The 115,343-nt window shown below is 56.7% G+C and carries 96 protein-coding genes, 6 tRNA genes, 3 rRNA genes and 1 pseudogene (1 of these 106 only partly in view); 35 read left to right on the forward strand and 71 right to left on the reverse strand.

All coding sequences use genetic code 11. The features are described from left to right. The 3 genes in view from NI40_RS20880 to acpT are tightly spaced (at most 2 nt apart) and all read left to right on the forward strand, a layout consistent with a single transcriptional unit that may run on beyond the window. Positions 1 to 705: the 3' portion of a 3-ketoacyl-ACP reductase FabG2 gene (locus NI40_RS20880; protein WP_032662188.1), read on the forward strand. It extends 27 nt beyond the left edge of the window; the window shows 705 of its 732 coding nt (coding positions 28–732); its start codon lies off the left edge, out of view; it ends in the stop codon at positions 703 to 705. Beyond that, positions 702 to 1,931: a beta-ketoacyl-ACP synthase gene (locus NI40_RS20885; RefSeq protein WP_039263052.1), complete on the forward strand. Its 1,230-nt coding sequence runs from the start codon at positions 702 to 704 to the stop codon at positions 1,929 to 1,931. The genes NI40_RS20880 and NI40_RS20885 overlap by 4 nt, the downstream gene beginning before the upstream one ends. A gap of 2 nt (positions 1,932 to 1,933) precedes the next feature. Then, positions 1,934 to 2,551, forward strand: a complete 618-nt coding sequence (gene acpT, locus NI40_RS20890; protein ID WP_039263051.1) for a 4'-phosphopantetheinyl transferase AcpT — start codon at positions 1,934 to 1,936, stop codon at positions 2,549 to 2,551. Here acpT and arnF read toward each other — a convergent pair. From arnF to NI40_RS20930, 8 genes are all read right to left on the reverse strand, one after another. Further along, positions 2,499 to 2,888, reverse strand: a complete 390-nt coding sequence (gene arnF, locus NI40_RS20895; RefSeq protein ID WP_039263050.1) for a 4-amino-4-deoxy-L-arabinose-phosphoundecaprenol flippase subunit ArnF — start codon at positions 2,886 to 2,888, stop codon at positions 2,499 to 2,501. The two genes, acpT and arnF, sit on opposite strands and share 53 nt — an antisense overlap. Then, positions 2,885 to 3,220 (reverse strand): 4-amino-4-deoxy-L-arabinose-phosphoundecaprenol flippase subunit ArnE, encoded by a 336-nt coding sequence (arnE, locus tag NI40_RS20900; protein WP_039263049.1) that lies wholly within the window; start codon positions 3,218 to 3,220, stop codon positions 2,885 to 2,887. Before arnE ends, arnF begins: the two co-directional genes overlap by 4 nt. After that, positions 3,220 to 4,875, reverse strand: a complete 1,656-nt coding sequence (arnT, locus tag NI40_RS20905; protein ID WP_039263048.1) for a lipid IV(A) 4-amino-4-deoxy-L-arabinosyltransferase — start codon at positions 4,873 to 4,875, stop codon at positions 3,220 to 3,222. The genes arnE and arnT overlap by 1 nt, the downstream gene beginning before the upstream one ends. Next, positions 4,872 to 5,774, reverse strand: coding sequence for a 4-deoxy-4-formamido-L-arabinose-phosphoundecaprenol deformylase (gene arnD / locus NI40_RS20910; protein WP_039263047.1), 903 nt, complete (start codon positions 5,772 to 5,774; stop codon positions 4,872 to 4,874). Before arnD ends, arnT begins: the two co-directional genes overlap by 4 nt. After that, positions 5,771 to 7,753, reverse strand: coding sequence for a bifunctional UDP-4-amino-4-deoxy-L-arabinose formyltransferase/UDP-glucuronic acid oxidase ArnA (gene arnA, locus NI40_RS20915; protein WP_039263046.1), 1,983 nt, complete (start codon positions 7,751 to 7,753; stop codon positions 5,771 to 5,773). Before arnA ends, arnD begins: the two co-directional genes overlap by 4 nt. After that, on the reverse strand, positions 7,750 to 8,733 hold the full coding sequence (gene arnC, locus NI40_RS20920; protein WP_029740674.1) for an undecaprenyl-phosphate 4-deoxy-4-formamido-L-arabinose transferase: 984 nt from the start codon (positions 8,731 to 8,733) through the stop codon (positions 7,750 to 7,752). The genes arnA and arnC overlap by 4 nt, the downstream gene beginning before the upstream one ends. Before the next feature lies 1 nt (position 8,734). Continuing rightward, entirely contained in the window at positions 8,735 to 9,874 is a 1,140-nt protein-coding gene (arnB, locus tag NI40_RS20925) for a UDP-4-amino-4-deoxy-L-arabinose aminotransferase (protein ID WP_039263045.1), read from the reverse strand. 327 nt (positions 9,875 to 10,201) lie between these two features. Then, positions 10,202 to 10,705, reverse strand: coding sequence for a phenolic acid decarboxylase (locus tag NI40_RS20930; RefSeq protein ID WP_008503103.1), 504 nt, complete (start codon positions 10,703 to 10,705; stop codon positions 10,202 to 10,204). A 99-nt stretch (positions 10,706 to 10,804) separates the two neighbouring features. On the opposite strand from NI40_RS20930, the gene NI40_RS20935 reads away from it, so the two are divergent. Both NI40_RS20935 and NI40_RS20940 read left to right on the forward strand, forming a co-directional pair. Continuing rightward, the gene (locus NI40_RS20935; RefSeq protein WP_033146854.1) at positions 10,805 to 11,686 is read left to right on the forward strand and encodes a LysR family transcriptional regulator; all 882 of its coding nucleotides are present in this window, start codon (positions 10,805 to 10,807) and stop codon (positions 11,684 to 11,686) included. 32 nt (positions 11,687 to 11,718) lie between these two features. Further along, positions 11,719 to 12,513 (forward strand): SDR family NAD(P)-dependent oxidoreductase, encoded by a 795-nt coding sequence (locus NI40_RS20940; RefSeq protein WP_039263044.1) that lies wholly within the window; start codon positions 11,719 to 11,721, stop codon positions 12,511 to 12,513. Positions 12,514 to 12,518: 5 nt separating this feature from the next. Here the strand turns inward: NI40_RS20940 and NI40_RS20945 are convergent, their stop codons facing one another. Beyond that, positions 12,519 to 13,046, reverse strand: coding sequence for an NlpC/P60 family protein (locus tag NI40_RS20945; protein WP_039263043.1), 528 nt, complete (start codon positions 13,044 to 13,046; stop codon positions 12,519 to 12,521). 239 nt (positions 13,047 to 13,285) lie between these two features. Here NI40_RS20945 and NI40_RS20950 point away from each other — a divergent pair, with 239 nt between their 5' ends. Then, positions 13,286 to 13,948, forward strand: coding sequence for an HAD family hydrolase (locus tag NI40_RS20950; protein ID WP_014885577.1), 663 nt, complete (start codon positions 13,286 to 13,288; stop codon positions 13,946 to 13,948). A 60-nt stretch (positions 13,949 to 14,008) separates the two neighbouring features. Here the strand turns inward: NI40_RS20950 and NI40_RS20955 are convergent, their stop codons facing one another. From NI40_RS20955 to NI40_RS20965, 3 genes are all read right to left on the reverse strand, one after another. Further along, positions 14,009 to 15,034, reverse strand: a complete 1,026-nt coding sequence (locus NI40_RS20955) for a TerC/Alx family metal homeostasis membrane protein (protein WP_039263042.1) — start codon at positions 15,032 to 15,034, stop codon at positions 14,009 to 14,011. A 166-nt stretch (positions 15,035 to 15,200) separates the two neighbouring features. Further along, entirely contained in the window at positions 15,201 to 15,599 is a 399-nt protein-coding gene (locus NI40_RS20960; RefSeq protein WP_039263041.1) for a potassium channel family protein, read from the reverse strand. 108 nt (positions 15,600 to 15,707) lie between these two features. Then, complete coding sequence (locus NI40_RS20965; protein WP_039263098.1) at positions 15,708 to 16,901, reverse strand: NAD(P)/FAD-dependent oxidoreductase; 1,194 nt, start codon at positions 16,899 to 16,901, stop codon at positions 15,708 to 15,710. Positions 16,902 to 17,129: 228 nt separating this feature from the next. On the opposite strand from NI40_RS20965, the gene pitA reads away from it, so the two are divergent. Both pitA and NI40_RS20975 read left to right on the forward strand, forming a co-directional pair. After that, on the forward strand, positions 17,130 to 18,629 hold the full coding sequence (pitA, locus tag NI40_RS20970) for an inorganic phosphate transporter PitA (protein ID WP_023309552.1): 1,500 nt from the start codon (positions 17,130 to 17,132) through the stop codon (positions 18,627 to 18,629). A gap of 186 nt (positions 18,630 to 18,815) precedes the next feature. After that, a complete protein-coding gene (locus NI40_RS20975) occupies positions 18,816 to 19,223 on the forward strand; it encodes a hypothetical protein (protein ID WP_039263040.1) in 408 nt (135 codons plus the stop codon). A gap of 43 nt (positions 19,224 to 19,266) precedes the next feature. Here NI40_RS20975 and uspB read toward each other — a convergent pair whose 3' ends face one another. After that, positions 19,267 to 19,602 carry a universal stress protein UspB gene (gene uspB, locus NI40_RS20980; RefSeq protein WP_003861224.1) on the reverse strand — a complete coding sequence of 112 codons (336 nt, stop codon included), beginning with the start codon at positions 19,600 to 19,602 and terminating at the stop codon, positions 19,267 to 19,269. A 282-nt stretch (positions 19,603 to 19,884) separates the two neighbouring features. On the opposite strand from uspB, the gene uspA reads away from it, so the two are divergent. Next, positions 19,885 to 20,322: a universal stress protein UspA gene (uspA, locus tag NI40_RS20985; RefSeq protein ID WP_003861223.1), complete on the forward strand. Its 438-nt coding sequence runs from the start codon at positions 19,885 to 19,887 to the stop codon at positions 20,320 to 20,322. Between the two features lie 96 nt (positions 20,323 to 20,418). Here uspA and rsmJ read toward each other — a convergent pair whose 3' ends face one another. Together rsmJ and prlC are read right to left on the reverse strand one after the other, a co-directional pair. Continuing rightward, positions 20,419 to 21,171: a 16S rRNA (guanine(1516)-N(2))-methyltransferase RsmJ gene (gene rsmJ / locus NI40_RS20990; protein WP_033146861.1), complete on the reverse strand. Its 753-nt coding sequence runs from the start codon at positions 21,169 to 21,171 to the stop codon at positions 20,419 to 20,421. A gap of 7 nt (positions 21,172 to 21,178) precedes the next feature. Continuing rightward, positions 21,179 to 23,221 carry an oligopeptidase A gene (gene prlC, locus NI40_RS20995; RefSeq protein WP_039263039.1) on the reverse strand — a complete coding sequence of 681 codons (2,043 nt, stop codon included), beginning with the start codon at positions 23,219 to 23,221 and terminating at the stop codon, positions 21,179 to 21,181. Positions 23,222 to 23,435: 214 nt separating this feature from the next. On the opposite strand from prlC, the gene NI40_RS21000 reads away from it, so the two are divergent. The 3 genes from NI40_RS21000 to NI40_RS21010 all read left to right on the forward strand — a co-directional run bounded on the left by NI40_RS21000 (position 23,436) and on the right by NI40_RS21010 (position 27,534). Further along, a complete protein-coding gene (locus NI40_RS21000) occupies positions 23,436 to 24,278 on the forward strand; it encodes a 23S rRNA (adenine(2030)-N(6))-methyltransferase RlmJ (RefSeq protein WP_023333753.1) in 843 nt (280 codons plus the stop codon). A 71-nt stretch (positions 24,279 to 24,349) separates the two neighbouring features. After that, positions 24,350 to 25,702, forward strand: a complete 1,353-nt coding sequence (gorA, locus tag NI40_RS21005) for a glutathione-disulfide reductase (RefSeq protein WP_039263038.1) — start codon at positions 24,350 to 24,352, stop codon at positions 25,700 to 25,702. 182 nt (positions 25,703 to 25,884) lie between these two features. Further along, positions 25,885 to 27,534 carry an alpha,alpha-trehalase gene (locus tag NI40_RS21010; protein ID WP_033146864.1) on the forward strand — a complete coding sequence of 550 codons (1,650 nt, stop codon included), beginning with the start codon at positions 25,885 to 25,887 and terminating at the stop codon, positions 27,532 to 27,534. Between the two features lie 127 nt (positions 27,535 to 27,661). On the opposite strand, the gene NI40_RS21015 is transcribed toward NI40_RS21010, so the two are convergent. Then, positions 27,662 to 29,251: an STY4199 family HEPN domain-containing protein gene (locus NI40_RS21015; protein WP_032662140.1), complete on the reverse strand. Its 1,590-nt coding sequence runs from the start codon at positions 29,249 to 29,251 to the stop codon at positions 27,662 to 27,664. Between the two features lie 148 nt (positions 29,252 to 29,399). Here NI40_RS21015 and NI40_RS21020 point away from each other — a divergent pair, with 148 nt between their 5' ends. Together NI40_RS21020 and NI40_RS24535 are read left to right on the forward strand one after the other, a co-directional pair. Continuing rightward, entirely contained in the window at positions 29,400 to 29,939 is a 540-nt protein-coding gene (locus NI40_RS21020) for a GNAT family N-acetyltransferase (protein ID WP_039263037.1), read from the forward strand. Positions 29,940 to 30,010: 71 nt separating this feature from the next. Then, a pseudogene (locus NI40_RS24535) lies at positions 30,011 to 30,109 on the forward strand (lysozyme); the annotation flags it as partial. 97 nt (positions 30,110 to 30,206) lie between these two features. Here NI40_RS24535 and NI40_RS21025 read toward each other — a convergent pair. Then, the gene (locus NI40_RS21025; protein WP_039263036.1) at positions 30,207 to 30,965 is read right to left on the reverse strand and encodes an SDR family NAD(P)-dependent oxidoreductase; all 759 of its coding nucleotides are present in this window, start codon (positions 30,963 to 30,965) and stop codon (positions 30,207 to 30,209) included. 119 nt (positions 30,966 to 31,084) lie between these two features. On the opposite strand from NI40_RS21025, the gene NI40_RS21030 reads away from it, so the two are divergent. From NI40_RS21030 to NI40_RS21040, 3 genes are all read left to right on the forward strand, one after another. Continuing rightward, positions 31,085 to 31,984 carry a LysR family transcriptional regulator gene (locus tag NI40_RS21030; protein ID WP_033146867.1) on the forward strand — a complete coding sequence of 300 codons (900 nt, stop codon included), beginning with the start codon at positions 31,085 to 31,087 and terminating at the stop codon, positions 31,982 to 31,984. 52 nt (positions 31,985 to 32,036) lie between these two features. Further along, positions 32,037 to 33,062 (forward strand): inner membrane protein YhjD, encoded by a 1,026-nt coding sequence (gene yhjD / locus NI40_RS21035; protein ID WP_039263097.1) that lies wholly within the window; start codon positions 32,037 to 32,039, stop codon positions 33,060 to 33,062. Positions 33,063 to 33,322: 260 nt separating this feature from the next. Further along, positions 33,323 to 34,645: an MFS transporter gene (locus tag NI40_RS21040; RefSeq protein ID WP_039263035.1), complete on the forward strand. Its 1,323-nt coding sequence runs from the start codon at positions 33,323 to 33,325 to the stop codon at positions 34,643 to 34,645. A 60-nt stretch (positions 34,646 to 34,705) separates the two neighbouring features. On the opposite strand, the gene NI40_RS21045 is transcribed toward NI40_RS21040, so the two are convergent. Next, on the reverse strand, positions 34,706 to 36,748 hold the full coding sequence (locus tag NI40_RS21045; RefSeq protein WP_039263034.1) for an AsmA family protein: 2,043 nt from the start codon (positions 36,746 to 36,748) through the stop codon (positions 34,706 to 34,708). Between the two features lie 65 nt (positions 36,749 to 36,813). Then, positions 36,814 to 37,587: a cyclic-guanylate-specific phosphodiesterase gene (gene pdeH, locus NI40_RS21050; RefSeq protein WP_039263033.1), complete on the reverse strand. Its 774-nt coding sequence runs from the start codon at positions 37,585 to 37,587 to the stop codon at positions 36,814 to 36,816. 229 nt (positions 37,588 to 37,816) lie between these two features. On the opposite strand from pdeH, the gene NI40_RS21055 reads away from it, so the two are divergent. Further along, a complete protein-coding gene (locus tag NI40_RS21055; protein WP_039263032.1) occupies positions 37,817 to 38,746 on the forward strand; it encodes a sugar kinase in 930 nt (309 codons plus the stop codon). A 63-nt stretch (positions 38,747 to 38,809) separates the two neighbouring features. Here NI40_RS21055 and NI40_RS21060 read toward each other — a convergent pair whose 3' ends face one another. The 9 genes from NI40_RS21060 to bcsR all read right to left on the reverse strand — a co-directional run bounded on the left by NI40_RS21060 (position 38,810) and on the right by bcsR (position 54,675). Then, positions 38,810 to 40,303, reverse strand: coding sequence for a M16 family metallopeptidase (locus NI40_RS21060; protein WP_039263031.1), 1,494 nt, complete (start codon positions 40,301 to 40,303; stop codon positions 38,810 to 38,812). Between the two features lie 227 nt (positions 40,304 to 40,530). Then, the gene (locus NI40_RS21065; protein ID WP_023309587.1) at positions 40,531 to 41,817 is read right to left on the reverse strand and encodes a dicarboxylate/amino acid:cation symporter; all 1,287 of its coding nucleotides are present in this window, start codon (positions 41,815 to 41,817) and stop codon (positions 40,531 to 40,533) included. A 159-nt stretch (positions 41,818 to 41,976) separates the two neighbouring features. Next, a complete protein-coding gene (gene hmsP / locus NI40_RS21070) occupies positions 41,977 to 43,983 on the reverse strand; it encodes a biofilm formation regulator HmsP (RefSeq protein ID WP_039263030.1) in 2,007 nt (668 codons plus the stop codon). Between the two features lie 119 nt (positions 43,984 to 44,102). Then, positions 44,103 to 47,585, reverse strand: coding sequence for a cellulose synthase complex outer membrane protein BcsC (bcsC, locus tag NI40_RS21075; RefSeq protein ID WP_039263029.1), 3,483 nt, complete (start codon positions 47,583 to 47,585; stop codon positions 44,103 to 44,105). Beyond that, the gene (gene bcsZ / locus NI40_RS21080; RefSeq protein WP_033146873.1) at positions 47,567 to 48,673 is read right to left on the reverse strand and encodes a cellulose synthase complex periplasmic endoglucanase BcsZ; all 1,107 of its coding nucleotides are present in this window, start codon (positions 48,671 to 48,673) and stop codon (positions 47,567 to 47,569) included. Before bcsZ ends, bcsC begins: the two co-directional genes overlap by 19 nt. A 6-nt stretch (positions 48,674 to 48,679) precedes the next feature. Further along, the gene (bcsB, locus tag NI40_RS21085; protein WP_052206749.1) at positions 48,680 to 51,100 is read right to left on the reverse strand and encodes a cellulose biosynthesis cyclic di-GMP-binding regulatory protein BcsB; all 2,421 of its coding nucleotides are present in this window, start codon (positions 51,098 to 51,100) and stop codon (positions 48,680 to 48,682) included. A gap of 10 nt (positions 51,101 to 51,110) precedes the next feature. Then, positions 51,111 to 53,726 (reverse strand): UDP-forming cellulose synthase catalytic subunit, encoded by a 2,616-nt coding sequence (gene bcsA, locus NI40_RS21090; protein ID WP_029740462.1) that lies wholly within the window; start codon positions 53,724 to 53,726, stop codon positions 51,111 to 51,113. Further along, positions 53,723 to 54,475, reverse strand: coding sequence for a cellulose biosynthesis protein BcsQ (gene bcsQ / locus NI40_RS21095; protein WP_029740463.1), 753 nt, complete (start codon positions 54,473 to 54,475; stop codon positions 53,723 to 53,725). Before bcsQ ends, bcsA begins: the two co-directional genes overlap by 4 nt. An 11-nt stretch (positions 54,476 to 54,486) precedes the next feature. Continuing rightward, positions 54,487 to 54,675 carry a cellulose biosynthesis protein BcsR gene (gene bcsR, locus NI40_RS21100; RefSeq protein WP_008503237.1) on the reverse strand — a complete coding sequence of 63 codons (189 nt, stop codon included), beginning with the start codon at positions 54,673 to 54,675 and terminating at the stop codon, positions 54,487 to 54,489. A 175-nt stretch (positions 54,676 to 54,850) separates the two neighbouring features. On the opposite strand from bcsR, the gene bcsE reads away from it, so the two are divergent. Genes bcsE through bcsG form a run of 3 tightly spaced genes read left to right on the forward strand, consistent with a single transcriptional unit; the run spans position 54,851 to position 58,276 of the window. Further along, complete coding sequence (gene bcsE, locus NI40_RS21105) at positions 54,851 to 56,413, forward strand: cellulose biosynthesis c-di-GMP-binding protein BcsE (protein WP_039263027.1); 1,563 nt, start codon at positions 54,851 to 54,853, stop codon at positions 56,411 to 56,413. Beyond that, positions 56,407 to 56,604: a cellulose biosynthesis protein BcsF gene (gene bcsF / locus NI40_RS21110; RefSeq protein ID WP_024908822.1), complete on the forward strand. Its 198-nt coding sequence runs from the start codon at positions 56,407 to 56,409 to the stop codon at positions 56,602 to 56,604. Before bcsE ends, bcsF begins: the two co-directional genes overlap by 7 nt. Then, positions 56,597 to 58,276: a cellulose biosynthesis protein BcsG gene (gene bcsG, locus NI40_RS21115; protein WP_033146878.1), complete on the forward strand. Its 1,680-nt coding sequence runs from the start codon at positions 56,597 to 56,599 to the stop codon at positions 58,274 to 58,276. The genes bcsF and bcsG overlap by 8 nt, the downstream gene beginning before the upstream one ends. Before the next feature lie 51 nt (positions 58,277 to 58,327). Here bcsG and NI40_RS21120 read toward each other — a convergent pair whose 3' ends face one another. The 12 genes from NI40_RS21120 to pepQ form a co-directional block, all read right to left on the reverse strand. Then, positions 58,328 to 59,320: a glycosyl hydrolase family 8 gene (locus tag NI40_RS21120; RefSeq protein ID WP_032662115.1), complete on the reverse strand. Its 993-nt coding sequence runs from the start codon at positions 59,318 to 59,320 to the stop codon at positions 58,328 to 58,330. 16 nt (positions 59,321 to 59,336) lie between these two features. Further along, the gene (birA, locus tag NI40_RS21125) at positions 59,337 to 60,299 is read right to left on the reverse strand and encodes a bifunctional biotin--[acetyl-CoA-carboxylase] ligase/biotin operon repressor BirA (protein WP_033146880.1); all 963 of its coding nucleotides are present in this window, start codon (positions 60,297 to 60,299) and stop codon (positions 59,337 to 59,339) included. After that, positions 60,296 to 61,324, reverse strand: coding sequence for a UDP-N-acetylmuramate dehydrogenase (gene murB / locus NI40_RS21130; RefSeq protein WP_039263026.1), 1,029 nt, complete (start codon positions 61,322 to 61,324; stop codon positions 60,296 to 60,298). The genes birA and murB overlap by 4 nt, the downstream gene beginning before the upstream one ends. Positions 61,325 to 61,448: 124 nt before the next feature. Next, positions 61,449 to 61,564: ribosomal RNA gene (rrf, locus tag NI40_RS21135) — 5S ribosomal RNA — on the reverse strand. 69 nt (positions 61,565 to 61,633) lie between these two features. Continuing rightward, positions 61,634 to 64,538, reverse strand: a 23S ribosomal RNA gene (locus NI40_RS21140). 172 nt (positions 64,539 to 64,710) lie between these two features. Then, a tRNA-Ala gene (locus NI40_RS21145) sits at positions 64,711 to 64,786 on the reverse strand. Between the two features lie 42 nt (positions 64,787 to 64,828). Continuing rightward, positions 64,829 to 64,905, reverse strand: a tRNA-Ile gene (locus NI40_RS21150). A 69-nt stretch (positions 64,906 to 64,974) separates the two neighbouring features. After that, a 16S ribosomal RNA gene (locus NI40_RS21155) occupies positions 64,975 to 66,514 on the reverse strand. Together the 16S, 23S and 5S rRNA genes with 2 tRNA genes alongside form the textbook arrangement of a ribosomal RNA operon. A gap of 354 nt (positions 66,515 to 66,868) precedes the next feature. Beyond that, the gene (gene hemG / locus NI40_RS21165) at positions 66,869 to 67,414 is read right to left on the reverse strand and encodes a menaquinone-dependent protoporphyrinogen IX dehydrogenase (RefSeq protein ID WP_029739672.1); all 546 of its coding nucleotides are present in this window, start codon (positions 67,412 to 67,414) and stop codon (positions 66,869 to 66,871) included. A gap of 10 nt (positions 67,415 to 67,424) precedes the next feature. After that, on the reverse strand, positions 67,425 to 68,876 hold the full coding sequence (gene trkH / locus NI40_RS21170; protein WP_023309600.1) for a Trk system potassium transporter TrkH: 1,452 nt from the start codon (positions 68,874 to 68,876) through the stop codon (positions 67,425 to 67,427). Positions 68,877 to 68,917: 41 nt separating this feature from the next. Then, on the reverse strand, positions 68,918 to 69,532 hold the full coding sequence (locus NI40_RS21175; protein ID WP_033146883.1) for an IMPACT family protein: 615 nt from the start codon (positions 69,530 to 69,532) through the stop codon (positions 68,918 to 68,920). Beyond that, positions 69,532 to 70,863 carry a Xaa-Pro dipeptidase gene (gene pepQ / locus NI40_RS21180; RefSeq protein ID WP_039264243.1) on the reverse strand — a complete coding sequence of 444 codons (1,332 nt, stop codon included), beginning with the start codon at positions 70,861 to 70,863 and terminating at the stop codon, positions 69,532 to 69,534. The genes NI40_RS21175 and pepQ overlap by 1 nt, the downstream gene beginning before the upstream one ends. A 190-nt stretch (positions 70,864 to 71,053) precedes the next feature. Between pepQ and fadB the strand changes: the two genes are divergently transcribed. Continuing rightward, a complete protein-coding gene (fadB, locus tag NI40_RS21185) occupies positions 71,054 to 73,243 on the forward strand; it encodes a fatty acid oxidation complex subunit alpha FadB (RefSeq protein ID WP_039264244.1) in 2,190 nt (729 codons plus the stop codon). Between the two features lie 9 nt (positions 73,244 to 73,252). Next, positions 73,253 to 74,416: an acetyl-CoA C-acyltransferase FadA gene (gene fadA / locus NI40_RS21190; protein ID WP_008501515.1), complete on the forward strand. Its 1,164-nt coding sequence runs from the start codon at positions 73,253 to 73,255 to the stop codon at positions 74,414 to 74,416. A 182-nt stretch (positions 74,417 to 74,598) separates the two neighbouring features. On the opposite strand, the gene fre is transcribed toward fadA, so the two are convergent. Continuing rightward, positions 74,599 to 75,300, reverse strand: a complete 702-nt coding sequence (gene fre, locus NI40_RS21195; protein ID WP_008501516.1) for an NAD(P)H-flavin reductase — start codon at positions 75,298 to 75,300, stop codon at positions 74,599 to 74,601. 42 nt (positions 75,301 to 75,342) lie between these two features. Beyond that, positions 75,343 to 76,833, reverse strand: a complete 1,491-nt coding sequence (gene ubiD, locus NI40_RS21200) for a 4-hydroxy-3-polyprenylbenzoate decarboxylase (RefSeq protein ID WP_161496003.1) — start codon at positions 76,831 to 76,833, stop codon at positions 75,343 to 75,345. 173 nt (positions 76,834 to 77,006) lie between these two features. On the opposite strand from ubiD, the gene rfaH reads away from it, so the two are divergent. Further along, positions 77,007 to 77,498, forward strand: a complete 492-nt coding sequence (gene rfaH / locus NI40_RS21205; protein ID WP_033146887.1) for a transcription/translation regulatory transformer protein RfaH — start codon at positions 77,007 to 77,009, stop codon at positions 77,496 to 77,498. On the opposite strand, the gene tatD is transcribed toward rfaH, so the two are convergent. From tatD to udp, 9 genes are all read right to left on the reverse strand, one after another. Further along, positions 77,495 to 78,277 carry a 3'-5' ssDNA/RNA exonuclease TatD gene (tatD, locus tag NI40_RS21210; RefSeq protein ID WP_039264245.1) on the reverse strand — a complete coding sequence of 261 codons (783 nt, stop codon included), beginning with the start codon at positions 78,275 to 78,277 and terminating at the stop codon, positions 77,495 to 77,497. The genes rfaH and tatD overlap by 4 nt on opposite strands. Positions 78,278 to 78,318: 41 nt before the next feature. Beyond that, positions 78,319 to 79,089 (reverse strand): Sec-independent protein translocase subunit TatC, encoded by a 771-nt coding sequence (gene tatC / locus NI40_RS21215; RefSeq protein WP_023309607.1) that lies wholly within the window; start codon positions 79,087 to 79,089, stop codon positions 78,319 to 78,321. A 2-nt stretch (positions 79,090 to 79,091) separates the two neighbouring features. Further along, on the reverse strand, positions 79,092 to 79,634 hold the full coding sequence (gene tatB / locus NI40_RS21220; RefSeq protein WP_032662846.1) for a Sec-independent protein translocase protein TatB: 543 nt from the start codon (positions 79,632 to 79,634) through the stop codon (positions 79,092 to 79,094). A 3-nt stretch (positions 79,635 to 79,637) separates the two neighbouring features. Next, on the reverse strand, positions 79,638 to 79,892 hold the full coding sequence (tatA, locus tag NI40_RS21225) for a Sec-independent protein translocase subunit TatA (protein WP_024908000.1): 255 nt from the start codon (positions 79,890 to 79,892) through the stop codon (positions 79,638 to 79,640). Between the two features lie 76 nt (positions 79,893 to 79,968). Further along, a complete protein-coding gene (ubiB, locus tag NI40_RS21230; protein ID WP_029741825.1) occupies positions 79,969 to 81,609 on the reverse strand; it encodes a ubiquinone biosynthesis regulatory protein kinase UbiB in 1,641 nt (546 codons plus the stop codon). After that, on the reverse strand, positions 81,606 to 82,211 hold the full coding sequence (gene ubiJ / locus NI40_RS21235) for a ubiquinone biosynthesis protein UbiJ (protein ID WP_039264246.1): 606 nt from the start codon (positions 82,209 to 82,211) through the stop codon (positions 81,606 to 81,608). The genes ubiB and ubiJ overlap by 4 nt, the downstream gene beginning before the upstream one ends. A 13-nt stretch (positions 82,212 to 82,224) precedes the next feature. Beyond that, entirely contained in the window at positions 82,225 to 82,980 is a 756-nt protein-coding gene (gene ubiE / locus NI40_RS21240; protein ID WP_023309612.1) for a bifunctional demethylmenaquinone methyltransferase/2-methoxy-6-polyprenyl-1,4-benzoquinol methylase UbiE, read from the reverse strand. 66 nt (positions 82,981 to 83,046) lie between these two features. Continuing rightward, entirely contained in the window at positions 83,047 to 84,504 is a 1,458-nt protein-coding gene (rmuC, locus tag NI40_RS21245; protein WP_039264247.1) for a DNA recombination protein RmuC, read from the reverse strand. 139 nt (positions 84,505 to 84,643) lie between these two features. Then, positions 84,644 to 85,405 (reverse strand): uridine phosphorylase, encoded by a 762-nt coding sequence (gene udp / locus NI40_RS21250; protein WP_003860792.1) that lies wholly within the window; start codon positions 85,403 to 85,405, stop codon positions 84,644 to 84,646. A 255-nt stretch (positions 85,406 to 85,660) separates the two neighbouring features. On the opposite strand from udp, the gene NI40_RS21255 reads away from it, so the two are divergent. Further along, on the forward strand, positions 85,661 to 86,467 hold the full coding sequence (locus NI40_RS21255; protein WP_039264248.1) for a dienelactone hydrolase family protein: 807 nt from the start codon (positions 85,661 to 85,663) through the stop codon (positions 86,465 to 86,467). 46 nt (positions 86,468 to 86,513) lie between these two features. Here the strand turns inward: NI40_RS21255 and metE are convergent, their stop codons facing one another. Beyond that, positions 86,514 to 88,775, reverse strand: a complete 2,262-nt coding sequence (metE, locus tag NI40_RS21260) for a 5-methyltetrahydropteroyltriglutamate--homocysteine S-methyltransferase (RefSeq protein ID WP_039264250.1) — start codon at positions 88,773 to 88,775, stop codon at positions 86,514 to 86,516. 115 nt (positions 88,776 to 88,890) lie between these two features. Here metE and metR point away from each other — a divergent pair, with 115 nt between their 5' ends. Further along, entirely contained in the window at positions 88,891 to 89,844 is a 954-nt protein-coding gene (metR, locus tag NI40_RS23485) for an HTH-type transcriptional regulator MetR (protein WP_023309616.1), read from the forward strand. Here metR and NI40_RS21275 read toward each other — a convergent pair. From NI40_RS21275 to pldB, 3 genes are all read right to left on the reverse strand, one after another. Beyond that, positions 89,732 to 90,631, reverse strand: a complete 900-nt coding sequence (locus NI40_RS21275; protein WP_039264251.1) for a carboxylate/amino acid/amine transporter — start codon at positions 90,629 to 90,631, stop codon at positions 89,732 to 89,734. The genes metR and NI40_RS21275 overlap by 113 nt on opposite strands. An 82-nt stretch (positions 90,632 to 90,713) precedes the next feature. Continuing rightward, positions 90,714 to 91,514, reverse strand: coding sequence for a sugar/pyridoxal phosphate phosphatase YigL (yigL, locus tag NI40_RS21280; protein ID WP_029741831.1), 801 nt, complete (start codon positions 91,512 to 91,514; stop codon positions 90,714 to 90,716). Positions 91,515 to 91,545: 31 nt separating this feature from the next. Then, positions 91,546 to 92,538: a lysophospholipase L2 gene (pldB, locus tag NI40_RS21285; protein WP_032662837.1), complete on the reverse strand. Its 993-nt coding sequence runs from the start codon at positions 92,536 to 92,538 to the stop codon at positions 91,546 to 91,548. Between the two features lie 110 nt (positions 92,539 to 92,648). Between pldB and rhtB the strand changes: the two genes are divergently transcribed. Next, positions 92,649 to 93,269: a homoserine/homoserine lactone efflux protein gene (gene rhtB / locus NI40_RS21290; protein WP_008501533.1), complete on the forward strand. Its 621-nt coding sequence runs from the start codon at positions 92,649 to 92,651 to the stop codon at positions 93,267 to 93,269. On the opposite strand, the gene rhtC is transcribed toward rhtB, so the two are convergent. The 3 genes from rhtC to pldA all read right to left on the reverse strand — a co-directional run bounded on the left by rhtC (position 93,266) and on the right by pldA (position 96,737). Beyond that, the gene (rhtC, locus tag NI40_RS21295; protein WP_039264252.1) at positions 93,266 to 93,886 is read right to left on the reverse strand and encodes a threonine export protein RhtC; all 621 of its coding nucleotides are present in this window, start codon (positions 93,884 to 93,886) and stop codon (positions 93,266 to 93,268) included. The genes rhtB and rhtC overlap by 4 nt on opposite strands. A gap of 61 nt (positions 93,887 to 93,947) precedes the next feature. Beyond that, complete coding sequence (gene recQ, locus NI40_RS21300) at positions 93,948 to 95,777, reverse strand: ATP-dependent DNA helicase RecQ (RefSeq protein WP_029741834.1); 1,830 nt, start codon at positions 95,775 to 95,777, stop codon at positions 93,948 to 93,950. Positions 95,778 to 95,867: 90 nt separating this feature from the next. Next, positions 95,868 to 96,737 carry a phospholipase A gene (pldA, locus tag NI40_RS21305; protein WP_023333803.1) on the reverse strand — a complete coding sequence of 290 codons (870 nt, stop codon included), beginning with the start codon at positions 96,735 to 96,737 and terminating at the stop codon, positions 95,868 to 95,870. A gap of 163 nt (positions 96,738 to 96,900) precedes the next feature. On the opposite strand from pldA, the gene yigI reads away from it, so the two are divergent. After that, complete coding sequence (yigI, locus tag NI40_RS21310) at positions 96,901 to 97,368, forward strand: acyl-CoA thioesterase YigI (RefSeq protein ID WP_008501538.1); 468 nt, start codon at positions 96,901 to 96,903, stop codon at positions 97,366 to 97,368. Positions 97,369 to 97,419: 51 nt separating this feature from the next. After that, positions 97,420 to 98,316 (forward strand): EamA family transporter RarD, encoded by an 897-nt coding sequence (gene rarD, locus NI40_RS21315; RefSeq protein WP_023309622.1) that lies wholly within the window; start codon positions 97,420 to 97,422, stop codon positions 98,314 to 98,316. An 83-nt stretch (positions 98,317 to 98,399) separates the two neighbouring features. Here rarD and corA read toward each other — a convergent pair whose 3' ends face one another. From corA to lptM, 8 genes are all read right to left on the reverse strand, one after another. Beyond that, positions 98,400 to 99,350 (reverse strand): magnesium/cobalt transporter CorA, encoded by a 951-nt coding sequence (gene corA, locus NI40_RS21320; RefSeq protein ID WP_008501540.1) that lies wholly within the window; start codon positions 99,348 to 99,350, stop codon positions 98,400 to 98,402. A 151-nt stretch (positions 99,351 to 99,501) separates the two neighbouring features. Continuing rightward, positions 99,502 to 99,558, reverse strand: coding sequence for a YsgD/CorL family protein (gene ysgD, locus NI40_RS24235; protein ID WP_212743980.1), 57 nt, complete (start codon positions 99,556 to 99,558; stop codon positions 99,502 to 99,504). Positions 99,559 to 99,707: 149 nt separating this feature from the next. Continuing rightward, positions 99,708 to 101,870, reverse strand: a complete 2,163-nt coding sequence (gene uvrD / locus NI40_RS21325) for a DNA helicase II (RefSeq protein WP_033146899.1) — start codon at positions 101,868 to 101,870, stop codon at positions 99,708 to 99,710. A 107-nt stretch (positions 101,871 to 101,977) separates the two neighbouring features. Beyond that, positions 101,978 to 102,694: a 5-amino-6-(5-phospho-D-ribitylamino)uracil phosphatase YigB gene (yigB, locus tag NI40_RS21330; RefSeq protein ID WP_033146900.1), complete on the reverse strand. Its 717-nt coding sequence runs from the start codon at positions 102,692 to 102,694 to the stop codon at positions 101,978 to 101,980. Continuing rightward, the gene (gene xerC / locus NI40_RS21335; RefSeq protein WP_033146901.1) at positions 102,694 to 103,596 is read right to left on the reverse strand and encodes a tyrosine recombinase XerC; all 903 of its coding nucleotides are present in this window, start codon (positions 103,594 to 103,596) and stop codon (positions 102,694 to 102,696) included. The genes yigB and xerC overlap by 1 nt, the downstream gene beginning before the upstream one ends. Beyond that, positions 103,593 to 104,300 (reverse strand): DUF484 domain-containing protein, encoded by a 708-nt coding sequence (locus NI40_RS21340; RefSeq protein WP_023309626.1) that lies wholly within the window; start codon positions 104,298 to 104,300, stop codon positions 103,593 to 103,595. The genes xerC and NI40_RS21340 overlap by 4 nt, the downstream gene beginning before the upstream one ends. Next, a complete protein-coding gene (gene dapF, locus NI40_RS21345; protein ID WP_008501545.1) occupies positions 104,297 to 105,121 on the reverse strand; it encodes a diaminopimelate epimerase in 825 nt (274 codons plus the stop codon). Before dapF ends, NI40_RS21340 begins: the two co-directional genes overlap by 4 nt. A 35-nt stretch (positions 105,122 to 105,156) precedes the next feature. Further along, positions 105,157 to 105,360: an LPS translocon maturation chaperone LptM gene (lptM, locus tag NI40_RS21350; RefSeq protein WP_014885650.1), complete on the reverse strand. Its 204-nt coding sequence runs from the start codon at positions 105,358 to 105,360 to the stop codon at positions 105,157 to 105,159. Positions 105,361 to 105,495: 135 nt separating this feature from the next. Between lptM and cyaY the strand changes: the two genes are divergently transcribed. Then, positions 105,496 to 105,816, forward strand: a complete 321-nt coding sequence (gene cyaY, locus NI40_RS21355; protein WP_023333807.1) for an iron donor protein CyaY — start codon at positions 105,496 to 105,498, stop codon at positions 105,814 to 105,816. 95 nt (positions 105,817 to 105,911) lie between these two features. On the opposite strand, the gene cyaA is transcribed toward cyaY, so the two are convergent. After that, the gene (gene cyaA, locus NI40_RS21360) at positions 105,912 to 108,455 is read right to left on the reverse strand and encodes a class I adenylate cyclase (protein ID WP_023309629.1); all 2,544 of its coding nucleotides are present in this window, start codon (positions 108,453 to 108,455) and stop codon (positions 105,912 to 105,914) included. 350 nt (positions 108,456 to 108,805) lie between these two features. Here cyaA and hemC point away from each other — a divergent pair, with 350 nt between their 5' ends. The 5 genes from hemC to NI40_RS21385 all read left to right on the forward strand — a co-directional run bounded on the left by hemC (position 108,806) and on the right by NI40_RS21385 (position 114,287). Continuing rightward, positions 108,806 to 109,747, forward strand: coding sequence for a hydroxymethylbilane synthase (hemC, locus tag NI40_RS21365; protein ID WP_033146903.1), 942 nt, complete (start codon positions 108,806 to 108,808; stop codon positions 109,745 to 109,747). Further along, a complete protein-coding gene (gene hemD, locus NI40_RS21370; RefSeq protein WP_039264254.1) occupies positions 109,744 to 110,484 on the forward strand; it encodes a uroporphyrinogen-III synthase in 741 nt (246 codons plus the stop codon). The genes hemC and hemD overlap by 4 nt, the downstream gene beginning before the upstream one ends. 20 nt (positions 110,485 to 110,504) lie before the next feature. After that, positions 110,505 to 111,701 carry a uroporphyrinogen-III C-methyltransferase gene (hemX, locus tag NI40_RS21375; protein ID WP_033146905.1) on the forward strand — a complete coding sequence of 399 codons (1,197 nt, stop codon included), beginning with the start codon at positions 110,505 to 110,507 and terminating at the stop codon, positions 111,699 to 111,701. 2 nt (positions 111,702 to 111,703) lie between these two features. Further along, on the forward strand, positions 111,704 to 112,903 hold the full coding sequence (gene hemY, locus NI40_RS21380; RefSeq protein ID WP_039264255.1) for a protoheme IX biogenesis protein HemY: 1,200 nt from the start codon (positions 111,704 to 111,706) through the stop codon (positions 112,901 to 112,903). 172 nt (positions 112,904 to 113,075) lie between these two features. After that, entirely contained in the window at positions 113,076 to 114,287 is a 1,212-nt protein-coding gene (locus tag NI40_RS21385; protein WP_039264256.1) for an MFS transporter, read from the forward strand. 507 nt (positions 114,288 to 114,794) lie between these two features. On the opposite strand, the gene NI40_RS21390 is transcribed toward NI40_RS21385, so the two are convergent. The 4 genes from NI40_RS21390 to NI40_RS21405 all read right to left on the reverse strand — a co-directional run bounded on the left by NI40_RS21390 (position 114,795) and on the right by NI40_RS21405 (position 115,244). After that, positions 114,795 to 114,871: transfer RNA gene (locus tag NI40_RS21390), tRNA-Pro, on the reverse strand. 45 nt (positions 114,872 to 114,916) lie between these two features. Next, positions 114,917 to 115,002, reverse strand: a tRNA-Leu gene (locus NI40_RS21395). 22 nt (positions 115,003 to 115,024) lie between these two features. Continuing rightward, positions 115,025 to 115,100: transfer RNA gene (locus NI40_RS21400), tRNA-His, on the reverse strand. 67 nt (positions 115,101 to 115,167) lie between these two features. Next, positions 115,168 to 115,244, reverse strand: a tRNA-Arg gene (locus tag NI40_RS21405). Between the last annotated feature and the right edge of the window lie 99 nt (positions 115,245 to 115,343).

Raw genomic sequence — 115,343 nt, forward strand, 5'->3', positions numbered from 1 at the left:
GCCAGCAAAGGCATAGGGCGCGCCATCGCTCGTCAGCTTGCCGCCGACGGGTTTACCGTAGGCGTGCATTACCATCGTGATGCCGCAGGCGCGCAGGAGACGCTGGACGCCATCACGCAGGCGGGTGGCAACGGTCGTTTACTCGCCTTTGATGTGGGCAACCGCGAACAGTGCCGCGAGGTGCTGGAGCAGGAGATTGAAGCCCATGGCGCATGGTATGGCGTGGTCAGCAACGCCGGAATTACGCGCGACGGCGCCTTTCCGGCGCTGAGCGAAGACGACTGGGACAGCGTGATCCACACCAATCTCGACAGTTTTTATAACGTCATTCACCCCTGCATTATGCCGATGATTGGCACCCGTAAAGGGGGGCGCATTATCACCTTATCGTCCGTGTCCGGCGTGATGGGCAACCGCGGTCAGGTGAACTACAGCGCGGCCAAAGCGGGCATTATCGGCGCCACCAAAGCGCTGGCGATTGAGCTGGCAAAACGCAAAATCACCGTCAACTGCATTGCCCCGGGGCTGATTGATACCGGCATGATTGAGATGGAAGAGGCCGCGCTGAAGGAAGCCATGTCCATCATCCCAATGAAACGGATGGGCCAGGCTGAAGAGGTCGCCGGGCTGGCAAGCTATCTGATGTCGGATATCGCGGGCTACGTTACCCGCCAGGTCATTTCCATTAACGGAGGCATGCTATGACGCGTCGCGTGGTGATTACGGGCATGGGCGGCGTGACCGCCTTTGGCGAAACCTGGCAATCCGTTTCCAGCAGGCTGCTGGCGTATGAAAACGCGGTGCGTAAAATGCCGGAATGGCAGGTGTACGATGGCCTGCATACCCTGCTGGGCGCGCCGATCGACGATTTCACGCTGCCGGAACACTATACCCGCAAGCGTATTCGCGCCATGGGCCGCGTGTCGCTGATGTCGACCCGCGCCACCGAGCTGGCGCTGGAGCAGGCGGGGCTGATTGGCGAAGCGGTGCTCACCAACGGCCAAACCGGTATCGCCTACGGTTCTTCGACAGGCAGCACCGGTCCGGTCAGCGAATTCGCGACCATGCTCACCGAAAAGCACACCAATAACATCACCGGGACAACCTACGTCCAGATGATGCCGCACACCACGGCGGTGAATACCGGGCTGTTCTTTGGGTTACGCGGCCGCGTGATCCCGACGTCGAGCGCCTGTACCTCCGGCAGCCAGGCGATTGGCTACGCCTGGGAGGCGATTCGCCACGGGTATCAGACCGTGATGGTCGCGGGGGGCGCGGAAGAATTGTGTCCGTCTGAAGCGGCGGTGTTTGACACGCTGTTTGCCACCAGCCAGCGTAACGACGAACCCAAAACCACCCCTTCACCGTTCGATACGCAGCGCGATGGTCTGGTCATTGGGGAAGGCGCTGGCACCCTGATTCTGGAAGAGCTGGAGCACGCCAGAGCGCGCGGGGCCACAATCTACGGTGAGATCGTGGGCTTTGCCACCAACTGTGACGCGGCCCATATCACCCAGCCTCAGCGTGACACCATGCAGATTTGCATGGAGCAGTCGCTGGCCATGGCGGGATTAAGCGCCCGGGATATGGGGTATATCTCCGCGCACGGTACCGCCACCGATCGCGGCGATATCGCCGAAAGCCTGGCCACCGCCGCCATCTACGGTGACAGCGTGCCGGTTTCCTCGCTGAAGAGCTATTTTGGCCATACGCTGGGTGCCTGCGGCGCGCTGGAAGCGTGGATGAGCCTGCAGATGATGCGTGAAGGCTGGTTTGCGCCGACGCTCAATTTAACGCAGCCGGATGAGCAATGCGGTGCTTTGGATTATATTATGGGGGAAGCCCGCCAGATTGACTGCGAGTATCTGCAGAGCAATAACTTCGCGTTTGGCGGCATCAACACCTCGATCATCATTAAACGCTGGGCGTAACTATGTACCAGTTTGTACTGGGAAAAATCTCCACCCTTTGCGCGGACCCGCTGGCGTCAGCGCTCGCAGACAGGGCGCCTCAGGGTGCCCGACAGGCCTCCTGGCTGGCCGGGAGAACGCTGCTCGCCAGAACGTTATCCCCTCGCCCGCTCCCCGACATCATTTACGGCGAGCAGGGCAAACCGGCCTTTGCGAAGGGTCATCCGCTGTGGTTCAACCTGAGCCACAGCGGTGACGATATCGCCCTGCTGATGAGCGATGAAGGTGAAGTCGGCTGCGATATCGAAGTGATTCGCCCGAGGAAGAACTGGCAGGCGCTGGCTAATACGGTATTCAGCATGACGGAGCATGACGAGCTGGAGCGTGAAGCGCCCGAGGAACGGCTTTCCGCCTTCTGGCGTATCTGGACGCGGAAAGAAGCGATTGTGAAACAGCGTGGCGGCAGCGCCTGGCAGATTGTCAGCATCGACAGCACGGCGCAGACGCACGCGGTCAGCCAGCTACAGGTCGGCTCGCTGAGCCTTGCCGTCTGCACATCGACCCCTTACACCCTGACCCACGAGTCGATTATTCACGTTGGGACGTTCGGGGCAGAAAAATCACTAACACACCCAGAATAATAAACCCGACGCCCACCAGCCCGTGCCAGGAGAAGCGTTCTCCCCAGCCGGGCAGCAGGATCGCCGCGCCCCACACCAGAATATAGCTGAGGCTCAGCAGGGCATAGGCTTTGCTGAGCGCCATGCGATGCAGCGCCAGATACCAGCAGCCCATCGAGGCCACGTACCCCGTCAACCCCAGCAGCAGCGCGCCCGTGCCGGACGAGAAGTGCCACAGCGCGGAAATCAGCGCCAGAACATCACTGACCGGTGGCAGTGCCTGCATGGCATTGCGCAGCAGCAGCTGCGCCGCGCTGACTAACAGCACGCTGCATAAGGCCCAGAATGCACCCTTCACAGGCTCCCTCCCAGGATAACAATCCCAATGATGATGAACCCTACTCCCAGCCAGTGATGCGCAGCAACGTGCTCACGCCAGAACGCCTTCGCCGCCAGCGTCACCCAGACAAAATTGAGGCTAAGCATAGGGTACGCGATGCCGACAGGCAGGCGTTGCAGCACCACCAGCCAGACCAGCATCCCGCTGCCCAGCGCCAGCAGTGCCAGGCCAAGCCACAGCGCAATGTGCGCCCCACGCCGCCCGGCTTTCGCCGGACGGGTGGCCTGTTTCTGGCACAGCTGCCCCGCGCAGCTGAGCAGGCTTGCCAGTATCAGCCAGATCCAGGTCATCACTTCGGCAGGTACTCCAGCAAGGCCAGACGCCCCTGGATATAGAGATTGTCCGGCTGCGGTAAATTCGCCTGTGAAATATCGTCGCGTTTTGACAGCAGCATCACCAGCGATACGCGCCCCTGCTGACGGTGCTCCGCCAGCCACTGCGCGAAGTCGTCCTCACTGACAAAACGATCTTTCACATCGGGATAATCCAGCCCGTAGCGCAGTTCGCCGCTCTGACCAAACAGCGTGATGTCATTACGCTTCAGCTCCCACGCCAGGCCCGCGGCCACGCCCACGTTATTGGCCAGCACGAATCGGCTTTCCTGAAGCGGCTCGCGCACGGTATCGACCAGCGACTGCGGCTGTTTGGAATCCACCACCAGGTTAGGAATGGCAAAACCAATCAGCAGCGCCAGCCCTGCGGGGCACAGTGCCGCCAGCCACCAGCGCTGCTGGCTCTGTCTGAAGGTAAACCAGCCTACCGCGGCCCAGATGAGGAACGCCACCACCGCACAGAAGACTTTATACAGTTCGACCGACGTCCAGACCGGGTGCTTAGACAGCCCCCAGGGCGAGACCACCAGCGCCGCCGCCACGCCGATAACGCCAAACGTCAGGTTAATCCCGCCGTTAATGCGTAACGCTCTGGCACCTTTTTCCGCCGCGAGGCAGGCATAGCGCGCCATCAGGATCGCCAGCGGGGCAAAGCACGGCAGGATATAGGTCGGCAGCTTGCCTTTAGCGATGCTGAAGAACAGCAGCGGCATCACCACCCAACCCAGCAGATAGAACCCGCCACCCGCGTTTTGTCGGTCATTCCAGCCGAGACGAATCGCACCGGGCAAAAGCGCAAGCCACGGCAGGCTGCCCGCGATCAGGAACGGTATGTAGTACCAGAACGGGGCTTTGTGCTGCGCGTCGCTCTGGGCAAAACGCTGAATATGCTCAACCCAGAAGAAGTAACGCCAGAAGTCAGGCTCACGCTGCGCAATAGCCAGCCCCCATGGCAGAACAATCAGCACGCAGCTCAGGATCGCGAGCCAGCCAAAAATCAGCACCTCTTTCCAGCGCTTATGGGCGATCACCCACGGCAGCACGCCAATCACCGGTACCGCCAGCGCCAGGAAGCCTTTGGTCATCACCCCCATCCCGCAGGCCAGCCCAAGCAGCACATAGCCGCCCGCTTTTCCGGCAACGGTTTGGGCTTGCGACGCCAGCCAGAAGCTGCACATCGCCGCCACCAGCCACAGGGTGATGATAGGATCCAGCACCGCATACGTGCCGATGCCATACACCAGGAACAGGGTCAGGAAGATAAGACCGGAGAAAATGGCGGTCCGCTTATCTCGCCAGAGACGCCATGCCATCCAGATGACCAGCAGCGCCGCTAACCCGGTGGAGAATATAGAACCGGCGCGCACGGCGAGGTTGGTGTGCCCGAACAGCATCTGCCCGATGCTGTTGATCCAGTAGCCAGCAATCGGTTTTTCAAAGTAACGCAGCCCCAGAAAATGCGGGACAACCCAGTCTCCGGATGCCAGCATTTCGCGGCTGATTTCCGCATAGCGCGTTTCATCAGGCTGCCAGAGCAGACGAATATCGACCGGAATGAGGTAGTAAACGATAAACAGTGCGAGAAGCGCTAAGCCATAACGGGCTGTTTTCATGGGACCGGACTCACGGTTTGTTGATAGCCAAGCCAGCCTTCCCGGCCAGCCATTTCATTACGTACGACTTTGCCCACGGGCAGGGTGCTGAGATCGTCCGGCAGCAGCTCGCTCAACGGGCAAAATTCAATGCCCTCCTGAGCGGCCATCGTCAGCAGTTCATCGAAATCATGCTGATACGCAATCCCTTCCACTTCGGCATGGATGGTATACACCGGCGTGCCGGCGTCACGATGGATGCGGTCCAGAATGTAGCGATTGAACTCATCAGCCTTCACCTCGCGCCCGACCACTTCATCCCAGGTGGGAATCGTAACCGGAATTTGCACCGTTCCGTAGCGATTTTCGCCTAACAGCGGCAAAAAGGGTCCGGTTCCGCGGCAGTCGCTGTTGTAGCGAAACGCAAAGGCTTCTTTGGCCTTCACGACGCGCTGATCCGCACGCCATCCTGCCACGGCGGAGCAGCGCACGGGCTGACCGGTAATGGCCTCCAGCTCCAGCATCCCACGCTCGACCTCACGGGACAGGCGCGGGATATCCCAGACGCCCGCCCAGGCTTGCCAGGCATGGTGGTCCCAGGCGTGCAGACCCACCTCATGATGCTGCGCCGCCTCACGGATAACGGCTTCATTACCCGCGCCGATACGTCTGCCGGGCCAGGCGGTGCCGGCCAGCAAAATATCCCAGCCGTAGAGGGATGCTGCGCGCGAGCGCAGCATTTTGAACAGAAATGCCGGTTTAACCAGACGCCATAAATGGCGTCCCATGTTGTCAGGTCCCACGCTGAAGAAAATGCTGGAACGCACATCGTGTTTGTTCAGCAGTTCCAGCAGTTTGGGTACGCCGTCACGCGTTCCCCTGAAGGTGTCGACATCAATGCGTAAACCGACTTTTTTCATGAGGCCTGTTCCGACAGCTCCACGGTGCGCAGGAAGAAATCGAGCGTTTCGTCAATGGTCTGCTCCATCTTCACCGTCGGCGTCCAGTTCAGGCAGCGCTTCGCGTTGCGAATGCTTGGCTTACGGTGCTCAACGTCCTGGTAGCCCTTACCATAGTAGCTGCTGCTTTCCACTTCGCGGAAACCGGCAAACGGCGGGAACTTGTCGCGCAGCGGATGGCGCTCAAAGCTGGCCAGCAGCATCTCTGCCAGCTCGCGAATGCTCGCTTCGTTTTCCGGGTTACCGATGTTGATGATTTCGCCGTTGCAGCGGTTATCTTTGTTTTCGATGATGCGGAACAGCGCTTCAATACCGTCGCTGATGTCCGTAAAGCAGCGTTTCTGTTTCCCGCCTTCGATAAGCTTAATTGGCGAGCCTTCCACCAGGTTTAGGATCAGCTGGGTGATCGCACGGGAGCTGCCGATACGCGCCGCGTTCAGGTTATCCAGACGCGGGCCCATCCAGTTGAACGGACGGAACAGGGTAAAGCGCAGGCCCTCTTTCTCACCGTAGGCCCAAATCACGCGGTCCAGCAGCTGTTTGGAGACGGAGTAAATCCAGCGCTGTTTGTTGATCGGCCCGACCACCAGATTGGAGGTGTCTTCATCGAAGTTCTTATCGGTACACATGCCGTACACTTCAGACGTGGACGGGAAGATGATGCGCTTGTCGTATTTCACGCAGTCGCGGATGATCTTCAGGTTCTCTTCAAAGTCCAGCTCGAACACGCGAAGCGGGTTACGGGTGTACTCGATTGGCGTGGCAATGGCGACCAGCGGCAGCACCACATCGCATTTTTTAATGTGGTATTCAATCCATTCGGAATGGATGCTGATATCCCCTTCCACGAAGTGGAAACGCGGGTTGTTGAGGAAACGGCTGATGGCGTCAGAGCCGATATCGAGACCGTAAATCTCGTAGTTGTCGTCTTTAAGCAGACGTTCCGTCAGGTGGTTACCGATAAAGCCGTTCACGCCGAGGATCAGCACGCGGGTACGGCGCTTGATGGCAACAACCGGCGCGCTGGTGATCAGCGCCCCGGCCACCAGACCCAGAGACTGTGCCAGCTGCGTGCCCTGAACGTACAGGCCGTTGTCGGTTTGTCCGGTCACGATCTCCAGCGCCTGCTCGCCGCAGCTTACAATCAGCGGAGAGACAGAGACGACGGTGCCCGGTTTGGCGGCAGGGATGTCGTCACGCACGCGGGATTTCCAGACGATAAATTTGCTTACGCCCGCAAAGCTGTACGCGCCCGGCCACGGGTCGGTCACGGCGCGCACCAGGTTGTGCAGCTGGCGGGCAGGCTTGTTCCAGTCCAGACGACCATCTTCCGGCGCGCGGCGGCCAAAGCAGCTTGCCTTGCTCTCATCCTGCACGGTCTCGCTGAAGGTGCCATTGAGGATGCCTGGCAGGGCATCACGCAGCAGCGTCTGCGCCGTCGCATTCAGCTTTTGATGCAGCTGCAGCGCAGTTTCGTCCGCATCAATAGCGACCTTCTGCTGTGCCACGATAGCGCCCGCGTCAGCACGGCGCACCATGCGGTGCAGCGTCACGCCCGTTTCCGTTTCACCGTTCACCAGCACCCAGTTCAGCGGCGCGCGGCCACGGTAGGCGGGCAGCAGAGAACCATGAAGATTAAAGGCGCCTTTTGCGGCCAGACCTAAGATCTCGTCGGAAAGCAGGTTGCGATAGTAGAACGAGAAGATTACATCAGGCGCGAGCGCGCGGATGCGATCCACCCACAGCGGATGGTTTACATCGTCCGGTGCATAAACCGGGATACCGCGCTCGGCGGCGATACGCGCCACTGAGCCGAAAAAGTTGTTTTCTCCAGCCATGTCCGGATGGGTAAAGATTGCCGCAATGTCATAGCCCGCTTCCAGCAGGGCCAGCGTGCCCGTGCACCCCATATCGTGATAGGCAAATACAACAGCTTTCATGGGTGAATTTCCTCTTGAGATGCTTTGTGTTCCTGACGGACAACACGTTGAATAAAGTAGCGCGGACGCGCGCGAACATCGTTATAGATACGGCCAATGTATTCACCGAGAAGGCCCATCCCGACAAACTGGGCGCCGATGAACATAAACAGCACGGCAAAGAGCATGAAGACCCCTTCCGCCGCCCACTGCGGGCCAAAGACCAGGCGCAGCACCACCAGCAGAACGGACAGCGCAAACCCGGCCACGGCGATGATGCTGCCGAACACGCTCAGCAGACGCAGCGGCGTGGTGGTCAGGCAGGTGATGAGGTCATACATCAGGTTGATGAGACGCATAAAGCTGTACTTCGATTCCCCGTGCTCGCGCTCGGCGTGCAGAACCGGAATCTCCGTTGCCTTGCGGGCAAAGGTGTTGGCGAGGATCGGAATAAAGGTGCTGCGCTCATGGCAGTGCAGCATCGCGTCGACAATATGGCGGCGGTAGGCGCGCAGCATGCAGCCGTAATCGCCCATCGCTTTACCGGTCGTGCGCTGGATAAGACGGTTGATGGTGCGTGAGGCCAGCTTGCGGAACAGACTGTCCTGACGGTTCTGACGTACCGTGCCGACCACGTCATAGCCTTCATCGGCTTTGGCAACCAGGCGCGGGATCTCTTCCGGCGGGTTTTGCAGGTCAGCGTCCAGGGTGATGACCAGATCGCCCGTAACGTGGCTAAACCCCGCCATAATCGCCGAGTGCTGACCGTAGTTGCGGTTGAGCAGCACGGCAACAATATGGCTGCCTTCGGCCTGCGCGGCCTCGGTCAGCATCAGCGCGGAATTATCGCTACTGCCGTCATCTACCAGCAGAATTTCATAAGCCTTGCCCATCGTGTCGCAGGCGGCGGTTGTACGACGGATCAGTTCGGGCAGGCTCTCCTGCTCGTTATAAACCGGGATTACCACGGAAACTTTTTGTACAGGCGGTGCACTGAACATATCAATGTCCTGCAAGCTGATGGAGTGCGGTAATGACGCGGGTTGTGTCGTCATGAGTCATGTCCGGGAAAAGAGGGAGAGAACAAATACGCGCGCTATTCCATTCAGAATTCGGGAGCGATACATCAGGAAAACGCTCGCGGTAGTATTTTTGGGTGTGCGCCGCGCGGAAGTGGAGGCCGGTACCGATGCCTTTCTCTTTCAGCGCCGCCATCAGGTTGTCGCGTGAGATCCCGCAGCGCGCTTCGTCAACGCGAATAATAAACAGGTGCCAGGCGTGCACGTGCGGCCATGACGGAATGGTGAGCGGCTGGAACGGCGTATCGGCAAGCTCACGCAGGTAGCGTTCAGCAATTTCCTGGCGGCGCCTGTTGGCCTCTTTCAGCTTGCCTAACTGCACCAGCGCCAGCGCGGCGTTGATGTCCGCCAGATTGTATTTATAGCCCGGCGCGATCACTTCCGCCTGCGGCGCGCGGCCGTGCGTCTGGCGGTCATAGGCATCTACGCCCAGGCCATGGAATTTCAGGCTGCGGATCCGCTGCGCCAGCTGGGCATTATCCGTGACGACTAAGCCGCCTTCCGCGCAGGTCATATTTTTAATGGCGTGGAAGGAAAAAATCGCGGTCCCTTTCCAGCCCACATGACGGTTCTTGTAATACGTTCCGGCGGCATGGGCCGCATCTTCAATAACCGGAATACCGTGACGTTCGCCGATGGCATGAATGGCGTCGATTTCACACGGCGCGCCGGCATAATGAACGGGAATAATGGCTTTGGTACGCGGGGTAATGGCGGCTTCAACGGCTTCTGGCGTCACCATTAATGTATCTTTGTCCACATCAATCATGACCGGCGTGGCACCCAGCAACACGATCATATTCAGCGTGGAAACCCAGGTCTGGGAAGGGGTAATGACTTCATCGCCCGGGCCAATATCCAGCGCCATCAGCGTGACGTGCATACCCGCGGTGGCTGAACAGACGGCAATCGCATGCTGATTCCCGGTAAGCTGACAGAATGCTTCTTCAAGTTCCTGATTCTTAGGCCCAGTGGTGATCCAGCCAGAGGTTAAAACCTCCTGCAACGCCGCTAATTCCTCATGACCCATTGACGGGCGGGAAAAAGGCAAAAAATCACTCATCATTAATTTCCTTGCAATAAGAATGGCACGCGCTTGATATTAACCAATTACTTTTTCGTTTATTTCAACGAACCATAAACTCATATCAAGGTATCGTTCATTTCTTAGGGAAAAATTAAGATGTGTATTGCAGATGTAACAAAACCAATGACATTTCATTTATAAACAATGATTTATATAATTATGAATTATTTATTTCGTGATCCAACTCAATTTTTACAACATGTTATTTTTAAACCAAACATAAACAAACAAAAAAAATCCCGGTTATTTCTGTAAAAGAAGAAATAACCGGGAACTTTTCTTTTTAGTTAATTGTCGCGCTTATTAGAGATTATCTGGAAAGTTTTTCGGTAATTCACTGGCCGCACAGGCAATAACGCTTTCATTATTGGCTCCGCAGTCGCGCACAAAGGTGATCGTGGCAAATTCATCAATCACTTCCGTTGGATACGCCGGACCCGCATCGCGATAGCTGTTCATCAGCGGAATATGGTCATTCTGGAAGCAGACGGTTTTTTCCGGGTTGTTCATGACCCAGCGTGGGAAGAAGATGGTGCCGTGGAACAGCTTGTCGCCCAGGTTCACGATCAGGCTGACGTCGGTACCGGTTGGTTCGGTCCAGGAAATTTTATAGATGCTCTCGCCTACCCGCACGATATAAGCCTGCTGATCTTTCACCCAACGGTTGGCCACAAGACCGCTGTGAATACGGTAATCAAGCGTGGTCTCATTTTTTACGTAAATCTCGTAGTTCCAGCCGTTATCGTAGGTATATACAAGATGTTTACCAACAAAGCCGCTTAAGTCGTGTTTGTCGAAGGTGTTCATAAGATGTCTCCTTTGTTTTGATGAGACGATCGTACCCCTTCAAAAAATGAATGAATAACGCTATATTTTAATCAAATCCATCCAAATTTTAGATAAATCATGCATAAGACGACGCTGGAACAATGGGCTTTACTGGAAAGAGTGGTGGAAGCGGGCAGCTTTGCCAAAGCCGCGGAAGAAACCCACCGCAGCCAGTCCTCGGTGAGCTATAACCTGTCGCTGCTGCAGGAGCGGCTCGGCGTGGCGCTGCTGGTCCCGGAGGGGCGACGGGCGGTGTTAACTCCGGCCGGAGAACTTCTTCTCAACCAGGTTAAACCGCTGCTGAAAGCGTTTTCGTACGTTGAGACGCGCGCAGCGACACTTCGCAACGGGATGCGCACGCGGTTGGATCTGGTGGTGGACTCCATTTTCCCGCGCCGCCGCCTGTTCGCTATTCTTCGTCAGTTCCAGCAGCAGTATCCGCAGACTCAGGTACGTCTGACCGAGGTGCTGGAAAATACCCGCGCCGATGCCATTAACGACGAAGCCGATGTGATGGTCTTAACCCGCCGCCAGGACATTACCGGGCTCGGAGAATGGCTGATGAATATCGACTTTGTTGCCGTGGCCCATTCCCGGCACCCCTTGTTTCTCCTCGACGCGCCGCTAAATGATGAGATGCTGCGCCCGTGGCCGCTCATCCAGATTGCGGACAGCCAGCCCGCCGCGCGTGCTGCCGGCGAGTCGTGGACCTTCTCCACCATCGATGCCGCGATTGAAGCCGTCGTCTCTCAGGTCGGCTACGGCTGGCTGCCAGAGGAACGCATCCAGACCCAGCTGGATCAGGGCGTACTCAAACGCCTGCCGCTGAGCCACGGCGCGCGCAGGGCAACGCCGCTACACCTGATTGTTAAGCGTTCCCTCGCCCCGCTTGATGAACAGGTTGAAACGCTATTGCGCCTTTTTAGCCAGGAGCCGTCATCCTCACCTGCTACGCTTTAAGGTCCGAACGTTAAAACGAGAAGGAGCAGATGATGAAAATCGACTTTGCGGGGAAAGTGGCGCTGGTGACCGCCTCAACCGGCGGGATCGGATTCGCCATTGCCAGAGGTCTGGCAGAAAGCGGTGCGGAAGTGATCGTCAATGGCCGCAGCACGGAATCGGTGAATAAAGGCATTCAGCAGCTCCAGCAGGTGGTGCCGGGCGTACAGGTGCGCGCCGCGATTGCCGATCTCAGCACGGCGGAAGGGGTCGAGTCGCTTCTGAAGGTGGCGAATAACGTCGATATTCTGGTCAACAACGCCGGGATTTACGGTCCGCAGGATTTCTATGCCACCGACGATGAAACCTGGGAGCGTTACTGGCAGACCAACGTGATGTCCGGCGTGCGTCTGTCCCGCGCCCTGCTGCCGGGTATGGTGCAGAAAGGCTGGGGACGCGTGGTGTTTATCTCCTCCGAGTCGGCCTGCAATATTCCGTCGGATATGATCCACTACGGCGTGACCAAAACGGCGCAGCTCTCGCTGGCGCGCGGTCTGGCGAAGTTTGTGGCGGGGAGCGGCGTGACGGTCAACAGCGTCCTGCCGGGCCCGACGATGTCTGACGGTTTCGCAGAGATGATGAAAGATGAAATCGAAAAAACCGGCAAATCGCTGGAGCAGCTGGCGAAAGAGTTTGTGATGGCCAACCGCCCCAGCTCGGTTATCCAGCGCGCGGCAACGGTTGAAGAGGTGGCCAATATGGTGATTTATGTCTGTTCGACCCAGGCCTCCGCCACCTCGGGCGCGGCGCTGCGCGTCGACGGTGGCGTCGTGGATGACATCATCTGACGCTGTCAGGCCGCACTGCCTACGATGCGACGGGCGGTAATGTAGTGTGCTTGCCAGTAATCATCCGTCAGGGTTGAAACCGTTACGCCCTGACTGGTTGAGGCATGAATAAACTGGTTTTTGCCAATATAAACGCCGACGTGCTTGCGGTTCGGGCCCGTCTGGAAGAAGACCAGATCGCCGGCTCTCAGGCGGTATTGCGCGACCTGCACGCCGCGATGGATCTGTTCACTCGTCGTGCGCGGCAAATTAAGATGCGCCGCATCGGTGAACAGGTGCTGCATGAGCGCGGAGCAATCCACCCCGCGATGCGTGGTTCCGCCCCACCGGTACTGGGTGCCTTTCCATTTCTGGTATTGATCGAGAATACGCGAGCGCAGCGGGCCTGTTTCCTGATGCACCAGCGCAGATTTCGCCGGTGATGCTGCCAGTTCACTGTTCATCGATAACATCGACGCTGGAAGTTGAAAGCTGAACGCAGAAAACGAAGCAAAACTTAACGTGAGGATTGAAATAAGCGATCTAAGAGTCATATCAAAAAAGAAGTAGTGAGTGAGTTTTTCCTTACCTGTGGGGGCCAATGGTTCCCCTAAATATCTTGCGATGTGGCGATAATATAGACAGCTCGTTTTTTCACCAATTGTTATCGAGGCCAAAAATGGACTCACTTTGAGATCGCAAGATCGAGAAAAAAAGAGTGGTGATATAAGGACTGTCCAGCCAAAGCAGGTAAACTGATCCGCAGAATGTGTATTTCAGCTAAGACGTATTTATGACCAATATGATTGCCGACGAGACGGTGGCTAAATCCAGCGTGCTTTCTGTCTTTGACTTTGACGGGACATTAACGCACCACGACAGCTTTATCCCTTTCCTGCGTTTTGCCTTCGGCAAACGTTACTTCGCGGGCCGCCTGGTGCGCATGGCGCTGCCCACGCTCCACTGCGTGCGTCGCAAGCTGACGCGCGATGAGCTGAAGGAAGTGCTGATTAAAACCTTCCTGACGGGCGTGGATGAACACTGGCTGCGCCAGCAGGCGGAAGCCTTTTGTGAAAAATACTGGAACAAGCTGATGCGCCCTGAAGGGGTTCTGGCGGTGGCGGCTGAGGTAAATTCCGGTGCGGAGGTAACCATCTGTTCCGCATCCCCGGCGCTGGTGCTCCAGCCGTGGGCTGACAAACTGGGCATTAAGCTGATTGGCACGCAGCTGGAAGTGAAAGACGGCAAGCTGACGGGGCGCATCACGGGCAATAACTGCCGCTGCGCCCAGAAGGTGGCAAGGCTGGAAAAAGTGTATGGCGATCTGAACGCCTATCACCTGCGCGCCTGGGGAGACACCCGCGGCGACCACGAACTGCTGGCGGCGGCGCAGGATCCGCACTGGCGGCACTTCCATCACCCGCGCAAGCGTCGGAATTCACCAATTAAGGGTTAGGTGCGGTCTGGTGCCCTCACCCCGGCCCTCTCCCACAGGGAGAGGGAGAAAGGCGGTACATCAGGCATCACGTTTCCCCGGGAACATCACGCTCGCAATAATCCCCAGTGCCAGCACGCCTAATACCACAAACAGACTGGCCGTGGCGCCAATGCTGTAACCGTGATGCCAGAAGTGATCGGTGGCATTTAACCCGAGCTTGAACGCCACGAAGAACAGCAGCAGAACCACGGCTTTCTCGAGGTGCACCAGATACTGCTTCAGCGCTTCCAGCACGAAGTAAAGCGTACGCAGGCCGAGAATGGCGAACATCATGGCGCTGTAGATAATCAGCGGCTCGCGGCTCACGGCAATAATGGCCGGCACGGAGTCAAACGCGAACATGACGTCAGAGAGCTCGACGACGGCTACGCAAAGCAGCAGCGGCGTCGCATAGCGCTTCGCCTTCTTCACGCGGCCAACCATCACGTCCTGGTTTTCCGGCTTTTCAAGCTCCGCATCCACCTCTTTCTGGGTCAGAATAAAGGCGTTGCTGCTGATTTTCGGCCAGACCGGATAGAAGCGCTTCACCAGGCGATAGGCGAGATGACCCGAGTAATCTTCCACTTCGTCGCTCTCTTCATTGCGCCTGAGCATCATCACCGCCGTCCAGCCGACGACCAGCGCGAAGATCACCTCAACGTACGGCCCCAGGCTTAACAGGCTGGTGCCGATAGCCACAAAGATGCCGCGGAAGACTATCGCCCCCAGCACGCCCCAGTAGAGCACGCGGTGACGGTACTTATCCGGCACGCCGAACCAGGCGAAGATCGCCATCATCACGAACAGGTTATCGACGGAGAGCACCTCTTCCAGCGCATAGCCGGTGAGGAACAGGCTCGCCATCTCGGCGCCGTGGTGAACATACAGGAATCCGGCGAAGGCCATCGCCATCATGACCCAGAAAATGGACCACATCGCCGCGCTTTTCAGCGAGACGGGTTTATCGTGACGGTGCATAAAGAGGTCGATAAACATCGCCCCAACGGCCATCACCACAAAGACAACAACGGTTTCCGTCGGGAAACCGAGATGAGCAGCAGACATACAACACCCTTTTGGCAGACAAAACACAACACCATGCAAACTGGCGTAAACCAGGAACAGAAAAGGGCGGGCCGTTAATCAGCCTCTTCGCCCTCAAATTCGCGGCCTTCAGGCCGCGCAAGGAGGAGTACTTTACCTTACCAGGCGGGGATCGCGCATCTGCCGTTTAGGCACTCATGCCGCGCAAACGCTGCAGCACCGCCACCAGAACCGCCACAGACCAGCCCACCATCAACGCGCCCACCAGCCCTTCCACCCCGCCGATGAGCCGCCAGTGCTGGGGTAACGTGACGTCGCCGTGTCCCACGGTAGCGTAGCTGACCAGTGAAAAATAGAAGCTGGTGTTCCAGTCATTAAACGCGTCGATGACAAAATAAAACGCAGCAAACAGCCCGGCCTCGAGAAGATGGGCGAAGATCATGGAGATCACGATACCGACATTGCGTAAAACGATGCGTACCGCCGAATCGACTTCTAATTTGATGAACTTTAAAACGCCAAACATCCACAGCGAATGGATCACCACGGTAAGGGTAAGCAAAATAATAATACTGAGTAGCTGCATGATGCGTGCTCGACCAAAAGGAATCTGGCCCCGCGAACGAGGCGGGGCACCTGGTCGAAGCTTAGTTGAATGGCGAGGAAAAGTTGGTGCAATAATTGCGTTGCGTGATTATTTCTCTGCCAGCGCCTGAGCGCACGCCCAGGCACTTGCCCATGCCCACTGGAAGTTGTACCCGCCGAGCCAGCCGGTCACATCCATCACTTCGCCAATAAAATAGAGCCCCGGCACGTTGCGCGCTTCCATGGTGCGGGACGAGAGCTCATTCGTATCGACGCCACCCAGCGTGACCTCTGCGGTGCGGTAGCCTTCGGTGCCGTTTGGCTGAACGCGCCAGGCTGTCAGGGTCTCGACCAGCGTTTCCTGCTCGCGGCTGTTAAGCTGCTTGAGCGACACGTCCGGGATCTGCCCCAGCGCCTGCAAACATTCCACCAGACGTTTTGGCAGCTGCATTGCCAGGGTGTTTTTCAGGCTTTGATTCGGGTGCGCGGTACGCTGCTCGTTAAGGAACGCGTCGAGATCGCAATCGGGAAGCAGGTTAACCGTGACAAACTCCCCCGGCTGCCAGTAGCTGGAGATTTGCAGTACCGCCGGGCCGGAGAGGCCGCGATGGGTAAAGAGCAGATTTTCGCGGAACACCGTCCCGTCTTCGGCGGTAATGACCGAGGGAACGGACACGCCGGACAGCGTCTGAAGCTGTTCGAGAAGCGGTTTATGCAGCGTAAACGGCACCAGCCCGGCGCGCGTGGGCAAGACTTTCAGGCCAAACTGTTCGGCAATCTTATAGCCGAACGGGGAGGCGCCCAGCCCCGGCATCGACAGGCCGCCGCTGGCGATCACCAGGCTATCCGCACTGACGGTTTCACCGTTCAGCTGCAGCGTATAGCCCTGGTCGTCGCGGGCGACTTCCAGCACTTCCGTGCGCAGGCGCATGACGACGCCGCCCTTCTCGCACTCGGCCACCAGCATATCGACAATCTGCTGCGCGGAGTCGTCGCAGAACAGCTGTCCCAGCGTCTTTTCATGCCACGCGATGCCGTGCTTACCCACCAGGTCGATAAAATCCCATTGGGTGTAGCGCGCCAGCGCAGATTTACAAAAATGACGGTTTTGGCTCAAATAGGCCGCGGGTTCAACATACAGATTAGTAAAGTTGCAGCGCCCACCGCCGGACATCAGGATCTTACGGCCGGGCTTTTTACCGTTATCCAGCAGCAGCACGCGACGACCCGCCTGTCCGGCCATTGCCGCACAAAACATACCCGCCGCACCGGCGCCAATTACCACGGCATCAAACCTTTCCACGTCAAAACCCTCTTTGTTAACTGCCGCGGATTGTAAAGTTTCCTCTGTGGTCACACCAGCGTAAAAAGATATTACAAAGGCATTCCATTGAAATTTAAAGAATATCCTTTCTGGTGCTTTTCTCAAATCAGGTGGTATGTCAAAAAAAGTCTATATTTCACTTTGCCCGCCGCGCATTTGTCCTGGATAATGCGCCGCGTTCATGTCCTCAAAATGGCGTAACGTCCTATGCTACATTTGTTTGCCGGCCTGGATTTACATACCGGGCTTTTATTATTGCTTGCTCTGGTTTTTGTACTGTTTTACGAAGCGATCAACGGCTTCCACGACACTGCAAACGCAGTAGCGACGGTTATCTACACTCGCGCAATGCGATCGCAGCTTGCGGTTGTTATGGCGGCGGTATTTAACTTTTTTGGTGTTCTCCTGGGCGGACTGAGCGTTGCGTATGCCATCGTGCATATGCTGCCAACGGATCTGCTGCTTAACGTTAGTTCTGGCCATGGCCTCGCTATGGTGTTCTCAATGCTGCTTGCTGCAATTATCTGGAACCTCGGTACCTGGTATTTTGGCCTGCCTGCATCCAGTTCTCACACCCTCATCGGCGCGATTATCGGTATCGGGTTAACCAACGCCCTGATGACCGGGACATCGGTTGTTGATGCGCTGAACCTGCCTAAAGTATTGGGCATTTTCGGCTCCCTGATCATCTCCCCTATCGTGGGTCTGGTAGTCGCGGGGGGATTGATTTTCATCCTGCGTCGCTACTGGAGTAACACGAAAAAACGTGCGCGTATCCACCTGACGCCAGCAGAGCGTGAGAAGAAAGACGGCAAGAAAAAGCCGCCGTTCTGGACGCGTATCGCCCTGATCATTTCTGCTATCGGCGTGGCCTTCTCTCACGGCGCGAACGACGGGCAGAAAGGCATTGGTCTGGTGATGCTGGTTCTGATCGGCGTCGCACCGGCAGGCTTCGTGGTGAACATGAACGCCTCGGGTTACGAAATCACCCGTACCCGCGATGCGGTCAACAACGTTGAAACCTATTTCCAGCAGCATCCTGACCTGCTGAAAAAAGCGACCGGCGTTGATCAATTGATCCCTTCTCCGGAAGCCGGTGCAACCACCGCGCCTGGCGAGTTCCACTGCCATCCGGCAAACGCGATTAACGCGCTGGAACGTGCGAAAGGCATGCTGGGCGATATCGAAAGCTACGACAAACTGGCTGTAGAACAGCGTGGTCAGCTGCGTCGTATCATGCTCTGTATCTCTGATGTGACCGATAAAGTCGCGAAGCTGCCAGAGGTGAATGGTGACGACAAACGTCTGCTGAAGAAACTGAAAAGCGATATGCTCAACACCATTGAGTACGCGCCAATCTGGATCATCATGGCCGTCGCGCTGGCACTCGGTATCGGTACGATGATTGGCTGGCGTCGTGTGGCGACCACCATCGGCGAGAAAATCGGTAAGAAAGGCATGACCTATGCGCAGGGTATGTCCGCGCAGATGACGGCGGCAGTTTCTATCGGTCTGGCGAGCTACACCGGTATGCCGGTATCCACCACCCACGTACTCTCTTCGTCCGTGGCAGGTACCATGATTGTTGACGGTGGCGGTCTGCAGCGCAAAACCGTGACCAACATCCTGATGGCCTGGGTGTTCACCCTTCCGGCGTCCATCCTGCTGTCTGGCGGTTTGTACTGGATTTCGCTGAAGCTGATTTAATCGGTTGAAGGCGACAAAAAAGCGGGTCAGGAAACTGACCCGCTTTTTTTATGGCTGTTTTTTTTACTCAACCCAGTGCTGTAATCAGGGCAATCTGAACACTATTTGTTCAGATTTTTACTTCACAAATAACTATTATCCTCGCGAATGTTCTCAGTCCAAACAACACCCATGACGGAATAGACTATGCCATTCAAAACGGCTATTAAATGGATTCATCGCCTTGTTACCGCTTCACTTCTGGTTCTGGTCATTGGATTTCTCTGGTTAAACCATCAGCCCAATCGGCGAAATAGCGATGAGCTACAGCGCGCTTATAAATTATCCGATAGCGTCTGGCTCTATATGATCGTGAACAATCAGGGCGGTGCAACCGTGCCCACAATCTACCGTTACTATCTCTCAGGGGAGATAGCAGGGAAAGATATCGACATTATCCATCAGTTGGCCATGAAGAATCCCGTCATTGAAGGCACAGGTACGATTACCGCGGCCAGCCTTGATACAAACGGAGAAGTCAAAATCACCTATAGCGGGAAAGTTATTTCGATTGAGAGCAATATCTCCGATCTCCGGTTCTCAGTTAAGCCGTGAGCCAGAGGAAAGAAGGCGGGGCTGACCCCGCCTGTTGTGGCGCTCAGTGCCAAATCATCAATGCAATCATACTGACTACGACCAGCCCGCACAGGGCACTGGTCAAAATGAACTGACGACGCAGGCGCTCGCAGCGACGAATAAACTCTTCATCGTGATGATCGCGGTAGCGCTGGTAGTAGATGTACCCCACCAGACGCATCTGCTTGCTGGGCTGTCCATGCGAGGTGAAGAACCCTCCACCGTCCACATACTGATAAAGCAACGGATCGCAACCACGAAGTACCACTAACAGCGCACGTAACGATGAGAAGTAGCGCGCCATATTCACTATGCAAACCACGCATAACGCCCAAAACAATGCGACGGTGCTAATCATACATCCTCCCCGGCGTCCGCCCACGAAGCAAGGCTCCTGAGCTACCGCACCCCAATGCCCTGACAGACAGTTCAGTGAAAGAATGACCAAAATCGATCCGGTTCGCGTTTTAATATCCGAACGGCTCATTTAACAGTGTAGGAGATCCGTTAATTTTTTTGCCACAAGGTTAATCGTTATCAACACCAAAGCTTGAAAAATATGTTTAACTGGGCCGTAATGAAAGTATCAGACGACGGCATTCTCACTTAGTCATCGATAACTTAAGGAAGGAGTAACACTATGGCTTACAAACACATTCTCATCGCGGTTGACCTCTCTCCGGAGAGCAAAGTGCTGGTTGATAAAGCGGTATCCATGGCACGTCCCTACAACGCGAAAGTTTCGCTGATTCACGTTGACGTGAATTACTCCGACCTCTACACCGGTCTGATCGACGTGAATCTTGGCGATATGCAGAAACGCATCTCCGAAGAGACTCACCATGCCCTGAGCGAACTCTCCACCAACGCGGGTTATCCGATTACCGAAACCCTGAGCGGCAGCGGCGACCTGGGCCAGGTGCTGGTTGATGCGATTAAGAAATACGATATGGACCTGGTGGTTTGCGGTCATCATCAGGACTTCTGGAGCAAACTGATGTCTTCAGCGCGCCAGCTGATTAACACCGTTCACGTGGATATGCTGATTGTTCCACTGCGTGACGAAGAAGACGAGTAAGTGCGTTAAACTCCCCTCACCCTAACCCTCTCCCAAAGGGAGAGGGAATAGATCGAGGACACAGGCCGGGTAAGGCGAAGCCGCCACCCGGCTTTTTTATTCCGGCGTACCCGGATAAATATCAAACCGGTGCCCTTTGGTGGTCACCGCGTTAGTGGTCGCAACGTCCGCCAGCGGCGGCGCATAGTCCGGGCGCTTTACCACCACCCGCTTCGTGGCAAGCTGACGAGCCGGCTCCAGCAGGCCATCGGCATCCAAATCCGGTCCCACCAGCGACTGAAACACCCGCATCTCTTTCTTCACCAGCGCGCTTTTCTGCTTATGTGGGAACATAGGGTCGAGATAGACCACCTGCGGGCGCGGGGTGATGTCCGTTAATGCCGTCAGGCTGGAGGCGTGGATCAGCTGCAAACGATCCTGTAACCACGGGCCGATTTCCGGGTCCGCATAGCCTCGCGCCAGCCCGTCGTCGAGCAGCGCAGCGACCACCGGGTTACGCTCCAGCATCCGCACGCGACAGCCGACGGACGCCAGCACAAACGCATCGCGCCCCAGCCCCGCCGTGGCATCGACCACGTCCGGGAGGTAGCTCCCTTTGATGCCGACCGCTTTGGCCACCGCTTCGCCGCGACCGCCGCCGAACTTGCGCCGGTGCGCCATCGCGCCGCCGACAAAATCGACGAAAATCCCGCCGAGCTTCGGTTCGTCGCGCTTGCGTAATTCGAGATGTTCCGGCGTCATCACCAGCGCCATCAGGTTTTCTTCATCGTGCTCCAGCCCCCAGCGGGCCGCCAGAACAGATAAGGCGCCGTCTCCGGCGCCTGTTTCATCTACTAAGCAGATCTTCACGTAACAATCAGCCTTTGATCCCGTAATGCTCAAGCATCGCGTCCAGCTGCGGCTCGCGGCCGCGGAAGCGTTTGAACAGCACCATTGGCTCTTCAGACCCGCCGCGGGTCAGGATGTTATCGAGGAACGACTGGCCGGTTTCGCGGTTGAAGATCCCCTCTTCTTCGAAGCGGGAGAAGGCATCCGCGGCCAGCACGTCGGCCCACAGGTAGCTGTAGTAGCCCGCCGCGTAGCCGCCGGCGAAGATATGGCTGAAGGCATGCGGGAAGCGGCCCCAGGTTGGCCCTGGAATAACGGCAACCTGCTTTTTAATCTCGGCCAGGGTCTCAAGGATTTTCGCGCCCTGCTCCGGGCTAAACTCGGCGTGCAGGCGGAAATCGAACAGGCCGAACTCCAGCTGGCGCAGAATGAACATCGCCGCCTGGTAGTTTTTCGCCGCCAGCATTTTGTCCAGCAGCGCTTTCGGCAGCGGTTCGCCGGTCTCGTAGTGACCGGAGATAAACGCCAGCGCGTCCGGCTCCCAGCACCAGTTTTCCATAAACTGGCTTGGCAGCTCGACCGCATCCCACGGCACGCCGCTGATACCGGCTACGCCTGCGGTTTCGATACGGGTCAGCATGTGGTGCAGACCATGACCGAACTCGTGGAAAAGGGTGATCACTTCGTCGTGGGTGAACAGCGCCGGTTTGCCGCTTACCGGACGGTTGAAGTTACAGGTCAGGTAGGCGACCGGTTTTTGCAGGGAACCGTCGGCTTTACGCATCTGGCCTACGCAGTCGTCCATCCACGCCCCGCCGCGCTTGTTCTCACGCGCGTAGAGATCGAGGTAGAAGCTGCCGCGCAGCTCGTTTTTCTCGTCATACAGCTCGAAGAAGCGCACGTCCGGGTGCCAGACGTCGATATCGGTACGCTCTTTGGCGGTGATGCCATAGATGCGTTTTACCACTTCGAACAGGCCGTTAACGGCTTTGTTTTCCGGGAAGTACGGGCGCAGCTGCTCGTCGCTGATGCTGTAGAGATGCTGCTTCTGTTTTTCGCTGTAGTACGCGATATCCCACGGCTGCAGCTCGTCCACGCCGAACTCGGCTTTCGCGAAGGCGCGCAGCTGGGCCAGCTCTTTCTCACCCTGCGGACGGGCGCGTTTCGCCAGATCGGTCAGGAATTCGAGCACCTGCTGCGGATTCTCCGCCATTTTGGTGGCGAGGGATTTATCCGCGTAGTTTTCGAAGCCCAGCAGCTGCGCCAGCTCGTGACGCAGGGCGAGGATTTCCGCCATTACCGGGCTGTTGTCCCACTTACCGGCATTCGGCCCCTGATCGGAGGCGCGGGTGCTGTACGCGCGGTACATCTCTTCGCGCAGGGCCTGGTTGTCGCAGTAGGTCATCACCGGCAGATAGCTCGGGATATCCAGCGTCAACAGGAAGCCTTCCTGCTCTTTCGCTTCGGCCTGGGCTTTTGCCGCCGCCAGCGCGCTTTCCGGCATACCGGCCAGCTCAGCTTCGTCGGTAATCAGCTTCGTCCAGCCCATGGTGGCGTCGAGCACGTTGTTGCTGTACTGGTTGCCCAGCTCGGACAGACGCGCGGCAATTTCGCCGTAGCGGGTCTGCTTCTCTTTTGGCAGGCCAATCCCGGACAGCTCAAAATCACGCAGGGCGTTATCGACCGATTTTTTCTGCGCCGTGCTCAGTTCGGCATAGTGGTCGCCGTCGCGCAGGTCGCGGTAGGCTTTGTACAGCCCTTCGTGCTGCCCGACCCAGGTGCTGTACTCAGAGAGCAGCGGCAGGGTCTGCTCGTAGGCTTCGCGCAGTTCCGGGCTGTTTTTTACCGAGTTCAGGTGGCTCACCGGGGAGAAGATACGCCCCAGCACGTCGTCCACTTCGGCCAGCGGCTGACACAGATTTTCCCAGGTGTACGGCGCGCCCTGCGCTACCACGCTTTCTACCGCCGCGCGGCAGTTGTCCAGCGATTGCGTAACGGCTGGAACAACATGCTCAGGGAGGATTTTAGAAAACGGCGGCAACGAAAAAGGCGTCAGTAATGGATTGGTCATAAACGCTGTCCTGTTGAAATAGGTGAATGAAGCGCGCATCCGGCGCTGTGCATATGAGATCTAGAATGGGGTTAAGTGTAGAGGATTTCAATGCCGGGCGTTGCGCTTTCGCGGCGGTGGAAACTTTTCTGTATACTGTGGCGATACGCTCTATTGTTGCCCGATGGCGTTACGCTTATCGGGCCTACGTTTACTACCTGGAACACATTCATCCATGCTCAGTTATCGCCACAGCTTCCACGCAGGCAACCACGCCGACGTCCTTAAACACACCGTTCAGAGCCTGATCATCGAATCGCTCAAAGAGAAAGAGAAGCCGTTTCTCTATCTGGACACGCACGCGGGCGCGGGCCGTTATCAGCTGAGCGGCGAGCATGCCGAGCGTACCGGTGAATATCTGGAAGGGATTGCCCGCATCTGGCAGCAGGACGATCTGCCTGCCGAGCTGGAGCCTTACATCGGCGTAGTGAATCACTTCAACCGCAACGGCCAGCTGCGCTACTACCCTGGCTCACCGCTGATTGCACGCCAGCTGCTGCGCGAGCAGGACAGCCTCCAGTTGACCGAGCTGCATCCGAGCGACTTCCCGCTGCTGCGTTCTGAATTCCAGAAAGACAGCCGCGCCCGCGTGGAAAAATCCGACGGTTACCAGCAGCTGAAGGCCAAACTGCCGCCGGTTTCCCGTCGCGGGCTGGTGCTGATCGACCCGCCGTACGAAATCAAAACCGACTATCAGGCGGTGGTAACCGGCATCCACGAAGGCTACAAACGCTTTGCTACCGGCACCTATGCCCTGTGGTACCCGGTGGTGCTGCGCGCGCAAATCAAACGCATGATCAAAGACCTGGAAGCGACCGGCATCCGCAAGATCCTGCAGATCGAGCTGGCGGTACGCCCTGACAGCGATCAGCGCGGCATGACCGCCTCCGGCATGATTGTGATCAACCCGCCGTGGAAGCTCGAAGCGCAGATGAACAACGTGCTGCCGTGGCTGCATAAAACGCTGGTGCCCGCCGGTACAGGCCACGCCACCGTCAGTTGGATCGTGCCGGAGTAATCGCAGCCATCGGTGGAAACTATTGATTTCAGGTATACAATCGCGGCAATTCACGATTAAGGACAAAAGCAATGACTAAGCATTATGACTACATCGCAATCGGCGGCGGCAGCGGCGGCATCGCCTCCATCAACCGTGCGGCCATGTACGGCCAGAAGTGCGCGCTGATTGAAGCCAAAGCGCTGGGCGGCACCTGCGTGAACGTGGGCTGTGTACCGAAGAAAGTGATGTGGCATGCGGCGCAGATCCGTGAAGCTATCCATATGTACGGCCCGGACTACGGCTTTGACACCACCATCAACCACTTCGACTGGGACAAACTGATCGCCAGCCGTACCGCCTACATCGACCGCATTCACACCTCGTACGACAACGTGCTGGGTAAAAATAACGTTGACGTTATCCACGGTTTCGCCCGCTTTGTGGACGCGAAAACGATCGAAGTGAACGGCGAGACGATCACCGCCGATCACATCCTGATCGCCACCGGTGGTCGTCCGAGCCACCCGAACATCCCGGGCGTGGAATACGGCATCGACTCCGACGGTTTCTTCGAACTGCCTGCCCTGCCAAAACGCGTTGCCGTTGTTGGCGCGGGATACATTGCGGTGGAACTGGCCGGCGTGATTAACGGCCTGGGCGCAGAAGCGCACCTGTTCGTACGTAAACACGCGCCGCTGCGCAGCTTTGACCCGCTGATTGTCGATACGCTGGTTGAAGTGATGAACGCCGAAGGCCCAACCCTGCACACCAACGCCGTGCCAAAAGCGGTGGTGAAAAACGCGGACGGTAGCCTGACGCTTGAGCTGGAAGATGGCCGCAGCCAGACCGTCGATTGCCTGATCTGGGCGATTGGCCGTGAACCGGCGAACGATAATTTCAACCTGGGCGTGACCGGCGTAAAAACCGACGAAAAAGGCTATATCGTCGTCGATAAATTCCAGAACACCAGCGTACCGGGCATTTATGCGGTCGGCGATAACACCGGCGCGGTTGAGCTGACGCCGGTCGCCGTTGCGGCGGGCCGTCGTCTCTCCGAGCGCCTGTTCAACAACAAGCCGGACGAGCATCTGGACTACAGCAACATCCCAACCGTGGTCTTCAGCCACCCGCCAATCGGCACCGTCGGCTTAACCGAGCCGCAGGCGCGCGAGCAGTACGGCGACGACCAGGTGAAAGTGTATAAATCGGCATTTACCGCGATGTACACCGCCGTCACCTCACACCGTCAGCCGTGCCGCATGAAGCTGGTCTGCGTGGGCCCGGAAGAGAAGATTGTCGGCATCCACGGCATCGGCTTCGGTATGGACGAGATCCTGCAGGGCTTCGCCGTGGCGCTGAAGATGGGCGCAACCAAGAAAGACTTCGACAACACCGTGGCCATCCACCCGACGGCCGCGGAAGAGTTTGTGACCATGCGTTAATCCTGATGCCCCTCTCCGGAGGGGCATTTTTTTTAACATTCATAAATCGTTGCAAAACGAATGCTCCGAAAATAGTGATCTACCGCACATATCCCTCCCCATCTACCGAAGCGAATGTCTACGCTTATAAGACGCCCGGATAAACCTGTCTTTTGAACACACAACCGGAGGTCCCTATCACCATGTTCAACCAGAAACTACAGGCTACCGAGAACATCGAGTTCGAGATTGCAGAAGAGCTGCGCTACGAGACCGATCCCTGCGAGTTGAAACTGGATGAAATGATTGAGGCGGAGCCGGAACCCGAAATGATCGAGGGGCTACCCGCCTCCGATGCGTTGACGCCCGCAGACCGCTATCTTGAACTGTTCGAGCATGTGCAGTCGACGCGGCTGTTTGCGGACAGTAAAACCTTCCCCGACTGCGCGCCGAAGATGGATCCGCTGGATATCCTGATCCGCTACCGCAAGGTCAGACGCCACCGGGATTTCGACCTGCGCCAGTTTGTGGAGAACCACTTCTGGATGCCAGAAACGTACGGCACAGAATATGTCTCCGACCCGGGACTCTCCCTGAAAGAGCACATTGATAACCTGTGGCCGGTGCTAACGCGCGAGCCGCAGGATCATATTCCCTGGTCTTCCCTGCTGGCCCTGCCGCAGGCCTATATCGTCCCCGGCGGGCGATTCAGCGAGACCTACTACTGGGATTCCTATTTCTCCATGCTGGGGCTGGCGGAGAGCGGCCGTAACGATCTGCTGAAGTGTATGGCGGACAACTTCGCCTGGCTGATTGAACGCTACGGGCATATCCCCAACGGCAATCGCACCTATTATCTCAGCCGCTCGCAGCCGCCGGTCTTTGCCCTGATGGTGGAGCTGTTCGAGGAGGACGGCGTGCGCGGTGCGAAACGCTATCTGGATCACCTCAAAATGGAGTACGCCTTCTGGATGGACGGCGCGGAGTCGCTGCTGCTTAACCAGGCTTACCGCAGCGCCGTGCGTATGCCGGACGGTTCACTGCTCAACCGCTACTGGGACGACCGTGATACCCCGCGCGACGAATCGTGGATCGAGGACGTTGAAACCGCCCGCCACTCGGGTCGTCCGCCCAATGAGGTATATCGCGACCTGCGCGCGGGGGCGGCGTCCGGCTGGGATTACTCGTCCCGCTGGCTGCGCGATCCGTCGCGGCTCGCCAGCATCCGCACGACGCAGTTTATCCCCATCGATCTGAACGCCTTCCTGTTCAAGCTGGAAAGCGCTATCGCCAACATCTCCGCGTCGAAAGGGGATAAAGAGACGGCAGAGGCGTTCCGCCAGAAAGCCAACGATCGCCGCGCGGCGGTGAACCGCTATCTGTGGGATGAGGAGAGCGGCTGCTACCGCGATTACGACTGGCGACGCGAAGAGCTGGCGCTGTTTTCTGCCGCCAGCATTGTGCCGCTGTATGTTGGAATGGCAACGCACGAGCAGGCAGAACGTTTGTCGGATGCGGTCAAGGCGCGTCTGCTGACGCCGGGCGGAATTCTGGCGACCGAGTACGAAACCGGCGAGCAGTGGGATAAACCCAACGGCTGGGCGCCGCTGCAGTGGATGGCGATTCAGGGGTTCAAGCAGTACGGCAACGACTCGCTGGGCGATGAGATCGCCTGGAGCTGGCTGCATACGGTGAACCATTTTTATAAGACGCATCACAAGCTGATTGAGAAGTACCACATCGCCAGCAGTACGCCGCGCGAAGGCGGCGGGGGTGAGTATCCGCTGCAGGACGGTTTCGGCTGGACGAACGGCGTGGTGCGGCGGCTGATTGGGTTGTATGGGGAGCCTTAAGCGGGGTGGGGTCAGGTGCCCTCACCCCTCACCCTAACCCTCTCCCCAGAGGGGAGAGGGGACTGCACGGTGCGCTCTTCATCTCCCTCGCCCCTATGGGGAGAGGGCTGGGGTGAGGGGAAAAATTTTAGCGAATCACCTCATAAATGGCAGTCTGAATGGACTGCCATTTTTTCGTGGTGGCATCCGGCTGCGACTGCGCGCGGCGTGTGGCCATGTCGAGATCGTGCTGCTGGCGTTTCACCACGGCAGGCACGGTGCAGAACGCTTTGAGATACTCTTTACGAACCGAGGTCAGAGACTCGCCGTTCGACATGGCGTGGCTGAGCGTGTTGATGAAGCGACGGCACGGCTTTTCTTCCACCATGTTCTGGCGGTAGCGTAACATCAGCTCCAGCACATCGTCATAGCCTGCCGACATCGCCTCTTCGGTCCAGGACAGCTTCCAGTCCATACCGCCCTGCAAAAATAGCAGGGTCACTCGGGTATCGTTGCGGTTAATGGCCGAGCGGAAATTATTCTCGTCCCAGGTGACCCCCATGCGCGTGAGCGTTTCGCGCGAAGAAGGCGTCTCGCGCATTTCCTGCGGAGGGGCCGCTTCAGCCGCGCTGGCGGTTGCAGGCTGCGGTTTGCTGCTGGTCACCAGCCAGAAGCCCCCCGCCACGATAGCAATCACCATGACGCCAACCGCCCCCCATAGCGCACCGGAAATGAGCTGCTCGCGTTGTTCAGGGGTACGCGGCGCGCGCTGGGTCGGCTTTTCAATAGTGTCACGGACTTCAAACAGATCCCCACCGGTGACCCGATCCATTTTCTGCGCCTTTTCCCAGAAGGTATGCAATTCGCTGGCATCTACCGCCATGAATCCGGCCGGATTGACGCGCGTTCTCCCCTCTTCAAACGCGCGCTGAACGGGCCGCGCGATCTGCGCGTAGTAGTTATCCAGCAGCTGGATTTGCGCCGAGCTTAGCGTTTTCTGAACGGTGATGCTGTTGCGGATTTGCCGAATGTCATCGAGGAAGGTTTGCAGCGTTTTGCGCGGTTCAACCAGCAGCGTCAGCATGGACGGGTCGCTGAACAGCGAAGCGTAATAGCGGCTGAACTCTTTTTTATCCACCAGCATCTGCGCCAGTTCACTGAACATCATGCCGCTGAGGACATCATTGATCTCGCCAAGCTTCAGCCAGCGCCGCACGCGGTCAGCGTTAAACAGGGTTTTAAGATGGTTGTTCAGCCGCACCTGATCGGGCCAGGCCTGCTGGATGAGCCCTTTAATCATCAGCTCAATCGCGCGCACCTGCTTGTGCGCCTGCTGCTGCTGGAGTTCGCTTCCCGGTGCCAGGTCGGTGCTGTAGGTCAACAGCGGCTGCTGCAGGCGAAGATGTTCCAGCGCGGTCACAAACCGCATCGCCGCAATAAGCTGGTTTTCACTCACATCCTGTCCGCTTTCATACTGCGGAACGCGCTGCTGCAGCAGGCGCAGCTGGAGCGTAAATTCCGACATCTCGGCATCATTGAGGTTGAGTTTTTTCGCAACGGCTCCCCAGCCGCCCAGAGCTAATCGCGCGCTGTCGAGTTGTTCCAGAAACCAGCGTGGATCTTTTCCCTCAGAAGCATGTACATTCAGAAGGAGTAAAATTTCCACCGACGCATGGCGAATGACCGCCAGACAGTGTTCAAACTGTTCGCGAATATGATGTGATGTGCTGAGAGTCATTGTTTTCCTTAAGCGACAACGAAGACATCCGGAATGGGCACGAAACGCCCTTTATTCTTTTTATTTATACGCGGTTAACCATACCTGACTTTCTGTTGAAATAAAGTGACAACACTAAAATGATTTAAAATGTTTCAGGAGAATCTGAATGCCGGTTTTAATTACCTCTCGCCTGACCTGTTCGCCCCTGCAGGAACAAGACTGGCCCTTTTTTCTGGCGCTACAGCAGCACCCGGACGTGATGCGCTTTGTGGCGGAAGACCGCCCCGTCGCGGCGATCCGCGAGGCGTTTGATTCGCGCCTGGCCCCATGGGCACCGGGCAGCGCGCACTGGCTTTGTCTCGTCGTGCGTGACATCGCCTCACAGGCCCCGCTGGGCGTTACCGGGTATATTCATCGGGAGGAAGACTGCGCCGAAGTGGGCTTCCTTTTCGCACCCGAGGCGCAGGGGAAAGGTTACGGCTTTGAATCCCTGAAAGCGCTTTGCGATTACGCTTTTGATCAGGGCGGTATACGGCGACTCACCGCCACCGTCACCGCGGGAAATGTTGCGTCAAGACGCCTGCTGGAAAAAGCCCGCTTTCGTCTGGAAGGTGAATTACGCGAGAGCTATTACCTTGCGGGGCGCTGGCAAAATGACTGGCTATTTGGTTTATTACAGCAGGAATACCTGAATAATAATTCCTGACCAACCGCTTTTTAGCAGATATTTCCCGGACGTCGTTTCCTCTTCAGTGTCGCTATTAAGAGGAAACGAATATCAAACGTCATTCGCTGAAAATATTTTCTGCCGCCATTGCGTTAATAAATAAACATCAGGGTCTTTCTCTGGAGAAATATCGTGATGAAAAGGGGTTATCGGCTATGGCTGCCTGCGTTCTTTATCACTGTCAGTATGCAGACACATCCATATTAAGGGTTTCCTTAAGAGGTTCCTTCCCCTTAAGCCCGTGCATCACAGGAACATACCACCTGATACTTCAATACGTTGCGCATTCATCCAGCCCAATTTATCGCTGAGCAGTGCCGCAATGGCATCGCCAATATCGTCCGGCAGCCCCACCCGTCCCAGCGCCGTCTGCGACGCCAGCAGCTGATTCAGCTCCGCGTTGTCGCGCACGCGTCCGCCGCCAAAGTCGGTTTCAATCGCGCCCGGCGCAATGATATTGACGGAAATTCCGCGCGCGCCCAGCTCTTTCGCCTGATAACGCGTCAGCACTTCCATCGCTCCCTTCATGGCCGCGTAGGTCCCAGAGCCCGGCTGGGTAAAACGGGCCAGCCCGCTGGAGACGTTGAGGATACGTCCCCCGTCGTTAAGCAGCGGCAGCAGGCGCTGGGTCAGGAAGAAAGGTCCTTTGAAATGAATGTTCAGCGCTTCATCAAACTGGGCTTCCGTCGTGTCGGCATAGGGCGCATATAAACCCGTTCCGGCATTGTTCAATAAATAGTCAAAGGTTTCGCGCTGCCAGACGGTCTTGAGGGTTTCCTGAAGCTGTCGGGCAAAATGTTCAAAACTCGTGATATCCCCGACGTTGAGCTGTAATGCCGCTGCGTTGACGCCTTTTTGCTGAATTTCATGCACAACATCCAGCGCTTCCTGCTGGCTACGGTTGTATGTCAGGACAATTCCCGTTCCGTCTGCCGCCAGCTTTAACGCAGCGTTTTTACCCAGACCACGGCTACCACCCGTCACTAATGCGATACGTTCACTCATCATAAACCTCGTTTTGGCTGTTAAGGAGATTGAGAAAGAGCTTATTAGGTGATAGAAAATCAATAAAGATGGGTTAAAACGCTTCACTGTTTCAGCAGAAACAACAATGAACTTCCTCTATGGATAAAATTCACGCAATGCAGTTGTTCGTCCGCGTCGCGGAACTGGAAAGTTTTTCCCGCGCGGCCGAAACATTAACCCTGCCGAAAGGCAGCGTCTCGCGGCAAATTCAGGCCCTGGAAAACCGGCTTGGCACCCAGCTATTGCACCGCACCACGCGCCGCGTCAGCCTGACGCAGGACGGCATGGTCTATTACGAACGGGCAAAAGATCTGCTGGCAAACCTTGATGAACTCGACGGTATGTTTCAGCACGATCCCTCCAGCATCAGCGGTCGGCTCCGCGTGGATATGCCCGTCGGCGTTGCTCGAAATTTAGTCATCCCCAAACTGCCTGCTTTTCTGCAGCACTATCCGGGCATTGAACTCGAGCTCAGCAGCAGCGATCGTCTGGTGGATGTGATCCGCGAAGGGTTTGATTGCGTGGTGCGCGTCGGCACATTGAAGGATTCAGGGCTGATTGCCCGTCCGCTGGGCAAGCTGTCGGTGATTAACTGCGCCAGCCCGGATTATCTGGCGCGATTTGGCTACCCGGAAACCCTGGACGATTTAGGCTCGCACGCCGTGATCCACTACGCCGCAATGCTGGGAACCCGCCCGCAGGGCTTTGAGTTTTATAATGGCAGTACGACGCAGTGGATAAAAACGGGCGGGGTGTTAACCGTTAACAGCACGGAAACTTACCAGGCTGCCTGTCTCGCCGGGCTGGGCATTATTCAGGTTCCGCGGGTTGGGGTGCGCGATTTACTGCGCGCGAAGAAACTGATTGAGATCCTCCCGCAATACCGGGCCGAAGCGATGCCTGTCTCCCTGATTTACCCTCACCGCCGCAACCTCTCCCGCCGGGTCCATCTGTTCATGGAGTGGCTTACCGAACTCACAAAAGCTTACGTGGACTAGCCGCAAGCTATAATTCAAAAACACATCCAGCTCAACGAAAAGGAAAATGCGCGTGACGCCGGAAAACAATCCGCAACGACCGACTCAACATTTAGAGTATGACCCCATCAAAAAGATGGAAACCGAGCCTGAAGCGCCCGCAACGCCGGGAACAGCCAGCAAAGCGCTGGGTACGGTTACCAGCATGGCAGAAAAGATCCAGCAGCTTCCCATGATTGCGCACCTGATACGCGCCACAGAACGGTTTAATGACCGCATGGGGAACCAGTTTGGTGCCGCCATCACCTATTTTTCCTTTCTGTCGATGATTCCCATCCTGATGGTGTCGTTTGCGGCAGCCGGTTTTGTGCTCGCGTCGCACCCGACGCTGCTGCAGGATATCTTCAGTAAGATCCTGAATAACGTCAGTGACCCAACCCTTGCCAGCACGCTCAAGAGCACCATCAATACCGCCGTTCAGCAGCGTACCACCGTCGGCATCGTCGGTTTGCTGATTGCCCTTTACTCCGGCGTTAACTGGATGGGCAACCTGCGCGAGGCCATCCGCGCCCAGTCGCGCGACGTCTGGGAGCGTAAGCCGCAGGACCAGGAGAAAATCTGGGTGAAGTATCTCCGCGATTTTGTTTCGCTGATTGGCCTGCTCGTCGCGCTCATCGTGACGCTTTCCATTACCTCCGTGGCGGGCTCGGCGCAGCAGATGATCATCTCCGCGCTGTATCTTGATTACATCGAATGGCTCAAGCCCGCCTGGCGCGGCATTGGGCTGGCCATTTCCATCTTCGCCAACTACCTGCTGTTCTTCTGGATCTTCTGGCGCTTGCCCCGCCATCGTCCGCGCAAGAAGGCGCTGATCCGCGGCACGTTGATTGCGGCGATCGGCTTTGAGGTGATCAAAATCGTGATGACCTACACGCTGCCGTCGCTGGTGAAATCTCCTTCCGGCGCGGCGTTTGGCTCGGTGCTGGGACTGATGGCCTTCTTCTACTTTTTCGCGCGCCTGACCCTGTTCTGCGCGGCATGGATTGCCACCGCCGAGTACAAAGGCGACACGCGAATGCCCGGTAAAACGCACCGCTAGCCCCGCTCTCGGGCTGAAATTTCAGCCCGATTCATCATTTCAGCATATAAATCCAGTTCGTAACTTTTATTTAACTGAAAACCAGTTTAATTGACTGATATTTAAAATCTGTGAAGCATTTCATAGACGTGTTTTCGCTGGCCTGAAAATTATCCGCTTTTTGTTGCTTTTATCACCAGTGCGCGGCTTTGTTACAGATTGAAATGTCGCTTTTGCTGTGCGTAATATGGCCTTTCGTTCGACAAAAATAAGAAAATATTATGCAAGCAACAGCCACCACACTCGACTCAGGAACGGAAAACGTTCCGGTAAACTCGCGCAATAAAGTTGTCGTCGCCTCGCTGATTGGCACCGCCATTGAGTTCTTCGACTTTTATATTTATGCCACCGCCGCGGTCATCGTCTTCCCGCATATTTTCTTCCCGCAGGGCGATCCGACGGCGGCCACGCTGCAGTCTCTGGCGACCTTTGCCATCGCGTTTGTTGCGCGTCCGATTGGCTCTGCGCTGTTTGGACACTTTGGCGATCGCATTGGCCGCAAAGTCACCCTGGTGGCCTCGCTGCTGACGATGGGCATCTCTACCGTGGCCATCGGTCTGCTGCCGACCTATGAAACCATCGGCATTCTGGCGCCGGTCCTGCTGGCGCTGGCGCGTTTCGGTCAGGGTCTGGGGCTGGGCGGTGAATGGGGCGGCGCGGCGCTGCTGGCCACCGAGAACGCCCCGGCGCGCAAGCGCGCGCTGTACGGTTCATTCCCGCAGCTGGGCGCGCCGATTGGCTTCTTCTTTGCCAACGGGACGTTCCTGCTGCTCTCCTGGCTGCTGACGGATGAACAGTTCATGAGCTGGGGCTGGCGTCTCCCGTTTATCTTCTCAGCCGTGCTGGTGCTGATTGGCCTGTATGTGCGTGTTTCGCTGCATGAGACTCCTGTTTTTGCGAAAGTGGCCGCGGCGAACAAGCAGGTGAAAGTGCCGCTGGGTACGCTGCTGACCAAACACGTCCGCGTGACCGTGCTGGGTACGTTCATCATGCTGGCAACCTATACGCTGTTCTACATCATGACCGTCTACTCCATGACGTTCAGTACCGCCGCCGTGCCGGTTGGCCTGGGCCTGCCGCGTAACGAAGTGCTATGGATGCTGATGATGGCGGTGATCGGGTTTGGCGTGATGGTACCGATTGCGGGCCTGCTGGCGGACAAATTCGGTCGTCGTGCGAGCATGATTACGATCACCACGCTGATTATTCTGTTCGCGCTGTTCGTCTTCCCACCGCTGCTGGGTTCAGGTAGCCCGGCGCTGGTGATGACCTATCTGCTGATTGGCCTGAGCCTGATGGGGCTGACCTTCGGCCCGATGGGCGCGCTGCTGCCTGAGCTGTTCCCGACGGAAGTGCGTTATACCGGCGCGTCGTTCTCCTACAACGTTGCCTCTATTCTGGGCGCGTCCGTTGCGCCGTATATCGCCACCTGGCTGCAGGCGAACTATGGTCTGTTCTATGTGGGGGTCTATCTGGCGGCCATGGCGGCGCTGACGCTGATTGCGCTGCTGCTGACGCACGAGACGAAGCACCAGGCTCTGTAATTCACTGCAGCCTGATGCCCTCATCCCGGCCCTCTCCCATAGGGAGAGGGAGAAAGAGAGCTACTTCTTCATCTGCGACAAAATAGTCCGGCACTGATTGGCCTCGCCTTCTGACGGCGAAATCAACGCCAGCAGCGCTGCGGCCGGGGTGACCAGGGTCGCCAGAGCCGCAGCCACCGCACCGCGCGCAATCAGCGGTCCGGGCTTCACGCCCGCCTGCGGGTTTTTGAAGGTCCCGCGCACGTAAAGCGGCGAGCGCAGAGTGATGATGCGGATCCCCTTACTTTCCGGGTCAATCGTCAAATCAAGCTGCTCCGAGGCCATGCTGGCGGTCCCGGTCACGTTAATCACCGCGTTTTCCGTGTCGAAGGCAAATATCTGCGGACGCGCCACGCCGTTAACCAGATCCAGATTTGCCGCCGCGCAGTTCACCCGCACCTCGTCATCACCAAAAATTTGCCCGATGACGTAGTTACCGACGTTCAGCCCCAGGATCTCCATCAGGTTGCGGCTCACCAGCCCGTCGTTCATCAGCAGCTTCAGGTTACCATTGCCGCTGCCCAGCAGCGCCGCCACCGAGTTCCCCACGCCGCGAATGTCGGCATCACCGTTCATTTCACCGAGGGTTTTCTGCATCAGCTCTACGTTCGGCATCAGCTCTTTAAGCTTCAATCGACGCGCCTGGATCTCCGCCCGTCCCTGCATCGGCTTCTTATCGCCTTCCAGATGAATGTTCGAAGAAATCGTCCCGCCCGCCATGCCGAACTTCAGCGGCTGCAGGCGCAGGTCGGCGTTTTTGAGGAGGATATGGGTCGAAAGATTGCTGATCGGCAGCGTACTGCCATGTTCAATTTTTCCGCCTTTGAAGCGCACATCCGCATCCATCACGTCCCATTTGTCGGTTTCGAAGCGATCGTATGGCAGCACTTTGCCGGCAGGCTGAACATCCTTTTTGACCTCTTTCGACCTGGTCCCTTTACCCGAGTCCACACCAATCAGCGGACCAAGATCGGCCAGACGCAGCTGACGGGACTCAACATCCCCTTCCAGTTTCGGGCGCGGTTTTCCGGTGGTGTAGGTCAGCGTGCCGTGGATGTCGCTGTCGCCGATACGGCCGTTGAAGTCCCGGTAGTCAAAAACGGACGATTTTTCGGTATCGATTTTGGCGACCAGATGCCCGTCCGTTTCGAACGGCGGGGTATCCGGCAGCAGTACGCCGGTCAGTTCATACAGCTCGCCCAGCGAATCGCCGGCAAATTTGAGCTGAAGGTCGACGCCCCCCATATTCATCGGGTCGTTGACCGTGCCCACGAACGCCACGCGGGTGTTACCGGAACGGAAGTCCGCCTGCACCGGGAACGGCGTGCCTTCGCTCCGCAGCGCCAGCATGCCGCCTATTTTCCCTTTACCGCTGAGAGGCCGATCGTTGTAGCGCCCTTTTGCCGTCAGGCCGAAGACATAGTCACCCACGCTTGCCGCGTCGCCTTTTGCTTTCGTGCCCGTGACCTCGCTAAACGGCAGCGGTTTGCCCAGCGGATCGACGAGGATCTCCACGTCCGCCTTGCTGACCTTATCGTCGATGGCGATCCGCCCGCGATCGAAAAGAATATTGTCGAGACGGAACGACCAGGAGGAAGGCCGGGCATTTGGATCTTTTTCGCTGTCGCTGGCAAGGTTAAACGTCCAGTTGTTGTTTTTTTCTGAAAGTCGGATCAGGCGCGCATCGGGCTGCTGAAGTTTGATCCACGGCAGATAGACCGTTTTGGTGAGGAGCGCCAGCGGAGCCAGCGTGGCTTCAATGCGCGGCAGGTGGATCATGGTGACGTCCGGAATATCCGGCGGGTTGCCGAGAATGATGTCGTCGGCATGGACGTGAGGCCAGGGGATCCAGCTGCGCCAGCCGGGCTCCTCTTTCTGACGCTCCCATACCACCCCTAAATCGCCGCGTATGGCGAAGGGGCGGTTCAGTTCGGTTGAGACTTTCTGGTTGATGGTCGGCTTGAGACGGTTCCAGTCAAACGTCGCAATAATGATGGCGACGACCACGATCAACAACAAGAAAATCCCTGCTGTCCAGGAGATTACCCTGGTTGTTCTCGTCATTTTTATCCCCTTTCCTGATGACCTGTCCTGTAAAACTATAGTCCAGACAAAGGGAAGCGGGCTTATCAGAGGGTCGTTATCACGCTATCGAGGCGATCCATGGGTACCGGGCGGGAGAGATAATAGCCTTGCGCCGCCGCTGCGGGAGAGTTTTGCACATCGCGCCACTCTTCCAGTGTTTCCACACCTTCAACAATCACGCCCTGGCAATAGCGGTTCATCAGCTGTAATAACAGCGTAAACAGATTCCGCCCTTCCGGGGTCTGACGCAGCATAATGAACAGGTCGCGGGCCACTTTGATGTAGTCGTAGCGTACTTCACTCAGGGCGGAGAAGTTCGCCATGCCGGTGCCAAAGTCATCCAGCCACAGCGGGCCGTATTCGCATATCGACGCAAACGAGGAGTCCTGCGGCAGACGGACATGCTCCACCAGCTCAAAGCGCATCCACGGCAGGGTGGCGATCAGCTCCTGCAATTTTGCGTTCTGGCGCAGCGCCAGCAGGGTTGGACCATCGACGTTCACCGAGGCGAGGATATCGTGCCGTTCGAAAAAGGACTGCTTCGTCGCCAGCATACGAAGCTGTTCTTCCAGCACGTCCAGACGCTGGCGAACGGCAACTTCGGCAAAATAGCGATCCGGCGCGATGCGCTGAGTAGGGTTTGAGGGATGCGTAACGACGGTCAAAATTTCAATTGCCATCAGTCGACCATCTGTTCGGTAGATCGGCTGATAGGTGTACGCACGCTCACATTGCAGCCAGTAGCGATGCTCCTGCAAGTTCTCAATACTTGCCTCAGGCGTAGTGCTCAGCCGCTGGATAACCTGCTCTGACTTCATTTCAGATGTCCTGTTGTTGGGATAGCCTTTCTGGACTCGTCACAGGATTATCGGCGCGACAATTGAGAACTTTATGTTCAATTCACCGGGAAAATGAAATTAAGATGACAGAAATGCGCGGGAACACGCGCTGGCTCAAATAAAATAATGGAACGTTGTTTTAATATAGTTGACCGGTTAATTCACTCAGCGCACACTGCTGATAATTCTTCTGTTCAGGTTCACGACTATGTCCAAAAAAATTGCCGTGATTGGCGAATGCATGATTGAGCTATCACAAAAAGGCGCGGAAGTCAGCCGCGGATTTGGTGGCGATACGTTAAACACGTCCGTTTATATTGCCCGTCAGGTCGCGCCTGAGGCGCTCACCGTGAACTACGTGACCGCCCTGGGTACGGACAGCTTCAGCCAGCAAATGCTGGAGGCCTGGCAGAGTGAACATGTCGAAACGTCGCTGATTCAACGTATGGAGAACCGCCTCCCGGGGCTTTATTACATCGAAACCGACAGCACCGGCGAACGCACGTTTTATTACTGGCGTAACGAAGCCGCGGCCAAATTCTGGCTGGAGAGCGACGCGGCCGCGGCCATCTGCGAAGAGCTGGCGACCTTTGACTACCTCTATCTGAGCGGGATTAGCCTGGCGATCCTGAGCCCTACCAGCCGTGAAAAGCTGCTCTCGCTGCTGCGCGAATGCCGTGCAAACGGCGGTAAGGTTATTTTCGATAACAACTACCGCCCGCGCCTGTGGGCCAGCCGCGAAGAGACGCAGCAGGTCTATCAGCAGATGCTGCAGTGCACCGACATCGCCTTCCTGACACTCGACGATGAAGACGCTCTGTGGGGTGAGAAACCGGTAGAGGACGTGATTGCACGCACGCAGGCGGCTGGCGTGAGCGAAGTGGTGATTAAGCGCGGGGCGGATTCGTGCCTGGTCGCGGTGGTGGGCGAAGCGCTGGTTAATGTTCCGGCGGTGAAGCTTGCCAAAGAGAAAGTGATTGATACCACGGCGGCCGGTGATTCATTCAGCGCGGGCTATCTGGCGGTACGTCTGACGGGTGGAACGCCGGAAGCGGCGGCACAGCGTGGTCACCTGACGGCCAGCACGGTGATTCAGTATCGCGGGGCGATTATTCCGCGTGAGGCGATGCCTATTTAAGGAGGGTGCGGGCTGATGCCCTCACCCTAACCCTCTCCCACAGGGAGAGGGAATGTTTAAGCATTACTGCCCCTGCGGAATATCCGTCGCGTCCGGATGTAAATCATCCGCCGTGGCGGCCTGCGCTGGCTGCGGCGCGGTAGCCATAATGGAATCCCAGGTCTTCTGAAGTTCCTTCATGTCATATTCCGGCTCGCCCTTCGGTTGCAGGAGGATCAACGCCATCTCCTGCGACAGCTGCTGACGGAGGTCCTGATTGAGCATCTCGACGGTCAGACCGTTCAGGAAGTCCTGACGCAGTTTCTGGTACTGTTCCGGCGCAATGTCCACCACCTGATTCTGCAGGGAGCGAATACGCTGGCTGATCAGAATGTCGGTATCGGCGCGAGCGTAGGTCGCAAACAGCTTCTGCAGCTCAAGTTTTTTCTGCGCCACGAGAGCGTTGAATTCCTCTTCGGAAAGCCCCTCTTTACGCACTTTTGCCAGCTCTTTCGCGACCACGCCCAGATTGGCATTCAGCTTATCGCCCGGCGACTCAACGTTGATGGCACACTGCGCACGCTGGAACAGCACGCGGCAGTCAAAGCCAAGACCGATATTCTTCACGTTGTTCTTGCTCAGCGTCTGCTGAACGTGCCAGAACAGCGCTTCACGCGCCAGATCGGCACGCCAGTAGCGCAGCATCGCCGCGGACTCGCGGATTGGCTGCCAGGCGTTATCCCACATGACGGAGAGGCGATCCTGACGCACGGCGTCCGTCATAATGCTGACAGGCTCTGGACGCAGCGGAGAGAGCGTCGGGACAGGGGCTGGCGTTTCACGCTTGCCTTTCAAATCACCAAACGCTTTGTTGATCTGCTCCACCACCGCGCGGCTGTCCACGTTACCCACCACGATCAGCGTCATCGCGTCCGGGGTATACCACTTCTGGTAGAACGATTTTACCTGTTCGGCGTCCACCGGCTGTTTCAGCGGTTCGGCCGGGTCATGTCCCAGCAGCGTCGAGCCCTTCAGGCGGTAACGCCACCAGCCCTCTTTGGTATCCCCGGGCCAGGTCGCCACCATGTCGCTGTTGCTCAGCGCATAGTTGACGGTGTCCGGCGTAATCGCCAGATTGCCAGAGGCATCGGAGAGATACGTAAGCGCTTCTTTAAGGAGGTCGTTACGGTTATTAGGCAGGCTCAGGTTAAACATGGTGTAGTCATACGAGACCACAGCCGGAGGGAGCGGGCGTTTCGGATCGATGGCCTGCTGCCAAAGCGAACGCACCTGAACCGCTTGCAGGCTGCCGCTCTGCGTGAGCGCCAGCCGGGGAATAAAATGGCTAAAACCGGTTTGCTGAGTGCTTTCCGCGAGGGAACCGGTATTAATGGACAGACGGATTTCTACACGGTCACTGGGACGTTGCGGAGTGGCTAAAACCTGCCACTGAAAACCGTTCGCTAATGTCCCTTGTTGCCAGGCCGGGTCTGGCTGGAGCGCATCTGCCTGCACATAACTGGCTGCTGCCATCATCAGCAAACCGCCGGTTAAGAGTCGAATTTTTGTGCCCTGCATGTGAACCCCTGATCAACATTCCTGGTTAAAAAAGAGTGTTTCGCGACGCGCTTCACTCTTAAAGATGACGATGAAAACACGTCGATTAGACCGCGCGTTCGGCAAAACGTCACGGTCAGAAGTGAAATATACCCAAAAAAAATCTTGTCGAATTATGACAGGTACGAACAGTTATTATGCGCAGGAGCCCGCATCCCGACAAGGGAATACGGGCATTTGTGACAAGATTAAGAGGTTAAGCCAGGATTTTTGCTGTCAGTTGAACGGTTATTCAGAGTATCGTCGAGCTTTTTGTGATCCAGCTCTTTCACCCATTTCGCCACCACCACCGTTGCCACGCCGTTACCCACCAGGTTGGTTAACGCACGCGCCTCTGACATGAAGCGGTCGATACCGAGAATCAACGCCAGACCCGCCACCGGCAGGTGGCCCACAGCGGAAATGGTAGCAGCCAGCACGATAAAGCCACTGCCCGTCACGCCTGCCGCGCCTTTAGAGGAGAGCAGGAGCACCACCAGCAGGGTAATCTGATGGAAAATATCCATATGGCTGTTGGTCGCCTGAGCGATAAACACGGCCGCCATCGTCAGGTATATCGAGGTGCCGTCAAGGTTGAAGGAGTAGCCCGTCGGGATCACCAGCCCGACCACCGATTTACGGCACCCCAGCTTTTCCATCTTGTCGAGCATACGCGGCAGCGCGGATTCTGAAGAGGAGGTCCCCAGAACGATCAGCAGCTCTTCGCGGATGTAACGGATAAATTTGAAGATGTTGAAACCCGTCGCGCGGGCGATGGAGCCCAGCACCACGACCACGAAAAGGATACAGGTGATATAGAAGCAGATAATCAGCTGACCCAGCTGCACCAGCGTACCGACGCCATATTTACCGATGGTGAAGGCCATCGCGCCGAAAGCACCGATCGGCGCCAGGCGCATGATCATATTGATGATGCCGAAAATCACCTGGGAGAAGCTTTCGATCACATTAAAGATAAGCTGGCCTTTGCTGCCCAGACGGTGCAGAGCAAAGCCAAACATCACGGCGAACAGCAGAACCTGCAGGATGTTTCCGCTGGCGAACGCGCCAATGACGCTGCCCGGTATCACGTCCAGCAGGAAGGCCACCACGCCCTGATCCTTCGCCTGCTCGGCATACACCGCGACCGCTTTGGCATCCAGCGTTGACGGGTCTACGTTCATCCCCGCGCCCGGCTGCACCACGTTGACGATGATCAGACCGATAATCAGCGCAAGGGTACTGACCACTTCAAAATAGAGAAGCGCCACTGCACCGGTACGACCGACCGCCTTCATGCTTTCCATGCCAGCGATGCCCGTCACGACGGTACAGAAGATCACCGGAGCGATGACCATTTTGATGAGCTTAACGAACGCGTCGCCAAGCGGTTTCATTTGCGCGCCCAGCTCAGGGTAATAGTGACCCAGCAGAATACCGATGGCGATGGCTGTCAGGACCTGGAAATAAAGACTTTTGAAGAGTGAGGTTTTCATAAGGTGTCCTTGGGAAGAAAAACCACAGGCTTTGTAAGGTTATGGTTAACCTGCGGCTTTAAAATAACACCCACATAACAGGACAGAAATAAACTCAGTTCAAATTTGAAACACAAATGTTAAGAACTTTGAGCTGGCTCGCACAAGCCAGCAACAAAATTACACTTTTGCGTTATTGTCAGCACCAGAAAGGTATCGTTCTTCAAAGACATCCGAAGGAACAGCAGGGGCAAAAAGGAAGCCTTGTCCGCTCTCCACGCCCGCCTCTGCCAGCCAGGCGCGTTGCGCTTCGGTTTCAATCCCCTCGGCAATAAGATGCAGGTTGAGGCTGCGCGCCATCTGGATAATCGCCTGCACCATGCTGCTGTCGCCCGGCAGACCGTCGACAAACGCTTTGTCAATTTTGAGCACATCCACCGGAAGGGTTTTCATGTGCTGAAGCTGACGCAGCCCGGCGTATCCCATGCCAAAATCGTCCAGCGCAATGCGAATGCCGGCATTACGCAGCGGTTTCAGGATCGCGACCGCCTGATTAGGGTCGTCGATGCGTCGGCTCTCCGTCACTTCCAGAGTTAACGTATCAGGCTTGATTCGGTAACGATGGATCAGCTCCAGCATCTCTGAAACCATGGTTGGGTGCATAAGCTGCAGGGCAGATAAATTGACCGACAGCGGCAGCGTCACGCCGCGCTCCTGCCAGGCGGCAAGCTGACGGCAGGACTCCTCCAGCACCCAGTAGCCGACGGTAACCATCAGGCCGCAGGATTCAATGCGCTCAATCAGCCCTTCCGGCAGCTCCCATGAACCATCCGGCTGCTGCACGCGCAGCAGTGCCTCGGCGCTTTTCACTTCTCCCGTCAGCAAATTCACCTGCGGCTGTAGCCAGAGGGCAAACTGGCGGTTATCCAGCGCGGTCAGAATGTCGCTCTCTTCCGTCAGGCGCTGCTGCGCCTTTTCCATCTCTTCCGGCGCGAAGAACTGGATCTGATTTTTGCCTTTGCGCCGGGCGGTGAACGCCGCCGAGAACGCGCGATGATAAAGCTGCTCTGCCGTTAAATCGCCATAGTACATCGCAATACCGATACTGGCGCTTGGACGAAGCTGGATACCCTGAATGGGCAACCGCTCATTAATGACAGTGAGTACTTGCTGACCTAAAGTGATCGCATGCCAGGGTTCTTTTACGCCGTTGGCAATCACCACCAGGTCGTAACCGCTGACCTGGGTCAGCACCATGCGCGGGGCAAGGACAGACTTCACTTTCTCCACCAGGGTCAGCAGCAGCATTTCGCGCTGGCTCTCCCTGAGCACGCCAGCCGTGTCCTGCAGGGTTTCACAGGCGATAACCATCAGCGCCGTGGTTTGCTGACGGGCAACGGTCTGCTCCAGCATCGCCATCAGGAAGGCTTTATTGGGAAGCTCCGACACCGGGAAGCGCGTGGCGCTGCTGTTTAACTCATCCTGCTGGCGCTGAATGCGCTGCTGGTTGAGGTTGTAGCTGCGCACCAGCATGCCTATCTCATCGTCATGATGCAGACGCGGCAGCTCAAGCTGATGCCCCATCTGATCCTGCGGCGCAAGCGTATTCAGCTCGCGGGCGATACGGCGCAGCGGATGAACAATCAGCCGGTTAATGCACCAGGTAAGCGCCACGCTGAGAATAAGCGTCATAAGTAAGCAAGTGGTCACTAACGTAACCACCCAGCTCATGACGAATTTATACATGCGGTAGGAATCCGCCTGTAATACCAGGTAGGCCAGCGGCTGCGGATTGGCAGGGCGTTCAAGCGAATAAACGGGCAGCGAAATCTGCACCGGCAGTTCAAACAGGCGCATCACCATCATCGGGACGGGACGCTCCGGGATAAAGCTCATCCGCAGCGCCTGAAACTGATTGGGCAAGACGACATCGGCGCGGCTAACGACGCCGGCAGGCTGAATGCGTTTTAAAATGGTTTCCGCTTCGGGAATATCCCCTTTCAGGATAGCGGCAGAGAGCGGGCCGCGCACCGATCGCGCGATACTTTCTAACTGCGAAGCCGTGTTATAGCGATTCTGCTGTACGGAATGAAACAGCAAAATTACGCAGAAGAGCAGTACAAACAGCATGGTGACGGCAGAAACCATCGCCATCTGTTTGATTGTTAAGGAACGGCTGACACGCAAAATGACTCTCCACAAAACTCGAAGCGCAGGGCGCGCCAGGGTGTAAACCTGGCGCGCCTGAGTATACCCGATTGCCGCGCTATTAAGAGAGACTTACAAATGGATTAAGGATAATCCGATTACCAGTCCGCGTAAGGGATGAGCGGCTGCGGCGGTAAGTCCATATCGCCCTGCCAGCCTGCAGCAGAGTAACGCACATAGATCAGCGCATGGCTTGGGGTATAGTCTTTCGCTTCCTGAATATCCACGCCCATGCCCACAAACCAGTTGGACGTTACGCGGCGTTCGATAATGGCCCGCGCGGTATAACCCGTGCCAGAGGAGCTGCTGCCGGTTTCCATCACGCCCCGGTCGGTATAGCGGTCTGGCTCATCGGTCGGGATCAGATTCTGGATCGGGTAGCGCAGTTCGTCTTTGGTTTTCGAGTGAGACCAGGACACCGAGCCGCCCAGCTCCCAGGACCAGTTCTCCGTGCGTTTACGCCAGGTCACCGGCAGTGCGAAGGAGACATACTCCTGCGGGCTGTAGTAGCCGCCCTGACCCAGGGTATAACCGCTCAGGTCTTTGTCGTAGTGCCAGAGCATATTGGAGACGCCAACCGTCAGGCGCTCGTTGTTTTTATTAATGAGCTTGTAGTAGTAACCCGTCATCCAGCGGACGCGCCAGTTATCTTCCACATTTTTACCCGTCAGCGTTTCCGCGTTCAGGCTTGACCAGACGCCGTTCGCTTCCCCTTTGTCATAGCTCATGCTTACGCCGCCACCGGTGGCACGTACGCCGCCCCAGGTGGTGCCGGTGTTGGTATCTTTTTGCCCGGCGAACGCCAGCAGAGAGCTGGAGATGGGGCGGCGATGGGCGTTAACGGTATAGCCGATGGGGCCCAGATCGCTGCTGTAGCTGATGCCGCCCACCACGTCGACGACGTCAAAGCCCATTGGCGTGGTGCCAATATCCATCGCCCAGGTTTTATTCTGCCAGCCGACGGCGACGCTTGCGCCATTGTCGGACTGATGGGTGTTGCCGCTACACGGCGTTTCGTAGCAGGTCCCCCATTTTGGATCGTAAGTCCCGTTATTGTTATCAAATGAACCGGCGTCCATGTTGACCAGATCGCTTCTGAAGAACATGCGCCCGTCAGACAGCGGAGCATCCACCTGCAGCATGGTAGTGTGCGCTTTCAGGTCAGAATAGCCGCCCGTGCCGCTGGAGCCCCAGTAGTCGTGCTGCAGCGTGACGTTAACATCCTGCTGACGGTACAAGTCACCGGCATCGCTGCGCACGCCGCGCTTCAGCCAGTCGTCTTTTTCATCGTTACGCGTCAGACGAGTGAAACTGTCGTTGTCGGCCGGACGCGTCGTGGTGATGCCCGTCGACACCATCGCGTCTTTATAGGTTTCCAGCGCCTGCTGAGGCTGACCGTTTTGCGCCTGGAAACGCGCGGCATCACGTAACACCAGCGCGTTTTCCATGGAGCCGGGCTGCGATTTAGCCTGCGGAATGATTTTGTTGAAGGTCTGTTCTGCGGCAGCGGAATCGCCCAGACCTGCCTGCGCCATCGCGATCCGGCGCTGCATGTTGAGCGACAGCGGCTGGCCGTTTTGCGCGGCGGGCAGTTTCGCCAGCTCTGCGCGCGCGGCATCTTTGTCGCCCTGCGCGCTGTAAATCTCGGTCAGGCCGAGGATCGCGTCTTCGTTCTGCGGTTCACGCTGCAGAACGGCGTTATACGTCGTTTTCGCCGACGCCAGATCGCCACGCTGCTGCGCCCAGTCAGCCAGCGTCAGGTCGATGCGGGTGGAGGTCGGCTGCTGACGCAGAAGGTTTTCCGCCTCCTGCTCTTTTCCGCTGTCGCGCAGACGGTTGGCGGTTTCCAGCACCTGATTGCTTTGCAGGCGGTCGGCAAGCTCCTGAATATTGCCGTTCCACTGGCTGCGCGGCAGCGTGTCCAGATGCGCCAGCGCGGCGCGGTCCTGATCGTTGCCGGAAAGATAGAGCCCGCTGGCGTACACCTGATCCGGATCGGTCGGTTTCTGGCTGGCAAGCTGACGCATAAGGGTATCCGCCTGGCTGCGCTGACCCGCGCTGTAGAGATCGCGCGAGAGACGATAGGTTATCCAAACGTCGCCGGGAGAGAGCGCCAGACGACGGCGCTGAATCTCTGCCGCCTGGGCGTATTTTCCCTGATTTTCCAGCTGTTCTGCCTGAGCGGAGAGCTGCTCGTTGGTCAGACTGCGTTCAATATCATCAATGCTCCGGCGCTGGCTGGCGGAGAGAGACTGGATAAACTGCGAGGCCTTCTCCGGGGACTGCGCGCGGTAAATATTAGCCAGGCCGCGGACCGCATTGCTGTTGCCGCTGTCCATACGCAGCGCCTGGCGATAGTAACGTTCCGCCGCGTCATTATCTTTACGCGCCGCGGCGGCATCGCCCAGCCCCAGCACGGCATAACTGTCGGTATTGTCGATACTGCGCGCCTGCTGATAGTAACGCTCCGCCTGCGCAGGATTATTCGCCTTCAGGGCCGCATCGCCCTGCTGGATCAGCAGCCAGTAGCGGTTGACCTTCAGCAGACTGTCCCATTTACCCCGGTTATCGCTCTGGGGATCGAGGGCAATTGCCTTTTCAAACTGCGCCACCGCGCGGGCGCGGTCGCCTTTCTGGGAATAAGCCTGGCCAAGGGCGCCCACCGCTTCACTGTCGGCATGGTTGGCGCTGACGGCTTTTTGCAGTTCCGCGACCGCCTTACTTCCCTGCCCGGCATCCACCGCCGCCAGCCCTTCCGCTTTCGCGCGGAACGCCGGGTCAGCGAGCTGTTTTTGCTGTTCTTCGAGCTGGGCACGCGCCGCCGCGACGCTATCGCCGTCACTGAATACGCTCAGGTATTTTTGCAGCGCGCTGACGCTGGCGCTGCTGGCAGGCTGGCCTTTGATTTGGTCATACCACATATCAGACGCCTGGCTGCGCCCGTTGGTCGATTTAGCCATCTCCTGCAATACCGCAAAGCCTTCGTCACGGCGTCCACTCTGGAACAAAAGCTGGGACAGCGTCGCCTGCAGCTGTGTATTTCCGGGGCTGCTGGTGTTGATTTTCTTGAGCTGGTTAATGGCCGCATTCCGGCGAGCAGGATCTTTCGCGACCACATTCCAGTATTCCGTCGCCACGTCGCCGCCCGGCGGGTTGCCGTCAAACAGCTTATCATAGGCTGCAATCGCCTCCTGCGTGTGTCCCGTGGTGGCGAGCAAACGCGCCTGCTGGAGCTGCTGGCGGCCATCCGGCGTGGACAGCAGCATCGTGTTGCGTGATGACTGGTACGCACTTGAGCCCGGCGCGATCCCTTTCAGACGATCCAGCTCTTTTTGCGCACCGGCGTTATCGCCCTGGCGCAGCAGGTAGCGAAAGCGTGCGGCAATGACGTCAGGGTTGTTCGGGTCAATCAGCTCAAGACGATAAAGCGACTGACGAACCAAATCCTCACGCTGTGTCGATTCGCCCAGCCGAACCTGTTCCAGCAGCTGTTTCTGCTGCGGAGAGTTGGCGGCCTCAGCCATCGGCATCAGTGCCAGGCCAAGCGATAAAGTGAGTAGATTTACTGTGAACTTGCGCATTCCTGGCCCCAATCCGGTATTAATTCACCTTTTGCGGTGAAGCGAAAACGATGCTGATCCCATCCTTGCCCAAAGAGAGTCAGCACGTAGCTGTAATAGGCATTGTTATCGGGAAAATGGTCTGCAACGCGCTGGCGCTGAACCGCCTGGGCATCACGTTGTTGTAAAAACGGCAGCATGGCGGCAGAGAACCCGACCGGGCCATTCCCGGTGCGTTTACCCGTCGCCACATCCACTTTCTCCGGCGGCACACCCCGTTTCATTGTCTTTGCCGCCATCGGCTGGAAGCGCGTCAGCAGCCGGGCTTTCTGAGGATCTTTATCACTCATCATTCCCACCCAGAGATAAACGCGGATGGCGTCGTAGCCGCCCACCAGCGATTTATCCTGCTGTAACCGCCAGCCTTTGTTTTTCTGATACTGAACCCAGTCCGGCGAAAACCCTTTCGGCGCGCTCTCCAGCAGCAGACGCTGATTGGTTTCACGAAGCTGGGTCCACGGGGGACCAAAGCGCGTGAAATAACTCGCTAACTGCGGAGGAAGATAGCTGGGGTTAAAACGCCAGACGTTTTCATCGGCAAAACCGACTTTACCGGGAAGCAGCATTGCGCCGAGCCCCGGCACTTTCACCACTTCCTCACTGACAATGCGTTTCAGCAGCGCCTTACCCGTGCGGGTATAGTCCGGATGTTTCCACAACCGACCCGCTTCGAGCAGAGACCAGGCGATCCAGACATCGGCGTCAGAGGCGGAGTTGGTATCAATCACCGCCCACGTCTCTTTATCTTTCTGGCCCCATAGCCAGGCGGGCAGATGGTCGTTGAGATTGCCGCTGGCAAGATTATCGCGCGTCCAGGTCAGCAGCTGGTCAAACGCGCTGCGATCGTTCGCCGCAAGGGCAAAGAACAAGGCGTAGCTTTGCCCTTCAGAGGTCGTAATTTTGCGCGTGTCGCTGGGATCAACGACACGCCCGCCCTCACTGATGTAATCCTTTTTAAACTGCTCCCAGGCAGGCCAGGTACAGGCGGCGCGAAGAGGAAGCGCCGCCAGCATCAACGCTGCTAATGCACACCAGCGAAAGGCTTTCATCACATCTTACTCATCCGGGTTCAGGCGACGACGGCTGATGATACGCAGCAGACGCCACAGCACCCATGCCAGCAAGACCACGCTGACCGCCGCCAGGATGGCGAGCAGAACCGGATGGTTAGCCAGCGCATACCACAGGCGTTCGAACCACGGCAGATGGCCCACGTAGTACACGTCGCCCACGCGCAGGCTATTGACGCCGGACTCACGGATCACCGACACGGATCCAAACATCGCGGCACGTTTACCGCTGTCGTTCATGGCCGTATTGAGCAGTTCATACCCGCGCGGGCTGTCCGCCAGAAGAGCCACCACGCTACGCTGTTCGTTGTAAGGTGACTGGAAGCCCACCACCGCGGCCATTGCCCCCTGAGACGTTACCGTCGTCTGCGCGCTGGCCTGACGGTCGTTCATATCCGGCATAATGCTCGGGAACTCGGTCTGGCGCAGCGGCGTGTTAACCCAGGACTGGGCCGCTTTCACCAGCAGATCGATACGTTTGTCATCCTTCAGCTTATCCGGAATGGTACCGATCACCATGATGTCAGCATCTTTGTTCTGGATCTGGCTGCCATCGTCCGTCAACGTGACGTTAATCGCCGGTAATCCCGTCTGTCCCCCAACGGTCGCCATGGTATCCAGCAGGGTCGTGACCTGCCCTTCGCTTGGCGCTTTTGGCATCACAACGATGGACTCAGAGAGATCGGCCATGCGGCTGAACGGGAAACCTGCGTTAGCAAAGGCGCGCAGATCCGGCATCGCCAGGAAGTGATAGTACTTCGAGAAGTCGATGGTCGACTCATCGCCAATAACAACGTGGTTCTGTATGGGCTGGAAGGTGATGCAGTTTTCCGCCGAACCGCCAGGCGTCGGGTTCATGTACTGGAAGTCAAAGCGCAGCTGGTTTATCGCGCCCAGCTTCAGTGCCGGAATGGAGACATCCGTTTTACCGTCCAGCAGCCCCTGCAACACCGGCAGGCGAAGCATCAGGCGGTTAGTATCCTGCGTGCTTTGCAGGCTGAACGATTGCAGGAACTGGTTGTTCAGGCTGATATCCATGCGCGAGCTGTCTTTGGTCGCTGGCGCGGTATAACGGTAGTTCAGATTGATATCAATGCCGTTGGTACGCAGCAGATACAGATCCGGCGGCAGATTCAGTGACAGGCTAATCGGTGCTGGCTCAAGCCCCGTCGCCTGCAGCTGTTCTTCATAGGTTTTCAGTTCGCCAAATGTCACCGCACGGTCGGTACGCACCCAGTTTGGCGCATCATAAGGTTTACGCGCCAGCAGCGGTTTGACCTCATCCACTACAACGCTGTTGCCACGGAAAAGGACGTTGCCCTGGGCAATCGCTTTTGCGGCCTGCACCAGATCTTTATCATCACGGCCAAACACCACCAGCAGCTTCACGTACGGGTTTTCCGGGTGGCTTATCATCTCAACGGTCGGCGCTTTGACGTCCGGATGATCGCGCAGGAAGGCCGGGCGTTTCGCGTTGGTCGCAAACACAATGGCATTTCTGTCCGGCAGTTTGTCATACATCGCTGGGAAGCTCTGTCCACGCCAGCCAGCACGTGAACCAAACCAGGACGCCACAATGGTGGCCGCTAGCTGCTCGGTCACGTCCGGGGATGATGCAAACACCATCGGCAGCGTGAGCGGACGGTTATCACGCGGATCGAAGAATGGAACCGGGAATGCCGAGAGATCGTTTTTCAGCGCCAGCGACTGGTAGGTCATCTGCAGCGAGGAGTTACGCCCGACGTCCATCCAGAGCGTGTTGCTGGCCGGGTTTTCGCAGACATCGCGGTAGTGGCCGACAAATTCCAGACGGATACGGTTAAAGTCGGTGATGAACAGCGGGTTGATCGGCACCTGCGCCTGGGTTTTCTTGCCCAGCTGCTCTTTGGTGACCGGCAGTACGTCCATCAGCTCATCATTCAGGTAGACCTTCAGCTGGGACTGCGTCGGCAGCAGAGACGGCGACGGCGTGTATTCCAGGTTCAGCACCGCATTAGAAACGACCTCATCGCTACGCATGCCAAACTCAATGCCGCCGTTAGGGTTGATGCCGCGCAGCACCATACTGCCCGGAGGCGGTGCAATTTGCGCGAAGGTCAGCTTCACGTCCCGCGACGGCGCATTGTCTGCGACGACGGGCGCATTCGCCCCCCGGACGCCCGGCATCACCTGCCCGATGACCTGGCCGTCTGCCGGCAGGGTGTTCCCCTCCGTTGGCTGGTTCGGCATGATATTTTCTGTTTGACCAGGTGCCGCGGTGACAACCGGATCGGTTGCTTGCGCGACGACAGGTACCGTTGGCGCAGGCGTTGCCGCTGCGTTACCAGGAGCTGCGTTAGCCATTGTTGCGGGGAGGACATTCATCCCCATTGCCACTGCACATAACCAGGAAAGTTTTGTTTTCATCGCGTTATCATCATTGTTGAGCCATAACCGGGTCCGCCTGCTTCGCCTCATCCCGCTCAGGACGACGAGGAATGAACGACACGACCCAGGAAACCAGCGAAGTAAGTGACCGGAAAATTAATTTCACCGACGACGGGGCGAATTCTGCAAGGTGACGATAGCCACGGAACCCCAGCTTCAGAATATCCAGCAGGCTTTCCAGAGGTTTATCTTCCGGGAAGCTGTCCTGCCAGAGAGCCCACGTATCCGCGCGGGCAAACGTACACTGCACAAAATCGATATGTTGCTTTTTGGTCAACGGCATCAGCTGCAAACCGACTTCATTGCCCGCCACGCGCACAACCTGCGTCGGGAAGACATACTCCTGCTGACCGCGCTTAAGCAGCAGGTTAACTTTCTGGCCTTCCAGCACCTTCGCCTGGCCGTTGATTTTGATCCCCAGGCCACCGTCAGAGAAGTCGTGCACGGTACAGGAGAAGAGATGGCCATCTTCACGGGCGATCGCCGCAGGCATGCAGATTTCAACGCGATGCGCACGACGAACCTGCTTGCTCTCCACCGACACCGCCACCGCGCCGCCGAGGATAATCAGGTTGTAGAAGACCCAGGCCATACTCACAAAGACGGTCAGGATTTCGTTTTCCGGGCCGTAGAAGTAACGCCAGATACCGGCGATGACGCCAACGATATTCAGCAATACCAGGAAGATATACGGACGGGAGATCACCCAGTCGACGTACTCCTCTTCCACCAGGCCGCCCTTGGCGGTGACGTTAAATTTCCCTTTGTGCGGGTTAATCAGCGCCACCATCGTCGGCGGTGCGATATACCAGGCCAGCACCGTTTCGTAGATTTCACTCCAGAAGGAATGGCGGTATTTACCCTGTATCTTCGAGTTCGTCAGGCTCGCGTGGATCATGTGCGGCAGAACAAACAGCGCAATCATCAGCGCCGGGGCGTAAATGATATAAGCGTGAAGGAGCAGGAACGCCAGCGGCGCGGTCAGGAAGATCAGCCGCGGGATACCGGATAAGAAGTGGAACATGGCGTTGACGTAGCAGAGACGTTGCGCCAGCTTGAGCCCTTTACCAATCAGTGGGTTATCGAGACGGAAGATCTGCACCATGCCGCGCGCCCAGCGAATACGCTGACCAATGTGCGCCGACAGTGACTCCGTTGCCAGACCGGCAGCCTGCGGAATACGCATATACGCAGAGGTATAGCCACGACGGTGCAGGCGCAGAGAGGTGTGCGCATCTTCAGTGACCGTTTCGACGGCGATACCGCCAATTTCATCCAGCGGCTTACGGCGGATAACCGCACACGAGCCGCAGAAGAAGGTGGCATCCCACATGTCGTTTCCGTCCTGCACCAGGCCATAGAATAGCGTGCCTTCGTTCGGGGTTTTGCGGAAGCGGCCAAGGTTACGTTCAAACGGATCCGGCGAGAAGAAGTGGTGCGGCGTCTGCATCATCGCCAGCTCTTTCTCCTTCAGGAACCAGCCCATGGTCATCTGCAGGAACGAGCGCGTCGGCACGTGGTCGCAGTCAAAGATCGAGACAAACTCCCCTGTGGCATACTTCAACGCGTTGTTGATGTTCCCGGCTTTCGCATGCTCGTGAGTCGGACGGGCGATGTACTCGACGCCGACCTCCTCTGCGAACTGGCGGAACGCCGGACGGTTGCCGTCATCCAGGATCCAGACCTTGAGCTTGTCTTTCGGCCAGTCGATGCCCAGCGCGGCATAAATGGTGTTTTTCACCACGCTCAGATCTTCGTTATAGGTCGGTACAAAGAGATCAACAGACGGCCACTGCGCGGTGTCTTTAGGCAGCGGAACCGGCTGGCGGTTGAGCGGCCAAATGACCTGGAAATAGCCCAGCACCAGCACGATCCAGGCGTAGGTTTCGGCAAACAGCAGCACCAGGCCGCACACCAGGCTGACCGGGTCGTCCCAGTTCAGGGTTGAGGTATAACGCCACCAGATGTAGCGACAGGAGACGGTCAACGACAGCACAATCAGCATCAGCGCCGAGAAGCGGCCCGGAATACGGCGGACCAGCAGCGCCACGCCCCACAGCAGGATCAGGAAGGTGAACTGCGCCAGAGGGTTGAAAGGTTGCGTAATACAGACCAGCGCCAGAATGAGCGAGAACACGACGATCACGCCGAGGATAAAACGCCGCAGGCCCGGGTGGAGATGCCCGAGCTCTTTGTGGTTATCCAGATGGCTGGTCTTATCGCTTACGCTGTTGGGCAGTCTGTCCAGCCACTGGTGGTAGCGCTCACGTAACTGCTGGACGCGGGAGAAGCTGCGCCAGTGCGGCGTTATTTTCTCTGAGCGGGATGACGTGACCACCAGCCAGATGGCCTGAATGAGATAGCGCGCCGGATCCAAAGGACGCGGCCGATTGGGATTAATATGCGGATATAGCTCACTGTGCCGGGCACGTATGCGCTGCCAGCGCGGGTGTTCGAGTGGAATAAACATCCAGGCCAGAATCATCCAAAAACAGCCGAGCGCGGCGCTAAATGCCGAAGCACCGTGCCGGCGGAAATGCCGGTAATGTTCGCTCAAACGCGAACTGACCGGTGGGATGAGTAACCAGCTGGCGAGACGACTCATACAGAACTCCCTGCATGCTCCGCCCTGTTGGCGAAGTTCAGCAGACACCAGTTAGCCAGCGTCAGGATCTCTTCTGCCGCCAGTGAATCGCTGCGGTATTCGCCGAGCGGTTGCTTAGACGCTAGGCATTCCGCCATCCCCTCATCACGATGGATGACAATGGGAAGCAGACGGCGCTGGCTTTGCAGCCAGACCTGATACAGATCGTCCTGGATCTGGCTGCCAATGCGCAAATCGTTAATCAGAAGATGAGCGTTCTGAGGCAGCCCCTGCTGATGCAGGCGGATATGGCAGTTCGCATCGACGTTGACGATGGAAAGTATATGATCGCATTGGGCGATTAGCTGTCGGGTCAGCGTGCCGGCGCCGTGCGGCAGATCCAGCAGGATCCACTTGTAGTGCCCCTTTTCTTTCAGGGTTTGCAGCGCCAGCGTGAACTGCGAAAACAGGCGCTGATACGCGGCTTCATTCTCGCGTTCCGTGGTGCTCAGTTGTCCAAACGGCAGCAGATCGAGCTGGGAGGTATAGCGCATCCCTGCATCCTGCCAGTCTTTATCATCAAGCAGTGCCCGGGCCCAGCCCTCTTCACGAGAAAAGTCGACGTTAAACGACATACGCAACAAATTATCGGCGCAGGCGTCAATAACCAGCACCGATTCACCTAAAAGCTGTAATGACCACGCCAGCGCCGCGGTAACTGATGTGGTACCCACACCGCCACGGACACCCTGTAATCCGAGTATGGCCATCAATGGCTCCCTTATTGTTGATGGGCGAATTCAGCTAATAACGGCCAGCGTTTAATAGCCGCGGCCAACTGTTCCCGCTGGGAAATATCGGTGTAATCTATTTCAGGTAAAGAAAAGGCCTGCGTCAGCGCCAGAAAATCGTTTTGGAATGTGTAACCCAGAGTCGAGTCGACTGGGGTTCCAGGTTCGTTATTATCCATTCTTTTTCCATCCCTTTAAGGAAAATCGCACGCTAAAGAAGTTGCGGGGCTTCCTGCCCTGACAAATTTCATTTACATGCTAAATCTGATGTTCTTTAATTTCAATGTTAGGTTTATTTCTACGCTTTCGCTAGTAAACTGAGATACAGATAAATTAGACGAAAAGAGGGACACCGTGGACTCCATATTTTCTATTGGCATCCAGTCATTATGGGACGAATTGAGCCACATGCCAGTCGGAGGAGTCTGGTGGATTAATACGGACCGTAATGAAGATGCTATCAGTCTGGTAAACCAGACAATTGCTGCTCAGGATAAGGATTCCCGCGTGGCCGTCATTAGCATGGGCGAAGATCCGAAGAAAATTATTACGCTTGAAAGTGGTCGCGGCCCCCAGACGGTGCGATTATTTTCCATGACATCGGAAGCCGATAGTCTATACTTTTTGTCCCGCGACGTTCAGTGCTCTATTGATCCGGATCACTATTTAGTGATTCTGAAATGCGCAAATAACGTCCTGCAAAATATGCCCGCTGAAAAACTGCTGCCCTGGCTGGAAAAAATCAATAAATGGGCAAAATTTCAAAATTGCACGCTATTGATAGTCAATCCCGGCAGTAATAATGACAAGCTGTTCTCACTTTTAATGGCCGAATATCGCTCTCTGTTCGGTCTGGCAAGCGTTCGTGACCAGGCAGGCAGCTATCTCTACGATATTGCATTCTGGTGTAATGAAAAAGGCGTGAGCGCCAGGCAACAGCTTACGCTGAAACATATTGAGGGCGAGTGGCACCTGGCGCAGCAGGAAGAAACCGTGGTACAGCCGCGCAGTGATGAAAAACGCATCCTGAGCCATATCGCGGTTTTAGAGGGGGCACCCGCCCTGTCGGAAAACTGGACGCTGTTTGAATCTAACGAAGCCCTTTTCCATGAAGCCCGCACAACCCAGGCGGCAACCCTTATTTTCTCGCTGATGCAGAATAACCAGATTGAGACGCTGGCACGACAAATCCACACCTTACGCCGCCAGCGCGGCAGTGCGTTGAAAATCATCGTGCGCGAAAATAATACCAGCCTGCGCGCCACCGATGAGCGCCTGCTTCTCGGCTGCGGCGCCAATATGGTTATTCCATGGAATGCGCCGTTGTCACGCTGCCTGACGCTTATCGAAAGCGTTCAGGGCCAGCAGTTTAGCCGCCACGTACCGGAAGATATTTCCACGCTGCTCTCCATGACGCAGCCGATGAAGCTGCGTGGGTACCAAAAATGGGATACCTTCTGCGACGCCGTGGGCAACATGATGAGCAACACGCTTCTTCCTGCAGACGGAAAAGGGGTCATGGTTGCCCTGCGTCCTGTACCGGGTATTCGCGTTGAACAGGCTCTCACCTTATGTCGCCCGAACCGTACAGGGGACATCATGACCATTGGCGACAATCGTCTGGTGCTGTTTTTGTCCTTCTGCCGGGTAAACGATCTCGATACGGCGCTTAACCACATCTTCCCTCTGCCTACAGGGGATATTTTCTCGAACCGTATGATTTGGTTCGAAGATAATACGATTAGCGCGGAGCTGGTTCAGATGCGTGCGCTCCAGCCTGAACAATGGGTTAAGCCGCTCGCTATCAAGAGCGATGCCAAACCGATCCTCAATGCCAGGCATGATGGACACGTCTGGCGTCGGGTTCCGGAACCCCTTCGCTTATTAACAGACAACGCGGAGAACGCATCATCATGAACATCAGCGATATCATTCAACTGGTTATATTCTGTGCGCTGATCTTTTTCCCGCTTGGCTACTATGCGCGCCATTCCATCCGCCGTATCCGTGATACGGCCAGAGTGCTTTTTATTAAACCTCGCTATGTAAAACCAGCCGGAACACTGACACGGGCATCACACGTCAAGGCAGACCGAAAACATGACTAATTCTACCTATACCGCTTCGTCACCCTCGCCGCTCTGGCAATACTGGCGCGGCCTTTCCGGCTGGAACTTCTACTTTCTGGTGAAGTTTGGCCTGCTGTGGGCAGGCTATCTGAATTTCCATCCCCTTCTCAACCTGGTGTTTATGGCCTTCCTGCTGATGCCGCTGCCGAATATCAGGCTACATCGCTTGCGCCACTGGGTCGCTATACCTGTCGGCTTTGCGCTGTTCTGGCATGATACCTGGCTACCGGGGCCGGACAGCATTATGAGCCAGGGGTCGCAGGTGGCGGGCTTTAGCGCCAGCTATGTCCTCGATCTGACCGAGCGCTTTATTAACTGGCAGATGATTGGCGCGGTATTTGTGCTGCTGGTTGCCTGGCTGTTCCTGTCACAGTGGATCCGCGTCACGGTGTTTGTCGTCGCGATTATGATCTGGCTTAACGTGCTGACGCTGGCTGGGCCGAACTTTTCCCTGTGGCCTGCCGGTCAACCGACCACCACGGTGACCACCACAGGGGGAAGCGCGGCGGCAACCGTCACAACGGCAGGCGATACGCCTGTGGTGGGCGATATCCCAACCCAGACCGCACCGCCGACCTCTACCAACCTGAACGCCTGGCTCTCCAGTTTCTATACCGCGGAAGACAAGCGACAGACTAAATTCCCGGATGCGCTGCCGGCGGATGCTCAGCCGTTTGAACTGCTGGTGATCAACATCTGCTCTCTCTCCTGGGCCGACGTGGACGCCGCCGGTTTGATGTCTCATCCGCTGTGGTCACACTTCGATATTCAGTTTAAAGATTTCAACTCTGCCACCTCGTACAGCGGCCCGGCGGCGATCCGCCTGCTGCGTGCAAGCTGTGGTCAGACATCGCATAAAAACCTGTATCAACCCGCCGGCAACCAGTGTTATCTGTTCGATAACCTCGCAAAACTGGGCTTTACGCAACACCTGATGCTGGGGCATAACGGCCAGTTCGGTAACTTCCTGAAAGAGGTGCGCGAACAGGGTGGTATGCAGGCACCGCTGATGGATCAAACCGGTCTTCCCGTCTCTCTGCTGGGCTTCGACGGTTCGCCCGTTTATGACGATACTGCCGTCCTGCAGCGCTGGCTTCAGACCATCGAAAAAGACAGCAATCCACGCAGCGCGACGTTCTTTAACACCCTGCCGCTCCACGACGGTAACCATTTCCCGGGCGTGAGCAAAACGGCTGATTATAAAGTGCGTGCGCAGAAGTTCTTTGACGAGCTGGACGCGTTCTTCACAGAGCTGGAAAAATCGGGCCGTAAAGTGATGGTGGTTGTGGTACCTGAGCACGGTGGTGCGCTGAAAGGTGACAGAATGCAGGTGTCGGGTCTGCGTGATATCCCAAGCCCGTCCATCACCAACGTGCCTGCAGGCATTAAATTCTTTGGGATGAAGGCACCGCATCAGGGCGCACCGATTGAGATTACACAGCCAACCAGCTATCTGGCGATCTCAGAGCTGGTTGCCCGCGCCGTTGACGGGAAGCTGTTTGTGGAGGATAGCGTGAACTGGGATCAGCTCACCAGTAACCTGCCGCAAACCGCAGAAGTCTCAGAAAACGCTAACGCGGTCGTCATTCAGTATCAGAACAAACCGTACGTTCGCCTGAACGGCGGGGATTGGGTACCGTATCCGCAGTAACACGGTATGACGACGTCCCTCTCCCCATCGGGGAGAGGGATAATGTCGACATTATTGCTGGGCGATCCACACCAGCATTTTCAGACTTGCCGAATAGTAGTCGTCTTTAGAGGTAATTTCGGGTTCTCCGGAAGACTGCCCCATCGTGAAATCACGTACAGCCAGCAGGCCGCCTTCCATCATGTAGGGCGCATATTCGTTGGTCGTGACGTTAACCCAGGCGGGCGTTTGTTCCCGGGGAAACTGTCCGAACCAGGCCTTCCACGGCGTCAGCAGCGGGCTTTGCTTATCAGACCAGGCGACGTACAGCGGAACACGAATCGCGTCATAGCTCATTCGCGGCGGCCAGCCTTTAGCAGGTGCCAGCTTGCCACCTGATGCCAGTGAAACCCAATCAGTGGGCAGATTCGCTTTACCCGAACCCATTTTCCCCAGCAGGCGTTTCCCGTCCTTAATCAAATCGCGCCAGACCGGCAAATGACTGCGTCTGGAGAAGGCCTGCCAGGCTGGAAACACGAAATAGGAAGGATTAAGGACCACTTCACCCTCAAGCTTAAACCCCTGGACGCCGGGCAGCATCACGCGGTAACCGGCATAGCGGATCACGCTGTGGTCAATCAGTGCTTTGGTAATTGCATCCGATGCGGCGCTGTAGCGCTTGTCATGCCAGCGGGCGTCGGCTTTCAGCAACGCCCAGGCAATCAGCACGTCGCCATCGGCAGCGTTGTTTTTGTCGGCGACCGGGTTGGACTCTGCGGGATTATAGCGCCAGTAAAACAGACCATTTTCTTTGTTCTTCAGCTGACTGTCTGTCCATTGCCAGAGCTTATCGAACGTGGCTTTATCGTCGTTGGCCACCGCCATCAGCATGGCAAAACCCTGACCTTCCGTATGCGAAACGCCGCCATTACCGGTATCAACAATGCGGCCTTCCGGTTTGAAAAAGCGGGCCTTGTAACTCTCCCAGGCCCGATCCGCATGAGAGAGAGGCGAGAACAGCAGACTCATCATGACGGCCAGCGTTGCGCACACGGGTTTTCGCATAATTAACTCGATCCGGTTATTCGGCACTTCGCAGTGAAATCTCACCACCCATCCAGGGTTTGATCACGCCATCCTGCTCCAGGAGCAGCGCGCCCTGTGCGTCAATACCGCGGGAAGTTCCGTAGATCTCTTTATCACCAATCAGCAATTTCACCGGGCGGTTGATAAAGTTATCCAGCTTTTCCCAACGAGACAGGAACGATGCCAGCCCTTCCTGCTCAAAAAGCGTGAGTGAACTGCGCAACTCTTTAATCATACGCACGGCAAGGGTGTTGCGATCGATGACGATCCCCGCCTCCTGGAGGTTAGTCCAGGCCTGATTCACCACATCATTTTGTACATTGCGCATTACCATGTTGAGGCCTGCGCCGATGACTATTTGCGCCGCATCGCCCGTTTTTCCCGTCAGTTCGACCAGAATACCGGCAAGTTTACGATCGTTGAGGTAGAGGTCATTAGGCCATTTAACGCGTACTTTATCCGCCCCGAGATCGTGCAGCACTTCCGCCATGACGATGCCGATGACCAGACTCAGACCAATGGCAGCGGCCGGGCCCTGCTCGAGTCGCCAGTACATGGACAGATAGAGGTTAGCGCCAAATGGCGAAAACCATTTGCGACCGCGACGGCCGCGACCGGCCTGTTGATATTCAGCAACGCAGGCATCGCCGGATTTCAGCTCAGGCAGACGATCCAGAAGATACTGGTTCGTCGAATCAATCACCGGCAGCACCGCAACATTGCCGTGTCCGATCTGGCTGCGGATCGCTTCTTCATTCAGCAATTGAATCGGTTCCGGCAGGCTGTAGCCTTTTCCGGGAACCGTGAACACATCAACACCCCAGTCGCGAAGCGTCTGGATATGTTTATTGATAGCAGCACGGCTCATGCCAAGCTGCTCACCCAGCTGCTCGCCAGAATGAAACTCACCGTCAGCAAGGATGCTAATCAGGGTTAAGGGAACGGTATTGTCCTTCACGCGATAGCCTCCACGGCATTAACTTCACCTGTGCAGCCAATGAAGCGAACTTCTGGCTCCAGCCAGACGTTAAATTTTTCGCCCACACGCTGACGAACATAATGAGCCAGCTGTACAACATCATCGCTGGTTGCATCGCGCTGATTAATCAGCACAAGAGCCTGCTGCTGGTGAACGGCAGCACCGCCTACTGAAGTGCCTTTTAGCTGGCATTGATCGATAAGCCATCCCGCGGCAAGCTTCACGCTGCCATCCGCCTGAGGGTAATGTGGTGCGGCTGGCCATCCTTCAAGAAAGACTTTTGCATTTTCGCTGCTGATAACCGGGTTTTTGAAGAAACTTCCTGCGTTTCCGTTTACTTTTGGATCGGGAAGTTTGGTCATCCGCATATGGCAAACGGAATCAAAAACGTCGCGGGCGGTTACGGTAGCCGGATCGAGACGCGTTAAATCCCCGTAGGTCAACACGGGCTGCCAGTCCTTCGACAGGCGCAGGCCCACGGCAACAATCACGTAGCGATCCTGATATTCATGTTTGAAGATACTGTCACGATAGCCAAACCGGCACTGTTCCGCCGTTAAACGCTTTGACGTTCCGGTCGCCAGTTCGATGCAGTCGACATATTCGCAGACATGTTTCAGTTCGATGCCGTAGGCGCCGATGTTTTGAATAGGTGACGATCCGGCGCAGCCTGGAATAAGCGCAAGGTTTTCCAGGCCCGGCATCCCTTTTTCGAGGGTGAATTGCACCAGATGATGCCAGTTTTCTCCGGCCCCCACGTGCAGGTGCCAGCTGTCGGCACGCTCTTCCACATCAATTCCCATGATGCGGTTAACGATCACCGTTCCCGCAAAATCATCGAGAAACAGGACATTACTTCCTTCGCCCAGAATCAGTACGGGTTCGTTATTTTCAGTTGCGCTTTGCCATGCATCCAGCAGTTGCTGTGCAGTATCGGCACGTACAATTTGTTTAGCATTGCGTTGAATGCCAAAGGTATTCCAGGGCTTAAGGGAGTGGTTCATAGACGCTATCCTGATGCAAAAACGCAGGTAGTTTACCGTATAAGCAGGGCGTTGGGGGATTAGTTTGTGCAGCGTATAAACGCAAAAAGGCCATCCTTTCGGATGGCCTCTTCACTTATTTGATGCCTGGCAGTTCCCTACTCTCACATGGGGAGACCCCACACTACCATCGGCGCTACGGCGTTTCACTTCTGAGTTCGGCATGGGGTCAGGTGGGACCACCGCGCTAAAGCCGCCAGGCAAATTCTGTTAATCTGTATCAGGCTGAAAATCCTGTCTCTCTCTTCGCCGAAACAGCTTCGGCGTTGTAAGGTTAAGCCTCACGGTTCATTAGTATCGGTTAGCTCAACGCATCGCTGCGCTTACACACCCGACCTATCAACGTCGTAGTCTTCAACGTTCCTTCAGGACCCTTAAAGGGTCAGGGAGAACTCATCTCGGGGCAAGTTTCGTGCTTAGATGCTTTCAGCACTTATCTTTTCCGCATTTAGCTACCGGGCAGTGCCATTGGCATGACAACCCGAACACCAGTGATGCGTCCACTCCGGTCCTCTCGTACTAGGAGCAGCCCCCCTCAATTCTCCAGCGCCCACGGCAGATAGGGACCGAACTGTCTCACGACGTTCTAAACCCAGCTCGCGTACCACTTTAAATGGCGAACAGCCATACCCTTGGGACCTACTTCAGCCCCAGGATGTGATGAGCCGACATCGAGGTGCCAAACACCGCCGTCGATATGAACTCTTGGGCGGTATCAGCCTGTTATCCCCGGAGTACCTTTTATCCGTTGAGCGATGGCCCTTCCATTCAGAACCACCGGATCACTATGACCTGCTTTCGCACCTGCTCGAGCCGTCACTCTCGCAGTCAAGCTAGCTTATGCCATTGCACTAACCTCCTGATGTCCGACCAGGATTAGCTAACCTTCGTGCTCCTCCGTTACTCTTTGGGAGGAGACCGCCCCAGTCAAACTACCCACCAGACACTGTCCGCAACCCGGATCACGGGTCTACGTTAGAACACCAGCCATTAAAGGGTGGTATTTCAAGGTTGGCTCCACGCAGACTGGCGTCCACGCTTCAAAGCCTCCCACCTATCCTACACATCAAGGACCAGTGTTCAGTGTCAAGCTATAGTAAAGGTTCACGGGGTCTTTCCGTCTTGCCGCGGGTACACTGCATCTTCACAGCGAGTTCAATTTCACTGAGTCTCGGGTGGAGACAGCCTGGCCATCATTACGCCATTCGTGCAGGTCGGAACTTACCCGACAAGGAATTTCGCTACCTTAGGACCGTTATAGTTACGGCCGCCGTTTACCGGGGCTTCGATCAAGAGCTTCGCGTTGCCGCTAACCCCATCAATTAACCTTCCGGCACCGGGCAGGCGTCACACCGTATACGTCCACTTTCGTGTTTGCACAGTGCTGTGTTTTTAATAAACAGTTGCAGCCAGCTGGTATCTTCGACTGATTTCAGCTCCACCCGCAGGGGCTTCACCTACATATCAGCGTGCCTTCTCCCGAAGTTACGGCACCATTTTGCCTAGTTCCTTCACCCGAGTTCTCTCAAGCGCCTTGGTATTCTCTACCTGACCACCTGTGTCGGTTTGGGGTACGATTTGATGTTACCTGATGCTTAGAGGCTTTTCCTGGAAGCAGGGCATTTGTTACTTCAGCACCGTAGTGCCTCGTCATCACACCTCAGCGTTAAAAGGTACCGGATTTACCTGGAACCTCCGCCTACATGCTTAAACCGGGACAACCGTCGCCCGGCTAACATAGCCTTCTCCGTCCCCCCTTCGCAGTAACACCAAGTACAGGAATATTAACCTGTTTCCCATCGACTACGCCTTTCGGCCTCGCCTTAGGGGTCGACTCACCCTGCCCCGATTAACGTTGGACAGGAACCCTTGGTCTTCCGGCGAGCGGGCTTTTCACCCGCTTTATCGTTACTTATGTCAGCATTCGCACTTCTGATACCTCCAGCATGCCTCACAGCACACCTTCAACGGCTTACAGAACGCTCCCCTACCCAACAACACCTAAGTGTCGCTGCCGCAGCTTCGGTGCATGGTTTAGCCCCGTTACATCTTCCGCGCAGGCCGACTCGACCAGTGAGCTATTACGCTTTCTTTAAATGATGGCTGCTTCTAAGCCAACATCCTGGCTGTCTGTGCCTTCCCACATCGTTTCCCACTTAACCATGACTTTGGGACCTTAGCTGGCGGTCTGGGTTGTTTCCCTCTTCACGACGGACGTTAGCACCCGCCGTGTGTCTCCCGTGATAACATTCTTCGGTATTCGTAGTTTGCATCGGGTTGGTAAGCCGGGATGGCCCCCTAGCCGAAACAGTGCTCTACCCCCGAAGATGAGTTCACGAGGCGCTACCTAAATAGCTTTCGGGGAGAACCAGCTATCTCCCGGTTTGATTGGCCTTTCACCCCCAGCCACAAGTCATCCGCTAATTTTTCAACATTAGTCGGTTCGGTCCTCCAGTTAGTGTTACCCAACCTTCAACCTGCCCATGGCTAGATCACCGGGTTTCGGGTCTATACCCTGCAACTTAACGCCCAGTTAAGACTCGGTTTCCCTTCGGCTCCCCTATACGGTTAACCTTGCTACAGAATATAAGTCGCTGACCCATTATACAAAAGGTACGCAGTCACACCACGAAGGTGCTCCCACTGCTTGTACGTACACGGTTTCAGGTTCTTTTTCACTCCCCTCGCCGGGGTTCTTTTCGCCTTTCCCTCACGGTACTGGTTCACTATCGGTCAGTCAGGAGTATTTAGCCTTGGAGGATGGTCCCCCCATATTCAGACAGGATACCACGTGTCCCGCCCTACTCTTCGAGTTCACAACCTGTGCATTTTCGTGTACGGGACTGTCACCCTGTACCGTGCGACTTTCCAGACGCTTCCACTAACACACAAGCTGATTCAGACTCTGGGCTGCTCCCCGTTCGCTCGCCGCTACTGGGGGAATCTCGGTTGATTTCTTTTCCTCGGGGTACTTAGATGTTTCAGTTCCCCCGGTTCGCCTCGTTAACCTATGTATTCAGTTAACGATAATGCAACGAATTGCACTGGGTTTCCCCATTCGGACATCGCCGGGTCAAAGGTTCATATCACCTCGCCGGCGCTTTTCGCAGATTAGCACGTCCTTCATCGCCTCTGACTGCCAGGGCATCCACCGTGTACGCTTAGTCGCTTAACCTCACAACCCGAAGATGTTTCACTTCATGATTGCGAAAATTTGAGAGACTCGAACACACCATTTAAGATGTGTCGTTTCAATTTTCAGCTTGATCCAGATTTTTAAAGAGCAAAACTTCGCAGTGCACCTTTTCAGGTTCACTCTGAAGTTTTCTTGGGTTCGCAGTAAAAGATGGTGGAGCTATGCGGGATCGAACCGCAGACCTCCTGCGTGCAAAGCAGGCGCTCTCCCAGCTGAGCTATAGCCCCATCGTTTATAATCTCTGTACCGCTCATCCTTTAAAAGGAGTTTGGTAGGCCTGAGTGGACTTGAACCACCGACCTCACCCTTATCAGGGGTGCGCTCTAACCACCTGAGCTACAAGCCTGCAGAGATTTTTACTGCTGTTTTTCATCAGACAATCTGTGTGAGCACTACAAAGGCAGGTTCTTTAAGGTAAGGAGGTGATCCAACCGCAGGTTCCCCTACGGTTACCTTGTTACGACTTCACCCCAGTCATGAATCACAAAGTGGTAAGCGCCCTCCCGAAGGTTAAGCTACCTACTTCTTTTGCAACCCACTCCCATGGTGTGACGGGCGGTGTGTACAAGGCCCGGGAACGTATTCACCGTAGCATTCTGATCTACGATTACTAGCGATTCCGACTTCATGGAGTCGAGTTGCAGACTCCAATCCGGACTACGACGCACTTTATGAGGTCCGCTTGCTCTCGCGAGGTCGCTTCTCTTTGTATGCGCCATTGTAGCACGTGTGTAGCCCTACTCGTAAGGGCCATGATGACTTGACGTCATCCCCACCTTCCTCCAGTTTATCACTGGCAGTCTCCTTTGAGTTCCCGGCCTAACCGCTGGCAACAAAGGATAAGGGTTGCGCTCGTTGCGGGACTTAACCCAACATTTCACAACACGAGCTGACGACAGCCATGCAGCACCTGTCTCAGAGTTCCCGAAGGCACCAATCCATCTCTGGAAAGTTCTCTGGATGTCAAGAGTAGGTAAGGTTCTTCGCGTTGCATCGAATTAAACCACATGCTCCACCGCTTGTGCGGGCCCCCGTCAATTCATTTGAGTTTTAACCTTGCGGCCGTACTCCCCAGGCGGTCGACTTAACGCGTTAGCTCCGGAAGCCACGCCTCAAGGGCACAACCTCCAAGTCGACATCGTTTACGGCGTGGACTACCAGGGTATCTAATCCTGTTTGCTCCCCACGCTTTCGCACCTGAGCGTCAGTCTTTGTCCAGGGGGCCGCCTTCGCCACCGGTATTCCTCCAGATCTCTACGCATTTCACCGCTACACCTGGAATTCTACCCCCCTCTACAAGACTCTAGCCTGCCAGTTTCGAATGCAGTTCCCAGGTTGAGCCCGGGGATTTCACATCCGACTTGACAGACCGCCTGCGTGCGCTTTACGCCCAGTAATTCCGATTAACGCTTGCACCCTCCGTATTACCGCGGCTGCTGGCACGGAGTTAGCCGGTGCTTCTTCTGCGGGTAACGTCAATTGCTGAGGTTATTAACCTCAACACCTTCCTCCCCGCTGAAAGTACTTTACAACCCGAAGGCCTTCTTCATACACGCGGCATGGCTGCATCAGGCTTGCGCCCATTGTGCAATATTCCCCACTGCTGCCTCCCGTAGGAGTCTGGACCGTGTCTCAGTTCCAGTGTGGCTGGTCATCCTCTCAGACCAGCTAGGGATCGTCGCCTAGGTGAGCCGTTACCCCACCTACTAGCTAATCCCATCTGGGCACATCTGATGGCAAGAGGCCCGAAGGTCCCCCTCTTTGGTCTTGCGACATTATGCGGTATTAGCTACCGTTTCCAGTAGTTATCCCCCTCCATCAGGCAGTTTCCCAGACATTACTCACCCGTCCGCCGCTCGTCACCCGAGAGCAAGCTCTCTGTGCTACCGCTCGACTTGCATGTGTTAGGCCTGCCGCCAGCGTTCAATCTGAGCCATGATCAAACTCTTCAATTTAAGTTTGATGCTCGTGAATTAAACTTCGTAATGAATTACGTATGTTCACTCAGAGACTTGGTATTCATTTTTCGTCTTGCGACGTTAAGAATCCATGTCACTTTGAGTGCCCACACAGATTGTCTGATAAATTGTTAAAGAGCAGTGCCGCTTCGCTTTTCGCAGCGGCGCGGGGTGTGCATATTACGCTTTCCCGCTTCAGAGTCAAGTGATTAATTTCGCTTTTCTCTGCTGACCCGGCGGCGTGCGTGCCGTTGTTCCGTGTCAGTGGAGGCGCATTATAGGGAGTTATTCCGACGTGACAAGCATAAAATACAAAAAACTTTTCGTTCGCTCACTTTTCAAACTTAACGCTTATTTATGTCGCGAATCGCCCGTTAAATGTGCGATTTCCCGCGCAAAACTGGCCACCTGCGACCAGTCGGTATAAACCACTTCTTTACGCGTATCGGTTTCACCCCCCGTCATCTTCATAATCAGGCGGATCATAAAGCGGTCATACCAGCGGTAGCGAGGGTAACGCAGCGCGCCGGCAAAGACGGCGCACAGGTCTGGCTGCCACGGCGAGCTGAGTAAAAACTTGCGCGTGTAGCTGTTGGTCTGCGGCGTACGCTTCTCGGCTTTACGTGCGACCAGGTTGACCGAGTAAAACGCACCTGGCAATTTGTTGAGCACCGCCGTGTGCTTTTTCACAAAGCGATCCAGCGCCGGATGGAAATGCCCGTAACGAATTGACGCGCCAATCACCACGCGATCGTACTCCTGCCAGGCTATCTGCTCCGCACGGTTCAGGTTCACCACATCAGAGTAAATACCCAGCTCTTTTAATTCCGATGCCAGATAAGCGGCAATCTCACGCGTTTGTCCGTCTCGCGTAGAGAAAAGAATCAATGTTTTCATCAACGGCTCCTTACTCGCGCCAGAATGTAGGAGTGAACAGCACCAGCAGCGTAAAGACCTCAAGACGACCAAACAGCATATTGGCGATGAGGATCCATTTCGCGACCGGGTTCATGCTGGCAAAGTTATCCGCCACAACGCCCAGGCCGGGCCCGAGGTTATTCAATGTCGCTACGACGGACGCAAAGGCGGAGAAATCATCCACCCCCGTCGCGATAATCGCCAGCATACTGACGATAAACACCAGCGCATACGCCGAGAAGAATCCCCACACCGCTTCGAGGATACGTTCCGGCAGCGCGCGGTTCCCGAGTTTGATGCTGTAAACCGCGTTCGGGTGGACCAGACGCTTCAGCTCACGGTTCCCCTGCTTAAACAGCAGCAGAATACGAATCACCTTCAGGCCACCGCCCGTAGAACCCGCACAGCCCCCGATAAATGCCGAGCATAACAGCAGCACCGGCAGGAACAGAGGCCAGCGCGCGATGCTGTCCGTGGTAAACCCGGCGGTCGTCGCCATCGATACCACCTGGAAGAACGCCTGATTTAGCGTGGTCAGCGCGGAGTTGTAGACATCATGGAACCACAGCACCAGGGTACAGATGATCACCAGCGTCAGCTGGACGCCAATGAACATGCGGAACTCAGGGTCACGCCAGTACACTTTCAGGCTGCGCCCGCTCAGTAAAGAGAAGTGCAGGCCATAGTTACAGCCTGAAATCAGCAGGAAAATGGCAATAATGGTGTTAATCGTTGGACTGTCGAAGTAGCCGACGCTGGCATCATGGGTGGAGAACCCGCCGATCGCGATCGTCGCAAAGCTGTGTCCGATGGCGTCGAAAGCCGGCATCCCGGCAAACCATAGCGCCAGCGCACATGCCACCGTCAGTAATACATAGATAAGCCAGAGGGTTTTCGCCGTCTCGGCAATACGCGGGCGCATTTTATTATCTTTCAGCGGCCCGGGCATTTCGGCGCGATAAAGCTGCATGCCGCCAACGCCCAGAATAGGAAGAATAGCCACTGCCAGGACGATGATCCCCATCCCCCCGAACCACTGCAGCATCTGGCGATAAAAGAGAATGGCGTGCGGGAGTGAATCCAGCCCCACCAGCGTCGTCGCCCCGGTGGTTGTTAAACCGGAGAACGATTCAAAAAAGGCATCCGTGATGCTCAGGTTAGGCTGTTCAGAGAAGATAAAGGGCAGCGAACCGACGCTCCCCAGCACCGTCCAGAACAGGACCACAATCAGAAATCCTTCGCGAGATTTCAGCTCACCTTTCTGACGACGGTTTGGCCACCACAGCAGCGAGCCGATCGCCAGCGCGACAAAGAAGGTCTGGGTAAATGCCCGCCCCGCGCCGTCCCGGTAGATAAGCGCCACCAGTCCTGGGAGAATCATCGTCCCGGAAAAGAGTATGACCAGCAGTCCAACGATTCGGGTTATGGCACGAAAATGCATCTCTGCCGCTTCCTTTGGTATTCAAAAAAGTGAGGTGGGGATTATTCTTCAATCGGCAGCAATTGCAACGAACCACGACTAAAATCAGCCAGTTTTGCTGAAAAAGCAGCCAGCTCCGCCTGCGGAAGCGCCACGCGTAATTGCACCATTGCCTGATATTCACTGTGCGCGATGACGCCGTTAAACTGTTTGAGCAGCGTTTCAATGCCCGATAGCTGAGCGTAATCGCACAACAAAGTATATTCGGTGAGCGGCGTTTTGCGGGTAGTTGTGAGCATATTCAGTGCCTGCTGAACTCCGCCGCCATAGGCTTTTACCAGCCCACCCGTGCCTAACAGGATGCCGCCGTAGTAGCGCACCACCACGGCGGTAATTTCACCCACGCCGCTGCCCATCAGCTGCGAAAGCATGGGTTTACCGGCCGTGCCCGCCGGTTCACCGTCATCGGAAAACCCCAGCTGTTGTGAATCGTCCGGCGGCCCTGCCACCCACGCCACGCAGTGGTGACGCGCGTCAGGATGCTCAGCCCGAACGGACTCGACAAACGCCTTTGCCGCCTCTACGCCGTCGGTATGCGCCAGCAGCGTAATAAAGCGGCTTTTCTTGATTTCCTCAACAAAGGTGACCGGTTCAGCCGGTATCAGCCAGCTTTCCATCAGGCCAGCTTCAGGTCTCGCGTCATATTCTCGATACCGTTTTCGTGAACCACCACGTTATCTTCGATGCGAATACCGCCAAACGGCTTCAGCGCGTCAATTTTTTCCCAGTTGAAGTGTTTGCTGAACTGGCCTTCACGCCACGGCGCCAGCAGGGATTCGATAAAGTAGATCCCCGGTTCAATCGTCAACACCATACGCGGCTCCAGAATACGGGTGCAGCGCAGGTAAGGATATTTAGACGGTGCCGCCAGGTGCGTCCCGGTATCATCCTGCATAAAGCCCGCAACGTCGTGAACCTGCAGGCCTAGCGGGTGGCCGATACCGTGCGGCATGAATGGCCCGGTCAGATCGTTCTCGACCATCGCCTCTTCGCTCATGTCTTTCACAATCTGATGTTTACGCAGCAGTTTTGCGATGCGCTGATGGAACTGGATGTGGTAATCCACATAGCTGGTTCCCGCCTTCATGGTGCCAATCAGCGCCAGCTGTTCATCGTTTACGTCTTTAATCAGCTGCGCGAAATCGGTATCCGCATTCGCCGCCCAGGTACGGGTCAGGTCGGCCGCGTAACCGTTGTACTCGGCGCCTGCGTCAAGCAGGAAGCTGCGCAGCTCCGACGGTACGTGGTGATCCAGTTTGGTGTAGTGAAGCACAGACGCGTGCTCATTCAGCGCGACGATATTGCTGTACGGCACGTCGGTATCACGGTGGCCTGTCGCGGTCAGATAGGCCTGGTTGATATCGAACTCGCTCATGCCGGACTGGAACGCTTCATGCGCGGCACGGTGACCGTTCACCGCCGTTTTTTGCGCTTCACGCATGCAGTAAAGTTCGTAGTCGGTTTTATACGCGCGGTAATAGTGCAGGTAATCCAGCACGCCTTTCGGATTGAGTTTGTCTGCCGGAATATCCAGACCCAGCGCGCGCTCCGGAACAGGGCCAATATAGGCGATGTTGCCCCGCGCGGCAGGCAGCTGGCTGCCAATGCCGTCCGCTTTCGGCAGTGCAATCACATCAATCTCTTCCGTCCAGAAAGAGGTCGGCAGCGGTTCTACGTTGTGCCAGTAATCGACCGGCAGGTAGAACCACAGTTTCGGCTTGTTCACGCCATCCACCAGCAGCCAGCAATTTGGAACCTGAGTCACCGGCACCCAGGCTTTAAACTGCGGGTTCACCTTAAACGGATAAGCGTGGTCATCCAGAAAGGTATTCATCAGCTCGCCGGAGTGGATCAGCAGCGCATCCAGCTTAAAGCGGGCCAGTACATCGCGGGTACGTTCCTGTAGGGTAACGATATGATTTTTATAAAGCGAAGCCAGTGAGTCCATCATTCTTCCTTTCGTTTTTTTGACCTCAAGTCATCGCATCTTAGCACACCTCACTCCGGCTGCGTGATTTCCACCGACCGTGATCAATGCAGCATTTTCTTAATGAGTAATTTGCATTTTATTAACATAAATCCCACACTCCGATTCATCTGGTATGACCAGATCCAATTGCTGGATTCAGGAGACTGACATGCTCTACAAAGGCGACACCCTGTACCTCAACTGGCTGGAAGATGGCATTGCCGAACTGGTGTTCGATGCTCCCGGCTCAGTGAACAAGCTTGATACCGCGACGGTGGCCAGTCTTGGCCAGGCGCTGGATGTTCTTGAAAAACAACCTGAATTAAAAGGGCTGCTGCTGCGTTCGAACAAAGCGGCCTTTATTGTCGGTGCCGATATCACCGAGTTTCTTTCGCTGTTCCAGGTCCCGGAAGAACAGCTGAGCCAGTGGCTGCACTTTGCCAACAGCGTCTTTAATCGTCTGGAAGATCTGCCTGTCCCGACCATTTCCGCCGTTAACGGCTACGCGCTGGGCGGCGGCTGCGAGTGCGTACTGGCGACCGACTACCGTCTGGCGACGCCGGACCTGCGCATCGGCCTGCCGGAAACCAGGCTGGGCATCATGCCGGGCTTTGGCGGCTCCGTGCGTATGCCGCGCATGCTGGGTGCCGACAGCGCGCTGGAGATCATTGCCGCAGGTAAAGATGTCGGCGCAGAACAGGCTCAGAAAATCGGCCTGGTCGACGGCGTCGTGAAGCCAGAGAAACTGGTTGAAGGCGCACTCGCCATTCTGCGTCAGGCCATTAACGGCGATCTCGACTGGAAAGCCAAACGCCAGCCGAAGCTGGAACCGTTAAAACTCAGCAAGATTGAAGCCACCATGAGCTTCACCATCGCTAAAGGCATGGTGATGCAGACGGCGGGTAAACACTACCCGGCGCCGATCACGGCGGTGAAAACCATTGAAGCGGCTGCTCGTCTCGGACGCGATGAAGCGCTGAAGCTCGAAAATCAGAGCTTTGTCCCGCTGGCGCACACCAATGAAGCTCGCGCGCTGGTCGGTATCTTCCTCAACGATCAGTTCGTGAAGGGTAAAGCCAAGCAGCTGACCAAAAACGTTGAGACGCCAAAACATGCGGCGGTACTCGGCGCCGGCATTATGGGTGGCGGTATCGCTTACCAGTCCGCCTGGAAAGGCGTGCCGGTAGTGATGAAAGACATCAGCGAGAAATCCCTGACGCTGGGCATGACCGAAGCGGCCAAGCTGCTGAATAAACAGCTGGAGCGCGGAAAAATTGACGGGCTGAAGCTTGCAGGCGTGATCTCCACCATTCAGCCCGTGCTGGAATACAGCGGTTTCGACCGTGTCGACGTAGTAGTCGAAGCCGTCGTCGAGAACCCGAAAGTCAAAAAAGCGGTGCTGGCAGAAACGGAAGATAAAGTTCGTCCTGAGACCGTGCTGGCCTCTAACACCTCCACCATTCCAATCAGCGAACTGGCGAGCGTGTTGAAGCGTCCGGAAAACTTCTGCGGGATGCACTTCTTCAACCCGGTACACCGTATGCCGCTGGTCGAAGTGATCCGCGGGGAAAAAACCTCTGACGAAACCATCGCTAAAGTGGTGGCATGGGCCAGCAAGATGGGCAAAACGCCGATCGTTGTTAACGACTGCCCGGGCTTCTTCGTTAACCGCGTGCTGTTCCCTTACTTTGCCGGCTTCAGCCAGCTGCTGCGCGACGGTGCGGACTTCCGCAAAATCGACAAAGTGATGGAGAAACAGTTCGGCTGGCCGATGGGCCCGGCGTATCTGCTGGACGTGGTCGGCATTGATACTGCTCACCACGCTCAGGCGGTGATGGCGGCAGGCTTCCCGCAGCGTATGCAGAAAGATTATCGCGACGCCATTGACGCTCTGTTCGACGCTAACCGCTTCGGCCAGAAAAACGGCCTGGGCTTCTGGCGCTATAAAGAAGACAGCAAAGGCAAACCGAAGAAAGAAGAAGATGCCGTGGTGGACGGCCTGCTGGCCGATGTAAGCCAGCCGAAACGCGACTTCACCGACGATGAGATCATCGCCCGCATGATGATCCCGATGATCAACGAAGTGGTGCGTTGCCTTGAAGAAGGCATCATCGCCAGCCCGGCAGAAGCCGATATGGCGCTGGTGTACGGCCTGGGCTTCCCTCCGTTCCACGGCGGCGCGTTCCGCTGGCTGGACACGCTCGGCAGCGCCCGCTATCTCGATATGGCTCAGCAGTATCAGCACCTCGGCCCGCTTTATGAGGTGCCGGAAGGGCTGCGTAACAAAGCGCGCCATAACGAACCCTACTATCCAGCAGTTGAGCCAGCCCGTCCGGTTGGCGAGCTGAAAACGGCTTAAGGAGTCACAATGGAAAAGGTTGTCATTGTTGATGCGATTCGCACCCCGATGGGCCGTTCAAAAGGCGGTGCATTCCGTAACGTGCGTGCGGAAGACCTCTCCGCGCATCTGATGCGTAGCCTGCTGGCGCGTAACCCGGCGCTGGATCCTGCTGCGCTGGACGATATCTACTGGGGCTGCGTGCAGCAGACCCTGGAGCAAGGTTTCAACATCGCCCGTAACGCGTCGCTGCTGGCGGAGATCCCGCATTCGGTTCCGGCCGTCACCGTCAACCGCCTGTGCGGTTCGTCAATGCAGGCGCTGCACGACGCGGCGCGGATGATCATGACCGGTGATGCGCAGGCCTGCCTGGTGGGCGGCGTCGAGCACATGGGTCACGTGCCGATGAGCCACGGGGTCGATTTTCATCCTGGCATGAGCCGTAACGTGGCGAAAGCCGCGGGGATGATGGGTCTGACTGCCGAGATGCTCTCTCGTCTGCACGGCATTAGCCGTGAAATGCAGGATGCCTTTGCCGCGCGCTCTCATGCTCGCGCATGGGCGGCGACGCAGTCCGGTGCCTTTAAGAATGAGATCATCCCGACCGGCGGCCACGACGCTGACGGCGTACTGAAGCAGTTCAGCTACGACGAAGTCATCCGCCCGGAAACCACCGTAGAAGCGCTTTCTACCCTGCGCCCTGCGTTTGATCCGGTCACCGGTACGGTAACGGCAGGTACTTCGTCGGCGCTGTCAGACGGTGCCGCCGCGATGCTGGTGATGAGCGAAAGTCGCGCCCGCGAGCTGGGCTTAACGCCTCGCGCACGGGTACGTTCGATGGCGGTCGTTGGCTGCGATCCTTCAATCATGGGTTACGGCCCGGTTCCGGCCTCGAAGCTGGCGCTGAAAAAAGCGGGATTAACCGCCAGCGACATCGACCTGTTTGAAATGAACGAAGCGTTCGCCGCGCAGATCCTGCCGTGCATTAAAGATCTGGGGCTGATGGAGCAGATCGACGAGAAGATTAACCTCAACGGCGGCGCGATCGCCCTCGGCCACCCGCTGGGCTGCTCCGGGGCGCGTATCAGCACGACGCTTATCAACCTGATGGAACGCAAAGATGCCCAGTTTGGTCTGGCAACGATGTGTATCGGGCTGGGTCAGGGTATCGCGACGGTGTTTGAGAGAGTGTAAATCAGGAAAAGTATCTCAAAGCCAATGGCGTCAGAACAAGGCGGCAAGCGAGCGAATCCCGATGAGCTTACTCAAGTAAGTGATTCGGGTGAACGAGCGCAGCCAACGCAGTTATGGCGTCATTGGCGAAGAGAGACAGTTTAGTTGCCGTTCTTCCCGCCTGTCAGGGGCGGGTTTTTTATTTAAATGAAGGCAAACGCATCGCCAAACAGGCGGTCTTCACGCGCGTCACGTTCGTTGCAGAACAGGTCGCGGGCAATTTTCGCCATCTCAAAACGGCCAGCGATATAGATATCGTGCCCTGCCAGCGTGCCGTGATCCTGCAGCACCGCCGTCAGCACCGTCCCGCTGCGACCACGCCAGCCCTCTTCCGGCTGCTCGACCACCGGCTCAATGCGCAGGTTAGGATGGGTTACGCTCAGCGCTTCCAGCTCAGACAGGTCGTACAGATGTTTCTCTTCGCGGCCACCCCAGTAAATGGTGATGTCACGGTCCGGGTTACGCGCCAGGGCGGTCAACAGAATAGAGCGCACATAAGAGAAGCCCGTACCGCCAGCGATCAGGATCAGCGGACGGTCTTCGTCATCGCGCAGCCACGCATCGCCGTGCGGAATATCCACCACGATTTCACGTTCCTTCAGGATCCGATCCATCACCGCCATCGCATACAGGTTAAGCTCTGACGCACCAATATGAAGCTCAATAAATTCCTGCTCCGCTGGCGTTGAGGCCATAGAGAAAGGACGCTTATCACGCTCATCCATCACAACCATCAGGTACTGACCCGCGCGGAAAGAGAATGGCGCTTCTGGCACTAAACGGACGCGATATACGGTGTCGGTGATGGCATCTACCGAGGTCACTTTACAGCTTAAGGTTGTCATTCGCTCTCTCTGTCGGGAAGTCTATAGGGCTTAACGGTCAGCTCAGGGTTTACCGTTATTCATTATGGCCAGCTCGTCCCAGATCGCGTCAATTCGCGCGGTCACTGCAGGATCTTTTTTGATCGGGCGACCCCATTCACGGTCGGTTTCGCCAGGCCATTTATTTGTGGCATCCAGTCCCATCTTTGAGCCAAGGCCGGAAACCGGCGAGGCAAAATCCAGGTAATCTATCGGCGTATTTTCGACTAACACCGTATCGCGCGCCGGGTCCATTCGCGTGGTAATGGCCCAGATTACGTCATTCCAGTCGCGGGCGTTAACGTCATCATCGCAGACAATAACAAATTTGGTATACATAAACTGGCGCAGGAAAGACCATACGCCCATCATCACGCGTTTAGCATGACCAGGATACTGCTTCTTCATCGTGACCACCGCCATGCGATACGAGCATCCTTCAGGCGGCAGATAAAAATCAACAATTTCCGGGAACTGCTTTTGCAGGATCGGCACAAACACTTCATTCAGCGCCACGCCCAGCACCGCCGGTTCATCCGGTGGACGTCCGGTATACGTGGAGTGATAAATCGCATCTTCACGCTGCGTAATGTGCGTCACGGTAAACACAGGGAAGTTATCCACTTCGTTGTAATAGCCGGTGTGGTCGCCGTAAGGGCCTTCTGGCGCCATTTCACCCTGCTCAAGGTAACCTTCCAGCACAATTTCCGCACTGGCCGGAACTTCGAGATCGTTAGAGATACACTTCACGACTTCGGTTTTCGTTCCGCGCAGCAGGCCTGCAAATGCATATTCAGAGAGCGTATCCGGCACCGGCGTGACGGCTCCCAGAATGGTGGCCGGATCGGCGCCTAAGGCGACAGACACCGGGAAACGCTCCCCCGGATGCGCAGCGCACCACTCCTGGAAATCCAGCGCGCCGCCGCGATGCGACAACCAGCGCATGATCAGTTTATTCTTGCCAATCAACTGCTGGCGGTAAATACCGAGGTTTTGCCGCTCTTTGTGCGGGCCGCGCGTAACGGTCAGCCCCCAGGTGATAAGCGGAGCGGCATCTTCAGGCCAGCACTGCATAATAGGGATTTTGGTAAGATCAACCGCATCACCTTCCAGCACTTTCTGCTGGCACGGCGCGCCGCGCAGGCGTTTGGTGGGCATGTTCAGCACCTGCTTAAACTGCGGCAGCTTGTCGAACAGATCGCGGAAGCCTTTCGGTGGCTCCGGCTCTTTCAGAAACGCCAGCAGTTTACCGACTTCACGCAGCGCAGAGACGTCTTCCTGCCCCATTCCCAGTGCAACACGACGCGGTGTACCAAACAGGTTGCACAGCACCGGCATGGAGTAACCTTTCGGATTTTCAAACAGTAATGCGGGGCCACCGGCACGCAGGGTGCGGTCAGCAATTTCTGTCATCTCCAGATAAGGATCGACAGGAAGTGTAATACGTTTGAGTTCACCCTGCTTTTCCAGCAGCGTCAGGAAGTCGCGGAGATCGTGGTATTTCATGCAGTTAATCATGGCCTCTCTGTAAGCGCTTCATTATACGGCGTAAGCCTGCTTGATGCTGTAATTTTGTTAAATAAGCGTGAACTTATGCGTTCTGTTCCATTTTCCCCCATTATAATCAACTTAGCGATCCCGCCAGGGTTTTGATATGCTTGCGCCCCGAACTAAGGGAAAGAGTGATTATGCAGGCCTGGTATTTACTGTATTGCAAACGCGGGCAACTTCAGCGCGCGCAGGAACATCTTGAACGTCAGTCTGTAAATTGCCTGACACCCGTGATCACGCTTGAAAAAATGCAGCGCGGGAAGCGCACAACCGTCAGTGAGCCGTTGTTCCCGAACTACCTGTTCGTGGAGTTCGACCCGGAAGTCATCCACACCACCACCATCAGCGCAACGCGCGGCGTCAGCCACTTCGTTCGTTTTGGTGCCCACCCGGCAACGGTTCCGTCGACGGTCATTCATCAGCTGTCAATTTATCAACAGCCTGAAGGGATCACCGACCCCGAAACTCCTTACTCGGGCGATAGCGTCGTGATAACCGAAGGCGCTTTCGAAGGCCTGCAGGCGATTTTTGCCGAGCCGGACGGGGAAGCGCGCTCTATGCTGTTGCTCAATCTGCTGAACAAGCAGGTGCTGCAGAGCGTTAAAAACACCGACTTCCGCAAACTCTAAACGTTTATCCCGAACAGATTACGCACGTTGTCATCCGTCTGCGCCGAAAGCCAGTGCGGATCCTCTCCGCGCCACTTCGCGACGCTCTCAACAATGTGCCCCAGATACGCGGGCTCATTTCGCCGAGATGCCGGTTTGGGTTTCATGTCGCGCGGTAGCAGATAAGGCGCATCGGTTTCGAGGAGCAGCCGGTCAGCCGGGATTACCGGCAATAGCTCACGAAGTTCAAGCCCGCGACGCTCATCGCACACCCAGCCGGTAATACCCAGATAAAGCCCTCGCGCCAGGCAATCCAGCGCTTCCTGCCGTGAACCGGTGAAACAGTGCAATACCGCGCCGGGCAGTTTCTCCAGCCACGGATCCAGAAGTGCCAGGAAACGCTCATGCGCGTCGCGGCAGTGCATAAACACGGGCATTCCAAGCTCTGCCGCAAGCGCAAGCTGGGCAGTAAACGCCTTTTCCTGCTCTTCAGGCGTGGAAAAGTTACGGTTGAAATCGAGACCGCATTCGCCGATCGCCACAACGTCTGGCGTCTTTGCCAGCCTGTACAGGGTGTCGCCACTTTCCGCGGTCCACTGGCTGCTGTCGTGAGGATGCACGCCAGCAGTAGACCAACAGCGATCGTATCGTTGCGCCAGCTGCTGCGCCTGCTCGCTCTCATGCACGTTGGTGCCCGTCAGCAGCAGTCCTTTCACCCCGGCGGCAAAAGCACGCGCAACCACCTCATCACGGTCTTTCGCAAACTGCGAGCTGGTCAGGTTGAGTCCGATATCAAACATGCAAATCCCCATATAACAACCGCCCTGACGGGCGGCTGGTTTTACTCTTCAGTGGTCTTGTCGGACGTATCGTCTTCGTCATCCGCTCGACGTCCTTTACCCACGTAGAAACGCGAGAAGAAAACGCCGACCTCAAATAGACAGTACATCGGTATAGCCAGCAGCGTCTGCGAGAACACATCCGGCGGTGTCAGCAGCATGCCGACAACAAATGCGCCCACAAGGATATACGGACGCTTCTTACGCAGGTCATCCGGGGTCGTTACTCCTACCCAGCAGAGCAGCACAATAGCCACCGGCACTTCGAATGCCACGCCAAACGCCATAAACAGCGCCATCACAAAGCTGAGGTAGCTGGCGATATCCGTCGACACCTGGACCCCTTCCGGCGCGGTATGCGTCAGGAAGCCGAAGGCCAGCGGGAAGACAACGAAATAGGCAAACGCCATGCCGATATAGAACAGCAGCGAGCTGGACACCAGCAGCGGGATCACCAGCTTGCGTTCATGCTTATACAGCGCTGGCGCCACAAACGCCCACACCTGATAAAGAATGACCGGTGCAGAAGCAATCAACGACACCCAGAAGGTCAGCTTGATGGGGGTAAAGAACGGCGAAGCAACGTCTGTTGCAATCATCGTTGCGCCCAGCGGCATCTGCTTGATCAGCGGCGCAGAGACCACCTGATAGATATCGTTGGCAAAATAGACCAGGCACAGGAATATGAGTAAAACCGCAATAATGCAGTTTAACAGGCGCTTACGCAGCTCAATGAGGTGCGTAATCAGCGGTTGAGTATCATCTACTGCCATGTTTACGCTTTATCACTCGACGAGGGGGATGATTCGGAAACGGACGCAGCGGGCTTCACTTCCGCCGCTTTTGCTACCGGCTCTTCCGGCTGCGCCTGTTTTTTCAGTTCGGTTTCCTGAGGCGTCTGTTCTGGCGCGGCAGCCTGATGTTCAGCGCTGGCAGGCGTTACGCCCTCGCGCTGCTCCTCGCTGCCCTTCACCACCGGGTTATGGATGGTGTTCGCTTCATCGCTCGCTTTTTCAGGATCGTTAACGCTATAGGAGCGCTTCATCGATTCTGCCGCTTCGCGCAGCTCATCCATTGACGCTTTCAGTTCCGGCGTCAGGTTATCCATGCTCGCCTTCTCGACCTTTTTCAGGCTTTCCTGAAATTCCTGCAGCTTAAGCTCCTGCGCCAGTTCATTCTGAACGGTCGATGCCAGCGATCTCAGCGCACGAACCCAGCCCGCAACGGTTTTCACTGCCACCGGCAGACGCTGCGGTCCCAGCACAATCAGGCCAATCACAAAGACCAGCAGGAGCTCACTAAAACCAATGTCGAACACGACTTACACCTGCTCTTTATCGTGGCGTTTAGCGTCTTCCTTTTTGGCTTCTTCTTGCTTGTCGGCGATGGATTTAGCAGTAAAGTCAGCGTCCTGGCTGGTTTTATCCTGCTTGCTCTCATCATCGCTCATCGCTTTCTTGAAGCCTTTGATAGACGCGCCCAGATCGGAACCAATAGAACCGAGCTTTTTGGTGCCAAACAGCAGCACGACGATGACGGCAATGATCAACAATTGCCAGATACTGATACCACCCATACATGTTCCTCAGGGATAGATGATTAATGAGTCAGGCCGCATTATACGTATGCGACCCGTCGATAGCGACGCACGCTCAGCGCGTTTTTCGCCAGCCTGCTAGCCAGACTACCACTCCGCCAGCCATCAGCCAGGCGGGCATCATCTGCCAGTCCGGACGGTTGATCAGCAGCAGCGTACCGCTCAGCAGCAGCGTTGCGCCAATCCCAAAGAGATAGCGTGACTGCCCCTGGCGAACACGGCTGGACTGAAGTTCGCGGGCGATTTTATCCATGCTGTGCTGAAGGTTCTTGCTCTGACGCAAACTGTCATAAACCAGTTCAGGAATTTCAGGCATTTTTTCTATCCAGAACGGGCCTTTCTCTTTCAGCGAGCGCACCAGCGCCGGAATGCCAACCTGATCCTTAATCCAGGATTCAAGGAAAGGTTTCGCGGTCTTCCACAAGTCTAACTGAGGATAGAGCTGTCGGCCTACACCCTCAACGTAAAGTAATGTTTTCTGGAGTAAAACTAGCTGTGGCTGAACTTCCATATTAAAGCGGCGAGCCGTGTTGAACAGGTTTAACAGCACATGCCCGAAGGAAATTTCCGCCAGCGGTTTTTCAAAAATCGGTTCACAAACGGTCCGGATCGCGAATTCGAACTCTTCGACGTTGGTGTCCGGCGGCACCCAGCCGGAATCGACGTGCAGCTCGGCCACCTTACGGTAGTCGCGGTTGAAAAACGCGATGAAGTTCTCAGCCAGATACCGTTTATCTTCTTTGTTCAGCGACCCCACAATCCCGCAGTCGATACCGATATACTTCGGATCCTCAGGATGTTCGTAGCTCACGAAGATATTGCCCGGATGCATGTCCGCATGGAAAAAGCTGTCGCGGAACACCTGGGTAAAGAAGACCTGTACGCCTCGTTCAGCCAGGAGCTTCATGTTCGTTCCCTGTTTCTCCAGGGCGACCACATCCGAAACCGGAATACCGTAGATACGTTCCATCACCATCATGTTCTGGCTGCAGTAGTCAGAATAGACTTCAGGTACATAGAGCATCGGGCTGTTTTCAAAGTTGCGACGCAGCTGAATGGCATTCGCCGATTCACGCAGCAGGTTAAGCTCATCAATCAGCGTTTTTTCATATTCCCGCACCACTTCCAGTGGACGAAGGCGACGCCCGTCCGGCAGCAAGCGTGGCACCCAGCGCGCCAGCCGATAAATCAGCTTCATGTCCGCTTTGATGACTGGCAGGATGTCCGGACGAATGACTTTAATAACGACTTCTTTGCCGTTTTCTTTCAGACGCGCGGTGTGCACCTGCGCGATAGAGGCCGATGCCAGTGGCTTAATATCGAAATCGTCAAACCAGGTCTCGACGGGGACATTTCCCATCGCCTCTTCAATTTGCTTTTTCGCGCGCGCGCCGTCAAACGGTGCGACGCGATCCTGCAGCATCGCGAGCTCATCGGCAATCAGAGGCGGGAAGAGATCGCGGCGAGTCGACAGCATCTGCCCGAATTTAATCCAAACCGGGCCGAGCTCCTGCAGCGCCAGGCGCAGACGCTCACCCAGCGGTTGACCTTTATGGCGATTGGGCATCCAGAAGAGCATCCGCCGCCAGATACGAAGCGGCAGCGTGATACGCATTTTGGGGATAAGCTCGTCGAGCCCGTAGCTCAAAAAGGTGCGAATAATAAAATAGAGGCGCCGAATTTCACCAGGCGTCATTTGCCCTCCAGTTTTTCCAGCCGTTTGGTTAACGCATCAACCGCACGTTCAACAGCAGCGGTCTCTTCCGCAAACCATGCAACTTCCAGTGGCCCGGGCGCCATTCGCCACTCCTCAGTCAGCACTTCCGCCGCATAGCGTTGCTGGCGCTGAAGGTTTTTACGCGCAAAGGAGGCGCCGCCATGAAGGACTTTCCCGATGCCTTCGGCGGCAATGTCGCCGATAAAAGGAGCGAGCAGCTCTGCCGGGTCGAACTCCGCCAGATCGGTGAGCGCAACGAAGTTCTGCACGACCTGAATGTCGCCCTCCACTTCCAGCTCACCGCTGCGGATAAGCGCCGTTAACTGCTGGCGATCGCGCAGTTTTGGCAGCACGCTCATGTGCGTAATGACCGAGCAGTCGGCTTCACCTTCCCACGCCCCCAGAACGTCAAGCTGGCGTTCGCTGAATACCAGCACAAGCGGCGTCGAGAACTCTTTTAAAACAATACGTAATACCTTTCCGTTAAGCCGCTGACGTGCAGCTTTCAGCGCAGGGGCGCGATACAGAAAAGCGTTCAGTACATTCTCGATGCCTGCGGAGACTAAGGGTTTAAAGGGCACGGGACACCTCCACTCAGAATTTGTAACCGCGATGCAGCGCGACGACACCGGCCGTCAGGTTGAAATATTCAACGTTCTCAAATTCCGCGTCCTGCATCATGGCTTTTAATGTGTCCTGATCCGGGTGCATACGGATAGATTCCGCCAAATAGCGGTAGCTTTCAGCGTCGTTAGCCACCAGCTCACCAATACGCGGCAGCACGTGGAAGGAATAGGCGTCGTAGGCTTTGCTCAGCGGCTCAATGATCGGTTTAGAGAACTCGAGCACCAGCAGACGTCCACCCGGCTTCAGCACGCGGTACATGGAGCGCAGCGCTTTTTCTTTATCGGTCACGTTACGCAGACCGAAAGAGATCGTGATGCAGTCAAAGGTATTGTCCGGGAATGGCAGCGCTTCGGCATTTGCCTGTACATACTCCACATTCCCCACCACGCCGATGTTACGCAGCTTTTCGCGTCCCATTTTCAGCATGGAGTCATTAATATCGGCGAGAACTACGCGACCGGTTTCGCCCACCAGACGGGAGAATTTCGCGGTTAAATCGCCCGTGCCACCGGCTAAATCCAGCACCGTTTGTCCACGACGTACGCCGCTGCAGTCAATGGTGAAGCGCTTCCACAAGCGATGAATGCCGAACGACATCAGGTCATTCATCACATCGTACTTCGCCGCCACGGAATGAAATACGTGGGCCACCATGTCAGCTTTCTGCGCTTTGGCGACAGTCTGAAAGCCAAAGTGCGTTGTGTCTTGTGAATCGTCAGCCATCTTAGAGCCTGCTTATCAGTAAAATGTTCGTGAAGTGTAACAGATTGGGCGCGTTTGCCCTACGTTTCAACCACCGCGAAAGAAACGCGCTGAAGTCTCGTCTGGTGATAAATCCGCCGCTAACGTGTTGTCTTCACTGTTTGTCTTTTGTTCGTCCGCACCTTCTCGCAGGCGAAATTCGTCGTCCTGGGCGGTGGCCTGTTCGACCAATTCCGGATTAATCTCGCGTTTAACCTCAACCCCCAGGCTGCGGAATGATTCAGCCTGTGCCAGCAGATTGCCGCGTCCGGAGGTGAGTTTTTTCATCGCCTGGCGGTAGTTATCCTGCGCACGATCCAGGCTCTGACCGACTGAAGACATGTCGTCCACGAAGAGGCGCATTTTGTCGTAAAGCTTGCTGGCACGATCGGCAATCTGCTGCGCGTTGCGGCTCTGGTGCTCATAGCGCCACAGGTTCGCAATGGTGCGTAACGCCACCAGCAGCGTGGTGGGGCTGACCAGCATAATGTTATTTTTGAGCGCTTCGGTGATAAGTTCAGGCTGTCTGTCGAGTGCCAGCAGAAATGCGGGTTCTACCGGGATGAACATCAGGACATAGTCCAGCGAGCGCAGCCCCGGCAGCTGCTGGTAGTCTTTTCTGCCAAGCAGGCGAATATGATTACGCACGGAGGCAATGTGCTCCTGCAGCGCAGACTCGCGGGTGTAGTCATCGTCCGCATTAAAGTAGCGTTCATACGCCACCAGCGTCATTTTGGCGTCAATCACCACATCTTTACCCTGCGGCAGCCGCACGATGACATCCGGCTGCATACGCGAGCGGGCATCGTTTTCGATACTCACCTGCGTTTCGTACTCGTATCCTTCGCGCAGACCAGAGGCCTCAAGCACGCGGGTCAGCACCACTTCTCCCCAGTTGCCCTGGGTTTTGTTATCCCCTTTCAGCGCGCGGGTCAGGTTGACCGCTTCCTGCGCCATTTGCGCATTCAGCTGCTGAAGATTGCGAATCTCATGCGCCAGCGTGTGCCGCTCGCGGGCTTCCTGACCAAAGCTGTCCTGCACCTGACGGCGAAAACCGTCCAGCTGTTCGCGCAGCGGCGTCAGCAGGCTGTTCAGGCTCTGGCGGTTCTGTTCGTCAACGCGGCGGTTGCTGTGCTCAAAAATTCGGTTGGCGAGGTTCTCAAACTGTTCGCTGAGGCGCTGCTCGCTGTTGATCATCTGGCGGATTTTGTCTTCCGCATGCAGCTGGGTGGATTCAAGGCGGGTGGTCACTTCGCGGAGATCGGCCTCCAGCGAGGTGTTAATGTCTCGCAGGTTGCGCAGCTCGTTGTTAAGCAATTCGCACTCGTCGCGCCAGTGTTCGCTCAGAGCAAGCTGCTGTTTTGCCGCGCTTAAATCGGCGACTATCTCTTCGCGCTCTGCGAGCTGGTCGGCCTTCTGCTGCGCATGCTGGTAGCTGGAAATCAGCCAGCCAATCCCTAAGCCCACCAGCGCAATCACCGCGTAAATCAGGATCGAGATATCCACAATGCCCCCTGCATCAACGTATTACCCGCACAAAATAGAATTGTGCTGTATAAACGTCCAGTTTGAAAGGGTTTTCCTGCGAGGCGCTACGCAAAAAATAAAGGCCGAACGCGTCGGCCTTTGATTACAGAAGAGAGGATCAGATCAGGCGACGCGCTGCTTCCACCACGATTTTCACTGCATGACTTTCGGTCTGCTTCATGGTTTCGGCGTTCGGGATCTCCTGCTGGGTACGGTTGACGATAACGCCCGCCACCATACCGGCACGCAGACCCTGGCTTGCGCACATGGTCAGCAGCGTTGCGGATTCCATTTCGTAGTTCATCACGCCCATGGACTGCCACTCTTCCATTGAGCCTTTGAAACGGCTTACCACGCGGCCTGAGAAGGTGTCGTAACGCTCCTGGCCCGGGTAGAAGGTGTCGGAAGAGGCGGTGACGCCCACGTGGGTGGTCGCGCCCACGGATTTCGCGGCTTCAACCAGCGCGGTGGTGCATTCGAAATCAGCCACTGCCGGGAACTCCATCGGAGCAAAATGCAGGCTTGCGCCGTCCAGACGAACGGACGCGGTCGTGACCAACACGTCTCCGACGTTGATGTGTGGCTGGATAGCGCCAGTGGTACCAATACGCAGGAAAGTACGGATGCCCAGCTGTGCCAGCTCTTCAACAGCAATAGACGTAGACGGACCACCAATACCGGTAGAGCACACGATCACCGCTTTGCCATCCAGCTCTGCGCGCCAGGTGGTGAACTCACGATGGGCAGCCAGCTTGACCGGCTTATCCATCAGCGCGGCGATCTTTTCCACACGCTCAGGATCGCCAGGGACGATAGCGAGCGTAGCCCCTTGTAAATCGTTTTTGGTGAGGCCGAGATGAAAAACATCAGACTTAGACATAGGTGACTCCTCTGTGGGTCGGTTAGTCAGAAGAAGTAAAACGGTACTTTACAGAAGCAGTAAGCATATTTTCGTGACACACCTCACCATGAATGAAAATGATTACATTGAATTTCCATAAAAAAGTGATTCACATCACATTAACAAGTTATAACGCCAGGTGCTGCACAAAAGATAGACCGTTTAAGGCACTGTGAGTTGTTAACCTGGTGTCTATATTTACCTTTGCGCTAACTCATTGGTACGGAGAATGCCATGACTGAAAAAACCGGTTTTGCACCTGCTGCGGCCCCACATGCTTCAACCATCGTGTCGACGCCAGAAGCGGCAATTACCGCGGGCGAGACCTCCATTCCCTCGCAGGGGGAGAATATGCCTGCTTATCACGCACGGCCAAAATCGGCAGACGGTCCGCTGCCCATCGTGATTGTGATTCAGGAGATATTTGGTGTTCACGAACACATTCGCGACCTCTGCCGCCGACTGGCGCTGGAAGGGTATCTGGCCGTTGCGCCAGAGCTCTACTTCCGTCAGGGCGATCCGAACGACTACAGCGATATTCCAACATTGCTCAGCAACCTGGTGAGCAAAGTCCCGGACGCGCAGGTGCTGGCCGATCTCGACCACGTCGCCAGCTGGGCGGCGCGCAACGGCGGCGATCCGCATCGTCTGCTGGTCACGGGTTTCTGCTGGGGTGGACGCATTAGCTGGCTGTATGCCGCGCATAACCCGCAGCTCAAAGCCGCTGTCGCCTGGTACGGCAAACTGGTGGGTGAGAAAACGCTGAATTCACCGAAACATCCCGTCGATATCGCCACGGAGCTAAACGCCCCCGTGTTAGGGCTTTACGGCGGTCAGGACACCGGTATTTCTCTGGATTCGGTAGAGAACATGCGCCATGCGCTCCGTGCGGCCAATGCGAAGGCGGAGATCGTGGTGTATCCGGATGCCGGGCACGCGTTTAACGCCGATTATCGTCCGAGCTATCACGCAGAATCAGCCAAAGATGGCTGGCAGAGAATGCTGGCGTGGTTTAGCCAGTTCGGCGGTAAGAAAGCGTAATAAAAAAAGCCCGGTGGCGGCTATGCCTTACCGGGCCTACGCATCATCAAGCCTGACGCAGGTTCTGCGCCGCCTTCACCATGTTCGCCAGCGCCGCGCGCGTCTCCGGCCAGCCGCGGGTTTTCAGTCCGCAGTCCGGGTTCACCCACAGGCGCTCTGCCGGAATGCGCTGGGCCGCTTTTTTCAGCAGGGCTTCAATCCACTCCACGCTCGGCACGTTCGGGGAGTGAATGTCGTACACGCCCGGCCCGATTTCATTCGGGTAGTCGAACTCTTCAAACGACTCCAGCAGCTCCATGTCTGAACGCGAGGTCTCGATGGTGATCACGTCGGCATCGAGCGCGGCAATCGAATCCATGATGTCGTTGAATTCGCAGTAACACATGTGGGTGTGGATCTGGGTATCGTCCTTCGCCACCGCGGCGTTGATGCGGAACGCCTCCACGCCCCACTGCAGGTAGGCATCCCAGTCGCTGCGGCGCAGCGGCAAGCCTTCGCGCAGGGCCGGTTCGTCAATCTGAATAATGCCAATGCCTGCCGCTTCCAGATCCGCCACCTCATCACGCAGCGCCAGGGCGATCTGTTTGGCGATGGTTTCACGAGTCACGTCTTCACGCGGGAACGACCAGCAGAGAATGGTCACCGGACCGGTGAGCATCCCTTTTACCGGCTTATCGGTCAGGGACTGGGCATACTTCGCCCACTCCACGGTGATCGCTTCCGGGCGGCTGACGTCACCGATAACCACCGGCGGCTTCACGCAGCGTGAGCCGTAGCTCTGCACCCAGCCGTTCTGGGTAAAGACAAAGCCGTCCAGGTGCTCACCAAAATATTCCACCATGTCGTTACGCTCGGCCTCGCCGTGCACCAGCACGTCCAGCCCCAGGCGTTCCTGCTCGATAATCGCCTGCTTGATGTGTTCCGCGATGCCGGTGCGATAGTGATTCGCATCCAGATTGCCCTTCTTGAAGTCCAGACGCAGGCCGCGGATCTCCGTAGTCTGAGGGAAAGAGCCAATTGTGGTGGTCGGCCACGCGGGCAGATTAAAGCGGGCGCGCTGCGCTTCGGCGCGCACCTCGTAAGGGCTCTGCCGCTGGCTGTCCTGAGCGGTGATGGCCGCCAGGCGTTTTTCCACCGCCGGGTTGTGCACGCGCGCCGAGTGACGACGCGCCTGGATCGGGGCGCTCCATTCGGTAATCGCCGCCGTTTCGCCGCTGTTCAGCGCGTCGCGCAGCAGCGTCAGCTCTTCACATTTTTGCAGGGCGAAGGCAAACCAGCTTTTCACCTCGGCATCCAGACGGGTCTCCACGTTCAGATCGATCGGGCTGTGCAGCAGCGAACAGGACGAGGCCACCCACAGCTCACGTTTGCCGACGATGTCTTTGATTTGCGCGTATTTCTCGGTGAGATCGGCGCGCCAGACGTTACGGCCGTTGATCAGCCCGGCAGAGAGCAGCCAGTCCGCTGGCAAACGCTTGTGCAGCTCCGCCACATCATCTTTACCGTGTACGAGGTCAACGTGCAGGCCCTGGACCGGCAGCGCGGTAATGGTCTTCAGGTTCGGCGTCACGCCTTCAAAATAGGTCGTCAGCAGGAGTTTTACCTGACCGGTGAGCGCGTCATATGCCGGTTTGAAGGCATCCAGCCAATCCTGCGGCAGCTCAAGCACCAGCGCCGGTTCGTCGATTTGCACCCACTGAATGCCGCGTTTGCCCAGCTCACTCAGCACCTGTTTGTAGACCGGCAGAATATCCTTCAGCAGGCTGAGTCGGTCAAACGGCTCGCCCTTTACTTTGCCCAGCCACAGGTACGTTACCGGCCCGAGCAGCACCGGCTTCACCTGGTGGCCCAGCGCCAGCGCTTCATCCACTTCGTCCAGAAGCTGCGTCCAGGCCAGCCTGAACTGTTGGCCTTTGACGAACTCCGGCACCATATAGTGATAGTTGGTGTTAAACCACTTGGTCATTTCCGCCGCTGCCGCTGGCTCACCCGTCGGCGCGCGGCCACGGCCGATGCGGAACAGGGTATCGATATCTACCGATCCATCTTTGTTCTGATGACGAGCCGGCACGTTGCCAAGCAGCAGGCTGGTCGTCAGAACATGGTCGTACCAGGCGAAATCGCCCACCGGCAGCAGGTCAATGCCCGCCTGTTTTTGCTGATCCCAGTGGCGGGCGCGCAGCTCGCGTCCTACCGCCAGCAGTTCTTCGCGGGTGGCATTACCCGCCCAGTAGCTTTCTTGTGCTTTTTTCAGCTCGCGACGCAGGCCGACGCGAGGGAAACCGAGAGTGTGATTGCGGATTGTCATGGTGTGCCCCTTGTGAAATTCGTTATTTAGACGTCCAGATGTTTACACTTCTATAATTGGCAGGTACTGTATATTCCTCAAGCGCAATATGTTCATGGCGAAGTGAAGGACTTTCATGATCGAGATTAAACACCTGAAAACGCTACAAGCGTTGCGGAACTGCGGTTCGCTCGCGGCGGCTGCGGCCACGCTGCACCAGACCCAGTCTGCCCTTTCTCACCAGTTCAGCGATCTGGAACAACGCCTCGGCTTTCGTCTTTTTGTGCGTAAGAGCCAGCCGCTACGCTTTACGCCGCAGGGTGAAATTCTTCTTCAGCTGGCGAATCAGGTACTGCCGCAAATCGCGAGCGCGCTGCAGGCGTGTAACGAACCGCAGCAGACCAAACTGCGCATCGCCATTGAGTGCCACAGCTGTATTCAGTGGCTGACCCCCGCGCTTGAAAACTTCCGCCAGAAGTGGCCGCAGGTGGAGATGGACTTCAAATCCGGTGTGACCTTTGACCCGCAGCCGTCGCTGCAGCAGGGCGAGCTGGATCTGGTCATGACCTCTGATATCCTGCCGCGCAGCGGCCTGCACTATTCGCCGATGTTTGATTATGAAGTGCGCCTGGTGCTGGCGCCGGATCACCCGCTGGCCGCCAAAACGCGCATCACGCCGGAAGACCTGGCGACAGAGACGCTGCTGATTTATCCGGTGCAGCGCAGCCGCCTGGATATCTGGCGCCACTTCCTGCAGCCGGCAGGCATTAGCCCGCAGCTGAAAAGCGTGGATAACACCCTACTGCTGATTCAGATGGTGGCGGCCAGAATGGGTATCGCGGCGCTGCCGCACTGGGTGGTGGAGAGTTTTGAACGCCAGGGTCTGGTGCAGACCAAAACCCTGGGTGAAGGACTGTGGAGCCGGCTGTACGCTGCCGTGCGCGATGGCGAGCAGCGTCAGCCGATTACGGAGGCGTTTATTCGCTCAGCGCGGAACCACGCGTGCGACCATCTTCCGTTTGTGCGGAGCGCGGAGCGACCCATCGGCGATGGACCCACAGCGAAGCCAGGATCACCGCTCCCCCAATAATAAAGCTCGGCCAGTGCGGCTGTTGCTGCCAGATGGCGAGGTTGACCAGCAGCCCTGCCGGGACATGCACGTTATTCATGATCCCCAGCGTACCGGCGTCTACCTGCGTAGCGCCGTAGTTCCACATGAAGTATCCCAGCCCTGACGCCACTACGCCCAGCCAGACCAGAACGCCCCACTGCACGGCGGTGGTCGGCAGTTTTTGCGGGTTGCCGAGCATAAACCACGCCGCCACCGCGACAATCGCGGCGCCCATATAGAACCAGGCAAACGCGTTATGCTGCGGCATCGGACGGGTTTCCATCAGGCGTTTGTAGCCCACCATGCCGATGGCGAAGCTGATGTTGGCGAGCTGGACGAACATCAGTCCGGTCCAGAAGTGATCGCTGACTTTGTCATAGCGAATAATCGCCGCACCGATCACCGCCAGCGCGGCGCTCAGCAGGTATCCCCAGCGCAGACGGCGTCTGCTGAGCAGGTCGTAAATCAGCGTGATATAGAGCGGCGTCAGCACGGTAAAGAGCAGGAATTCAGAGACGGACAGGTAGACGTAGGCCCGGAAGCTGAACAAATACATGATGCCGAGCTGCATCGCCCCCACCAGCATATACAGCACAATCGTTTTCAGCGATTGCCCGCGCGCGCGCAGAAACGGCAGGAACACCAGCGCCGCCAGCCCCACGCGCATCAGCACCGAGAAGTAGCTGTCGACCGAACCGGCAAGGTATTCGCCAATCAGGCTAAAGGAGAAGGCCCACAGGATAGTGGTGATAATGAGTAGCGCCACAATGCTTGTCTCTCAGAAAGAAGGAGAGGCATTGTAGCGAACTCTTTAGTTGACAACTGAGCAATAAACAACCGAATGAAGATTATTCAAGGAACAGTTTGCGCAGATACTTCGGTACCGCGTTGTCAGCGTTAGAACCAATCACTTCCAGCTCAGGGTGCAGATCCTTCAGACGCTGGTGCGCGTTCTGCATGATGCAGCCCTTGCCCGCCATCGAAAGCATCTCGGCGTCGTTCATGCCGTCACCGAAGGCGATACAGTCTTTCAGCCCGAAGCCCAGACGTTTCGCAACGGCTTCCAGCGCGTGACCTTTAGAGACGCCTCCCGCCATTACTTCCAGACAGGTCAGGGTTGAGAAGCTCACGTTGACGCGATCGCCCCAGCGGGCGTTGATCGCCTGTTCCAGCGGGAGCAGCTCTTCGTGGCTGTCACAGGTGAAGAACACCTTGCTGATCCCTTCCGGCTCCAGCAGGCCCGGTTCGTAGAGGGAGTAGTTGAATACCGCTTCCTTGAAGAAACGCATTTCATCCGGGCGATGGCGGTTCATAAACCAGTCATCGTCGCGGTAAACGTTAGTGACGATAGCCGGGTTGTTATGCACCACGCCGAACAGATCGGCGGCAATATCGCGATCCAGGTTGTGGGTAAAGATCAGGTTGCCGTCGGTATCATGCACGCGCGCACCGTTGGAGGTGATCATGTACGATTTGATCTCAAGATTATCGCGGATCTGCCCCACGTCCACGTGGTGGCGGCCGGTGGCGAACACAAAGTTCACGCCACGGGCAGTCAGGAGTTTTAAGGTCTCTTTCGCGTAAGGCGACAGGGTGTGGTCGGGGGAAAGCAGCGTGCCATCTAAATCAGATGCAACAACCTGGTACATAGGGATTTCAACCTCTGGTGGAAAACAAGAATCAATTATGCCTGTTGAAAAATTCAACAATGGCGTTAAGCGCGACTGAGCGCATAGCGTCCTTTTCAAAAAGGATCTCATGGAACGCGCCGTTAATGACCAGCGGTTTACCCCCTTCACAAGGGTGACCGGCTGCAGCGCGCAGTTCACAATAGCGGTCATGCATGCGGTTATCCACCACACGCTCTTCTTCCGCCTGGATCAGAAGCGTCGGCGTGTCATCATCGCCTACGCCCGCCAGCACCTGCTCACCGGCCAGAATCCCCTCCCGCACCCAGTGCCAGGTCGGTCCGCCGACGCGCAAGCGCGGTTCATCGGCATAAAAGCGCAGGTTGCGGCGATAACGCTGCCGGCTGTGGGTTAAGACGTTGATGGCGAACGGCAGCGCGCGCCAGCGTCCTGTGCCAATGGCGTAACCTTCACGAATGCGCTGATGGCCCTCAGCCCAGTCAAGAAGATGGCGCACCATCCAGTCAGGAAAACGGATCACGATACCGTACATCGGCGCGGTGAGCGCAATGGCGTCGCACTGGTGCGCGTAACGCTGCAAAAACAGCGTCGAAATGGCGCCGCCCATGGAGTGCGCAAGAATATACCGCTTGCGCCAGGGGCCAGGCTGAACGTCCTGCTGCCAGAACGCGGCAAAATCGTCGACGTAATCGCTGAAGCGATCGACGTGCCCACGGTGCGTGTCCGGCAGCATACGTCCGGACAGCCCCTGTCCACGATGGTCGATGATCAGGACATCGAACCCCATATGGACCAGGTCATAGGCCAGCTCGGCATATTTAACGTAGCTTTCAATACGCCCAGGGCAGACCACTATCACCCGGTCATTTTTTTCATTTCGGAAACGAACGAAACGCACCGGGACGCCCCCGACGCCCGTAAACTCATCTTCCTCACGCTGCCGCCAGAAATCGGTCAGCGGCCCCATAGAGAAAGCAGCAAAAGCGTTTTCTCGTGTTTCCCAGTCCTTTTTCTGCTGAAACATTGGGTTTCCACTCACGTAATCCAGGGAATATCGTTTTTTTCGTCACCGGTCACAAAATGACTCAATAATAGCGTATTGTGGCATAAAAATAGACGGTTCGGGAGTTTCAAATGACCTTCGAATGGTGGTTCGCCTACCTGCTGACATCCATTATCCTCAGCCTTTCTCCGGGTTCGGGGGCTATTAACACCATGACCACCTCCATCAACCACGGCTACCGCGGTGCGGCGGCGTCGATTGCCGGTTTGCAGACCGGGCTGGGCATTCATATTGTGCTGGTCGGGATCGGTCTGGGGACCCTGTTCTCCCGCTCCGTGCTGGCCTTTGAGGTGCTGAAATGGGCCGGGGCAGCGTATTTGATTTGGCTCGGCATCCAGCAGTGGCGCGCGGCAGGCTCCATCAACCTGAATACGCTCGCTCAGACGCAAAACCGCGGCCATCTGTTTAAGCGCGCGGTGTTCGTCAACCTGACCAACCCGAAGAGCATCGTTTTCCTCGCCGCGCTGTTCCCACAGTTTATCGTTCCGCATCAGCCCCAGGTGATGCAGTACGTGGTGCTGGGCGCGACCACCATTATCGTCGATATCATCGTGATGATTGGTTACGCGACGCTGGCGCAGCGAATTGCGGCGTGGATTAAAGGGCCTAAGCAGATGAAGGCCCTGAATAAAGTCTTTGGCTCGCTGTTTATGCTGGTTGGCGCGCTGCTTGCGTCAGCGCGTCACGCTTAGCGAGAAATGATGAGATGAATGCCGAAGCCGGCGAACAGCGCGCCGGCGAAGCCGTCAATCCACTTCGCGATACGCTGGTAGCCGCGGCGCATTGCCGGTAAGGCGAACAGGCTGGCTACGATGGTAAACCAGGCAAAGGTTTCAACGACGATCAGCAGGAAGATGCCCCAGCGTGCGCCCGCGCCGACGCTATTGCCTACAAACAGCGAGAACACCGAGCCGAAATAGATAATCGCTTTCGGGTTCGCCAGATTGGTCAGCAGCCCTTTTACAAAGCTGCGGCCGCCCGTTGCCAGCTCGACCTTCGGCTCTTGCGGTTTTTTCTCTTCTTTCTTCAGCGCCCCGCGCAGCATCTGGTAGCCCATCCAGCACAGGTACAGCCCGCCGCCGACCATAATGATGTTATGCAGCCAGGCCATCTTCGTCAGGATAAGGTTCAGACCGAGCAGCGCAACGGCCGCCCAGACCATAACGCCCATGGTGATACCGAGCACGCCCATCATCGCCTCTTTGCGGGAGCGACTGACGGCCGTTTGTGATACGAAGAAAAAGTCCGGGCCGGGGCTCATCAGCGCAACGATGTGCACTAACGCCACGGTGAGAAATAGCATTAACATAATTAGCTCGCGGGGAAATAATTTAGTGAGTCATCATCCTGGCACTTTTTCGCCCGGCTGACTACTCCTCATCATCACCGTCGGCGTGAGAGCGGATGAGCGCCATAAACTCTTTACCGAAGCGCTCCAGCTTGCGCGTTCCCACGCCGTTGACGCTGAGCATTTCGCTGGCGCTGAGCGGCATCTGCTCGGCCATCTCAATCAGCGTCGCGTCGTTGAACACCACGTAAGGCGGGATGTTTTCTTCGTCGGCGATGGCCTTACGCAGCTTGCGCAGTTTGGCGAACAGCTTGCGGTCGTAGTTGCCGCCGTAGGATTTCTGCATCACGCGTGGCTTCAGGGCGATGACGCGCGGCACGGCGAGCTTGAGTTCAACGTCACCACGCAGAACGGGGCGAGCCGCCTCGGTCAGCTGCAGGGCGGAGTGCTGGGCAATGTTCTGCGTGGCGAAGCCGAGGTGGATCAGCTGGCGAATGATACTCACCCAGTGTTCGTGGCTCTGCTCCTTGCCAATACCGTAGACGGGCAGCTTGTCGTGGCCCATATCGCGGATACGCTGGTTATTGGCGCCGCGCAGCACCTCCACCACGTAGCCCATCCCGAAGCGTTGATTCACACGGTAAATGGTCGAGAGCGCTTTACGCGCGTCCATCAGGCCATCGTACTGTTTCGGCGGATCGAGGCAGATATCGCAGTTGCCGCACGGCTCCTGGCGCCCTTCACCAAAGTAGTTGAGCAGAACCAGACGACGGCAGGTTTGCGCTTCGGCAAACGCGCCCATCGCGTTGAGCTTGTGGCGCTCGATATCCTGCAGCTGTCCCTGCGGCTTCTCTTCCAGACAGCGGCGCAGCCACGCCATATCGGCCGGATCGTAAAACAGCATCGCTTCCGCAGGCAGACCGTCACGCCCGGCGCGGCCGGTTTCCTGATAGTAGGATTCGATATTGCGCGGGATGTCGAAGTGCACCACAAAGCGCACGTTGGGCTTGTTGATTCCCATCCCAAACGCCACCGTTGCGACCACGATCTGCAGGTCATCGCGCTGGAATTTCTCCTGCACGTCGGCGCGGATGTGGTTCTCTAATCCGGCGTGATAGGCGGCGGCGCTAAAGCCGCGGTTTTGCAGACGCGCGGCGGTGTCTTCCACCTTCGCACGGCTGTTACAGTAGATGATGCCGGACTTGCCGCGCTGCTCCTGGACGTAGCGCAGGAGCTGATCCAGCGGCTTGAATTTTTCCATCAGCATATAGCGGATGTTAGGGCGGTCGAAGCTGCTGACCTGAATATAGGGGTCGTTCAGCCCGAGCAGACGAACGATGTCCAGACGGGTGGTGTCATCCGCCGTGGCGGTAAGCGCCATAAACGGCAGCTCGGGGAAGCGCTGACGCAGCTGGCCGAGGGCCGCGTATTCCGGGCGGAAATCGTGTCCCCACTGGGAAATACAGTGCGCTTCGTCCACCGCCAGCAGGACCGGGTTCCAGTGCGCCAGGTGGTCGAGGAAGTTATCCAGCATCAGGCGTTCCGGCGCGATATACAGCAGGCGGATCTGCCCGGTACGACAACCGGCCATCACCTCTTGCTGCTGCTCCCGGGTTTGGGTCGAGTTGAGACAGGCCGCCGCCACGCCGTTGGCGAGCAGCTGGTCAACCTGGTCTTTCATCAGAGAAATAAGGGGGGATACCACGACCGTCAGGCCGTTAAGCACCAGCGCGGGCACCTGATAACAAAGGGACTTGCCGCCACCGGTCGGCATCACCACCAGGCAATCACGACCTTCCAGCACCGTTTCAATGATGGTTTCCTGGCCGGGGCGGAACTGCTGGTAGCCAAAGGTTTCATGCAAAACCTGTTTAGCCAGCGACTCCTGATTCAATACTTCCGCCTGCGCCACGTTAACCCCATATGCCAGAAATGAAACAGGCGCTATTTTCAGCGCCTGAGAGAGAAACTTCAACGTTTAACGCAAAAACATTCGAACAGCCTAGAGAATATCGTTCAGCATCACGCCCACGCCGACGCGGGTCTGGTTGAAGTTGTAATCGATAAGCGACTCGCCGTAACCGCTGTACACCTGAGTATAGATGCGGACATGCTTCGTCATTGGATAGCTTAAGCCCACTTCCGCACCGCCGTAGCCGGTGTTCCAGTTGTACTGGCCTTTGGCGCTGAGCACGGCATCACCCAACTGATAGCCGACTTTGAGCTGGTAGTAGCCCATATATTTGGTGATATCCGGGTTGTCATCGGTTTCGCCCACCACATACCACGGCTTCACTTCCACCATCCAGTTACCGTTCTGCGCCATCAGACGCGTATAGGCACGGTTCCAGCTGCGCGAGGTAGGATCAGAGCGACCGTTGGAATCGTGGTTAAAGCCCACTTCGACGTCACGCAGCGTCCAGCCCGCAAACTCATAATCCGTTGCAAAACCGAGGAACAGCTGCGGCTCATAGTTGGTTTCACGGAACGGCGAGGACTCTCCGCTGTTAGAGAGCTGCCACCAGGATTTCTGCGTGTAAGACGCCCCGAGCACCGAGTTCGGCCCCAGAATACCGCGCCAGAACGGGAACGCGAGGCTGAGCTGGAACTTCACCTCATCTTTACGCGCATTATCAGACCAGTTATAGGAGCTTATCGCCTCTTTGTTAAGATCGCTGGTCTGGGTGTAAATCACATAGTTGGTGTCATACGGATAGAGCGTGAACGGATTGTCATGCTCCTGAAGAAGGTTCGCGATAATACTACCGTGAACGGCAGGTTTATCATGCACCTCTTTGATCGTTGCTTCCTGCGCATATGCTGTGAGGGGCAGCGCAACCGCCGCCAGTAACCAGGCCAGATACGTCCGCATCGGTGGTGTTCTCCTGCAAAAGAGTAAAATTAGCTGAATAGTTATGTGGCGAACATTCTACAGACTTCTGCGACAACTGCTGCATCCTCGTTTCTGAAAGTGGAATTCCTTGTTGCTGAGGCATAAAATCAACATTTCGTTAACAATAAGGATGTGATGCCTCATGTCAGCCATGCTTACCGCCGAAGAAGTGTTAAAACTCGTGGGCGAGATTTTTGTTTACCATATGCCGTTTAACCGCGCGCTGGGACTGGAGCTGGAGCGTTACGAGAAAGATTTTGCCCAGCTGAGCTTTAACAACCAGCCGATGATGGTGGGTAACTGGGCGCAAAGTATTTTGCACGGCGGCGTGATTGCCTCCGCGCTGGACGTGGCGGCAGGTCTGGTCTGCGTGGGCAGCACGCTGACCCGCCATGACACCATCAACGAAGACGAACTCCGCCAGCGTCTGGCGCGCATGGGCACCATTGATTTGCGCGTCGACTATCTTCGCCCGGGGCGCGGAAATCGCTTTACCTGTACCAGCAGCCTGCTGCGCGCGGGAAATAAAGTTGCCGTGGCGCGCGTTGAATTACACAACGAAGAGCAGGTGTATATCGCCAGCGCAACCGCCACTTATATGGTGGGTTGAGGCGGCAAAATCGGGTAAAATTAATTCACTTTTTTGTAACGGATTTTCCCGATGGATGCTAAACAGACGCGGCAGGGCGTTTTACTCGCCCTTGCCGCTTATTTTATTTGGGGTATCGCCCCGGCGTATTTCAAGCTTATCGCCTACGTTCCGGCCGATGAGATCCTGACTCACCGCGTTATCTGGTCATTCTTCTTTATGATTGCGCTGATGAGCCTCAGCCGTCAGTGGTCGGGCGTCAAAACGCTGCTGCAAACCCCGAAAAAGATTTTCCTGCTGGCGCTCTCCGCGGTGCTGATTGGCGGCAACTGGCTGCTGTTTATCTGGGCGGTGAATAACCATCACATGCTCGAAGCGAGCCTGGGGTACTTCATTAACCCGCTGGTGAATATCGTGCTGGGGATGATTTTCCTCGGTGAGCGCTTCCGCCGGATGCAGTGGGTGGCGGTGATTCTGGCCTTCTGCGGCGTACTGGTGCAGCTCTGGACCTTCGGCTCGCTGCCGATTATTGCCCTCGGCCTGGCGTTCAGCTTTGCGTTCTACGGCCTGGTGCGTAAGAAGATTGCGGTGGAAGCGCAGACGGGGATGCTGTTTGAAACCCTGTGGCTGCTGCCCGTGGCGGCGATTTATCTCTTCGGCATCGCCGACAGCGCCACCAGTCATATGGGCAGCAACCCGTGGTCGCTGAACCTGATGCTGATGGCGGCGGGCGTGGTGACCACCATTCCACTGCTGTGCTTCACCGGTGCCGCGACGCGTCTGCGTCTCTCCACGCTGGGCTTCTTCCAGTACATTGGCCCGACGCTGATGTTCCTGTTGGCGGTGGTGTTCTACGGTGAGGTGCCGGGGGCGGATAAGATGGTGACGTTCGCCTTTATCTGGGTGGCGCTGGCAATCTTTGTTGCGGATGCGATTTATACCCAGCGCAGGGTGCGCAAAGGGTTGTGATGTTGCCCTCACCCTAACCCTCTCCCACAGGGAGAGGGAATTCGATCGTAGGGCGGGTAAGCGCAGCGCCACCCGCCAGATTTTTACAGCCAGTTACGACGCTTAAAGTACAGATACGGTGCCAGCCCCGCGAGGATCATGAAGATAATCGCCCCCGGGTAGCCAAAGCTCCACTTCAGCTCCGGCATAAACTCAAAGTTCATCCCGTAGCTGGACGCCACCAGCGTCGGCGGCAGGAACACCACGGACACCACCGAGAAGATCTTGATGATGCGGTTCTGCTCGATGTTGATAAAGCCCATCGCCGCCTGCATCAGGAAGTTCACCTTCTGAAACAGGGATTCGTTGTGCGGCAGCAGGGATTCGATATCGCGTAAGATCTCCCGCGCCTGCTCCAGCTGACCGCCCGGCAGACGCGCCTTGCGCACCAGGAAGTTCAGCGCGCGCTGCGTATCCATCAGACACAAGCGCACCTTCCAGCCGATATCTTCCAGCTCCGCCAGCGTGGAGAGCGCTTCGTCGTATTCATCGCCCTGATGGCCTTCCATGATCACGCGGCTCAGCTTTTCCAGATCGCTGTAGATGTTTTCAATTTCGTCCGCCAGCTGTTCAATTTTGGTCTCGAACAGATCGAGCAGCAGCTCGTAAGCGTTACCGTCCACCATTGCCTGGCTGCGGGCGCGCATGCGGTAGAGACGGAATGCCGGCAGCTCGCGCTCGCGCAGGGTAAACAGACGGCCGTCGCGAATGGTAAACGCCACGGTGGAGTTACCCGCGTGGTCTTCCGCATCTTCAAAGAAGAAGAAGGAGTGAATATGCAGACCGTCTTCGTCTTCAAAAAAACGCGCGGATGCTTCGATGTCTTCCAGTTCCGGGCGGGTTGCCAGGCTTTGCCCCAGTTCAGATTGTACGCGAAGGCGTTCATCGTCGTCCGGCTCGACCAGATCCACCCATACGGCATCAATGAGGGGCTGTGACTCTTCGGCTTCAAGCCGAGTCAGTCGGTTATTTTCGAGTTGAAATGCGCTCAACATGACCGGGACTCCCAATGCAAAAAATATCGGACAGTTCGGTGGGCACACAGAAACAAATTGGGTTTCAGACCATTAAACAGCCTGACTCAGCGCGACGGGAATAATGCAGGTCGCTGACAACCACTAAGGCCATCAGCAAGAGGAGATAGCCTTAGGAGTTGTTCCTGGATGACAGGGAATTGAGCCAGTATCTACTGGGTGTGTCCAAGGCGAATGTCCTCTTAGCGTAATCGTGCGCGCATGTTACGCCAGCTATAACTATGGCGTCAACACGCAACGGAACGCTGAAGGGCATTAATTGACCTTCGCTGTATAAGGCTAGCAGATTATTACAAAATAATGATATTTTTCTGAATGTTAGACTGTTTCCAGCTTCGCATAGGCCGCCACCAGCCATTTGATCCCCTGCCCCTGGAACGCCACCTGCAGGCGGCTGTGCTCGCCGCTGCCTTCCAGATTCACAATAGTGCCTTCGCCAAACTTCGAATGGCGCACGCGCTGGCCCAGCTTGTAGCCGGTGTCGGTTTCCGCAATCGGCGAGCCCATGCGCTGATGGCTGACCGGACGGCTGATGCTCGCCCGCAGACGCACCTCTTCCACGCACTCTTCCGGCAGCTCGCCGATGAAGCGCGACGGACGGTGATAAACCTCTTTACCGTACAGGCGGCGGGTTTCGGCGTAGGTTAGCGTCAGCTTTTGCATCGCGCGCGTCACGCCCACGTAGGCCAGACGACGCTCCTCTTCCAGACGTCCGCCTTCATCCAGCGACATCTGGCTCGGGAACATCCCCTCTTCCATCCCGACAATAAACACCTGCGGGAACTCCAGGCCTTTGGCGGAGTGCAGGGTCATCAGCTGAACCGCATCCTGCCAGGTGTCCGCCTGCCCTTCACCCGCTTCCAGCGCGGCGTGGGAGAGGAACGCCTGCAGCGGCATCAGATCTTCGTCTTCTTCGTTGTAGCTGAACTGGCGCGTTGCCGTGACCAGTTCCTCTAAGTTCTCAATACGGGTCTGGCCCTTCTCGCCTTTCTCCTGCTCGTACATGGTTCGCAGGCCGGAGTCTTTAATCACCCGGTCGGTCTGCACGTGCAGCGGCATGTCGGCGGTTTCCTGCGCCAGGGCGTCAATCAGCTCAAGGAAGCGCTGTAATGCGCTGGCGGCACGTCCGGCAAGCGCTTTTTCCTGCAGCAGCTCGCGGCACGCCTGCCACAGCGTCAGCTGGCGATCGCGCGAGGCCTGACGCACAACGTCCAGCGTGCGGTCGCCAATCCCGCGGGTCGGCGTATTGACCACGCGTTCAAACGCCGCGTCGTCGTTACGGTTCGCAATGAGGCGCAGATACGACAGCGCATCTTTGATTTCCTGACGTTCGAAGAAGCGCATACCGCCATAAATGCGGTACGGCATGCTCACCTGCAGCAGCGCCTCTTCCAGCACGCGCGACTGGGCGTTGCTGCGGTAGAGAATGGCGCACTGCTCCAGCGCGCCGCCGTTGTCCTGCCAGGTTTTGATGCGGTTCACCACGAAGCGGGCTTCGTCGAGCTCGTTGAAGGCGCAGTAAATCGAAATCGGTTCACCGTCGACGCCGTCGGTCCACAGCTTTTTACCCAGACGCCCGTTGTTGTTTTCAATCAGGGCGTTGGCCGCGCTCAGGATGTTGCTGGTTGAACGGTAGTTCTGCTCCAGACGAATGGTTTCCGCGCCGGGGAAATCGTTGAGGAAGCGCTGGATATTTTCTACCTGCGCCCCGCGCCAGCCGTAGATCGACTGGTCATCATCGCCCACGATCATCACCTTGCCGGTATCACCGGCCAGCAGGCGGATCCACGCGTACTGGATGTTGTTGGTATCCTGGAACTCGTCCACCAGGATATTGGTGAAGCGTTCACGGTAGTGCTGCAGGATGTGCGGTTTGTTCAGCCACAGCTCGTGAGCGCGCAGCAGCAGCTCGGCAAAATCCACCAGGCCAGCGCGATCGCACGCTTCCTGGTAGGCCTTGTAAACGTTCTGCCAGGTCTGCTCGACCGGGTTGCCGAAGCTCTGAATGTGGTGCGGGCGCAGCCCTTCGTCCTTCTGGCCGTTGATGTACCACATCGCCTGACGCGGCGGCCACTGCTTCTCGTCGAGGTTCATCGCCTTGATCAGGCGCTTCAGCAAGCGGAGCTGGTCTTCGCTGTCGAGGATCTGGAAATCCTGCGGCAGGTTGGCGTCCATATGGTGCGCGCGCAGCAGGCGGTGCGCCAGGCCGTGGAAGGTGCCAACCCACATGCCGCCCTGGCTCGTGCCCATCAGCTGAGCGATACGGTGGCGCATCTCTGCTGCCGCCTTGTTGGTAAACGTCACCGCCATGATGGAGTACGGGGAGCAGTTCTCCACGCTCTGCAGCCAGGCGATACGGTGAACCAGCACGCGCGTCTTACCACTGCCCGCCCCAGCCAGCACCAGCATGTTGGTGCGTGAGGCGGCAACCGCATCACGCTGTTTGTCATTAAGGCTGTCGAGCAGGTAAGAAACGTCCATTGGCACCGTCACATAGTATTCAGGAACACAGCGAAGCGCCCGGTGGCGCTTCGCTTACCGGGCCTACAACTGCAAACCCCTGGTAATTTATACAATATTACTGGTGATTATATCAGCGTCGTGAGGGATGCCAACCGTGAAATTTCCACGTGCGGCAGAAGACGGCTGTCGGTTGCGGTCATCAGCTCCGCATTTTCCGGCTTGATCCAGCAGGCCTGCATCCCGCAGCGAATAGCACCGGCCACGTCCGTGGTCAGGTCATCCCCCACGTGCAGAATGTTACCCAGCGGCAGGTTAAGCTTATCCGCCGCCAGATGGTACATATCATTAAACGGCTTCGCTCGCCCGTGCGGGCCCGCGCGCAGCACAAATTCAAAGTAATCGCTGAGGCCAAACAGCTCGGGCTGGGCATTGCCGTTGGTGATGGCCACCAGCGGCCACTTTTCGGCAAGCTTCGCCAGCGTGTCGTGAGTCTCCTGCGGCACGTCGATACGGCTGCGCCATTTGGCAAAGTTTTCCATGGCCGCTTCGGCACCGATGGCCGCGTCCTGCGCGCTCAGGCCAGCATTGAGCATCGCCTGCTCGACCGCACGACGACGCCATTCGGTCACGTCGTGGTAAATGTCCGGCTCGGTTTCCCGCAGGGACTGACGAAGCTTCTGAAAGTCCTTGTTCTGTATCGCTTTCAGCGCGGGATGGTAGTTCTGCACAAACGCCAGCGACTCCTGCTCGGTACGCAGGATCACCTCGCGGTTGTCGTAAAGGGTGTCATCAAGGTCAAACGTCAGGGCTGAGATCTGACCAAGTGGGCGGTAAAAACGCATTATTTCCCCCGTTTGGCGCGTGGATGCGCCGCGTCATACACCGAGGCAAGGTGTTGGAAGTCTAAGTGGGTATAAATTTGTGTGGTCGACAGATTCGCGTGGCCAAGCAGTTCCTGCACGCCGCGCAGATCGCCGCTCGACTCAAGCATGTGTGTCGCAAAGGAGTGGCGCAGCTTGTGCGGGTGAACGTGGCTGTTCAGCCCCTGCTTAATGCCCCACTCCGCAAAGCGCTTCTGGACGTTACGCGCCGAGATCCGTTTGCCGAGCTTCGACAGGAACAGCGCATCCTCTTCGCTGCCAAACAGCCCGCGCAGGTCAAGCCAGTGCTCAATCCAGGAAACCGCATTGCGGCCAATCGGCAGGCGGCGCTCTTTGCTGCCCTTACCCATTACCCACACTTCACCGGACTCCAGATCGAGGTGTTTGATATCAAGATTAACCAGCTCGGACAGACGCAGCCCGGCACCGTACATCACCTCCAGCATCGCGCGGTCGCGCACGGCGAGCGGATCGTTAAGGTCGATATCCAGCAGGCGGTTTACGTCGTCGACGTCGATATTTTTAGGCAGATGGCGCGGCGCTTTCGGCGTGGCGATCCCCTTTGCCGGGTTGGCTTTTAAGCCCCCCTGGCTGACCAGCCAGTCGAAGAAACTGCGAAGCGCTGAGAGCCTGAGCGCCAGGCTCGCCGGGCTGAGATTTTTTTTACGGCTACGCACGACGAACCCGCGTACCGTCGCAGCGTCACATTGTTGCCAGCTTTTCAGACCGATTTCGTCGGCGATCTGCATGATGGCATCAAGCTGACGCTGGTAGTTGAGCAGGGTAATGGGGCTAAGCTGACGCTCCACGCCCAGATAGCGCAGAAAGCGCGAGACGTCAGTGGCGAGCAGTCCGTCCATCATACGCGCTCAATCCAGCGCTCCAGCAGCTCGGGCAGCATCAGGGCGATCTCCTGCAGCAGGTGCGTGGCTTGCCCCTGCTCATAGTGATGCGCATCGCGGCTGGTAAATAACATGACTCCCAGATCGCCATCGCGCCCCATCAGCGACATCGCCACCGAGCCAATCGCTTTGGCTTCCGGTAACACCACCAGTAGCTCAGGCCCGTTCAGCGGCCCCAGATAGTGGTGCTCATGGCCCAGACGCTGAATGCGCAGCGGTTCAAACGCCTGACGGCTGAGCGCCAGATGGGTGAACCCCGACGGTGCGCCAATGCGCCAACGGTCAGGGAAAAGACGAATCGTTGCGCCCGCCAGCCCCAGCTCGCGAGCCCAGCGGTGGAAGCGGCTGAGGAACTCGTCAAGACTGTGCGCCGACGCCAGACGCGCCTGCAGGTGCAGCAGACGATAGAACAGGCTTTCGTTGGTGCTGGCCTGCTCCATCAGCAGCGTCATATTCTCTTCAAGCTGATTGATGTGGTTGCGCGAGCGCGCCATGTGCCATTCGACCAGCGACACGGTTCCGCGAACCGGATGCGGCACGCGCATCTCTTCGACGACGCGTGCATTGCGAATAAAAAACTCAGGATTGCGCAGCAGATAATCAACAACAGCTCTGTCGTCCAGTTCCGTCACTGTTTCCTGCAGTTCTTCCCCTGGTTGTTTCATAGATGGATAAACCCGTCATAGACATGTGCCGCCGGGCCAGTCATATACAGTGGATGACCCGGTCCTTTCCAGGCGATATCAAGCCGACCGCCCGGTAACTCCACGCGAACCTCTTCTGCCAGTAACCCCTGAGAGATGCCCACGGCCACCGCAGCACAGGCACCGCTTCCGCAGGCCTGCGTCTCGCCCGCGCCGCGCTCGTAAACCCGCAGGCGAATGTGCTCGCGCTTCACCACCTGCATAAAGCCGATGTTCGCGCGCTCCGGGAAACGTTCGTGGCTTTCAAGCACCGGGCCGAGCGTTTCGACCGCGGCGGTTTCCACATCATCAACCTGAATCACGCAGTGTGGGTTACCCATTGAGACGACGCCGCACAATACTGTCTGCTCGGCCGCACGCATAATATAGGTCTTTTCCGCTTTGTTTGCGCGAAACGGCACGACGGAGGGCTCGAAGTTAGGCTCGCCCATGTTCACGCGCACCAGCTCATCATCGGTGACGCTGAGCACCATGCGGCCATTGGCCGTGCTGACGCGAATATCACGCTTGTTGGTCAGCCCTTTCAGGCGGACAAAGCGGGCAAAACAGCGCGCGCCGTTGCCGCACTGGTTAACTTCGCTGCCGTCCGCGTTAAAAATACGGTAGTGGAAATCGAGGTCGGGATCGTACGGTGGCTCGACCACCAGCAGCTGATCGAACCCCACGCCCAGATGCCGATCCGCCAGGCGACGGATCAGTTCCGGGGAGAAAAACACATTCTGCGTTACCGCGTCGACGACCATAAAATCGTTGCCAAGGCCATGCATTTTAGAGAACTGCATCATTTGCTCCATTGCGCGGGTACAGAACGTTGTCGTCAGAGATTAACCTGAGTCGGACCACCGTTGTCGCCACGATCGTTAGTATTTGGCGTGGTGGACTCAATGCCGCTTTGCACGGGTTTCGTCGGCGGCGGCGCGGTTTTATCCGCAGGTGGGAAGTACAGTGGTCCCTTCAGTCCGCAGCCAGTCAGGCTAAACAGCGTGATGAGAACGGCAAGCGTTCGGAAAGCGTTTTTCATTATAAAGTTGCCCGTAAGTTCAAATCTGTTTCTATCATCGCAGGAGAAGACACAAAAGCAAGAGTTTGCCGCTTTCCTGCAACGGGAATTATTTAGGGTTATACTGCCGGCATCACGAAAAACAGGAACAAAACCATGAACGACAGTGAATTCCATCGCCTTGCCGACAACCTGTGGATGACCATCGAAGAGCGTCTTGACGACTGGGACGGCGACAGCGATATCGATTGTGAAATCAACGGCGGCATTCTGACCCTGAGCTTCGAAAATGGCAGCAAAATTATTATTAACCGCCAGGAGCCGCTTCACCAGGTGTGGCTGGCCGCGAAACAGGGCGGCTATCATTTCGATCTGAAGGACGGGGAATGGGTTTGCGACCGTAGCGGCGTACCGTTCTGGGATCTGCTGGAACAGGCGGCGACCGCGCAGGCGGGTGAGGCTGTGAGTTTCAGGTAGTTTTGTTGCCGGGTGGCGCTGCGCTTACCCGGCCTACGGGTTCGAACTGTTGTAGGCCCGGTAAGGCGTAGCCGCCACCGGGCGAGCGAAAAGGCTCAGGAGAAATACTGCTGCAACAGCGGCGCGGTGTCCTGATTGGCAGGCGCGGCTGGCGTTACGGCCTGTGTACGGAACGGGATCACCTGCGTACGTCCGTCGACGTTCACAATCTGGTAGAACTGCGGCAGGTTAAAGTTGATAAAGCTTGAGCCGTAGGTGAAACGGTCATGCGAAGAGGAGTAGAAGCGGCTGACGTCGCGCACCAGCTCCTCTTTACTGCCTTCACAGTGGTGATACACCTCGGCGCGGTTGGTTTCATCCAGAATGTAGATGTTGAACCCGGCATCGTCGCCCGACTCTTCAAAGAAGAACTGAATAATCCCTTCGCTGGCGAATCCGTCCACCACCTGCGGGAGCTTAACGTGGTTGGTTTCCACCTGCACCGACAGGCCATGCAGCTTGTTGTGTGAAATCGCGCCGTAGAACTCGATGGCGTTTTCCAGCTTCTGTACCGACACGTTCAGACGTTCGAAGAACAGGCCCCAGGTCTGACCGGAGACGCGCAGCGCTTTAAAACGCCCGGTTTCCTGACGGGTGCTGGACAGACGCAGTTCGATACACTCAGAAACCAGCTGCTGCACGCGGGTACGAATTAAACCGCGCAGGTGCTGGCTGTAGCAGAACACCTCAACGCTGTCCGGCGGTGCGGCATCCTGGTGCATCTTGCCGAGAATCGTTTTCAGCGCTTCGATCATCGCCTGCTCGCCGTTGAAATGCAGGGTACGCACTTCGTTCCACGAGTTGCGGTACAGCAGATCCACGCTGCCCACCAGGCAGTTTTGCTGCTCGCCAAAGCTGAAAACGTCCAGCTTGCGGAAGTCAAAGTGAACCACCTGATTGCGGAAGGCCGCCGTCGGGTCGTATTCCAGGTTGACGATAATCGCCAGATGGCGAATTTCGCACGGGCTGTAGAGCGCTTTCGGCGTTGGGGCAGGCAGACGCAGCGGGAAGTGGTGCGACACATCCGCGACCATCTCCTGCAGCTTAGCGAGATCTACCACCTCGTTGCCTTTGATAAACAGGCGCGTGCGCGAGGTCAGCAGGCCGTTAAACCAGGCCCAGGCCACCAGCTTGTTCAGGTAGCGGTTATACTCCAGCGGCTGATGGCTGATGATTGAGTCCATGCTTGGCGCACGGTTATACAGATACCACCCGGTGCGGTTTGCGCGGCCCGGCGGCACATAGATAAAGGTCAGATTCGGTTCTGACAGGTCTGGCGAAATCTGCGGATTAACCAGGGTGACTTTGCCCGGCAGCGCTTCAAACGCGGCGTACAGCTTACGGGTCAATACCCCGATGTCCTGCGGGCTGGCGGAAACGCTGAGGTTGTTACGGCGCGCAAAGCGGATCAGGTTACGGTAGCTTTGCATCATCGCATCGAGCAGTTCGTTGTGCGCTTCACGCACCTGATCGATTTTCCAGTTGGCCCGGTTGTCGAGCATGGACAGACGCGCTTCGTCCCATCCCCACTCTTTCACTAACTGACTGACCACTTCACGACGCCAGCCCACGCAGGCGCGCTCGCGGCTCAATTTCTCACAGACTTTGAGATAGAAACATCGACGCACCAGGTCAAGACGCGTGGTGTCATCAATGGCTTTCAGGTATTCGGTCACGCGCTCCAGCATCATGCAGTAAGCGTCCAGCCCGAAGGAGACGATCTCCCCGTCGTGCAGACGCTGCTTGATATCTTTCGCCAGCAGGCGCGGCGTAGGGTATTCCCAGGAATAGGCTTCCAGCAGCAGCGTTTTCAGCACCGCTTTGTACGGTGAGTCGATACTTTTATAGAGCTGCCAGAGGCTTGCGCCAAAGTACTCTTCGGCTGACAGAGAGCTGAGGCCGCCGAGGTCCAGCCATTCGTTTGGCGTCAGTACGCCCTGCGCGTAAAGCGACATGACGTAGTCATCGTAATGCTCTTCTTCTTCGCACGGGACCATATTCCACAGAATACGCTTCCCGGCCAGACGCACAGCAGTACGGTAAAATTCATCCAGCAGTAAGATGTGCTGGGTCGAGCCGCAGTCCTCACCACCCAGACTGCCGCTTTCATTATGGCGGAAACGGTTTTCATCAATCAGGAAGAAGCTTACTTCCACGCCGAGCGAGGCCGCCCAGCTCTCCAGCAGGCTGCACTTGCGTTGCAGCAGCTGACGCTCGTCGTTATCGAGCCAGGACTGATGGCAGACCCAGATGTCCAGGTCCGAAGAACAGCTTTGCCCTACCGATGAGGTGCTCCCCATAGAGTAAACGCCGGTAATCGGCAGTTCACCTTTTGGAGACTCCTGTGGCGGCATGCCGCGGTAGAGTTCCAGCTCGTTCAGGTAATGCTGTTGGGTTTCATCAGGCGTGAAAAGGCAAATGCCCTGGGGAACGTTACCGTCAAGGTAGCCAGGCATCAGCGGATGGTGATAGTGCAATAATGTCGGCAGCAGACTGTATACCTGCTGGAAAGCAGGGCCCATGGCAGCAAGCGCGCGATCCACACGCAGTTGATTAATGGCATCCAGTCTCTGTTTCAGAGTCTCAATATAGAGGTACAAGACGTATCGCCTGATGTTTCCGGGTGTCGCAAGCTATTCAAAACACGAATAACAGCGGACCCGCAGTATTTCAAAAAGATAACCGTTACCCTTTTTCGCCCTTATCATTTTTGGTGGTAGCGACGAAAAAATGGTCTAAAACGTGATCAATTTAACACCTTGCCGGTTGACCGTAAAGAAAGATGCGCTACATACAAGTGTAGCACCGTTCTGTACGTGTAAATTCCTGAATACGGCTATGGCTGACGAATACGCCGCCTTGTCCCTCTCACGCTTCATCAACCGTAAAACTGCCATCCCAGAGTCAACAATGTTAGGATGGTTAGCGATTGATAATGACGGTAACAAGCATGTTAGACAATGTTTTGAGAATTGCCACACGCCAAAGCCCCCTCGCGCTCTGGCAGGCACATTATGTGAAGCAGCGCCTTGAAGCCTGCCACAGTGGATTGCGCGTCGAGCTGGTGCCGATGGTCACGCGCGGTGACGTGATCCTCGATACGCCCCTGGCGAAAGTGGGCGGCAAAGGCCTGTTTGTCAAAGAACTGGAACTGGCATTGCTTGAGAACCGCGCCGATATCGCCGTACATTCAATGAAAGACGTGCCTGTCGAGTTCCCGGAAGGGCTGGGGCTGGTGACCATCTGCGAGCGTGAAGATCCGCGCGATGCGTTTGTCTCTAACCACTATGACTCGCTCGACGCGCTGCCGGAGGGTAGCGTGGTTGGCACGTCCAGTTTACGCCGTCAGTGTCAGCTGGCAGAGCGCCGTCCTGACCTGATCATTCGCTCGCTGCGCGGTAACGTCGGAACGCGTCTGGGCAAGCTGGATAACGGCGATTACGATGCCATTATCCTCGCCGTTGCCGGCCTCAAGCGTCTGGGGCTGGAGTCGCGCATTCGCGTGGCGTTGCCGCCAGAGCTGTCGCTTCCGGCCGTGGGCCAGGGTGCCGTAGGCATCGAGTGCCGTCTGGACGATGCGCGTACCCGCGAACTGCTCGCACCGCTGAACCATGACGAGACCGCTATCCGCGTCAAAGCCGAGCGTGCGATGAATACCCGCCTCGAAGGAGGATGTCAGGTACCGATTGGCAGCTATGCTGAATTAACAGAAGGTGAGCTGTGGCTGCGCGCGCTGGTGGGCGCTCCGGACGGTTCCCAGATGGTACGCGGCGAACGTCGCGGTAAAGCGCAAGATGCTGAGCAGCTTGGCGTGTCGCTGGCGGAAGAACTGCTGGATAACGGCGCCCGCGAGATTCTGGCTGACGTTTATAATGGAGAGCCCCCTGCATGAGTATTCTTGTCACCCGCCCTTCTCCCGCAGGAGAGCAGTTAGTGAGCCGTCTGCGCACACTGGGGCAGGTGGCCTGGAGTTTTCCGCTCATTGAATTCTCCCCCGGTCGGGAGCTCTCCGCGCTCGCCGACCAGATGAATACCCTTCAGGAAGGCGACCTGCTGTTTGCGCTGTCGCAACATGCCGTGGAATTTGCCCACGCGCAGCTGCAACAGCAGGGTTTAGCCTGGACAGCCGCCCCCCGCTATTTCGCGATTGGCCGCACAACGGCACTGGCGCTGCATACCGTAAGCAGCGCGGACGTTCGTTACCCGTTAGATCGGGAAATCAGCGAAGTCTTGCTACAATTACCTGAATTACAAACTATTGCCGGAAAGCGTGCGCTCATTTTGCGCGGCAACGGTGGTCGCGAACTGCTGGGCGAAACGCTGCGTGAACGCGGTGCAGACGTAACGTTCGTTGAGTGCTATCAGCGCTGTGCAAAACACTACGATGGCGCGGAAGAGGCGATGCGCTGGCACGCGCGCGGCATTAATACGCTGGTGGTCACCAGCGGTGAAATGTTACAACAGCTTTGGTCGCTGATACCGCTTTGGTATCGCGAAAACTGGTTACTCCGCTGTCGGCTTCTGGTCGTCAGTGAGCGTCTGGCGAACCAGGCCCGGGAACTGGGCTGGCAGGATATTCGGATCGCTGATAACGCCGACAACGATGCGCTGCTGCGCGCATTACAATAACTCTCAAATGGGAAGCCATAATGACGGAACACGACAAATCCTCCGCCGTGGTTGAAGAGACCAGGGAGACTGTGGAGACGACGCCACAGCCAGAGACGACTGAGAAAACCGCTGAGAAGAAAAACGGCAGCAACAAAACGAGCCTCGCGCTGAGCGCGATTGCCATCGCCATTGCGCTGGCAGCAGGGGTTGGCCTGTACGGCCTGGTGAAGCAACAGGGTGCTAACCAGACGTCCACCAGCGATGCGCTGGTGAATCAGCTCACTGCCCTGCAAAAAGCGCAGGAGACGCAGAAAACCGAGCTGGAAACGGTGATTAAGCAGCAGGCCGCCGCGCTTGCCGAGGCGAACAGCAAACAGGAAGAGCTGGCTAAACAGCTGGGCGACGTGCAGCAGAAAGTCGCCACGATTTCCGGTACCGATGCCAAAACCTGGCTGCTCTCGCAGGCTGACTTCCTGGTGAAGCTCGCCGGACGTAAGCTCTGGAGCGATCAGGACGTCACCACTGCCGCCGCGCTGCTGAAAAGCGCCGATGCGAGCCTGGCAGACATGAACGACCCGAGCCTTATCACCGCGCGACGCGCGATCACCGAGGACATCGCCAGCCTCTCCGCCGTCTCGCAGGTGGATTACGACGGCATTATCCTCAAGGTGAACCAGCTGTCGAATCAGATTGATAACCTGCAGCTGGCGGATAACAACGACGACGATTCCCCGATGGATTCCGACGGTACCGAGCTTTCCAGCTCCCTGAGCGAATGGCGCATAAACCTGCAGAAAAGCTGGCAGAACTTTATGGACAGCTTCATCACTATCCGCCGTCGCGACGAAACCGCCGTGCCGCTGCTGGCGCCGAACCAGGATATCTATCTGCGCGAGAACATTCGTTCCCGCCTGCTGGTGGCGGCTCAGGCCGTGCCGCGTCATCAGGAAGAGACATACAAACAGGCGCTGGATAACGTCTCGACGTGGGTACGCGCCTACTACAACACCGATGATGCGACGACCACAGCCTTCCTCGAAGACATTGATAAGCTGAGCCAGCAGAACATCACCATGAACGTGCCGGATAAGCTGGCCAGCCAGCCGATTCTGGAGAAACTGATGCAGACGCGCGTACGTAACCTGCTGGCGCAGCCGGGCGTACCGGCAGAGCCGACGGACGGAGCGGCACCTGCTCCGGCTCCGGCGCCTGAAAGCGCACCACAAGGAGAGTAATGATGCTAAAAGTTCTCTTACTCTTCATCCTGCTGATCGCCGGGATCGTGCTGGGACCTATGCTTGCGGGTCATCAGGGTTACGTCCTGATCCAGACGGATAACTACAACATTGAAACCAGCGTAACCGGCCTGACGATCATTCTGATCCTCGGCGTGGTGGTGCTGTTTGCGATCGAGTGGATCCTGCGCCGTATTTTCCGCACCGGTGCCCACACGCGCGGCTGGTTCGTTGGTCGTAAACGCCGCCGCGCCCGCAAGCAGACCGAACAGGCGCTGCTTAAGCTTGCCGAGGGTGACTATCAGCAGGTTGAAAAGCTGATGTCGAAAAACGCCGACCATGCCGAACAGCCGGTAGTGAATTATCTGCTCGCTGCCGAAGCGGCGCAGCAGCGCGGTGACGAAGCCCGCGCCAATCAGCATCTGGAGCGGGCGGCAGAGCTGGCTCACGGCGACCCGATTCCTGTAGAAATCACGCGCGTTCGCCTGCAGCTGGCGCGCAATGAAAATCACGCGGCGCGTCACGGTATCGATCGCCTGCTGGAAGTTGCGCCACGTCATCCGGAAGTGCTGCGTCTTGCCGAGCAGGCGTATATTCGTACCGGCGCCTGGGGCTCGCTGCTGGACATCATTCCGTCGATGGCGAAGGCCGAGGTGGGCGACGATGAACATCGTGATGAGCTTCAGCGTCTGGCATGGATTGGCCTGATGGATCAGGCGCGCGCCGACCTGGGCAGCGACGGTCTGAAAACGTGGTGGAAGAATCAGAGCCGTAAGACGCGCCAGCAGGTTCCTCTGCAGGTCGCCATGGCGGAACATCTTATTGAATGTGACGATCATGACACGGCTCAGGAGATCCTCCTCGATGGCCTGAAGCGCCAGTATGACGATCGTCTGGTGATGGTGATCCCGCGTCTGAAAACCAATAATCCTGAGCAAATCGAAAAAGTGCTGCGTCAGCAGATTAAAACCGTCGGTGACCGCCCGCTGCTGTGGAGCACGCTCGGTCAGTCGCTGATGAAGCACGGAGAATGGCAGGAGGCGAGCCTCGCCTTCCGCGCGGCGCTGAAGCAGCGTCCGGACGCGTTTGATTACGCGTGGCTTGCCGATACGCTGGACAAGCAGCACAAGCCAGAAGAGGCAGCCGCCATGCGGCGTGACGGATTGCTGTTAACGCTGCAAAATAACGGTGCGCAGCAGTAAATAAAAAGGAGGCCAGAGGGTCTCCTTTTTTTATCGCCTTTCTCCTGCTACATTCTTTGCACCCACATCCGCAAACGAATCCGCCAATGTAACGATGTCTTTTCATTAACCTTTTTTCACACACGCGCACATTTTGCAGCGTGGACTAAATCGTTTTTGAAAGGAAATCTCAATGAACTCGCTTTTGTATGCGCTTATCCAGGCGCTGCGCTGCCACCGCTGGCTGCGCCTGCTTGCCTGTGCTTTTATCTTTTCTTCACTGGGGAATGGCTTAACCCAGGTCGTGGTCTTCGGTTTGCTGCTGGCGTGGTCAGCCCCGCCCGCTCTGCTTACTCTCGCTTTTCTTTTCGCTACGGTACCAGGGTTCATCGGCAGTATCTTCGGCGAAAAGCTGTGCTCGCGCTTTTCGCCGATATCCCTGCTGATACTGACCGAGGGGCTGGGCCTGCTCGCCCTGCTCTTTCCCCTGCTTGGTGTGGGTTACCACAGCGTTGCCGCATTGCTCGCCGTGCAATCCACCGAAGCCCTGCTCAGCGGGATGAGCTGGCCCGCGCTGACTTTGCTCTTTAAGCGCGGACTTAGCGAAGCGGAGCTGCCCGCTGCAACCTGTCTGGAAAATGTGATTTTTGCTTCTCAGGTGTTGTTAGGGACCGGCCTGGGCGTGGTGCTGTTTCAGAAGACGTCCGTGTTTACCCTGCTGGCCATTGATGCCGCCAGCTTTCTCGGGTCAGTGGTACTGCTATGGCTGGCTGGGCGCCGGTTTTCTCCGGCACCACATCCCACCGCTATGGAAAGGGGAGTTTCTGCAACATTACGCTGGCAGGCGTTGACCGTTCGGCAGAAACGCAGCCTGCTCATCCTGCCGGCGCTGGCCGCCGTCGGCTCACCGGCGATGGCGCTGCTTCCGGCACTGGCCCAGCAGCTCCGTCCTCAGGATGCGGCGGGCCTTGCTTTGCCTCTGCTTTTCGCGAGGAGTCTGGGGCAGCTTTGTGGCCCCCTGCTGCTAAAAAAAGAGAGCCTGACGCGCTTTGCGGCCCACACGCCGCGAATAATCGTTTGCCTCAGCATCTTTCTGGCCGCTTATGGCATGCTGCCTTTTTTGTCCGGGTGGACGATATGCGCGCTGGGGATGATCTTTATCGCGCATCTGGCCTCGAATGTTCTCTTCGCAGCGGGCACGTTTGGGGTACTCAGTAGTTTTCCTCTCACGCAAACCGCTTCGGCCAGCGGTAAAGCCTGGCGCTGGCAAACGCTCAGCGCCTCTCTTTTCACCGGCATTGCAGCGGCGGTAGCTTCAGGGTTTGGCTCCGTACAGGCGCTCTATGCTGTCTCTGTATCGGCCCTGCTGATGGTTGCCCTGATCATGCGCCTGTATCGGGAATAAGGCATAAAAAAACGCCTGCTATAAAAGCAGGCGTTAAAACAGGTCTGTAAGACAACATATTTGGTGCTTCACTCAACGTTGTGTCCATGGTGTCTGATGAGGCCGAAGCGACATCTGTCAGTGGACGATAAGCACCGTAAATGGCTCTGCGTCATTCCTGAGTTTATGAGGCACTAAGGCGAACATAAGAGATGGAATGAGCATCTACACGCATATTATTGCACGTAACGTGCCAACATGACACCCAGAACTTTTACACGACGCAACATTTTAAGATAAAAGGAAATTATGCTGCCTGGCGCCGTCTTAGGCTCTACAACGTATCGGGAAAAGGCGGGAATATGTCGCCAGGAGGAGACAGCAAAACCCATAAATAGTTATTTATTTAATTTTCAATGAGTTGCATGTCGCTGGATTGCGACAAAGAAAAAGGGCGCTGTCGGGGCATGACTACAGGAATGAGAGCTCGCAGAAAACAAAAAACCCCGCCGAAGCGGGGTTCAAAATTGGTCGGCGAGAGAGGATTCGAACCTCCGACCCACTGGTCCCAAACCAGTTGCGCTACCAAGCTGCGCTACTCGCCGATGTACTGCTTTTTGAATTTTTAGTTCAATTCATTTAAAAAGTCGTGGTGCGAGGGGGGGGACTCGAACCCCCACATCCAAAGGACACTAACACCTGAAGCTAGCGCGTCTACCAATTCCGCCACCTTCGCAATTCACAACTCTTTCAAATAATGGGGTGGCTAATGGGATTCGAACCCACGACAACTGGAATCACAATCCAGGGCTCTACCAACTGAGCTATAGCCACCACTGTATTCTTTCACGCGGTACTGACTACTTCTCAGACCACCGCAGCTCTAGCGCCGGGACTAAAATGGCGCGCCCGACAGGATTCGAACCTGAGACCTCTGCCTCCGGAGGGCAGCGCTCTATCCAGCTGAGCTACGGGCGCTTAGCGCCGTTGCGGGGCTGGATATTACGTACCTCCGTCCCCGCTGTCTAGTGCTTTTTTGAAAAAAAAGCGCGTTTGGTTATGGTTTGCACATTTTGC

The sequence above is a fragment of the Enterobacter sp. E20 genome (assembly GCF_000801755.2).
Lineage (GTDB): Bacteria > Pseudomonadota > Gammaproteobacteria > Enterobacterales > Enterobacteriaceae > Enterobacter > Enterobacter asburiae_B.

Coding starts and splice junctions, on each gene's coding strand:
- NI40_RS20885 (WP_039263052.1), top strand. CDS start 702: ATGACGCGTCGCGTGGTGATTACGGGCATGGGCGGCGTGACCGCCTTT.
- acpT (WP_039263051.1), top strand. CDS start 1,934: ATGTACCAGTTTGTACTGGGAAAAATCTCCACCCTTTGCGCGGACCCG.
- arnE (WP_039263049.1), bottom strand. CDS start 3,220: ATGACCTGGATCTGGCTGATACTGGCAAGCCTGCTCAGCTGCGCGGGG.
- arnT (WP_039263048.1), bottom strand. CDS start 4,875: ATGAAAACAGCCCGTTATGGCTTAGCGCTTCTCGCACTGTTTATCGTT.
- arnD (WP_039263047.1), bottom strand. CDS start 5,774: ATGAAAAAAGTCGGTTTACGCATTGATGTCGACACCTTCAGGGGAACG.
- arnA (WP_039263046.1), bottom strand. CDS start 7,753: ATGAAAGCTGTTGTATTTGCCTATCACGATATGGGGTGCACGGGCACG.
- arnC (WP_029740674.1), bottom strand. CDS start 8,733: ATGTTCAGTGCACCGCCTGTACAAAAAGTTTCCGTGGTAATCCCGGTT.
- arnB (WP_039263045.1), bottom strand. CDS start 9,874: ATGAGTGATTTTTTGCCTTTTTCCCGCCCGTCAATGGGTCATGAGGAA.
- NI40_RS20930 (WP_008503103.1), bottom strand. CDS start 10,705: ATGAACACCTTCGACAAACACGACTTAAGCGGCTTTGTTGGTAAACAT.
- NI40_RS20935 (WP_033146854.1), top strand. CDS start 10,805: ATGCATAAGACGACGCTGGAACAATGGGCTTTACTGGAAAGAGTGGTG.
- NI40_RS20940 (WP_039263044.1), top strand. CDS start 11,719: ATGAAAATCGACTTTGCGGGGAAAGTGGCGCTGGTGACCGCCTCAACC.
- NI40_RS20945 (WP_039263043.1), bottom strand. CDS start 13,046: ATGACTCTTAGATCGCTTATTTCAATCCTCACGTTAAGTTTTGCTTCG.
- NI40_RS20950 (WP_014885577.1), top strand. CDS start 13,286: ATGACCAATATGATTGCCGACGAGACGGTGGCTAAATCCAGCGTGCTT.
- NI40_RS20955 (WP_039263042.1), bottom strand. CDS start 15,034: ATGTCTGCTGCTCATCTCGGTTTCCCGACGGAAACCGTTGTTGTCTTT.
- NI40_RS20960 (WP_039263041.1), bottom strand. CDS start 15,599: ATGCAGCTACTCAGTATTATTATTTTGCTTACCCTTACCGTGGTGATC.
- pitA (WP_023309552.1), top strand. CDS start 17,130: ATGCTACATTTGTTTGCCGGCCTGGATTTACATACCGGGCTTTTATTA.
- NI40_RS20975 (WP_039263040.1), top strand. CDS start 18,816: ATGCCATTCAAAACGGCTATTAAATGGATTCATCGCCTTGTTACCGCT.
- uspB (WP_003861224.1), bottom strand. CDS start 19,602: ATGATTAGCACCGTCGCATTGTTTTGGGCGTTATGCGTGGTTTGCATA.
- uspA (WP_003861223.1), top strand. CDS start 19,885: ATGGCTTACAAACACATTCTCATCGCGGTTGACCTCTCTCCGGAGAGC.
- prlC (WP_039263039.1), bottom strand. CDS start 23,221: ATGACCAATCCATTACTGACGCCTTTTTCGTTGCCGCCGTTTTCTAAA.
- NI40_RS21000 (WP_023333753.1), top strand. CDS start 23,436: ATGCTCAGTTATCGCCACAGCTTCCACGCAGGCAACCACGCCGACGTC.
- gorA (WP_039263038.1), top strand. CDS start 24,350: ATGACTAAGCATTATGACTACATCGCAATCGGCGGCGGCAGCGGCGGC.
- NI40_RS21010 (WP_033146864.1), top strand. CDS start 25,885: ATGTTCAACCAGAAACTACAGGCTACCGAGAACATCGAGTTCGAGATT.
- NI40_RS21015 (WP_032662140.1), bottom strand. CDS start 29,251: ATGACTCTCAGCACATCACATCATATTCGCGAACAGTTTGAACACTGT.
- NI40_RS21020 (WP_039263037.1), top strand. CDS start 29,400: ATGCCGGTTTTAATTACCTCTCGCCTGACCTGTTCGCCCCTGCAGGAA.
- NI40_RS21025 (WP_039263036.1), bottom strand. CDS start 30,965: ATGAGTGAACGTATCGCATTAGTGACGGGTGGTAGCCGTGGTCTGGGT.
- NI40_RS21030 (WP_033146867.1), top strand. CDS start 31,085: ATGGATAAAATTCACGCAATGCAGTTGTTCGTCCGCGTCGCGGAACTG.
- NI40_RS21040 (WP_039263035.1), top strand. CDS start 33,323: ATGCAAGCAACAGCCACCACACTCGACTCAGGAACGGAAAACGTTCCG.
- NI40_RS21045 (WP_039263034.1), bottom strand. CDS start 36,748: ATGACGAGAACAACCAGGGTAATCTCCTGGACAGCAGGGATTTTCTTG.
- pdeH (WP_039263033.1), bottom strand. CDS start 37,587: ATGAAGTCAGAGCAGGTTATCCAGCGGCTGAGCACTACGCCTGAGGCA.
- NI40_RS21055 (WP_039263032.1), top strand. CDS start 37,817: ATGTCCAAAAAAATTGCCGTGATTGGCGAATGCATGATTGAGCTATCA.
- NI40_RS21060 (WP_039263031.1), bottom strand. CDS start 40,303: ATGCAGGGCACAAAAATTCGACTCTTAACCGGCGGTTTGCTGATGATG.
- NI40_RS21065 (WP_023309587.1), bottom strand. CDS start 41,817: ATGAAAACCTCACTCTTCAAAAGTCTTTATTTCCAGGTCCTGACAGCC.
- bcsC (WP_039263029.1), bottom strand. CDS start 47,585: ATGCGCAAGTTCACAGTAAATCTACTCACTTTATCGCTTGGCCTGGCA.
- bcsZ (WP_033146873.1), bottom strand. CDS start 48,673: ATGAAAGCCTTTCGCTGGTGTGCATTAGCAGCGTTGATGCTGGCGGCG.
- bcsB (WP_052206749.1), bottom strand. CDS start 51,100: ATGAAAACAAAACTTTCCTGGTTATGTGCAGTGGCAATGGGGATGAAT.
- bcsA (WP_029740462.1), bottom strand. CDS start 53,726: ATGAGTCGTCTCGCCAGCTGGTTACTCATCCCACCGGTCAGTTCGCGT.
- bcsQ (WP_029740463.1), bottom strand. CDS start 54,475: ATGGCCATACTCGGATTACAGGGTGTCCGTGGCGGTGTGGGTACCACA.
- bcsR (WP_008503237.1), bottom strand. CDS start 54,675: ATGGATAATAACGAACCTGGAACCCCAGTCGACTCGACTCTGGGTTAC.
- bcsG (WP_033146878.1), top strand. CDS start 56,597: ATGACTAATTCTACCTATACCGCTTCGTCACCCTCGCCGCTCTGGCAA.
- NI40_RS21120 (WP_032662115.1), bottom strand. CDS start 59,320: ATGCGAAAACCCGTGTGCGCAACGCTGGCCGTCATGATGAGTCTGCTG.
- murB (WP_039263026.1), bottom strand. CDS start 61,324: ATGAACCACTCCCTTAAGCCCTGGAATACCTTTGGCATTCAACGCAAT.
- hemG (WP_029739672.1), bottom strand. CDS start 67,414: ATGAAAACATTGATTCTTTTCTCTACGCGAGACGGACAAACGCGTGAG.
- trkH (WP_023309600.1), bottom strand. CDS start 68,876: ATGCATTTTCGTGCCATAACCCGAATCGTTGGACTGCTGGTCATACTC.
- NI40_RS21175 (WP_033146883.1), bottom strand. CDS start 69,532: ATGGAAAGCTGGCTGATACCGGCTGAACCGGTCACCTTTGTTGAGGAA.
- pepQ (WP_039264243.1), bottom strand. CDS start 70,863: ATGGACTCACTGGCTTCGCTTTATAAAAATCATATCGTTACCCTACAG.
- fadB (WP_039264244.1), top strand. CDS start 71,054: ATGCTCTACAAAGGCGACACCCTGTACCTCAACTGGCTGGAAGATGGC.
- fadA (WP_008501515.1), top strand. CDS start 73,253: ATGGAAAAGGTTGTCATTGTTGATGCGATTCGCACCCCGATGGGCCGT.
- fre (WP_008501516.1), bottom strand. CDS start 75,300: ATGACAACCTTAAGCTGTAAAGTGACCTCGGTAGATGCCATCACCGAC.
- rfaH (WP_033146887.1), top strand. CDS start 77,007: ATGCAGGCCTGGTATTTACTGTATTGCAAACGCGGGCAACTTCAGCGC.
- tatD (WP_039264245.1), bottom strand. CDS start 78,277: ATGTTTGATATCGGACTCAACCTGACCAGCTCGCAGTTTGCGAAAGAC.
- tatC (WP_023309607.1), bottom strand. CDS start 79,089: ATGGCAGTAGATGATACTCAACCGCTGATTACGCACCTCATTGAGCTG.
- tatA (WP_024908000.1), bottom strand. CDS start 79,892: ATGGGTGGTATCAGTATCTGGCAATTGTTGATCATTGCCGTCATCGTC.
- ubiB (WP_029741825.1), bottom strand. CDS start 81,609: ATGACGCCTGGTGAAATTCGGCGCCTCTATTTTATTATTCGCACCTTT.
- ubiE (WP_023309612.1), bottom strand. CDS start 82,980: ATGGCTGACGATTCACAAGACACAACGCACTTTGGCTTTCAGACTGTC.
- udp (WP_003860792.1), bottom strand. CDS start 85,405: ATGTCTAAGTCTGATGTTTTTCATCTCGGCCTCACCAAAAACGATTTA.
- NI40_RS21255 (WP_039264248.1), top strand. CDS start 85,661: ATGACTGAAAAAACCGGTTTTGCACCTGCTGCGGCCCCACATGCTTCA.
- metE (WP_039264250.1), bottom strand. CDS start 88,775: ATGACAATCCGCAATCACACTCTCGGTTTCCCTCGCGTCGGCCTGCGT.
- metR (WP_023309616.1), top strand. CDS start 88,891: ATGATCGAGATTAAACACCTGAAAACGCTACAAGCGTTGCGGAACTGC.
- yigL (WP_029741831.1), bottom strand. CDS start 91,514: ATGTACCAGGTTGTTGCATCTGATTTAGATGGCACGCTGCTTTCCCCC.
- pldB (WP_032662837.1), bottom strand. CDS start 92,538: ATGTTTCAGCAGAAAAAGGACTGGGAAACACGAGAAAACGCTTTTGCT.
- rhtB (WP_008501533.1), top strand. CDS start 92,649: ATGACCTTCGAATGGTGGTTCGCCTACCTGCTGACATCCATTATCCTC.
- rhtC (WP_039264252.1), bottom strand. CDS start 93,886: ATGTTAATGCTATTTCTCACCGTGGCGTTAGTGCACATCGTTGCGCTG.
- pldA (WP_023333803.1), bottom strand. CDS start 96,737: ATGCGGACGTATCTGGCCTGGTTACTGGCGGCGGTTGCGCTGCCCCTC.
- yigI (WP_008501538.1), top strand. CDS start 96,901: ATGTCAGCCATGCTTACCGCCGAAGAAGTGTTAAAACTCGTGGGCGAG.
- rarD (WP_023309622.1), top strand. CDS start 97,420: ATGGATGCTAAACAGACGCGGCAGGGCGTTTTACTCGCCCTTGCCGCT.
- corA (WP_008501540.1), bottom strand. CDS start 99,350: ATGTTGAGCGCATTTCAACTCGAAAATAACCGACTGACTCGGCTTGAA.
- uvrD (WP_033146899.1), bottom strand. CDS start 101,870: ATGGACGTTTCTTACCTGCTCGACAGCCTTAATGACAAACAGCGTGAT.
- yigB (WP_033146900.1), bottom strand. CDS start 102,694: ATGCGTTTTTACCGCCCACTTGGTCAGATCTCAGCCCTGACGTTTGAC.
- xerC (WP_033146901.1), bottom strand. CDS start 103,596: ATGATGGACGGACTGCTCGCCACTGACGTCTCGCGCTTTCTGCGCTAT.
- NI40_RS21340 (WP_023309626.1), bottom strand. CDS start 104,300: ATGAAACAACCAGGGGAAGAACTGCAGGAAACAGTGACGGAACTGGAC.
- dapF (WP_008501545.1), bottom strand. CDS start 105,121: ATGCAGTTCTCTAAAATGCATGGCCTTGGCAACGATTTTATGGTCGTC.
- lptM (WP_014885650.1), bottom strand. CDS start 105,360: ATGAAAAACGCTTTCCGAACGCTTGCCGTTCTCATCACGCTGTTTAGC.
- cyaY (WP_023333807.1), top strand. CDS start 105,496: ATGAACGACAGTGAATTCCATCGCCTTGCCGACAACCTGTGGATGACC.
- hemC (WP_033146903.1), top strand. CDS start 108,806: ATGTTAGACAATGTTTTGAGAATTGCCACACGCCAAAGCCCCCTCGCG.
- hemD (WP_039264254.1), top strand. CDS start 109,744: ATGAGTATTCTTGTCACCCGCCCTTCTCCCGCAGGAGAGCAGTTAGTG.
- hemX (WP_033146905.1), top strand. CDS start 110,505: ATGACGGAACACGACAAATCCTCCGCCGTGGTTGAAGAGACCAGGGAG.
- hemY (WP_039264255.1), top strand. CDS start 111,704: ATGCTAAAAGTTCTCTTACTCTTCATCCTGCTGATCGCCGGGATCGTG.
- NI40_RS21385 (WP_039264256.1), top strand. CDS start 113,076: ATGAACTCGCTTTTGTATGCGCTTATCCAGGCGCTGCGCTGCCACCGC.